The following is a 115,343-nucleotide window of genomic DNA, read 5'->3' as shown; positions in this document are numbered from 1 at the left end:
CTCCTGGGTGGACAGCGCGCCGGTGACCCCCTGGGTGACCCGAACGACGAAATCCCGCCGCGCCGCCTCCCGCACCTCGCGCCGCCGCTCCTCGGTACGGTCCCGCACGACGCCCGACACCCCCTGCGGGCGGCCCCGGGCGTCATGGAGCACCCGCCCCTCGGCGGCCACCCACCGGACGGTGCCGTCCGGGCGCCGTACCCGGTAGCGGGAACGGAACCTGCCGCTGTCCACACCGTCCGCCAGGTCCCGTTCCACGTCCGATACGTCCTCCGGGTGCAGCGCCCGGAAGAAGCTCTCCACCTGTTCGTCGAACAGGTGCGGCTCCACCCCGAAGAGACGGCAGGTCCGCTCGTCCCAGATCAGCCGGCCGGAGTCGAAGTCCCAGTCGAAGACGCCCAGTTCGGCGTTAGCCATCGCCAACTCCAACCGCGCGCTACGGCTCCTTCCGTCCACCGTCCACAACCCGCCCGCCGGGTCCTCCCCGGCCTCGCCGACGTGAGCGGTCGGGGCACTCTCGGCGTCCCCGGCGCCTGCGGTGTGCGCGGCACCCCCGGCGTCCCCGGCTTCCGCCCGGTCACGCCCACCGGCCCCGTCCAGCCGCCGTGCGCCCAGCGCGCACAGCAACCGCAACTCCTCCCTCAGCCGCCGCCCCGGCTCCTCGGGCGGGTGCTCCACCAGCACCACCCCCACCAGCCGCTCCCCCACCATCAGGGGCAGACAGTGGAAGGCCACCGGCCGGAAGAAACTCGCCACATCCGGGTACGGCACCCGGAAGTACTCCGCCGGCGTGAACATCGCCCGCCGTACCCGGGCACAGCGGGCCACCGGCAGTTCGGCGCCCGTCGAGATCCGACGGAACCGTTCCAGGGCCCCCGGGTCGTACCCCCGACCCGCCGCCAGCCCCAACCAGCGGGAGTCCGTCAGGAGGTAGACCACACCGTTGCGGCCGGGAACACGGGCCAGGCAGGCGTCCAGCAGGACACCGGGAACGCTCGCCGGATCGGCCTCGTCCAGCAGGCCCAGCGCCAGGGTCACCGCGCTCCTCCCGCGGGTCAGCGGGACCCCGGGCTCCCTCTCGGGCGTCGAGCCGTCCGTTGTCCGCACCGTGGTCCACCTTCGCGGAGTGACGCTCCGCCCCTGGCGGGGCGCTTCGCCGGCAAGAATAGGCGTTACGCGGCTTTTCCACCCGTTCGAGAGGGCACCCCTTCCGGCCGGGGACACCCCTCCCCAACCGCCACCCCCATCGCCACCCCCGCCCCTCGGCACCCCCTGCCACGGCCCCCGCCGGCTTCCCGGGCGAGAGGGTCCGGCGGCGGCACCCCGAGGGGGCGGGCCCCCCGACCTCGCACCCTCCGGGTGGGCGGCCCGGCTCGCCACGAGCGGCCGAGGCGGCGGAAAGGTCAGGCCGGGCGGGCCGGGCCGGCAAGCTCGGCGCGGAGCCGCATCGGGATACCCCAGCACGGGGCAGGCCCTCGACCTCGCTCGGCGAACCCCGGGGCGGACCATCACGTTCCGGTCACCTTCGACGATTCCGAAGGGCGTACCAACCCCCTCCGCCGACCAGGAGTGTTCCCCTCACGGCAGGTGCGCCCGAAGACCATGGGCGTTGACATGCTCACGGCGCCACCGGGACGCTGGGCCCCGCCAAGCACTCCTGCGTACCGCGACCGAGCGGTCACGCACCGACCAAGGAGAGCCATGAACCGCAAAGCCCTCGTCGCGGCGGGTGCGGGTCTCGCCCTGCTGACCCCCCTGGCACCGGCCGCCGCATCGGCCGTCCAGGGCCAGGACGCCAAGCCCACCGCCCGAAGCCAGGACGGGCCCAGCGCTCAGGCCATCAGTCGCGCCACGGTCATCAAGCGGGCCAAGACCTGGTTGACCGCCAACAACGGCTCCCAGGTGCCCTACAGCCAGAGCAAGACCTTCCAGGGCTACCGCACCGACTGCTCCGGCTACGCCTCCATGGCGCTGAAGTACGGCAAGCCGGGCACCAACACCGTGGGCCTGGCGACCAGCGACTTCACCTCGAAGATCAAGATGGCCAACCTGAAGAAGGGTGACCTGGTCATCGACGCCAAGGGCAGCAACACCACCCGTCACGTGGTGATCTTCGAGAAGTGGACCAGCTCGGCGAAGAACAAGTACTGGGCCTACGAGCAGCGTGGCGGTCACGGCACCGACCACCGCAAGCTCACCTACGGCCTCGGCAGTGACGAGTTCGACGCCTACCGCCCCAAGAAGTACTGAGCGGGACCCCGAGAAAACCACCGCACCACTCGACCGAGGGGGCGGCCCGGAACCACTTCCGGGCCGCCCCCTCGGTCCTGCCTCCTCCCGCCACGGGCCGCCCCCGGAGCGATGCCCCCGGCCCGTGTCACGTCCGTGGCACCCGCGCCCGTCTGGTGGCTGTCAGCGGAACGAGCCGAGGAGGACGGAACGACGACCGCACGGCAGACCGGCCGGCCACCGCGTGGGGGTACCACGGCCCGCGCCCGGCGGACGCCCGAGGGGCCACCGACCCAACAGCGCGCGGACGGCCACCCGAAGAAGCCACCCCGGGCACCCCACCGGCACGCGCCGTGCCGTATCAACGCCGAAGGGCGGCACCCCGGTTGAGGGGTGCCGCCCTTCGGGTCACGGCGGACGCCGATCCATCCCGGAGAGGGTGGATCAGAAGCCCATGTCGCCGCCCATGCCACCGGTCGGGTCGCCGGCGCCGGCGGCCTGCTTCTCCGGCTTGTCGGCGATGACGGCCTCGGTGGTGAGGAACAGCGCCGCGATGGAGGCCGCGTTCTGCAGAGCGGAACGGGTCACCTTGGCGGGGTCGATGATGCCCTCGGTGACCATGTCCACGTACTCGCCGGTGGCCGCGTTCAGGCCGTGGCCGACGGTCAGGTTGCGCACCTTCTCCGTCACCACACCGCCTTCCAGGCCGGCGTTGACGGCGATCTGCTTCAGCGGGGCCTCCAGGGCGAGCTTGACGGCCTGCGCGCCGGTCGCCTCGTCACCCTCCAGCTCCAGCTTCTCGAACACCGAGGTGGCCTGCAGCAGGGCCACGCCACCACCGGCGACGATGCCCTCCTCGACGGCGGCCTTGGCGTTGCGCACCGCGTCCTCGATGCGGTGCTTGCGCTCCTTCAGCTCCACCTCGGTGGCGGCACCGGCCTTGATGACGGCCACGCCGCCGGCCAGCTTCGCCAGACGCTCCTGGAGCTTCTCGCGGTCGTAGTCCGAGTCGGAGTTCTCGATCTCGGCGCGGATCTGGTTGACCCGGCCCTGGACCTGCTCGCTGTCGCCGGAGCCGTCGACGATGGTGGTCTCGTCGCGGGTGATGACGACCTTGCGGGCGCGGCCCAGCAGCTCCAGACCGGCGTTCTCCAGCTTGAGGCCGACCTCCTCGGAGATGACCTGGCCACCGGTGAGGATGGCGATGTCACCGAGCATGGCCTTGCGGCGGTCGCCGAAGCCGGGGGCCTTGACGGCCACGGACTTGAAGGTGCCGCGGATCTTGTTGACCACCAGGGTGGACAGGGCCTCGCCCTCGACGTCCTCGGCGATGATCAGCAGCGGCTTGCCCGACTGCATGACCTTCTCCAGCAGCGGAAGGAGGTCCTTCACGTTGCCGATCTTGGAGTTGACGATGAGGATGTAGGGGTCCTCCAGCTCCGCCTCCATCCGCTCCATGTCGGTGGCGAAGTAGGCGGAGATGTAGCCCTTGTCGAAGCGCATACCCTCGGTGAGTTCCAGCTCCAGACCGAAGGTCTGGGACTCCTCGACGGTGATGACGCCTTCCTTGCCGACCTTGTCCATGGCCTCGGCGATCAGCTCGCCGATCTGGGCGTCGCCGGCGGAGATGGAGGCGGTGGAGGCGATCTGCTCCTTGGTCTCGACCTCCTTGGCCTGCTCCAGCAGGGCCTCGGAGACGCGCTCGACGGCGGCCTCGATACCCCGCTTGAGGGCCATCGGGTTGGCGCCCGCGGCGACGTTCCGCAGGCCTTCCTTCACCAGCGCCTGGGCCAGGACGGTCGCGGTGGTGGTGCCGTCACCGGCGACGTCGTCGGTCTTCTTGGCGACCTCCTTGACCAGCTCGGCGCCGATCTTCTCGTAGGAGTCCTCAAGCTCGATCTCCTTGGCGATGGAGACACCGTCGTTGGTGATGGTGGGGGCGCCCCACTTCTTCTCCAACACGACGTTCCGGCCCTTGGGGCCGAGGGTGACCTTGACGGCGTCAGCGAGCTGGTTCATACCGCGCTCAAGGCCGCGCCGTGCCTCCTCGTCGAACGCGATGATCTTGGCCATGTGAAGGGTCCTCCCTGGAGGGTCCCTCCCATACCGACGGCCCGGCCCGGACGGCGCCCACACTCGGGCACCCCCTGCGAGGACCACGGGGGAGGTTGGGTTCGATACGGACCGCGCTGGCGCCCGCGACGGACGGCCCACAACCCGGGCGGTTCCTTGCTCCCACCCGGTTCGCCGGCCTCACCGACCCGGTCCTTCTTTGTCACTCTCACTCGCAGAGTGCTAACGCCAATGATTAGCACTCGCCCCCCGAGAGTGCAAGCGCCTCCCGGTACGCGCACGCGTGAGGACCCGCACCCCGTGGGTGCGGGTCCTCAACTCACGCAGTGTGGCCGACGCTTGGGACATGGGGGCGCGCCAGGTCGCCTCTCAGGTCAGTGACGTCTCAGCCGGTGGCGTTCAGCCGGTCACGCGGACCATGTCCGCCTGCGGCCCCTTCTGCCCCTGCGAGATCTCGAACTCGACTCGCTGACCTTCTTCCAGGGTGCGGTAGCCGTCCATCTGGATCGCGCTGTAGTGGACGAACACGTCCGCACCACCGTCGACCGCGATGAAGCCGTACCCCTTCTCCGCGTTGAACCACTTGACGGTGCCCTGAGCCATGCCTAACTCCCCTATTACTGGCCCTTGCGCGGGTCAGCACTTCGCGGACCCGGGTCAGACCTCACCTCCGGCGTACCGAAAAGGCCCGCCAGAACTGTCGACCGCGGCTGAATGTATCTGGACGGGAGCCCGCTGCAACAGGTCGTCGCGGCGAGCAAATCCAGTCACCCGGCGATAGCGGAAACCCCCAAAGAGCGGATAAGTAGGGCAGATTGGGCCGGACAATTAAGCCTTTCTCGGCAATCCCGGCAAGCAATTCCCTCGGAAGTTCACCGGGAACGCGTAACCCTCTTCCGTCGCAGCGTGGACACTTGACCGCTCCGCGTACGGAAGCCCCCACCCTACCCGCCCTCCGAACATGCGATGAACATGCGACGACCCCCTCCATCACCTGGAATGGAGGGGGTCGTTCCCCAAGTGAAACGATGATCCCGAAGAATGCGATCTCCGCGACAACGGCCGAATCCTTATGCTTGCCGCGTCGCCAAATGGGCAGCCGCCTCTCACCCTTCCGTCCACCGGTGCCGCGAGAGGCCCGAACAGCCGCCCCGCACAGCACCAGCACCGGCCCGCGAGCGCCCGGCGAGGTACCGGAAGGGGCTCAGCAGCCCCCGGCGACCGCCGGAATGATGGAGATCCCGGCCCCGTCCGGCGTGGGGGTCTCCAGGCCGTCGGAGAACCGCACGTCGTCGTCGTTCACATAGACGTTCACAAAGCGGCGCAGCTTTCCCGAATCGTCCAGAACGCGGGCCCCGATACCGGTGTGCCGCCGATCAAGATCGGACAGCACCTCGGACAGGGTCGTCCCCTCGGCCGACACCTCGGCCTGGCCGTCGGTGTAGGTGCGCAGAATGGTCGGAATACGAACGGTGACGCTCATCGAAAAGCTCCCTTGGTCTGTCCTGGGGTGAGTCTGCACCCGGGTTCGGTCCTGTCTGGGCAGCGCGCCCGGGCCGCCGCGTACGCCCTTCCACGAGCGGCCCGGCGCGGTACGAACGGCGGTTCTCGGCGACCGCGGTGGTCAGGAGAGCCCCGCCGCGCGGAAGGCCTCCAGGTCGGGGCGGATCGTGGCGGTCGGGCCGCTGTCGGAGACCGCGTTCAGCGTCTTCAGCCCGTCACCGGTGTTCAGCACCACCGTGGTGAGCGACGGGTCCAGTCGCCCCTCCTCGATCAGCCTGCGGGTCACGCCCACCGTCACACCGCCGGCGGTCTCCGCGAAGATCCCCTCGGTACGGGCCAGCTGCCGGATCGCGTCCACGATCCGCGCGTCGTCCACGTCCTCCACCGCGCCGCCGGTACGGCGGGCGATGTCCAGCACATAGGGGCCGTCCGCCGGGTTGCCGATGGCCAGCGACTTGGCGATGGTGTCCGGCTTCACCGGCCGTACCACCTCGTGGCCGTCCTTGAAGGCCCGCGACACCGGGGAGCAGCCCTCCGCCTGGGCGCCGAAGATCCGGTACGGCCGGTCCTCCACCAGGCCCAGGCGCACCAGCTCCTTCAACCCCTTGTCGATCTTGGTGAGTTGGGAGCCGGAGGCGATCGGCACCACGATCTGGTCCGGCAGCCGCCAGCCCAGCTGCTCGCAGATCTCGTAGGCCAGGGTCTTGGAGCCCTCCCCGTAGTACGGGCGGAGGTTGACGTTCACGAAGCCCCAGCCCTCGCCAAGCGGGTCGCCGATCAGCTCGGAACAGAAGCGGTTGACGTCGTCGTAGTTGCCCTCGATGCCGACCAGGTCACCCCCGTACACCGCCGCCATCACGACCTTGCCCTCCTCCAGGTCGTGCGGGATGAACACACACGACCGGAAGCCGGCACGGGCCGCCGCCGCGCCCACCGCGCCGGCCAGGTTGCCGGTGGAGGAACACGACAGGGTGGTGAAGCCGAAGGCGCGCGCCGCCTCCACCGCGATGGCGACCACGCGGTCCTTGAACGAGTGGGTGGGGTTGCCCGAGTCGTCCTTCACGTGCAGTTCCCCGGTCACCCCCAGTTCGGCGGCCAGCCGGTCGGCCCGTACCAGCGGGGTGAAACCGGGGTTGAGGTTGGGCTTGGCGGCCACGTCCGCCGGGACGGGCAGCAGCGGGGCGTACCGCCAGATGCTGTGGGGGCCGGACTCGATGCGGCGCCGCAGTTCCTCCGGGTCGCCCTCGGGCAGCTCGTAGGCGACCTCCAGTGGGCCGAAGCAGGAGCCGCAGGCGAAGATCGGGCCCAGCGGGAAACGTTCCCCGCACTCACGACAGGACAGCGCGGCGGCGGGCCCCAGGTCGACGGAGGTGGCGGAGGTGGTGGTCTTTTCGGCAGCTTGCACAGCCATGAAGGCGAGGCCCTTTCTCCTCATCTTCCCCGTGACGTATCTCGCCTACGGGCCGGAATTGGCACCTTCCCCACGACCACCTCAGGAGGGACGACCACCGGCGTGCGGCTGGCGGTCCCACCTGTGCGGCCCTGCCGGACCACGTCGCGGGAGGGTTGCCGGGGCTTCAACGGGCCGTTCCCTCTGCCCCTCTGGATGAGCGGTATGGCACCGGCGGGCCGACCGCCGGGCGTTTGTCCCCGACCCCGGAAGCTGGAGGGGTCAGGCATTGCCCAGACTGTAACCGAAGCCGGGGAAGACCGAACAAGACGTCCGAACACCGAGATACGACACGAGACGGACCCCAGACCGGGGCACGGAAGGGGAGCGCACGGTGCTGCCAGAGGTACGACGATGGCTGACCGAACGGTCCTGGTCGGTGACCGACCGGTCGACCGAACAGCTGCTGGCCGCCAAACGGGCGGCCGGCCCCCGGGGCACCGTGTCCGTCGTACTCCCCGCCCTCAACGAGGAGCACACCGTCGGGGACATCGTCACCACCATCCGTCAGCGGCTGATGACCGACACCTGCCCGCTGGTCGACGAACTGGTGGTGATGGACTCCGGCTCCACCGACCACACCGCGAAGGTCGCCGCCGAGGCGGGCGCCCGGGTGGTCGCCCGGGACGAGGTGCTGCCCGGCCTGCCCGCCCACCCCGGCAAGGGCGAGGTGCTGTGGCGGTCGCTGATGGCCACCCGTGGCGAGGTCATCGCCTACGTGGACGCCGACCTGCGCGACTTCTCCCCCGCGTTCGTCACCGGCATCGTCGGGCCACTGCTGACCGACCCCGGGCTCCAACTGGTACGGGCCACCTACGACCGGCCCCTGGAACTGGACGGCGTCCCCCTGACCGAACGCGGAGGACGGGTCACCGAACTCGTCGCCCGCCCCCTGATCAACCTGCACTGGCCCCGGCTCGCCGGCTTCGTCCAGCCGCTCGGAGGGGAGTACGCCGCCCGCCGCGAACTGCTGGAGCGGCTCCCCTTCCCGGTCGGCTACGGCGTGGAACTCGGCCTCCTCATCGACAGCCTCCACCTGGTCGGCTTGGACGCCCTCGCCCAGGTCGACGTCGGTACCCGGCGCCACCGCCACCAGGACGACCAGGCCCTCGGGCGGATGGCCGCCGCCATCTACCAGACCGCGCGCCGACGGCTCACCGACGAGCCACGGCACCTGCCCCACACCGCCCTCGTACAGTTCCGGCGCGCCACCGACGGCACCCCCCTGCCGACCACCCACCAGCTCAACACCGAGGAACGGCCCCCCATGGCCAGCGTCCCGGAGTACGCGGCCCGCCGAGCCGCCTAGGGTGCGCCGCTCGGATCCCCGCGAGGCGCGCGTGCGGCGTCACCGGGCGCACCGCACCTCGCCGCGTTGAGGCGGTGGCGGTCGGAGTCGTCGTGGCGCCGCATCGACTCCGCCTCCGCCCTGCCGTGTCCCAGGGCCCACGACACCAGAAGGCGCTCCCTGATCTCCCGAGATCCAAACGACCCACCCCGACCCGGCCCCCGTGGCGACGGCTCTACGTCGGGGAGGGCCGACGCGGTACGCGGGGCCGGGCGTCGAACGGTCGCGAGACCCTGGGGCGGCCGGGGCACGGTCGGGACATCGGCCACCCCGGGCAGGCCCGACCCTTCGCGGCACCGGCCGGGGCAGGGTCACGGCCACCCCGGGGCCGGGCAGCTACGGCACCTTGGCCGGACGCCGTCCCGGCACGGGGGCCCGTAGACCCGACGGCAGGTCAACGGGGCTCGCGATACCGGCGGTTGGGGCTCCGGGGGTGCCCCGTACCGGCCCGCCCCTCAGGGGCCCGTACCTCCTCCGTACTCCACTTCTTCGGCCGCGCACCGGCCCCGCCCGAGCGCGGCGGCCCATCGGCGAGACCTCGGTCGCACTGATCAGCTGTCTGGTTTGCCGGGAACCTCACCGGGCTAGGCATCCCCCCATGCCCCACCCCACTCACGCCCCGCCCGAGCACGGCTCGCCCCTCCTGGTCGCCTCCAACCGGGGCCCGGTCAGCTACTCCACCGCCGAGGACGGCACTCTCAGTGCCCGGCGCGGAGGGGGCGGACTGGTCTCCGGGCTCAGCGCCATCGACCCCGAGGCCGGCGCGGTCTGGGTGTGCGCCGCCCTCAGCGACGCCGACCGGCTCGCCGCGGCACGCTCCGGCGGGCGGCTCGACCCCGCCGACACCGGCGGGCAGGCGGTACGCATGGTGGACATCGACCCCGAGGTCTTCCGCGACGCCTACGACCAGATCGCCAACTCGGTGCTGTGGTTCGTGCACCACATGCTCTACCAGACCCCCCTGGAACCCGCCTTCGACAGCGACTTCGCCGGACAGTGGGCCTCCTACGAGCGGTACAACCGGGCCTTCGCCGAGACCCTGGCCCAGGAGGCCGCCGAGGGCGCGACGGTACTGGTGCAGGACTACCACCTCACCCTCACCCCCGGGATGCTCCGGGCCCTCCGCCCCGACCTGCGCGTGGGTCACTTCTCCCACACCCCCTGGGCGCCCCCGGACTACTTCCGTATGCTCCCCGCCCGGCAGGCCGAGGCCGTACTGCGCGGTGTCCTGGGCGCCGACCGCGCCGCCTTCCTCACCCCCCGCTGGGCGTCCGCCTTCGTCGACTGCTGCGTCCAACTGCTCGGCGCCCGCGAGGAGGGCCGGCCCGCGCTCCCCACCCTCCACGGCGGCCCCGGGGAGCCGGTGGACACCTCCTCCTGGACCGTGACCCTCGACGGGCACACCACCCGGATCGGCGTCCACGGACTGGGCGCCGACGCCACCTTCCTGCGCGAACGGGCCGCCCGCCCCGACGTGGACGAACGCCGCCAGGCCCTGCGCGAGCAGATCGGCCACACCCCCGAGGGCGCCCCCCGGCACACCGTCGTACGGGTGGACCGCACCGAACTGTCCAAGAACATCGTCCGGGGCCTGCACGCCTACCGCCGGCTGCTGACCGACCGACCCGAGTGGCGCGAACGGGTCGTCCACCTCGCCTTCGCCTACCCCTCCCGCCAGGACCTCGCCCTCTACCGCTCCTACACCGAGGAGGTCTCCCGGGTCGCCGAGGAGATCAACTCCGCCTTCGGTACGGACGGTTGGACGCCGGTGCTCCTGCACGTCCGCGACGACTTCGCCCGCTCCCTGGCCGCCTACCAGCTCGCCGACGTCGCCCTGGTCAACCCCATCCGCGACGGCATGAACCTGGTCGCCAAGGAGGTGCCCGTACTCTCCGAACGGGGCTGTGCCCTGGTCCTCTCCCAGGAGGCCGGCGCCCACGAGGAGTTGGGACGGTACGCCCTGGTGGTCAACCCCTACGACATCACCGGTACGGCCGACGCCCTGCACACCGCCCTCACCATGGACGACGCCGAGCGCCGCGACCGCTGCGCCCACCTCGTCGAGGCGGCCACCGCCCTTCCGCCCACCGAGTGGTTCCTTCAGCAACTCCAGGCCCTGCGGGGGTAGGGAGGAGGACGGTAGGGGACGGGGGCGGCGCCCGGTGGCCGCTGGGTGGGCCGGGCGTGAGAGGCGGTGGTTCGCCGGCGGTGGGCGGGGCGGGTGGCCGCGCGGGGAGATCTCGGGGGTGCCCTCCGGGCTCACCGTGGGTGGAGTCGCGGTGCGGGGCGGGGCGGTTCACGGCGTTCGGACACCTCCAGCCTGTGGATAACTCTCCCGCCAGGCCACGCCCACCCCTGGGGCGCTATGGGCACTTTCAGGCGTTAAGTGGCTGGGCCGTTCACGCCAGTTGGCCGGTTGCCCCCGGGCCCGAGCCCTCTGTTCCACGGCCCCCACCGCCCACCTGTGGATAACTTCGGGGGTTTTTGGTGGGTGGGTGATGATGGGTGGTGCCGCGGTGATCTCCGTTCGTGCACCGTGCGGGCTCGTTGTGACCGGTTGCCTTCGCTTCCTTGGTGAGGGGCCTCTCTTCGCGTGGAGGGGCACCTTTCCGTGGGGGGTGGGGGTGGTGTCGTGGACAGCGGGTGGAGCGGGGGTCGTCTACGCCTGGGGGCCGGTTTGTGCGCACCCTCGGGCGTCTCGGAGGAGGTGGTGGAGGGTGGGCTTGGGGGGAAAGGGGGGCCGGGGAAAATCCCCCACAACCAAACCCAACCCACCCCGTTGCCCAGCCACCAGCCCGACACCAGCCCGCCGCCCCGACTCCCGGCCCCCACCCCCCATCGCACTCCCGCACCCCACCCACACCACGCGGGCCGCCAACGGCGCGCTCTCCCACCCCACCGCACCCCACTGTCGCCCCGCCCCCACACACAAACAGGCCGGGGCTTGGGTGAGGCGCGGTGGCGCCTCACCCAAGCCCCGGCCAGGGTCTTTCACAGAACCGACCCCGGGCCACGGCCCGAGAGTCACCCGGACGCAGCCCGGAGGTCAGTTCCTCAGCCCGGCAGCGGGCTGAGGACCCGCCGGACTACTCCACGAAGTAGGTGGGGTTGGGCAGCTTGTAGCCCTTCTTGGCGTGACCGCCGTCGAGGTCGGACTGCTGGTCGCCGAAGTTGCCGACGATGTGGAAGCCCTTGTCCTCCAGGTGCTCACGGGTGCCGGCCTTGTACTCGACGGTGCTGCACTCCCACTTGGCGGGGGTGGCGCAGTGGTCGAGGTAGGACGGCGGGTTGGCCTTGTCCTTGGTGAAGACGTGGCTCTTGTCGAGCTTGGTGTCGAAGCCGACCTTCTCCAGGTTCTTCACGGCCGGCTTGCGCAGGTCCTCGGACAGGCCGGTGAGGAAGAAGATCTCGACGCCGCGCTTCTTGGCGTACTCCACCAGCTCCGGCATACCGAACACGGCGGGCCGGTCGGCCTTGGAGACGTACTCGTTCCAGGTCTCCTCGTCGAAGGTGTAGTTGGTGGAGCGCTCGTAGTCGAAGCTCAGCAGCGAGGTGTCGTCGATGTCGAGCACCAGGGCCGGCTTGCCGTGGCGGTGGTGCTTGCCGTGCTGGGTGGCCTGGCGGATGTCCTTCTTGGCCTCGTGCTGGACGCGCGCCAGGTCCTTGGCGTAGTCGCTGTCCGGGGAGGAGGTCCAGGTGCCGTCGTCGTCCTGCTCGGCACCGTAGTAGTCGTCGATCTCCCCCACCAGCTTGCCGATGTTGTACGGCTCGGTGCTGTGGGTGGGGTTGGCGCCGCCGTCGGCGCTGGCCGCGCCGGAGCCGTACAGCACCGCGCCGGTGAGCACACAGGCGCTGGCCGCGCCGGCGATCTTGAGGGACTTGCGCATGGGTGGGCCTTTCGTGTGGGGAACCGCGCCGGCGGGGTCGAGGCGGTGAGTGACGGTGCCGTCCCTCGCCGTGTCTACGCGGGTCACATGACGTGCCCCTCTCTTCTATCGACGTGCACATGTCCACCACAACCCCCGACGCCGGGCGGAGTTGTCAAGAGAGTGCCAAAGACGGGGCCCCTACCGGTACGACCAGCCCCGACCGCCCGTCCGCCAACTCCCCTCGGAAATCCCGTACGAGGGCCGGAAGCCACCCCGGCACAGCCCTCGCCCCCTCCCCCGCGCGGCGCCGCGCTCCTCAGTCCCCCAACGTTTCGGCGATCCGCTCCAGCAGTTCGGCCACCCCCTCCGGGCCGTCAACCACCAGGTCGGCGCGGTCGTTGAGCGCGGTGACCTCGGGGTTGCCGGCGCTGACCAGGGTGCCCCGCACGGTACCGGCGGCGCGGAGGCCCAGCAGGGCGTCGTAGGCGGGGAGGTCACCGAGGTCGTCGCCGCCGTAGACCACGGCGCGGGCGCCGGTGGAGGTGACGAGGTCGGTGAGGGCCTGGCCCTTGTCGGCGCCGGGTGGGCGCAGTTCCAGGACCAACCGCCCGGGTTCCAGGCGCAGTTGGTGGGCCCGCGCGAGCTGGTGCAGCGGGCCCTCCAAGGCGGTGAAGGCGGCGGTGGGGTGCTGGGCGCGGCGGGTGTGGACGGCGAGGGCGTGGCCCTTGTCCTCGATGTGTACGCCCGGGTCGGTGTCGGACCGCCGCAGCAGGGCGGGGAGTTCATGGCGGAGGGCCTCCACCCCGGGGTGGGGCGGGGGGAGGGTGAGGTGGCCGTGGTGCCAGCGTTCGGCTCCGTAGGCGCCGAGGACGGTGACGCCGCTCAGCTCGGGGTGGTCGGTGAGCCGGGCGTTCTGGGCGGCGGTTTGGGCGGGCCGGCCGGTGATGAGGGCGAGGGTGCCGATCCGGGGGGCGAGGCGGATCAGGGCGTCGACGGCGCGGGGGTGGGCCCGGGCCTGGTCGGGGTCGTCGACGATGGGGGCGAGGGTGCCGTCGAAGTCGAGGGCGATCAGGGCGTGTCGGGGGTCGCTGAGCAGGGCGTCGAGGCCCTGGCGTCCTTCGGCGGTGGTGGGGGCGGGCGGGGCTGGCTGGGGTGACATCTGCGGGCCTCGGGCGTGGTGGGTGGTCAGCGGCTGTCGCGGTGGCGTTGGCGGCGGGCGCGGAGGCGGTGGACGGTGTGGGGCGCGTGGGCGAGGGCCCGGGGGTCGTCCAGGAGGGCGTTGAGGAGTTGGTAGTAGCGGGTCGGGGAGAGGCCGAGCCGTTCCCGGATGGCGCGTTCCCTGGCGCCGGGGTGGGGCCAGTTGTGGCCGGCGAGGTCGAGTACGGCGCGGTCGGTGTCGGTGAGCTGGGGGCGGTCGGGTGGGGGCGCGGCGTGGTGGGTGTCGGGTTCCCGGCTCATGGGGCAAAGGTAGTCGGCGGGTGTGACGTCGGGGGTGTGTTGGGCATTCCTACGGTCTACACCTCGGCTCCCCTCCCCCGGTCGGGAGTACCGGGGCGAACCGAGAGAAGGGAAGGTCGACGTATGGCCGCCGTGGCGAGTCGCACGAGGGACGAGATCGGGTCGCAACCGGAGTGCTGGTTGCGGGCGGCGGAGGAGGCCGCGGGGTTCGGTCCGGCCCTGCCGCGTCCCGGGGAGCGGGTGGCGGTGACCGGGTGCGGTACCTCGTGGTTCGTGGCCCAGTCGTACGCGGCGTTGCGGGAGGCGTCGGGGCAGGGTGTGACGGACGCGTTCGCGGCGTCGGAGTTCCCGTTGTCCCGTGGCTACGACCGGGTGGTGGCGGTGACCCGGTCGGGGACGACGACCGAGGTGTTGGAGTTGTTGGCGGCCTTGGAGGAGCGGGGTGGGAGGGGGGCGCGGGACCGCCTGGTGGTGTTGACGGCGGATCCGGGGTCGCCGGTGGTGGGCGCGGCGGGCCGGGTGGCGGTGTTGGAGTACGCGGACGAGCGGTCGGTGGTGCAGACGCGGTTCGCCACCTCGGCGTTGGTGTTCCTTCGGGCGGGGTTGGAGCGGCACGGGGGGTTGCCGTCGGGGGTGGGGTCGGTGGCGGAGGCGGTGGTGGACGCGGAGTCGGCGGTGTCGGCGGTGTTGCCGTCGGAGGTGGTGGGGGCGGGGCAGTGGACGTTTCTGGGGCGGGGGTGGACGTACGGGCTGGCTCTGGAGGCGGCGTTGAAGTCGCGGGAGGCGGCGGGGGCGTGGACGGAGGCGTATCCGGCGATGGAGTACCGCCATGGTCCGATCGCGGTGGCCGAACCGGGGCGGGTGGTCTGGGTGTTGGGCGAGGCGCCGGCGGGTCTGCGGGACGAGGTGGAGCGGTTGGGGGGCGTGGTGGTGGCCGACAGCGGGCCGGAGGGGTGGGATCCGTTGGCGGATCTGGTGCGGGCGCAGGGTCTGGCGGTGGCGTTGGCGGAGGCCCGGGGGCTGGATGTGGACCGTCCGAGGAACCTGACGCGGAGTGTGGTGCTGGGCTGAGGCGTTCCCGGGCCCGGTCATGCTCCTGACCACGCGGGGTGTGACCGGGGTCGGGGTCCCTCGTACGGGCCCTCGCCGCCTGGTGAGGTGGCGCCCCCGTCGACGTGGCGTCCGCCCGTGGTCCCTCGCGGGTCCCGGGTGGGCGCCCGTTCGCGGTCGGGCGGGGTTCCATGGGCGGTCCGTCGGCGCCCGATCGGGGTGCGGCCGGTATGCGCACGGCGCTCGTACGGGGTTCGCCCGGAACGGGGTGGAGGTGTGTGGGTGGGGCGGAGGATCCCTAAGTGGACTAGACCTGTAGTCGGCTTCGGGTGAGACTGTGCGGGTGAGTTCCTATGTCATCGCCCTGGATGTCGGCGGTACCGGCATGAAGGCCGCCCTGCTGTCCCCGGACTACCGGGTACTGCACGAGGAACGCCGGCCCACCGGACGGGAGGCCGGGCCGGCCGAGGTCGTGGAGCGGGTGCTGTCCTTCGCCGCGGACCTGCGGACGCGGGGCCGGGACCTGTTCGGCGAGGAACCGGCGGCCTGCGGGGTGGGGGTGCCCGGGGTGCTGGACGAGGAGGCGGGAGTGGCCGTCTTCGCCGCCAACCTCGGGTGGCGGGACGTACCCCTGCGCCGCCTGCTTCGGGAGCGGCTGGAGGACCGCGTACCGGTCGCCCTCGCCCACGACGTACGGCTGGGCGGGCTGGCCGAGGGCCGCCTGGGAGCCGGGAAGGACGCGGACCGCTTCTTCTTCGTGTCCCTGGGCACCGGCATCGCCGGCGCCATCGGGGTCGGCGGCCGGGTGGACCCGGGGGCGCACGGCGGCTCGGGCGAGGTGGGGCACGTGGTGGTCCGCCCCGACGGGCCGGAGTGCGGCTGCGGGGGCCGGGGCTGTCTGGAGACCCTGGCCTCGGCCTCGGCCGTCGGCCGCGCCTGGCGGGAGGCCAGTGGCCGCCCGGAGGCGGACGCGGCGGACTGCGCCCGCGCGGTGGCCGCCGGGGACGAGCGGGCCGAGGCGGTGTGGCGTACGGCGGTGGGCGACCTGGCCTCGGGGTTGATGACGGCGGTGACCCTGATCGACCCCGCCGTGCTGATCGTCGGCGGGGGGCTGGCGGAGGCCGGCGACACCTTGCTGGACCCGCTGCGGGAGGCGGTGGCGGAGCGGATCACGTTCCAGACCGCCCCGAGGATCGTGCCGGCCGCCCTCGGGGAGGCGGCGGGCTGTCTGGGCGCCGGAGTACGGGCGTGGGACCTGCTGGACGCACATGTGAGGACGTCATGACCGAGCGGATGGTGCTGGACGGGGCGCGGCTGGTGCTGCCCTCGGGAGTGAGCGTGGGCCGGCTGACGGTGGAGGGCTCCCGTATCGCGGGGGTCGAACCGTCCCCCGCCCCGGAATCCCCACCGGGGCCCGGTGTACGGGACCTGGCCGGCCACTGGGTGGTGCCGGGGTTCGTGGACATGCACGTGCACGGCGGGGGCGGGGCCTCGTTCTCGGCGGGCACCCACCAGGAGGCGCTGGCCGTGGTGGACACCCACCGTCGGCGGGGCACCACCACCATGGTGGCCTCGACGGTCACCGGGGAGCTGGGTGACCTGGCCCGGCAGGCCGGGGTGCTCAGCGAGCTGGCCGAACAGGGCGAGTTGGCGGGCGTGCACTTCGAGGGGCCGTTCATCTCCCAGCACCGTTGCGGGGCGCACGACCCCGAGCTGCTGCGCCCGCCGGAGCCGGCGGCGGTACGGAAGCTGGTGGACTCCGCGCGCGGCTGGGCCCGGATGGTGACCCTGGCCCCGGAGCTGCCGGGCGGCTTGGAGTCGGTGCGACTGCTGGCCGAGCAGGGGGTGGTCGCGGCGGTGGGGCACACCGACGCGGACTACGGGGCGGTGCGCCGCGCGGTGGACGCCGGGGCGACGGTGGCCACCCATCTGTTCAACGCGATGCCGGGGCTGGGGCACCGGGCTCCGGGGCCGGTGGGCGCGCTGCTGGAGGACGAGCGGGTCACCGTGGAGTTGATCAACGACGGGGTGCACGTGCACTCCGCCGCCCTGGGGGTGGCGTTCCGGGCGGCGGGCCCGGGGCGGGTGGCCTTCGTCACCGACGCGATGGGCGCGGCGGGGATGGGCGACGGCCGCTATCCGCTGGGTCCGATGGAGGTGGACGTACGGGACGGGGTGGCCCGGCTGGTGGAGGGCGGTTCCATCGCAGGGTCCACGTTGACCCTGGACCGGTGCTTCCGTCGGGCGGTGACGGTGGACGGGCTGGCGGTACCGGACGTGGTGCGGGCGCTGTGCGCCAACCCGGCCCGGCTGCTGGGGGTGGCGGACCGGGTGGGTTCGCTGGAGGTGGGCAAGGACGCCGACCTGGTGGTGCTGGACGCGGAGTTCGAGGTGGTCGGGGTGCTGCGGCGGGGAGCCTGGGTGGTGGCGCCTCCGGGGCGGTAGGTGGCTGCGCGGGCTGACGGCCGTACTGGGATGATCGCTGCCCCGGTGTCCCCGACGGGGGTGCCGGCCCGGGACGGAGGTGGGGTTTGCGATGGACGCCGAGCCGACTGTGCTCACCGTCACCCTCAACGCGGCGCTGGACCTGACGTATCGGGTGCCCCGGCTGGTGGAGCACCGGGAGCACCGGGTGTCTCAGGTCAGTGAGCGGCCGGGTGGCAAGGGCCTGAACGTGGCGCGGGTGCTGGCCGGGCTGGGGTACGGGGTGACCGTCACCGGTCTGGTGGGCGGCGCCAGTGGCGGGGAGGTGCGGCGTCTGCTGGCCGACTCGCCCCAGGCCGGGCGGCTGCGGGACGAGTTGGTGACCGTCGCCGGCCCGACCCGGCGCACCGTGGGGGTGGTGGACGACTCCGGCGACGGGGCCACCCAGTTGAACGAGCCAGGGCCGGGTATCTCGCCCGGCGAGTGGTCGGGGTTTCTGGACCGGTTCGACGCCCTGTTGTCCGGCTCCTCGGCGGTGGCCCTGTGCGGCAGTCTGCCCCCGGGGGTACCGGTGGGGGGCTACGGGCAGTTGGTCCGCCAGGCTCGGGCGGCGGGCGTACCGGTGGTGCTGGACACCAGTGGGGAGCCGCTGCGCCGGGGATTGGCGGCCCGGCCGGACGTGGTGAAGCCGAACGTACGGGAGTTGGCCCAGGTGACGGGTACGGCCGACCCCACGTGGGCCGCGCGGGAGGCGCGCCGTCGGGGCGCGCACCGGGTGGTGGTGTCCCTGGGCGAGGAGGGGCTGCTGGGGGTGTCGGCGGAGGGGAGTTGGCGGGCCCGCCCGTCGCGCCGGTTGTCGGGCAACCCGACGGGGGCGGGGGACGCGGTGGTGGCCGCCCTGGTGTCGGCGTGGGTGGACGGGGTGGAGTGGCCGGGGGCGCTGGCGCGGGCGGTGGCGCTGTCGGCGGCGTCGGTGCGGGCCCCGGTGGCGGGCGAGTTCGACCGGGAGCTGTACGAGGAGTTGCTGCCGGGGGTGGAGGTCACCGAGGAGTCCTCGGGCGCGGAGTGACGCGGTGAACGGGGCCGTGGTGAACGGGAGTTGGGGACGATGGGCGGCATGGGACCGTCAACCGAGCCCCCTTCGGCCGACCCGGAGCTGCTGGTGTGTCCCGGGCTGGCCGACCCGGAGCTGAACGCCCTGTTCGCCGACGCCTGGCCCGAGCACCATCCGACCACCTTCGCCCCGCTGTGGGCCCGCAGCCTGGTGTGGGTGGCCGCCTACCGGGGGGACCGGCTGGTGGGCTTCGTGAACGTGGCGGGGGACGGTGGCGCGCACGCCTTCGTACTGGACACCACCGTCCATCCCTCCGTACGCCGGCGGGGGTTGGGGGTGGCGTTGGTACGGAGGGCGGCCGAGGAGGCGCGGGCGCGCGGGGCGCACTGGCTGCACGTGGACTTCGAGCCCCACCTGGAACCCTTCTACGCCCGCTGTGGTTTCCGCCCCACCTCGGCCGGGCTCCTGCGGCTGTAGGCCACGCACCGCTCCGTCACCCGGCCCCCGGAGGCCCGCCCCTCCTCGTAGCCGGCTCGTGGGGAACGGAACCCCACCAGGCCCGGAGGAGGCCGACTCCCCGCCTGCGGCGGGGAGTCGTCGGGCCGCTCCCGTGCGGCCCGCCAGGACCGGGAACGGAGCTGGCAGGGCTCAGCCGGTCCGCCGTACGAAGAGGCGCGGGTGGGCGTCGAGTTCCTCCGGCTGGTCCTCAGGGGGTGGCTGTCGGCAACGTCACACGGTCCTCGGCGGCACCCCGGGGACGTACCGGCGCGGGTCACGGCGTACGCCGGAGAAGGTCCACGGTTCCTGGAACCGGCCCTCGCCCACGGAGAGCGGCGAGGGGCACGCGCCGGGACGACGCCCCGCGCCCCTGCGGCACCCACACCGCCGACGTGGCGAGGCGCGTCACCGGGACACGCGCGCCCCCGGTGATCCGAACGAGCGCCCCAGGGTGTGTCGTTCGGATCTGGGGAGATCAGGGAGCGCGTTCTGGTGTGGTGGGCCGTGGGGCACAGCACGGCGGGGGAGGAGCCGATGCAGCGCATCGGCGGCAGCGGCCCACGGCGACCTACAGCGACAACGCGGCGAGGTGCGGCACGCTCGGTGACACCGCACGCGAGCCTCGCAGTGATCCGAACGACGCGCCCTAGTCCTCGGACGGCGCCAGCCACACCTTGTCGAGGTTGACCTCGCAGGCGTTGCCCTCCTCACAGGAGAGCTTGATCTCGTTGGGGCCTTCCTTCAGGTCGACCCGCTGGTAGGTGCTGGCCCACCCCTTCTCCCAGTCGCCCTCCTTGGCGCCGGCGAAGTTCTTCATGTTCACCGGCCGGGCGTCCTTCTTGCCGTTGACGGTGAGGGTGAGGTTCATGTCCTTGCCGGGTACGCCGAAGCGGACGTGCAGGTGGAAGACGCCGGCCTTGTCCATCTGCGGGGACCAGGTGGCGGAGGCGCCGGGGTGGTTGAAGTTGGCGACGAAGTTGCCGCCCTTGGCCTCCGCGCCGGGGACGTTGTTGTCCACCTTGGGGCCGCCCTGGAGGCTGAGGGTCGCGGCGTCCTCCTGGGGCAGGGGCTTGTCGTCCGCGTCGGCGCCCTTGTCGTCCTTGGCGTCCTTCTTCTGCTCGTCGTCCTTGTCCTGCTTGTCGGGCGCGCTGGTCTCCGGTCCGGGGTTGACCTTGGCGCTGTTGTCGCCGCCGCTGTTGAAGGCCATGGCGGCGCCGATACCCATCACCACGGCGGCGACCACGGCGATGGCGGCGATCAGCGGTCCGTTGCGCTTCGACGAGCGGCTGGCGGCCTGTTGACGCTGCCGGGCGGCGGCCCTGCCGCCGGGCTGGGTCTCGGGGGCCGCGTAGTAGGCGTTGGGGCTCTGCTGGGAAGGGGAGCCGGACTGTTGGTGGGGTACGCCGCTCTGCTGGTGCTGGCGGTTGCCGTACTGGCGTTGACCGACGGTGTGCACCTGCTGGTAGGAGCGGCGGGCCGGCGAGGCCTGCGGTGTGGAGGCCTCGCCCGTACCACCTTCGCGGCGGTAGAGATGGGCGAACGGGTCGTCCGGTTCGGGGGAACCCGTGCCGTTCTGGTCGGCGGTCATCTTTTCCCTGTCACTCCCTATGGTCCGGTACGCCGCGAGCCTACCTCCTGGACCCGGTTCGCCGGTGGGGCGAGCCGCCGTTCCCGGGACGGGTGACGGCACTCCGCACGGGCGTGGGGTCAACTCCGGTCAGCCGGCCCGCCGTTGCCCCTTGGATCGGGACCGCTTCTCGATGTACATCCGCTGGTCAGCGGACTGGAGGACCTCCTCGGCGGTCATGCCGCACTCGGCCCAGCCGATGCCGAAACTCGCCCCGACCCGTACGGCGCGGCCGTCCACCCGGATCGGCGGGATGATCGCGTTCCGCAGACGCACGGCCAGGTCCTGGGCGTCGGCCGTACCCAGGTGGTCGGCCAGCACCACGAACTCGTCGCCGCCCAGGCGGGCCACGGTGTCGTTGTCGCGTACGCAGTCGGCCAGCCGGCGGGCCACCTCGATCAGCACCGCGTCCCCGCAGTGGTGGCCGAACCGGTCGTTGATGGACTTGAAGCCGTCCAGGTCGCAGAAGAGCACCGCGAGCCCCTTCTCCCCGGCGGCGGCCGGGGCGACCGCGTGCACGTGGTGCTGGTCCACCACCGGCTGGGGCCCGGAGTCCTCGAAGACGGCCAACTCGTCGACGGAGTGCGGGCGGTGTGGCCCCCGGGGGTCGTGGGCCCCGACCACCTCGGAGCTGCCGCACAGCCGGGAGCCGAGGCGGGTACGCAGTTCGGCGCTGTTGGGGAGTCCGGTGAGGGAGTCGTGGCTGGCGCGGTGCGCCAACTGGAGTTCGTGGCGCTTGCGTTCCTCGATGTCCTCGACGTGGGTGAGGAGGTAGCGGGGGCCGTCGGCGGTGTCGGCGACGACCGAGTTGCGCAGCGACACCCACACGTAGGAGCCGTCGCGGCGGGCCAGGCGGAGTTCGGAACGGCCGCCCTCGGGCGAGGTGCGCAGCAGGGTTCCTATGTCCTCGGGGTGGACCAGGTCGGAGAAGGAGTACCGGCGCATCGCGGAGGAGGGGCGGCCCAGCAGGCGGCAGAGGGCGTCGTTGACGCGTATGAGACGTCCGTGCTGTTCGCCGCCGAGTTCGGCGACGGCCATGCCGCTGGGGGCGTACTCGAAGGCCTGCCGGAAGCTTTCCTCGCTGGCGCGCAGGGCGGTCTGTTCGCGTTCCAGGCGGACCAACGCGCGTTGCATGTTGGAGCGGAGGCGGGCGTTGCTGATGGCTATGGCGGCCTGCGAGGTGTACATCTGCAGGGCCTCGCGCCCCCAGGCTCCCGGTCGGCGGCCGTTGCGGGGCTTGTCGAGGGCGAGCACGCCCAGAAGTTCGCGGTCCGAGGCGTGCAGGGTGGCGTAGAGCCGGTCCATGGGGTGCCAGTCGTCCGGGTACCGGGGGGCGGGCCCGGGGGCGTACCACTGGGGTATCTCGTCGTCGTCCAGCACCCAGCCCTCGGTGTACGGGATGAAGCGCAGCGAGGCCCAGTGGTCGCCCATGGACAGCCGGCGGTCCCAGGCGGCGCGGGGGGCTATCTGGCCGGCGAGCGTCTTCTCGGCGTCGGCGTTGCCCGCGACGGCGGCCACCACCAGGTCGCCCTCGGGGCGGACCATGTGGACGGTGGCGATCTCGTACCCCAGGCCGGAGACGGCGCCGTCGGCGACGGTCTGCACGGTGTCGGTGAGGGAGCGGGCGGAGTTCAGCCGGGCGACGACCTGGTGGAGCTGGCGCAGCGAGGAGAGACGGACGTACGGCTCGGACTCTGTTTCCACGGCGCCCCTCCCCCAGGGTGTTCAGGCCCGCGCCGGTTGGTCGTGCCGGTGCGAGGCCCTCTATCCACTACCACAGCCACTGAATCACAGCCAGCTGTTCACTCGGTACACAGGGTCAACAATAATTCCCATCTGTGGCTCAAGTCACAAGGGTTCAGCGGCAGTTGATCGTTTGAGTCGAGTTCTGAGCGGATACGGGCGTTTGCCCGCGCGCCTCTCGCCACCCCCGTCCGTGGCAGTCTCGGGTACCCGCCCCACGACGGGAAAACCCCTGCGACCCGGGTCCTAGTACGCGGTTCGGTCTCCAGCCCGATGCTCCCTCCCCACCCCCGCGCCTACCGTCGGCCCCATGTCGCACACCGCGCAACACCGGCCGCCCGCCCGGGCCGCCGGGCCCACCACCGGGGCACCTCCGCCGTCCGGCACCCCCGTACCGCATCCTGAGGGGGTGAGCGAGGACGAGTTCCGGGCCGCGATGGCCCGACTGGCAGCCGGCGTCGTACTGGTCACCGCCCAGGAGGCGTCCGACGAGGACGACGAGCCCCCGCCGACCCCGGGCACCGGCGCGCACCTGTGCCCCGGCGAACCGGCCGGGATGACCGCGACCTCGTTCCTGTCCGTCTCCCTGCGGCCCCCGCTGGTGCTGGTGAGCGTGCGCACCGGCTCCCGCATGGACGAGGTACTGGCCGAACAGCCCCTGTGGGCGGCCTCCCTGCTGGCCGACGACCAGCGCACCGTCGCCGGCCAGTTCGCCATGAAGGGACGGCTCAGCGACCGGTTGCTGTTCCGCCACCTGCCGCACACCCACGGTGCCGCGACCGGGGCGCCGCTGGTGGAGGGGGCGTTGGGGGCGGTGGAGTGCCGTACCGAGGAACGCGTACCAGCCGGCGACCACCACCTGGTGGTCGGGCGGGTCCTGGCCACCCATCCCGCGTCCGGCCGGCGCCGGGAACCCCTGGCCTACTACAACGGCCGCTACCGCACCCTGGGTTGAGCCGCCGCCTCACCAGTCCCGGCCGCTGCGTCCCCGCTTCACGTCCGCCCGGCGCTTCTTCTCCCGCAGCCGGCGCTCGTTCAGCGACCTGGGCACCCGCTTGCGGCGGCGCGGCGCGGGCGGCGGGGCGGTGGCCTCGGCCAGCAGCGCCGCCATCCGTACGGCCGCGGTCTCGCGGTTGCGCCACTGCGAACGGTGCTCGCTGGCCCGTACCACCAGCACTCCGCCCACCAGCCGGCCCTCCAGCCGCTCCAGGGCGCGTTCCCGCCACACCTCGGGCAGCGCCCGGGTGGCCGCCAGGTCGAACCGCAACTCCACCTGGCTGTCACTGGTGTTGACGTGCTGGCCGCCCGGGCCGGAGGAACGCGAGAAACGCCAGCTCAGCTCGGCCTCCGGCAGGGAGACCGAGCCACGGATGACGTAGGGCCCGGACATACGTCCATGGTGCCCGGGACCGGCCCGGCCGTCACCGGGTTTTCGCCTACGGACCCGGCCCGGGGGCGGAACGGGATCGGCGCGTGACCGGTGCGAGGACGGCCTCGGCCGCGACTTGGCAAAGAAAGTAAAGATCGTGGAACCCCGGCCCCCACACTCGGCGTTGGTGACTAGTGACGGGCACCGACGCCCGCGAGCTTCACGAGAGAAGGGCAACCTCCATGGCTGTAAGCCTGTCCAAGGGTGGAAACGTCTCCCTCACCAAGGAGGCGCCGGGTCTCACCGCCGTGTCCGTCGGACTCGGCTGGGACGTGCGGACCACCACGGGCACGGACTTCGACCTCGACGCCAGCGCCATCGCGGTCAACCCCGCCGGCCAGGTCTACTCGGACCAGCACTTCGTCTTCTTCAACAACAAGGCGACCCCGGACCAGTCGATCGTGCACACCGGCGACAACGTCACCGGTGAGGGCGAGGGCGACGACGAGAGCATCAACGTCAACCTGGCGGCTCTGCCCGCCGACGTGGACAAGATCGTCTTCCCGGTCTCCATCTACGAGGCCGAGTCCCGCAGCCAGAACTTCGGCCAGGTGCGGAACGCCTTCATCCGCATCGTCAACCAGGCCGACGGCTCCGAGATCGCCCGGTACGACCTGAGCGAGGACGCCGCCACCGAGACCGCCATGGTCTTCGGCGAGCTGTACCGCAACGGCGAGGAGTGGAAGTTCCGCGCCGTGGGCCAGGGGTACGCCTCCGGCCTGGTCGGCATCGCCCAGGACTTCGGCGTCAGCGTCTGACCGACGCCCACGCCCACGGCACGGGGGCCGGTCCGACAGCGGACCGGCCCCCGTGGCGCGCGCCTACACCCGCGCCCCGTTGTCCCCCGCCCGGGCGGCCGGACGGGTCGAACGCCCCGCCTTGCCACGCGACTTGGGCTTCGGCGGCGGCGCACTCGCCCACCGCTCCAGCAGCAGGGCCAGCGGGGTGGCGGTGAACAGCGAGGAGTAGGTGCCGACCACGATGCCGATGAGCAGCGCCAGGGCGAAGTCGGCCAGCGAGTCCCCGCCGAACACCAGCAGCGCCCCCAGGATGAACATCGCGCCCATGCCGGTGTTGATGGTCCGGGGCACCGTGGTGAGCACGGCCGAGTCGACCGTGCTGGACAGCAGCCGGCCGGAGCGGGCCGCCCACAGTTCCCGCACCCGGTCGAAGACCACCACCGAGTCGTTCACCGAGTAGCCGATGACCGTCAGCAGGGCGGCCACGAACACCCCGTCGATCGGCTTGCCCAGCCAGGCGAAGACGCCCACCAGGATCAGCGCGTCGTGGACCATCGCCGTGATCGTGGAGGTGGCGAAGGTCCAGCGGAAGCGAGCGGCCAGGTAGGCGAGCTGGGCCAGCACGGCGGCCCCCAGCGCGATCAGCGCGCCCTTCCGCAGCTCCTTGCCCAGACTGGGCCCGATCATCTCGTCCCGCCGCTTCTCGGCCTCGCCCCCGACCTCGGCCACGGCCGCACGCACCCGTTCCTCGCCGCCGTCGGACAGCTTGCCGGTACGGACGGTGAACCGGTCCTCGCCGGACTCCTGCACCACCGCCCGGGGGTGGCCGGCGTCGGCGACCGCGTCCCGCACCCGGTCGACGTCCACGGAGCGGGTGACCTCGTACTCCACGACCCGTCCGCCGGTGAACTCCACGCCCAGGTTGAGGCCCCGCAGGCCGATGCCCGCGCCGGCGACCACCAGGGCGAGGGCGGACACCGCGAGCCACTGGCGCCGGTAGCGCATCAGCGGCGGCTGGCGCTCGGTGAGCCAGCGTCGTACCCAGCCGTGGCCGGCCAGACCGCTGAGACGGGGCGTCTGGCGCAGGGGCCAGCGCTGCACCGCGTACTCGGCCAGGACCCGGGTGATCAGCAGGGCGCTGACCATGGACGCCAGCACACCGATGCCCAGGGTGACCGCGAAGCCCCGTACCGGGCCGGAGGCGAAGAGGAACAGCAGGCCGGCCGCGAGCAGGGTGGTGATGTTGGAGTCCGCGATGGCGCTGAGGGCGTTACGGAATCCGGCGGTGAGCGCGGTACGGATACTGCGGGCCCCGCGCTTGCCGGTGGGGGCGAGGTACTCCTCCCTGGCCCGTTCGAAGACCAGGACGTTGGCGTCCACCGCCATGCCGATCGCCAGTACGAAACCGGCCAGTCCCGGCAGGGTCAGGGTGGCGCCCAGGGCGAGCAGGGCGGCGTAGGAGATCAGCCCGTAGCAGGCCAGGGCGAGGGTGGCGAGCAGGCCGAGGATCCGGTAGACGCCGATCATGAACAGCCCGGTGAGGGTGACGCCCAGTACCGCCGCGTAGGCGCTGGCCTCCACCGCCTCCGCGCCGAGGCTGGCGCCGACGGTGCGCTGTTCCACGGTCTCCACGGGTACCGGCAGGGCGCCACCGTTGATCAGCAGGGCCAGTTCGTCGGCCTCTTCCTGGCCGAACGTGCCGGTGATCTGGGTCTTGCCCCCGGCGATGCCCTGGCCGCAGCGCAGGGACTCGTCCACCTGGGGCGAGGAGATCACCTTGTTGTCCAGCACGATCGCCACCCGGCGCTGGGGGTCGCCCACCGGGTGGCAGGCGGCCTTGCCGGTCAGCTCGCGCCAGGTGCGCTCGCCGTCGCCGCGCAGGTCGAGGTTGACCGTCCAGCCCGAGCCGCGTTCCTGGTCTAGCTGGGCCTCGGCCTCCTTGACGGCCGAGCCGCCCATGGCGGCCTTGCCGAGGTTGAGGCGCTGCCCGGACTCGTCCTTCAACGACTTGGCCGGTTTCTGACCCTCGGGTGTCACCGGGTGGAACGTCAACTGGGCGGTGCGGCCCAGCACTTCGCCCGCCTCCTTGGGGTTCTGCACCCCCGGAAGCTCCACGATGATGCCGCGCTCCCCGGAACGGGCGATCTCCGGTTCGGTCACCCCGAGGGCGTCGACCCGTTGCCGGAGGACCTCGATGGTGCGGTCGGTGGCGGCCTGGTCCGCCTTGGCGGTGTCGCTGTCCTGGGTACGCAGGGTGATCTGGGTGCCGCCGCGCAGGTCGAGGCCGAGGCGTGGGGACAGGGTGAGGCTGATCAGGGTGGAGAGGGCGATGACGACCAACGCGACGGCCGCCCGCACCCTGGTGGTTCGGAACATGTTCGGGCTCCAACGGGCAGTGCGCGTCCCGCTCCCGACGTACGCCGACACCGCCGGTCACCGGTACGTGCGCCGGGCGGTCCGCCGTGGAGGCCGTTACGGAGAGGCCACCGTGCGGTCCGCCGTACGGGCTCGGGGCGCGCGAGGGCGCGTACGCACCGGGGCCCGTGGTGGGCGCGCGGAGGTCACGGCCCGGCCGGGAGCCGGCTTCGGCCTCCCGTACCAGTCACCGGGTCCGCCCGTGGCGTACGGCACCGCCGCTCGCCCCGGCCACAGCGCGCGGTGTCCGGCGGGGCGTGGTCACGACGCGTGGGGTGGGAACGCGAGAGAGATGGGTGAGGGGTTCAGACGCCTGCCGTCATCGGTGGAGCCCGGCTCGGGTCGAGGGCCAGCCCGTCGGCCTCGCTCCCGGGCGGGGTGGGGTGCTGGAGCCACCAGTGCCGCGACAGCGGCACCGTCCAGTGCGGCACCGGGGCGTCACTGGCGGCGTGGGTCAGGGGGTGGGGTTCGCCGACCGTGGGCCGGGGAATCCGCTGGAACCCCAGCTGCCCGGGGTCCGGGTCGGGGTGGTCCAGCCGCTGTTCCCACCCGTCCGAGGTGCCGGCCGGGCCGGGCACCTCCGAGTCGGAGTCCCGCACGTCCGGGCGCTCACCCCACGGGCCCCCTGGAGCAGCTGGCCCGTGGTCGCCGGCCGTGACCGGGGCGCCCTGGGCCGAGGTCGGGGCGGCCACCCGGCCGCCGCCCGGTGCGCCGCCGTCCACCCCGAGGGTGACCGGCATCGCCGCCAGTCCGGCCAGCACCAGGGCCACCAGGGCCGGCAGCCACCAGCGCGACGCGCGGAGCGGGGCGCGACCTCGGGCCATGCCGCTCTCCTCCCCGGTCGACCGGACGGTGCTCGTCCCCCGGGCAACGGCCGGCCCGGCCGATACGTTCCGGTGCCCCGGGCACCCCACCGTACGAGGGCGGGGTCGCCCCACGGTACGCCGTCGGGCCGTGCCACCATCGGCGGGTGCTCGACATCGGTTACTCCCTGTCCACCCGCTTCCCCGACCCGCCGACCACGGACTACGGCACCGTGCCGGTACGGGAGCTGCGGCACGACCTGTTCTGCGGGGACGTCTACCTCGCGGACACCGAACGGGACGAGGAACTGGCCACCCGCTGGGGCTGGGTACCGGTGCTGGACTTCGGCTGGGCCCTGTGCGACATCGTCGAGGACCTCGACCGGGACCCCCTGGGCAGCCGGGCGGCCCGCCCCCAGACCGCCGAACTGGACTTCACCGAGTCCACCGACCGCCTCCGCTTCCAGCGCCGGTTCGGCACCGTCGAGGTGCGCGCCGACTGGAACCCCGACGGCCCGCCCCTGCTCGTACGGCACGAGGAGCTGCGACGGGAGGCGCGGGACTTTCTCCAGGACCTGCTGGCCGACCTGGTCGACCTGCACCCCGAGCTGGACCGCAACCCCACGGTCTGGACCCTCCAGTCCCGCTACCCCCGCGTCTGACCCACCCCCACCTCCGGCCCCGCCCGGGGTGCCGCTGTCGAACGCGGCAGCCGGGCGCCGCCACCGGGGCGCCGTAGCCGGAGCCGCCGCGACCGTACGGGGCTCCGCCCGCCCCCACACCGGCCACCCGTGAGCCCCGCTCCCCGGTCGACCGGGGAGCGCCCCACCCTCGGCCCAGCCGCCGCCCGCCGCACCGGGTACGCAACCCCCGCACGGGCGTTGTCCCGCCCACGCGGCCACGTGTCCTCCTCGGGTGGGTGGCTTGGCTCGCCCGTGGGTGGCTGGGGTGGCGGGAAGGCCGGGGGAGCGTGGGCTGACCGACGCGGCTCAGCACGGAGCTGCGTCGGGACATCCCCCCGCGCGCCCCCGCTCCGGCCCCCTCGCCCGTCCTTCCGCTTCCGGCCCCGGCACGACCCGGACGACGGCCCTCCGCGTCAACTCCCCCTCGACATCAGGAAGTTGGCGGCGAGACGCCACTACCTCCGGTCCACGGCGACGGACCGGCGACCGAACGACGACAGCCCGGTGAGGCCGACCCGACCCCGGACCGGCCCGTCGGGAAGGCCAACCGGAAGCGCGGCGACCCCACCGGGACCCGGGTGACCTGGGGCGCGTGTCCCCCGGGCGGAGGGCGGCCCCGTACGGGCGAGGTGAACGTCGCACGAGGTGGACAAAACGGTGTGACACAGGGCACAAGACGGCCGGTGCTCAGCCCCGGGGAACCTGAGATAACGTCAACCAAGTTGATGATTGAGTGTCACGGGGGGATCAACTTGTCCGCGCAGTATGCCCAGTTACCGGTGAACCACGTGCCCGGGAAGCCGAATCCGCTTCCCCGGGTCCCCGCCAAGGGGACCCCGGCCCGACGAGGCCACGACGGCACCCCGCGTCCCACCGGGTCCGCCCCGTCGTCCCCGACGTTCCGCCGCCCCACGAGCGCGGCCGGAAGCCGTCCGGGGCGATGTCGTTGAGGGCCCCGGAGACACAGAGCGGTTCGAGGCACTCGGTGGCGGAGGTCGCCGGCTGGATCTCGGACCGGATTCGGGCCGAACTCGGGCCGGACGGCGGCGAGATCGACCCCGAGACGACCTTCTCCGAGCTGGGACTGGGCTCCCAGGCGGCGGCCACGCTGGTCGCGGAGCTGGGTGACCGGTTGGGACGGCCCGTACCGGTCGCCACCGCCTGGACCTTCCCCACCGTCAACGGGCTGGCCCGCGCGGCGGTCTCGGGTGACTTCGCGGGCCCCGGCCGTCAGATGACGCCCCGGAGCGGAAGCACCGGAGTCGACCCGGCGGAACCCCTCGCCGTGGTGTCCATGGCCGTACGACTGCCGGGCGCCGACTCCCTCGCCGAACTGTGGGACCTGGTGCTCGACGGTACGGAGGCGATCGGCCCCCCACCCGAGGGCCGATTCCCCCCGGGTTCGGGAGGAACGCCCGACGCCGGTTACCTCCGGCAGCCGCTCGACACCTTCGACCACGGCTTCTTCGGCCTCACCCCCCGCGAGTGCGCCGCCCTCGACCCCGTGCAGCGCCTGTTCATGGAGGTGTGCTGGGAGGCGATCGAGTCCTCCACCCTGACTCGTACCGGACTGCGCGGCAGTGCCACCGGCGTCTACGCGGGTAGCATCTGGAACGAGCGCGGCCCCGTCAGCAGGCCCGGACAGCACACCCTGCACACCGCCACCGGCTCCAGCCTCTCCATGGTGGCCAACCGCGTCTCCTACCTCTACGACCTTCGCGGCCCCTCGGTCACCCTGGACTCCGCCTGCTCCTCCTCCCTGGTCGCCGTGCACCTGGCGGCCCAGGCACTACGGGCCGGAGAGATCGACACGGCCCTGGTGGGCGGCGTCAACCTCCTCCAGTCCACGGCCACCATGGCCGACCTGACCGCCTTCGGCGGGCTCTCCCCGGACGGGCGCAGCAAGGCCTTCTCCGCGCTCGCCGACGGCTTCGGTCGGGGTGAGGGCGCCGTGGCGCTGGTCCTCAAGCGGCTCAGCCACGCCGAGCGGGACGGCGACCACGTCTGGTGCCTGCTCCACGGGACCGCCGTCAACAACGACGGGCACACCAACGGCCTCACCGCGCCCAGTCCGGCGGCCCAGCGCGCCGTCATCCAGGAGGCCCACGCGCGGGGCGGCACGGACCCCGCGCGCGTACGGTTCGTGGAGACCCACGGGACCGGTACCGAACTGGGCGACCCCATCGAGGCGACGGCACTGTCCGAGGCCCTCGGCGAGGTGGCCGCACCGGTCCGGCTGGGCACCCTCAAGGCCAACATCGGCCACCTGGAGGGCGCGGCGGGCGTCGCCGGCCTGGTGAAGACCGCCCTGGTGATGCGGCACCGTACGGTTCCGCCCTGCCGCCTCCACGGGGAGACCAACCCGCACCTGGACCTCGCGGCGCTGCGCCTCGACCTCCCCGAGGCACCCGTCGAACTGCCCGCCGGCGAGGGGGTCCTGGGCGGGGTGAGCAGCTTCGGCTGGGGCGGCACCAACGCGCACGTGGTGGTCGCGCCACCGCCCGGTCCCGGGACGGACGCCGTCCCGCCCGCCCCGGAGGCCACCGGGGAACCCCGGGCGGTCGAGGTCACCGAGCGCGGTGCCGGGACCCTCTTCGCGTTCACCCCGTTCGGTGGCCAGTGGGCCGGCATGGGGCGTGAACTGCTGCGCGCCGACCCGGAGTTCCGGGCCGCCGTGGTCGAGTGCGACCGGGGCAGCACCCCGGTGCTGGGCCGGTCGGTCCTCGACCTGATCGCCACCGGGGCCGACCCCGACGCCGACGGGGTGGCCGTCAGCCAGTCCGCCGTCTACGCGGTGCAGGTCGGCCTGGTCCGTAGCCTGGCCGCCCGGGGCGTGCGCCCCGCCGTCGTCGCCGGCCACTCGCTCGGCGAGATCGCCGGAGCCGTCGCCGTGGACGCGCTCACCGCCCGCGAGGGCGGGCGGATCGTCGCCCACTACGCGGGCGCGCAGCAGCGGCTGACGGGTCGGGGCGGCGGGATGGCCGTCGTACCGCTGCCGGCCGAGGAGCTGGCCCGGTATCTGGAGCGGTGGCCGGACCTGGTGGTGGCCGGACGGAGTTCGCGGCACTCCACCAACCTGTCGGGCCCCGCCGGCGACCTGGACGCCCTCGTGGCCGCCGTGGTCGCCGACGGCCACCGGGCGAGCCGCATCAACGTGGACCTAGCCGCGCACGGTCCGGCCATCGACGAGGTACGCGAGGACCTGACGCGGGAGATCGGCGCCGTCGACCAGTACCCGCCGGTGCTGCCGATGGTCTCCGCTCTGGACGGCCGGGTGTTGGGCGCCGGCGACTTCGACGCCGACTACTTCGTCACCGGACTGCGCGAACCGGTCGACTTCGCCGGGGCGCTGGCGCACCCGCTCGTCAGCGGGGTGTCGGCGGTGGTGGAGATCAACGCCCACCCGATCCTGGGCAGTTCGTTGCGCGCCGAGTTCGGCGACCGGGTGCCCGTACTCTCCGCCTGCTCCCGCTCCGGTCACGGACTGGACCACGTCGAGTCCGTGACCGGGGGCGGGGCGGGCCGGGAGTCCGGTCGGCCGGCCACCGGGGAGGCGGCCCCGGAGCGGGCGGCCCTGCTGACCCTCAGCGCCCACGGCCCGGCCGCCCTGGCCCGGCGGTGCCGGGAGGTGGCGGACTGGTGGCCCCGGGAGTCGGGGCCCCTGGAGGTCGCCGCCGCCCTGAACCGGCTGGGGACCCTGGGGCACCGGGTGGGTCTGGTGGCCGCCGACCGTGCGGGCGCGGTGGCGGAGCTGGCCGCGCGCGCGGCCGAGGCGGAGGGACCGAACGGTCCGGGCGGACGTGCTCGCGGGGCGCGGGGGGTGGCGGGGCTCGGTGCCCGGGCCGGCTCGGGGCCCCGCGTGGTGTTCGTCTTCCCCGGGCAGGGCGGCCAGTGGCGCGGTATGGGCCGGGAGTTGTACCGGCACGACCCGGTGTTCGCCCGCCACCTGCGGCGGTGTGACGTGGCGCTGCGGGAGGCGAGCGGCGCCGAGGTGCTGCGCCCGTTGCTGGAGGACGGCGACGACGACACCTTCACCAACGTGGCCACCGCCCAGCCCCTGCTGTTCGCCATGCAGGTGGCGTTGGCCCGCACCCTGGAGCACTACGGCGTCACCCCGCACGCGGTGGTGGGCCACAGCATGGGGGAGGCCGCCGCCGCGCATCTGGCGGGGGCGCTCAGTCTGCGGGACGCCGCCGCGGTGATCGGGCGCCGTTCCCGGCTGATGGACGCGCTCACCGGTACCGGGTTGATGCTGGCGACCGAACTCACCCTGACCGAGGCGGAACAGCTGTGCGCCGACGAGTCGGCGGTGTCGGTCGCGGTGAGCAACTCGGCCCGCTCCACGGTGCTGTCCGGTGCCACCGCCGACATCGAGCGGGTGTCCGCCGCCCTGACCGACCGGGGGGTCTTCAACCGGACGGTACGGGTCCAGGTGGCCTCGCACAGTCCGCAGATGGACCAGATCCTGCCGCCGCTGGTGGAGGCCGTCGCCGACGTCTCCCCCACCGGCTCCCGACTGCCGCTCTACTCCACCGTGTTGGGTCGGGTCGCGGACGGGACCGAGCTGGACGCCGCGTACTGGGCCCGCAACCTCCGCGACCCCGTCCTCTTCGCCGAGGCCACCGGCCGGTTGCTGGACGACGGCTGGGACTGCTTCGTCGAGATCAGCCCGCATCCGGTGCTCAGCCCCTCCGTGGCGGAGACGGCGGGCGACCGGGACGGTGTCTCGGTGGTGCCGGCACTGCGTCGCCAGGAGCCGGAGTGGCCCACCCTGCTGGGAGCCCTGGGGCGGCTGTACGAGGCGGGGGTGCCGGTCGAGGTGGACGCGCTCCACCCCGGGCACGCGCCCGCGCCGCCGCCGCTCCTGACGTACCCCTGGCAGCGGGTGTCCGCTCCCGTCCTCGGCGGCCAGGTGGGCGCCGGCCCTTCCGACCCGGTGGGCGTGCGTACCCAACTGCCCCACGAGCCGGACGTGTCGGTGTACGCGGGCGGTGTGGACGCGGCCACCTGGTCGCTGGGCGACCACGTGGTCGACGGCCGGGTGGTCGTGCCGGCCGCCGCCTTCGCCTCGGTGGCCGCGCGGGTCGCGGCGGACAGCGAGGACGGTACGACAGGGCACTGGTCGGTCCGGGAACTGGCGCTGCCCGCCTCCCTCCAGGTGGACGGGACCGGGACCACCCTCCAGACCACGGTGCGGGAACACCGGGTGGGGGCGGCCCCCGCCACCTGCGACGTCACCTTCCACGGACGGGACGCGGGGGTGTGGACCGAGGTCGCCTCCGCACGGGTGGCGCGGGGCCCGGTGGCACCGGAGCCGGCCCTGGTGGTGCCGGAACTCGCGGAGCCGGCCGGGGAACTCGCCGACCAGCTCTACGAGGTGTGCGCCCGCCGGGGGTTGGCGTTCGGAACCCAGTACCGGCGTGTCCGTCTGCTGTCGGTGACCGGGTCCCACGCGGTGGCCGCGCTGGACTGGGACCCGCGCCACGCCGACCCACGGCTGCCGGTGGACCCCCGGCTGTTGGACGCGGTCTTCCAGACGGCCGCGGCTCCCCTGCTCGTCGGCCCCGGGGCACTGCCGCCGAACCGCACGGTGCTCACCACGGCGGTGCGCGAGGTGGCGCTGACCGGACGGGTCACCGACCCGGTCCGGGTGGCGGCCTCCCTGGTGGCCGACCCCGGTGGCGAGACGTACACCGCCCACGCGGACGTCCTCAGCGGCGACCAGGTGGTGCTGCGGGTGCGCGGGATGGAGGTACGGCACCTGCCGGTGTCGGTGCCCGAGGGCCCGGCCGGCCCGTCCTCGCTACGCGAGGAGTTGGCGCTGCTGCCCGGGCCGGAGCGCTCGGCCCGGGTGGCCGAGGTGGTCCACACGGTGGTCGGGGAGGTCGCCGGGGTGCCGGTCGCCCAGGTGGACCCCACCGAACCGTTCCGCAGCACCGGGCTGAACTCGATCATGGGTCTGGAACTGCGCGGACGCCTGGAGCGGCTCCTCGGCCTCCGGCTGTCCTCCACGGTGGTGTGGAACCACCCCACCGCGAACGCGCTGGCCGCCGAGCTGGACCGGCGCGTCACCGAGGAGATCGGCGACGGCGGCGCCGGGGCGGACACCGCTCCCACCCCGAACCCGGAGCACGGATCCGCCGACCCGGCCGACGGGGCCCCACGGCCACCCGGCGAGGAGGTCGACGCGGAACTGGACCTGCTCCAACGAGAACTCCAGGAACTGGCGACGATGGTGGGGGACCTATGACAGGCCAGGGAGGACAGGCGGAGGCTCTGCGCACCGCGCTGACCACGGTGCGGGGGCTGCGGACCAGGGTGGAGGAGCTGACCCGGGCGCGGCGCGAACCGATCGCCGTCACCGGGATCGGGCTCCGGCTTCCCGGGGGCATCGGCTCCCCGGACGCCCTGCACCAGGCGTTGGCCTCGGGAACGGACACGGTGACCGAACTGGGCACCACGCGCTGGGACCACGACGCGCTGCACGACCCGGACCCCGAGGCGGTGGGCCGGACCCACATGCGGCACGCGGCACTGGTCGAGGACGTGGACCGGTTCGACGCCGCCTTCTTCGGCATCGCGCCGCGCGAGGCCGCCCATGTCGACCCGCAGCAGCGGTTGTTGCTCCAGGTGGCCTGGGAGGCGTTCGAGGACGCGGGCCTGCCGGCCGACCGTCTCGCCGGTTCCGGTACCGGGGTCTACGTCGGCGCCAACTCCACCGACTACCTCCACCTGCAGCTCGCCAGCCCCGAGACGGTGGACCTGTACTCGGTCGTCGGCGGCACCAACTGCATCATCGCCAACCGCCTCAGCTACCAGCTGGACCTGCGGGGACCCAGCATGGCCGTGGACTCGGCCTGCTCCTCCTCCCTGGTCGCCGTGCACCTCGCGGTGCAGGCGCTGCGTGCCGGGGAGGTCGACGCCGCCCTCGCGGGAGGCGTCAACCTGCTGCTCTCCCCCGCCGGTTCGGTCGCCCACTCCAAGGGCCTGCCGCTGTCCGCCGACGGACGGTGCAAGACCTTCGACGCGGCGGCGGACGGCTACGTACGGGGCGAGGGCGTGGTCGCCGTCGTCCTCAAGCGGCTGTCCGACGCGGTCGCCGACGGCGACCGGGTGTACGCGGTCATCCGTGGCACCGCCGTCAACCAGGACGGCCTGACCAACGGTCTGACGGCGCCCAGCGGGCGCGCGCAACGGGAGTGCGTCACCTCGGCCCTGCGCAACGCCCGTGTGGAGCCCTCGCAGATCAGCATGGTGGAGGCACACGGTACGGGGACCAGCCTCGGCGACCCGATCGAGGTCGAGGCCCTGGCCGAGGTGTACGGGTCCGCCACCGGCCCCACCTGCCGGCTGGGTTCGCTCAAGACCAACATGGGCCACCTGGAGGCCGCCGCCGGGCTGGCCGGCATGGTGAAGGCCGTACTGGCGACCCACCACCGGACGGTCTACCCGAGCCTGCACCTCGACACCGTCAACCCCCACCTCCAGGTGGACGGCACCCGGCTGGACTTCGCCCGGGGCCCGGCTCGCCCCTGGGAGGAGGACGACGACCACCGGCTGGCCGCCGTCTCCGCGTTCGGCGCCGGCGGCACCAACGCCCACGCCGTACTGGGGCCGGCCCCCGCGCCGGACACCGAGGCGCCACAGCCGCGCGCCGACGAGCCCTCAGCGGCGGAACGGCCGTGCACGCTACGGCTGTCCGCCACCACCGACGAGGCCCTGGCGCGGCTGGCCGACCGTTACGCGGACCGGCTGGCCGACGCGGACCCCGCGACGGTCCGGGCGGTGGCCGAGGCCACCGACCACCGCAGGACGCTGTTCCCCCGACGGCTGTCCGCCTCCGGCTCCACACCGGCCGAACTGGTCGCGGTGCTGCGCGCCGCGGCCCAGGGCGAACCCGGACCGGCCGGGGCGACCGGAGCGGCCCGGGGCACCGGCAGGGTCGCCTTCGTCTTCCCCGGCCAGGGCCCGCACTGGATCGGCATGGCGACCCGACTCGGCGCGGTCAACCCCGACTTCGCCGCCTCCATGGAAGAGGTGGACCGGGCGATGCGCCCGCACCTGGGCCGGAGCGTGCGGGAACTGATCGAGCACGGCGACGAGGGCCACCTGCCCACCCGCTACGTACAGCCGGCCCTGTTCGCCATCGCCGTCAGCCTGGCCGCGATGTGGCGGGCGGCCGGGGTGGAGCCGGACGGGGTGATCGGCCACAGCATGGGCGAGGTCGCGGCGGCCCACGTCGCCGGGGCGCTGAGCCTCCCGGACGCCGTCCGCGTCATCTGTGAACGCTCCCGGCTGCTCTCCCGCATCGACGGGCAGGGCCGGATGCTGGTGGTGGCGGTGGGGCACGAGCGCGCCCACGAACTGTGCGCCGGATACGACGACATCTGCGTGGCCGTCGTCAACTCCCCCCACTCCACGGTGCTTTCCGGCGGATCGGCGTCCCTGGAGGAGGTCGCCGCCCAACTCGCCGAACGCAACGTGTTCGCCCGGTTCGTCGACGTGGACGTCGCCTCGCACAGCCCCCAGACCGACGCGCTACGGCCCGCGCTGCGCGCCGCGCTCGCCGACCTCCGGCCCCGGACCCCCCGGGTGACCATGGTGTCCACGGTCACCGGCGGCCCGCTGACGGACAGCCCGGACGCCGCGTACTGGTGCGCCAACCTCCGGGAACCGGTGCGCTTCACCGACGGCGTGGCCTCCCTGCTGGCCGAGGGGTACGACACCTTCGTCGAACTCGCCCCGCACCCCACCCTGGTGGACGCCCTGGAGGGGCTCTGCGCCGACACCGGCGCCGCCGCCACCTGGTCACTGCACCGGGACCTGCCGGACGCGGTCGCCCTGGACCGGGCGTTCGGCTTCCTGTTCACCCACCGGAAGCGGGGCCCCTGGCCACACCGCCACGTCCGCCAGGACACCCCCGGCGACGCCCCGGTGCCCATGCTCGCCCTGCCCACCTACCCCTTCGCCCGGAACCGGCACTGGTTCACCGAGGACCAGTGGGCCCTCCCCTGGACCTCGCCGGGGAGCCTCCCGGCCACGGCCACCGGGCCCGCCCGTCGACCGGACGAGGTCACGGCACCAGGCGCCGACGGCCGGGCACCGTCCGAGGAGACGGCACGCGGCGGCGGCCCGACGGCGGCCGAGGTCACCGAGACCGTGGAACGGATCGTCGCCGAGACCCTCGGGCTGACCGTCGACACCCTCGACGTGGACGCCGGCTTCTTCTCGTTGGGCATGGACTCGATGCTGGCCGCCCGCGCCAGGAACAGCCTCGCCCGCGCCCTGGGCCTCGCCCTGTCGATCCGGGCGCTGTTCGACCATCCGACCGCCGCCGAACTGGGGGCGCACCTGACGGAACTCGTGGCCGCCGAACAGCGGGACGAGGACACGGGGGCCGGCCCCCGCCACGACACGGCGCCGAAGGCGCCCTCCGCTCCGGCGCCCGCGACGCCAGCCGTCGCCGCGCCCGCACCCGACGGGACCGGGACCGTCCTCAGCGACGAGGACCTCATCCGGGCACTGGAGTCGGAACTCCAGCGCCCCACATCACTGCACGGGGGACTTGTATGACTCACCACATACCCGAGGAGACCAGAGCCCTGCTCCAGTCGGCTCTGGAGCGGATCAGAACCCTGTCCCAGGAGCGGGACTCCCTGCGGGCCGGGGCCGGGGAGCCGGTCGCGGTCGTCGGCATGGGTGCCCGGATGCCCGGTGGCGCCAACGACCCCGACGCCCTGTGGGAGTTGCTGCGGGAAGGCCGGGACGCGGTGGTCCCCTACCCGGAGGAACGACTGGCCGACGTGCCCGGCGGGTTCCCCGACGGGGTGCCCTCGGGCGGTTTCCTGGACTCGGTGGACACCTTCGACGCGGAGTTCTTCGGCATCTCCCCCCGTGAGGCGGCCTGCCTCGACCCCCAGCAGCGGCTGTTGCTGGAGGTGACCTGGGAGGCGCTGGAGCACGCGGGCACCCGCCCGGGAAGCCTGCGCGGTTCCCGTACCGGGGTGTACGTCGGCGTCACCAACGACGACTACCCGCAGGCCCTGATGCGTCACGTGGCGGCCGAGGAGCTGGAGGCGTACGCGCTGACCGGCGCGGCCTCCACCTTCGCGGCGGGCCGGATCGCCTACTGGCTGGGGACCCACGGGCCCAGCCTCTCGGTGGACACGGCCTGCTCCTCCTCCCTGGTCGCCGTCCACCTGGCGGTCCAGGCCCTCCGCGCCAAGGAGGCCGACCTGGCCCTCGCGGGCGGGGTCAACGTGCTGCTCGCGCCGGAGTGGTACTCGGTGCTGGCCAAGGCCGGGATGCTGGCCGAGGACGCCCACTGCAAGACCTTCGACGCGGCGGCGGACGGCTACGTACGCTCCGAGGGCTGCGGAGTGGTCGTCCTCAAGCGGCTCTCCGACGCCCGCGCCGACGGTGACCGGGTGCTGGCCGTCATCCGTGGCACCGCCGTCAACCAGGACGGCCGCTCCAGCGGCGTCACCGTGCCCAACGCCAAGGCCCAGCGCGAGGTCGTCAGTGCCGCCCTGGCCTCGGCCGGGCTGGACGCCACCGACATCGACTACGTCGAGGCGCACGGGACCGGCACCCCGCTCGGTGACCCCATCGAGGTCCACGCCCTCGCCGACGTGCTGGGCACCCGCGAGCGCGAGGCGCCGCTGCTCGTCGGTTCGGTCAAGACCAACCTGGGGCACCTCGAACCGGCCGCCGGGGTCGCCGGACTGCTCAAGGTCGTCCTGGGGCTCACCCACGAGACCCTGCCGCCCCACCGTGGCCTCACCCGGACCAACCCCGAGATCGACCTGCCGGCCCTCAACGTCGCCGTACCCACCGGGTGTCAGCCCTGGTCGCGGGGTGAGCGGGTCCGCCGCGCGGGCGTCAGCTCCTTCGGTGCCAGCGGGACCAACGCGCACGTGATCGTCGAGGAGGCCCCGGTCGCCGCACCCGCTCCGGGCTCCACCGCCGGCCCGCACCGGCGGGAGCCGGAGACCTGGGTGCTGCCGCTGTCCGCCCGCACCCCCGAGGGGGTGGCCGCACTGGCCCGGAGCTACCTGGACCGGCTCGACGAACCCGCCTCCCCCGGGCGGGAGTCGGCCCCGGTGTCCCCGACTCTTGTCGGTGACCTGGCGTACACCGCCGGCGTCGCCCGCGACCACTTCCCCCACCGTCGGGCCGTGGTCGCCGCGACTCCCTCGGCGATGCGCGAGGAACTGCGCCGGGTCGCCGAGGCGGACGGTCCCCCGGAGGCGGTACCGGCCGGTCGCGCCCGCTCGGTCTGGCTGTTCACCGGGCAGGGGGCGCAGTACCCCGGCATGGGCGCCGAACTCTTCGAGCGCTCCCCCGACTTCCGTACCAGCATGGAGCACTGCGCCAAGCTCCTTGACGACCTGCTCGAACAGCCGTTGCTGGACGTGGTGTTCGACACCGGGCCCAACGCCCGCGAGCGACTGAACGACACCCGGTACACCCAGCCGGCGCTGGTGGCCCTGGAGTGGTCGCTGGCCCAGATGTGGCGGGCGGCCGGCCTCACCCCGCAGGTGGTGGTCGGGCACAGCGTGGGCGAAATCGCGGCGGCGGCCGTCGCCGGGGTGATGGACCTCGCCGACGCCCTGCGGGTCGCCGCCGTACGCGGCCGGCTGATGCACGAACTGACCGAACCGGGCGCCATGGCGGCGGTGTTCGCCCCCGCCGACACCGTGCGCGAGCTGCTCCCCCCGTCCGGGCTGACCACCGTCGCCGCCCTCAACGGGCCACAGCACGTGGTGGTCTCCGGGCCCGGCCCGGAGGTGGACGCGGTACTCGCCGGCGCCGCCGAACGCGGTCTGCGCGGCAAGCGGCTGGAGGCCACCCGCGCCTTCCACTCCCCGCTGATGCGGCCCCTGCTGGACCGCTTCGCACGGGAACTCGACGACATCGTCTTCTCCCCGCCCGCCGTACCCCTGGTCTCCGCCGTGACCGGCGAACTGGTGGGGCGTGACGAGTGGAACGCCCGCTACCTGTGCCAACACGCCCTCCTCCCGGTCGACTTCCACTCCGCCATGACGGCGGCCCTGGACACCGGCGCCCGGCACGTGCTGGAGGTCGGCCCGAAGCCCACCCTGTTGGCGACCGCCTCCCGCTTCGTCCCGGAGGAGCGGCGCACCGGCCTCTGGGCGGCCTCACTGCGCCCGGGCCGGCCGGACACCGAGACCGTGGCGGAGACGGCCGCCGCCGCCTACACCGCCGGGCTCGACCCCGACTGGCGCGGACTGTGGGCCGGCCGGGGCGCCTCCGTCGTCGACGCCCCGACCTATCCGTTCCGGCGCGTACGCCACTGGTACACGGCCAGCGAGACCCCGACCCCGCTCCCCGCCGTCCGGGAGGCCGCCGCCACCCCGGTCACCAGCCCGGTCGCCCCCGAGCGGGTGGAGCGGGGCCCGGCCCTCACCAGGAGCACCGGCCTGCTGGGCACCCGGCTGCCCGTACCCGGCGCGGGCGCCGCCTTCCTGGCGACCCTGGACAGCACCCTCGACCCCGCCCTGGTGGACTGCGTCATCGGCGGGGAACCCATCGTCAACGTCGGCTTCTTCACCGAGGTCGCGCTCCAGGCGGCACGGGTGGCCGGGGGCCGCGAGGACGTGCTGTTGGAGGACGTCACCGTCCTCCAACGCCTCAGCTACGACGAGACCTGTCCGCCCACCGTGACGGTGACCCTCGAACCCCTCGGGGACGGGCAACTCGGCTTCGCCTACCACTCCGAGCCCGGCGACCCGGAACACAGCTGGCCGGTGCACTGCAAGGGCCGCGTCGCCCCCACCGGAACCTCGCGCCCCGTCGCACCCGGCGGGTTCGCCGACCTCGCCCACCACATGGACGGCGACGCCTTCTACCGCCAACTCTGGCGCCGCCGGCTCTACCTGGGCGCCGGCGCCCGGTGGGTGGAGGAGGTCGCCTACGACCGCGACCGGGCCCGCGCCCGGGTCCGCGCCCACAAGCCCGAGGAGACCGGACGGTACGTCCTCACTCCCGGACTGACCGACGCCATGTTCCAGGTGCTGTTCGCGCCGCTGGCCGCCCGGGGCATGGCGGACCAGGCCTTCATGGTGGTCGGCGTCGACGCCCTGCACGTCCACGGCGAGGTGCCCACCGGACCGCTGGAGGTGCGGCTGCGACTGCGCGAGGCCGCGCCGGACTCCCGCACCCTGGTGGCCGACGTCCAGCTCCTGGACGACTCCGGTACCTCGTGGGTGGACGTCACCGGGGTCACCCTCGCCCGGGCCCAGGCCGACAGCCACCGGGAGACGGCCCCCGCCTCCCGTACGGTCACCGCGCCCTGGGCGCCGGTGGCCGACACCCCGGCGCGCCCCGCCACGAGCCGCCTCCCCGAGCCGACCGAACAGGGCGGCGGGCACCAGGACGGGCCGGCACCGGTGGACCCCCTGGCGGTGGTGACCGAGGCCTGCGCCCACTCGCTGCGCGCCGACGCCGCGCGGCTGTCGACCGGGGAACCGGTGCAGAACCTGGGCCTGGACTCGCTGATGGCCCTGGAGATCAAGGAGGCCGTGGCGGCCCGCTGTGGGGTGTCCGTACCCCTCGGGGTGTTCCTGGACGGCGCGTCCATCGCCGAACTCGCCGCCTATGTGAGCGAGCGGCTGCCGAACGCCCCGGTGAGCGCCCCGGTGAACGACGACCGGCCAGTGCCGGACGGCCCACGGGCCACCCCCGGCAGCGAGGTGGCCGAGGCGACCGGGGCGACCGAAGCCGCCACCGAGGAGCCCCCGGCCGTGGTGGCCCGGGCCGGCGAGGTGCTGGAGGAGAGCGTCGTCCACACCCCGGTGGCGCTGGTGCCCGATCCCGCGCGGCGACACGAGCCGTTCGGACTCACCGACCTCCAACAGGCCTACCTCGTGGGCCGGTCCGAGGGGATCGAACTGGGCGGGGTGTCGACCTTCTTCTTCCTGGAGGTGGACCTGAAGGGTCTGGACGTCGACCGGCTGGAGGAGGCCGTCAACGTCGTGGTCTCCCGTCACGACATGCTGCGGGCCGTCATGACCGACGACGGCGCGCAGCGGGTGCTGCCGGAGGTCGACCGCTACCGCCTGGACCGGCTGGACCTCACCGGCCTGTCCGGGGAGGACACCGACCACCGCTCCGCGCGACGGACCCGGGAACTGGCCGACCAGGTCTTCGACCCCACCCGCTGGCCGCTGTTCCGGCTGGCCGTCACCAGGCTGCCGGGGGGCGTCACCCGACTCCACGTGGGCGTGGACGCCCTCATCATGGACGCCTGGAGCACGGCGCTGTTCTTCGCCGAGCTGGCCCGCGCCTACGAGGGACGGCAGGCCCTGCCCGCCCCGCCGCGACTGACCTTCCGGGACTACGTACGGCACCTGCGGGACAAGGAGGCCGAGCCGGGCTACGCCGAGGCCCGCGCCTACTGGACGGACCGCGTCGCCTCCCTGCCGCCGGCACCCGAACTCCCGCTCAGCGACGATCCCGCGGCCATCGGTCGGCCCGAGTTCGCCCATCTGACGGCCACCGTGCCGCCGGAGCGCTGGGCCCGGTTCAAGGAGCACGCCACCACGGCGGGCGTCACCGCCTCGGCGGCGCTGGCCACCGCCTACGCGGAGACCCTGGCCCGCTGGTCGGCCCACCCGCACTTCACGCTCACCCTGCTGTTCTTCAACCGCAGCCCGGTACACCCCGAGGTCTCCTCGGTGTTGGGCAACTTCTCCGCGACCACCCTGCTGGAGGTCGACACCCGGGGCGAGGACGGGTTCGCCGAGCGGGGGCGGCGGCTCCAGCGGCAGCTGTGGAGCGACCTGGAGCACAGCGCCTTCAGCGGCGTACAGGTGCTGCGGGAACTGGCCACCCGGCACGGTTCGGCACGGGCCGGGCGGGCGCCGGTGGTCTTCGCCAGCACGCTGAACTTCTCCTCCGGGGAGGGCCCCGCCTCCAGTGCGCTCACCGACCACCTGGTCGCGCTCACCGGTGAGGGCCACGAGGTGTCCTCCATGATCCGCACCCCGCAGGTGTGGCTCGACCACCAGGTGATCGAGGACGCCCAGGGGCTCCGGCTCAACTGGGACCACGTCGCGCAGTTGCTCCCCGCCGAGATGGTGCGGTCGATGTTCGACAGCTATCTCGCGCTGGTGGAGCAGCTGTGCGAGGAGCCGGACGCCTGGTACGAGCGGCCCGAAGTACGCCTATCCCAGGCCGAGTTGACGCCCCGGCAGGCGGCCAACGACACCGTCGCCCCGGCCCCCGGGGGCCTGCTGCACCACGGTGTGGAGCGGGCCGCCGCCCGGTGGCCGGACGCGGTGGCGCTGACCTGCGGTACGGAGAGCCTCAGCTACCGGGAGCTGGACGCCCGCGCCGAGGCGCTGGCCGACCACGTCGCCGCCGCCACCCGCCCCGGCCGTGACCAGCGGGTCGCGGTCATGCTGCCCAAGGGGGTCGCGCAGGTCGTGGCGACCCTGGCGGTGCTGAAGGCGGGCCGGGCCTACGTACCGGTCGCCGTGGACCTGCCGGCCGAACGGGCCCGCCGTACCGTCGAGTTGTCCACGGCGGTGCTCACCCTCACCGAACCGTCGGTGCGCGAGGCCCACCCGTGGCTGGCGGACCTGCCGGTACTCGACGTTCCCGACGGCACGGACGCCACCCCGGACGGAGCGGCGCCCCCGGAGCGGCCGGCGACCGCCGACCCCTCCGACATCGCCTACGTCATCTTCACCTCGGGTTCGACCGGTGAGCCCAAGGGCGTCGTCATCGAGCACCGGGCCGCGCTGACCACCCTCCAGGACGTGGGCCAGCGGTTCCAGATCACCTCCGACGACCGGGTGTTGGGGCTTTCCGCGCTCAACTTCGACCTCTCCGTCTTCGACGTGTTCGGCGTCCTGGCGGCCGGCGGCACCCTGGTGCTGCCGCGCCCCGACCAGCAGCGCGATCCCGCCGAGTGGGCCGCCCTGGTGCGACGGCACGGGGTGACCGTGTGGAACTCGGTGCCGGCGCTGCTCCAGATGTTCGTGGACCACCTGGAGGGCGTCGACACGACGGTGCCGTCACTGCGGCTGGCCATGCTCAGCGGGGACTGGATCCCGCTGGACCTGCCCGAGCGCGCACGGGGCCGGGCCCCGGCCATGGCCGTGCACTCGTTGGGCGGGGCGACCGAGGCGGCCATCTGGTCCATCACCCACCCGGTCGGCACCCCCGATCCGGCGCTGCCCTCGGTCCCGTACGGAAAGCCCCTGAGCAACCAGGGCTTCCACGTGCTGGACGAGCGGCTGCGGCACCGGCCCACCGGGGTGCCGGGCGACCTGTACATCTCCGGCGACGGGCTGGCCCGTGGCTACCTCGCCGACCCGGAGCGGACCGCCCGGAGCTTCCTGGAGGACACCCCCCACGGTCGGCTGTACCGCACCGGTGACCTGGGCCGGTACCTGCCGGACGGCACCATCGAGTTCCTCGGCAGGCAGGACGGCCAGGTCAAGGTCCAGGGGTACCGGATCGAGCTGGGCGAGATCGAGACCGCGCTGACCCGCTCCCCGGGCGTACGGAACGCGGTGGCCGCCGCGATCGGCGCGGACCGTGGGATGAAGACCCTGGTGGCCGGGGTGGTGCCGGAGACCGACGCCGATCCGGGCGCCCTGGAACCGGAGGCCCTGCTGTCCTCCCTGCGGGACCGGCTGCCGTCGTACATGGTGCCCACCCGCCTGGTCACCCTGGACGCGGTCCCGATCACCGCCAACGGCAAGGTCGACCGTGGGGCGCTGGCCACCCACCCCGCGCTCACCGCCCGGCGCACCGTCTCCGAGCCGCCCCGGGAGGGCGTCGAGCGCCAACTCGCGGCCGTCTGGGCGCAGTTGCTGCCGCAGGCCCCGGAGGACCGGGAGGAGGACTTCTTCGCCCTGGGCGGCAACTCCCTGCTGGGCGTACGGCTGATGTCCCTGGTGCGCTCCACCCTGGACGTGGACCTGCCGCTGTCGACCCTGTTCACCCACTCCACCCTCGCCGCGATGGCCGGCGCGGTGGCCGACGGTCGGACCGGACGCGCCGCCCTGGTGCCGATGGTCCGGGACCGGCAGGGGCCCACGGCCTACTGGATCCACCCCGTCGGCGGCGACGTCGTCTGCTATCGCGGTCTGGCCGGGGAGACGGACGGGCCGGTGACCGGAGTGCAGGTACCCGACGGGCTGCCCTCGGACTTCACCCTCGACCAGCTCGCCGACGACTACGCGGACGCCGTGGCGGCGGACGTGCTCGGGCGCACCGGGGGCGACCGCCCCGAGGCGGCGCCGGAGGTCCGTCTCGCCGGCTGGTCCATGGGCGGGGTGCTCGCGCTGGAGGTCGGGGAGCGGCTGGCCCGGCGGGGCTTCCCCCTCGCCCCGGTGGTCGCGGTCGACCTGATGGAGCACCCCGACGAGCACGGCCCGGTACCCGGGCACGCCGAGCTGCTGACCTGGTTCGCCCGGGACGTGGCCCAGGTCGCCGGAGTGCCCGACCCGCTGGCGGGCGTCGACCTGGCCGAAGTGCCCGACGCCGACGCCGAGTTGGCCGAACGGCTGCGGGCCGGGGCCGTCTTCGGCGCCGGCACCGACGACGCCGCGATCGGCGCCGTGGTGGCCCGCTTCGCCGCCAACGCCCGGGCGTTGGCCGCCCACCGGGCCGGTACCTACACAGTGCCGGCGGTCCTGGTGCAGGCCCGTGACGGTGCCTCCGACACCGTCACGGCGGCGTGGATCGACCACCTCACCCACCCCCTCGCCGTCCACACCCTGGACGGCGACCACTACTCCGTGCTGCGGGAAGACCGGATCGACGCCCTCGCGTCGGTGGTCCGGGAGTCCTGGGGCACGGGTTCCGCTCGCACGGCGACCTGTCGTACGGGCCTCACTGATGAGAACAGCACCGAAGGGAACACAGCATGACCGAGTCGTTCGTCCGGCACGACGTATCCTCCGCCCCCGAGGCCGCGCGCCCCATCATGGAGAACACCCTGAAGGGCTTCGGCTTCCTGCCGGCCCCGGTGGCCTACATGGCGGAGTCTCCCGAACTGCTGGAGAACTTCATGAACGGCAACGCGCTGTTCAACAAGACCACGCTCAGCCAGATGGAGCGTGAGGTCATGATCATGACCATGGCCACCCGGGTGGAGTGCCACTACTGCGTGGCCATGCACTCGGCCATGCTCACCAAGTCCGGCGCCGACCAGGACCTCGTCGAGGCCCTGCGGGAGCGCAAGCCCCTGGAGGACGCCAAGCTGGAGGCCATCCGGGTCTTCACCCAGGCCGCCATGGAGGGCTTCGGCCACGTCGCGCCGGAGGCCATGGAGGCGTTCCTCGCCGCCGGTTACACCCGCCGCAACGCCCTGGAGGTCGTCCTCGGCCTGGGCGTCTACACCATCTCGACCTACGCGAACCGGATGACCGAGGCGCCGCTGGACGAGCCCTTCAAGTCCTTCGCCTGGCACGGCGAGCACTGAGAAGGAACGAAGAGGGGGGAAGAGAACGATGATGCGTGACGCCTTGAGACCTCGGTGGTCGCTGCCGCTCGCCTTCACGTTGTTGGTGCTGGTGTCGTTCACACCGATGCTGCTGTCCTCGGACGGCCAGGCCTCCGCCAGTCCGGCGGGCGCTCAGAACGAGCGCGCCGCCGGGCAGGACCGGGCCGCTCCCAAGCTGACCTCGTTCAACAAGGTCTCGCTCGGGGACGGCACGGTGGAGACCCTGTACGCGGCGGACTCCGCCAAGCACCCGCAGGCCCTCGCCGTGCGGGTGGACGCGGCGGCGATGAAGTCGCTGCCCGGGGAGCCGACGCACGACGGTCAGACCTGCTTCGACACCGACGGCGACGGCATCGACCTGGAGAAGGACTGCGCCAGCGGCCACGAGCGGGTGCTCTGGTTCCCGAAGCTGGACGGTCTGCCGTTCTCCTGGCTGATGTTCAACTGGCAGAAGAACGGCCACGGCCCGGAGCACGTGTTCGACCAGCCGCACTTCGACCTGCACTTCTTCATGCAGGACTTCAGCGCCCGCAACCAGATCCGTACCGGGTCGTGCAACCTCGTCATCAACTGCGACGACGACAAGACGGCGAAGAAGGAAGTGCCGGCACCGTACGCTCCCGAGGGGTGGGGTCTGCCCGGCGCGGCCGGGCGGATGGGCAACCACATCATCGACCCGAACGCGGCACCCGCCAACGGTGGCAAGTTCGACCAGGCCTTCGCCTACGGCACCTGGAACGGTCACATCAGCTTCTGGGAGCCGGTGATCAACCGGGACTGGGTGGTCAAGGAGAAGCCGGCCGAGGACTGCCGCGCGATACCGCAGACCCCCGAGGTCGAGGTGACCGGCTACTACCCGGAGCAGATGTGCACCCGCTACGGCTCGAACGGTGACTTCACCTTCACCTTCGAGAAGTTCGTGAAGCGCACCGCACCGGCGGGGGCCAAGGCTCCCGACTGGACCCCGAACTCCGGCAAGGGGACCGGGAACACCAAGGGGACGGCGGACAAGCAGCACCACTGAGCCTGTCCGAGAGGTCCCACGGTGCCCCGTGCCACGCATCCAGCGTCGGTACGGGGCACCCGGCTTTCCCCGGCGGGGGGAACCGGCACCCCGCGAGGGCCCGCCCAGGTGAGGGCCGTCCACGTGAAGGTCGCTGGCCCCCGGGAAGCTCCCGGGGAGAAGAACCGGCCCCCCGCGAGGGCCGTCCACGTGAGGGCCGTCAGCCCCCGAAGACCCCCGGCGCGGAGAGCCCGGTAACCGAAGGGGGCGCCCACCCGGGATTCAGGAACCGAGCCAGCCCAGGATGCGGTACATCCCGTCCTGTTTTCCCACCTTCTCCAGGGTGTTCTCCATCCGCCCCATCTCCTCCTCCCCCACCACCAACGCCCACTCGTCCCGCAGTTGGTTGAGGATCTCCCCCGACAGCGCGAGCGCGTCCGCACCGCGATCGGTGAGCAGGATGTCGATGCGCCTGCCGTCCACCGGGCTGGGCTTCCGCCGCGCGTACCCCAGCGCCTCCAGGCCCTTCACGGTCTTGTGCGCGGCCTGCTTGGTCACGCCCAGTCGCCGCCCCAGGTCCGTCAAGCTGCCGCCACGGCTGATCATCTGCATGGCGAACCCGTGTGCCGGCTGGAGTTCCGGGTGCCCCTGTTCCGCGAGCCTTCGGTGAAGCTCGTCGATGAGGGTGCGGAAGGCCGCGAGAAGCAGGAAGGGGAGCGCGTTCCCCGGACGTGGCGGCGGCATGAGCGGCCTTACTCCAGGTGGTAGCGGTACGTCTGGGCCGGAGCCAGCAGAATCCGGTCACTCTACCTCAGCGTCAAGTTCTGCCCGAGGCTCTGTCCACAGGCTGGTCACCAGCGACTTCCCGGTTTCCACAGCCCTCCAACGGGCCGACACCAAGGGACCGCCCGTACGGGAACCTGTGTCCCACCTCGAAGCGGAGCGACCAGACCGACCACATGCCGCGCGGTGACGTCAGGAGGCGCGGGCCGGCGACGGCCCTGATGCGCCTCCCCACCGACTCCGGCACGAGGAGCGACAAGAGGAACGACGGGAGCAACGACGAAGAAAGGCGCGGGACTTCCCCCAGTACCCGCTGGCCGACCGGGACGACCCGCACCCCGAACCGGACCGCGACCCGGCGCTCTGGCCCCCCACCTCCGGACCCGTCCCCGATGCCACGACCGTGCTGGTCGCCCCGGACGGAGCGGCGACCAGCACGGTCGTCCCTGGTGGGCATCGGTCGTCGGAGCGTGCGTCAACCGTGGTGGACGCCCAAGGGTCCGGCGACCGCCCAGCCTTGACCGTCCGGGCCCTGGCCCTTCCGGCCGTCGAGGAACCGCAACTCGTCCGCCACCACCGGACCGATCTCGGCGAACGCCTCGGCACCCGCCAGGTCGTCGTGCCGGAACCCGCTCGGCCGTACCCGCAGGTCACCGCCCACGTACGCGCCCCAACCGGCGGCGGTGGACACCGTGCCCGCCGTGGAGCCCTCGTCGGCGGTCTCCTGGCTGGCCTCCACGAAGAGGACGTCGCCCGAGTAGTGACCCGGCCGGTACGTGGAGACCAGCCTCAGGTTGTTCTCGTGGACGGTCGCCATGCCCATGAGGTCCTGTGCGGAAAGCTCACCCAGAGGGCTCCCGTGGTGGCGCAGAAGCTCCAGGACCCCGTGCGCGGTGAGCGCGCCATCCCCCGACTCCGGGCAACCGACGCCCTCGTGATCCAGCAGCGCCAGATAGAGGCCCGCCCCCGCTCCGTGCACCGGCTGTCCGGCGGCATCACACGGGACGGCGTCCTCCGTACTGGCGTAACTGTCCAACATGGCCAGGAGGGACACCGACTGGCCCTGCTCCTCCAGCAGCACGGCCATCGCGTGCGCGATCACACCGCCGAGGGACCAGCCCAGGAGCCGGTAGGGACCCTCGGGCTGTATGCCGCGGAGCTGTTCGACGTAGTCCGCGGCCATCGCCTCGATGCTGTCCGGCAGTTCTCCCTGACCGTTCAGTCCCCGGGCCTGTAGCGCGTACAACGGGACCTCGCCGTCGAGATGCCGCATCAGCCCGGCGTACTTCCAGCCGATGCCCGTCCCGGGGTGCACACAGAACAGCGGCGGGCGTCCTCCGGCCGAGCGCAGCGGTAGAACCGGTTCCAGGGCCAGGCCCTGTTCGCTCTCGCCGATGCGCTCGGCGAGTTCGGCCGGGGTGGGCGCGCCGAACAGGGTGGCCGTGTCCAACTCCCCGCCGAAGAGGTGCTCCACACGGCGGACCAACCGGGTGGCCAGAAGCGAGTGGCCGCCCAGGTCGAAGAAGTTGTCGTCCGCCCCGACCTCCTCCAGCCCGAGCATCTCCGCGAAGAGGGCGCACAGTTGCCGTTCGGTCTCGTTCTGTGGCGCCCTTCCGGTCGTCCGGCCCACGGCGTCCGGGTCGGGCAGCGCGTTCTCGTCGATCTTGCCGTTCGGGGTGCGCGGCAACCGGGACAGCACGGTGACGGCCGAGGGCACGGCGTGGTCGGGCAGTACCCTGCGGAGCCGCTGGAGAAGGGCTCCGGGAAGTCGCGCCACCGCGTCCGCCGACGTCGAATCGTGCACCAGCGGCCGCGCCTCCCCTGAGGTGTCCGTGACCTGGCGTAGGTCGCGGAACCGCCCGCCGTCGTACTCGGAGAGGGGGATCAGCACCGCGTCGAAGGTGCCGGGAGCCGTGGTGGGCACGGCCACCGAGGCGTAGCCCAACGGCTCGACGCTCTCCGCGAGTTGGTCGGGATCCACGGCGAACGGGGCGGCCTCCGGGGCGAGTCGGCCGACAGTCGCTCCGCCGCCGGCGTCCTCCACCGCCCTCCACAGCGCGAGGTCGTCGACCAGTCGAGCGTCGGGAACACCGCGGACCCGCACGGCCACGGGAGCGCCCACCGAACGCAGCAGGGCGACCAGTTCCTCCTGGTTCCGTATGTCGCTGCCCCAGGTAAGCCGGCTGGCTTCGGTGACCGTCCGGGCCCTGGCGGAGTCCTTGTGGAGCACCGCGTCATAGCGGTAGCGGGTCAGTTCGTTGCCCCGGCATCCGGCCCTCAGGCGCAGGTCACAGGCGACTTCCAGGGTGGCGAAGAAGGCCGGGTCGATGGCCAGTTGCTCGTCGAGCAGGGTACGGCGACCGGCCACGAGCCGGACCTGGGAAACGGGGGACGCCGGGGAGACGGTCGCGCACTCGGCCGCCGTGTACCGACACGGGTTGAGCCGGGGATCACGCAGGTCACCGAGGAACAGCGTGCCGCCCGGTGCCAGCAGTTCCAGGGCGCCGGCAAGCACCCTGCGCAGGTAGCCCTCGGAGGGGAAGTACTGCGCCACCGAGTTGAGGACGATGGTGTCGAACTCGCCGGCCCGGAATCCGTGGAAGTCGTGGGCCGGTTGCTGCCGCACCCGTATGTCGGCCCCTTCGAGGGGGGAGCGTTCGAGGTCCCGTTGGATCGCGTGGACCGCGGCCGAGGAGAGGTCCGTGGCCTGGTACACCTCACAGTGCGGGGCGAGAGCGGCCAGGAGCAGCCCGTCACCGGCCCCGATCTCCAGTACCCGGCGCGGCTGGAGTTCCCGCAGCCTGGCCACGGTCGCGTCCCGTGCCTGGAGCAGCTCGGCGTAGGGAACGGGGGTGCCGTCGAAGACGCTCCACCGCTCGGTCGTGTCCGCTGGCGACGACGGGGCGCCGCCGTCCCGCTCGGTACCGGTCTCAACGGGCCGGTCCCGGTCCGCGTGGTCCCCGGTCCGGTCGGACGCGAACACGACGTCGTCGTAGTACGCCCGCCACTCCTCCAGCTTCGCCTCCTCGAACGCCGTCAGGTCGGCTCCCCCAACCGGCTGCCGTGACGAGCCGGAGGCTTCGGGTGAGTCACCGGCCGAGGGGCCCGGCACGACGTACGCGACGAGCCTGGTGCCACCGGAGTCGTCGGCGTGACCGCGCACGGCGACCTCCGCGACCCCGTCCAGGCGCAGCAGTGCCGACTCGGTCTCTCCCGGCTCCAGCCGGAACCCGCGCACCTTGAGCTGGCGGTCCACCCGTCCGACGAACTCCAGCTCGCCGTCCCGGTTCCAGCGGGCGAGGTCGCCGGTGCGATACATCCGCGTCCCGTCGGCAACGAACGGGTCCGCCACGAAGCGGTGCGCGGTCAGCCCGGGCTGTCCCACGTAGCCCCGGGCGACCACAGGGCCCGCGAGGTACACCTCCCCGGCGTGTTCGGGGGCGACCGGACGCAGCGCGTCATCCAGCAGGTGCACCGTGACGTTGGCGAGTGGGCGCCCGATCGGTGCCGCGGCCTGGGACAGGGGCGCCGTCGCGGTGCACATGACAGTGGCTTCCGTGGGTCCGTAGGAATTGACCAGGGTGTGCCGGGCCGACCAGCGGCGCGCGAGTTCCGGCAACAGGACCTCACCGATGACCCGTACGACCGTCGTGGACGGCAACTCGCCCGGTTCGAGTACGGCGAGTGCCGAGGGGGTCAGGGTCATCGCGGTAACCCGCTCCCGCCGCACCAGCTCCTCCAGGGCGCGGCCGGGCATGACGCGTTCCGAGGGCGCGAGTACCAGGGTGGCCCCGCAGGCCAGGGTCTCCAGGACCTCGTACACACCCACGTCGAAGGCCGGGGAAAGCACGTGCGGCACCCGGCTGCCCTCGCCCAGCCCGATCATGGGGGGTGTGGAGGCCAGCACGCCAGCCATCCCGGAGTGCTGCACCAGCACACCCTTGGGGCGGCCGGTGCTGCCCGAGGTGTAGATGACGTAGGCGACGTGGTCCGGCAGCAGCGGCGTGCCACGATCGGCGTCCGTGACCGCCGACTCCGGGTGTGCGGCGACGCGTTCGATGGTTGTCTCCTCGTCGACGACCAGGAGGTCGGCCCGCTCCCGCAGCAGAGGAAGGCTGGCATGGTCGCTGTCGGTGAGTACAAGCCTCGGGCGGGCGTCCTCCAGGATCAGGCGGACGCGGTCCTCCGGGTAGCGCGGGTCCAGGGGTACGAAGGCGGCGCCGGCCTTGAGGACCCCGAGGAACGCGACGACTTCCGCGACGGAACGCGGGAGCAGCACCGCCACGTGGTCCTCGGAGGCCACGCCCCGCGCGATCAGCTCACGTGCCAGCTGGTTGACACGTGCGTCGAGCTGGGCGTAGTCGATCTCGTGGGGCAGGCCGCCGTCGGCCGCGCCCTCCCCCGTCTCGCCCGGCGACCCGGTGCCGACCACACGCAGCGCCACCGCCGACGGGCTACGTAGCGCCTGGGCCTCCAGCAACGTCGGCAGAGTGGCCGGGGCGACACGCTCTCGGCTGCTGCGGCACTCGGCCAGCCGCGCGTGCTCCTGAGCGTCCAGCAGGTCGAGTTGGGCGACGGAGAGGTCCGGGTCGGCGACGAAGGTACGGATCAGTCGCAGCAGTCGGTCCAGCAGCCGTTGGGCACCCGGCTCGTCGAACACGTCCGTGCGGTACATCATGTCCAGTTCGATCCCGGACTGTTCGTTGCCCGGAAAGGCCATCATCCCGAGCGGGTAGTGCCCGGCCGTCATGCCGTTCGCGCTGACGAGGTTGAGGTCCCCGAGGTTCGCGTGGGCCTTCGCGTCGGCTTGGGGGAAGTTCTCGAACACCAGGGAAGTGTCGAAGAGTTCCCCCACCCCGGCGGCGCGCTGGATCTCCGCGAGCCCGACGTGTTGGTGCGGCAGCAGCGCGGCGCGCTCCCTCTGCACGCGCCGCAGCAGTGCGGCGAAGGGCTCGTACGCGGAGAGCGTGACCCGCATCGGCAGTGTGTTGATGAGCAGGCCGATGATGGACTCGACCGCGTCCAGGTCGGGTGAGCGGCCCGAGACGGTGACGCCGAAGAACACGTCCCACCGACCGGTGTGCTCAGCCAGCATCAGCGCCCAGCAGCACTGCAACAGGGTGTTGACCGTGACTCCGTGGGCCGCGACCGCCGCGCTGACGGCCGCGGACTCCTCCAGCGTCAGGTGGTGGACAATGCGTGCCGGCCAGGGCGTGCTGAGGTTCTTGCCCGGGGGCGCCACCAGGGTCGGTTCCACCGCACCGGCCAGGCTGTCGCACCAGGCACGCAACGCGGCGTCCTTGTCCTGCCGTTCCACCCAGCGCAGGTAGTCAGCGTACGGAGTGGGTTCGGGAAGCGAGTCCGGGTCCCAGTACAGCGCGAACAGCTCCGGCAGGAACAGGTGGTTCGACCAGCCGTCCAGCAGGATGTGGTGGGCTACCACTCGCAGTTGGAAGCGGTCCGCCCCCAGCCGCACCAGGGTGAAGCGGATCAGTGGGGGGTCCGCCGGATCGAATCGGGTGGTCCTGCCCTCGGTGTCCAGGCGCGCGAGTTCGGCGCCCTGCTCCTGGGGCGAGAGCCCGGACAGGTCGACTTCCCGGCACTCCAGGTCGCGCCGGGGGTACACCTGCACGGAGCGCCCCGAGGGGAGCACCACGAAGCCGGCGCACAGGTTGGGATGCCGGCGACCGAGTTCGCGTACCGCGTAGGACAGGCTGGCCGAGTCCAGGCTTCCGGTCAGGTTGAGGAAGAGCAACATCACATAGGCGTCCTCGGTGTTCCTCTCGAACTGCCGGTGGAAGAGGAACCCCTCCTGCATCGGGGAGAGCGGCAACACCTCCTTGAACGCCGGGTACCGGGAGGTCAGCCAGGAACGTTCCTCGTCGTTCAGCCGCGTCAGGAGCTGGTCGCCGTACCGCTGGCCGCGACGCTCCGGCACCGCGGGCTCACGCGGCTCGACCGCCTGGCCGCCGCCGCGTTCCGATCCGTCTCCTGGCCCGGGCACAGGGGTCGCCTTCTCGGCCAGCGTGACCGGGGTGGGGTGCTCGAAGACGTCCTCGACCAGGATGGCGAGGCCCGCTCGGTGTGCCCTGCGGATGAGCTTGATGGAGTTGATGCTGTCGCCGCCGAGGGCGAAGAAGTTGTCCTCCGGGCCGACCTCGGCCAACCCGAGCACTCCCGCGAAGACCTGACGCAGGGTGTGGACGCGGCCCTCGTTACGGCCCGTCGTGTCCGGGGCGGCCTCGGTGACCGTGCGTGCCGACCGGTTCGCCCACTCCGCCAGGGTCCGCCGGTCGGTCTTGCCGTTGGCGTCCCCCGGCAGCGCGTCCACGGTCTCGATCACCGTGGGCACCAGGGCTTCGGGCAACTGGCGGCGCAGCTCCGCGCGTAGCTCCCCGGCGTCTGGAGTGGCACCCGCCGCCGCCTCGACGTAGGCCGCCAACCGGCGGTCCCCGTCCTCGTCCGACACGGCGACCACAGCGGCGGCGGCGACCTGCGGCAGACTGGCGAGCCTCGTCTCGATCTCGCCGGGTTCCACACGTATGCCTCGCACCTTGATCTGATGGTCGGCGCGGGTCGCGAAGTGCAGTCGGCCGTCGTGGTCCCAGTGCACGAGGTCGCCCGTACGGTACATGCGCGCGCCGGGGCCGCCGAACGGATCGGCGACGAAGCGCTCGGCCGTGAGGGCGAACCGGTGGGCGTAGCCGCGTGCCAGGCACTCCCCCGCCAGGTACAACTCGCCGTGACGGCCCGGTGGTACGGGACGCAGAGCGGCGTCGAGGACGTGACAGCGCACGTTCGCGATGGGAACACCGATGGGCGGGTCCTCGGGCCGTTCCGGGTCGCACCGCCACGAGGTGACGTTCACGGTCGCCTCGGTGGGCCCGTACATGTTCGTGACCGTCTTCGACGGGTCCCGACGGTGGATCTCCCGCACCAGGTCACCGGGCAGTGGCTCGCCCATGAAGAGGTAGTGCTGGGCACGGTCGGCGACCCACTCGGCCTCGCTGACGCGCCGGTAGACGGAGGGCACGGTGTTGATGAGGCTGCCGGACCAGTCGGGGCGGTCCAGCAGGGAGACCAGGTTCCGTACGAAGTCGACACTGCCACCGCTCAACAGGGGGATCAGAACCTCCTGCACCGACGGGTCGAAACTGAGCGAGGTCGTGCTCAGCACCCGTGAGAACGCCGCCGCGCCGAACTCCTCAACGGCCCAGTGGATGAGGTTGAGGACACTGCGGTGGGTCACGACGACGCCCTTGGGGTGGCCCGTCGATCCCGAGGTGTAGATGTGGTACGCGGCGTTGCCGGGGTCGGTCGGCCCGGCCGGTTCCCACGCCTCGCCGGTCGGAGCCTGGTCGGTGATCTCGTCGAGCAGGATCGGCTCGGGAGCGTCCGGCGGCAGTTTCCCGACCAGGTCGCTCGTGGTCAGCACCGTCTTCGGTCGGGCGTCCGTGAACAGGTACGCGATACGGCCGGCCGGATAGTCGGGGTCGACGGGGAGGTAGGCGGCGCCGGACTTGAGCACCCCGATCACGCCGACCGCGATGGCCGTCGTCCGGGGCAGCAACAGCGCCACCACGTCCTCCGGCCCGACTCCACGCCGAGCGAGCAGCCGCGCGATCCGCTCGGCCCGCGTGTCCAGCTCGGCGTAGCTCAGCTCGCGGTACGCGTCCCGTACGGCGATGTGGGTGGGGTGCTCGGCGACCCGTGCGGCGAAGGCCGCCGGCAGGGTCTTTTCCGGGCCACCGAGCGGGCGGTCGGTGGCGTTCCACTCCGCCAGCTGCCGCAGCTCCTCCTCGTTAGCGAGGTCGAACCGGCCGACGGGCAACCGGGGTTGAGCCGCCAGTCGCCGCAGCAGGTCGACCAGTCGGCGCTGCTGGGCACGGTCCGCCCGTGGACCGGCGAGGTCCAGCGCCCAGCCGTCGGCCGCCAGGTCGTCGACGCGGAGGCACAGGCGGGGAGTCGCACCGTCCCAGGCGTGCTCGACGGTGGCCCGGGCCGCGCCGAAGGGCACCCGGTCCCCGCTGTCGGCCAGCAGCGCGATCGCGCCGTAGTGCCGCGCCGTGCCCCAGGGCTGGTCCTCCTCCGGCACGTAGGTGTGCCGGCGTGCCCGACGCAGGGTCAGCCCGACCCGACGTACCAGCTGGGCGAAGCTCGTACCGGGTGACACCGTGACGCGTACGGGCAGCACGCCGTGCTCGGAGCCGTAGCCGATCAGCAGCTCGGTGTCCCCGCTCAGTCGATGCGCGTACACCGCGAGTGCGGCGAGTACCACCGCCGCCGGGCCGCCTCCGCTCCGGCGGGCCAGCGCGGGGAGCGTCGCGTGGTCGTCCGGCACCGGCAGCCAGCCCCGGTTACGCGGCGGGCCGGGGCGCATGGCGTTGAGGTCCGGTGAGGTGTCGAGGCCCCGGTGGTCGTCCACCCACGGCACGGGGGCGCCGACCAGCTGCTGCCGCCAGAAGTCGCGGTCCTTGGCCGAGGCGTCCTGGTCGGGACGCGCGGTGCCGCCACCGGGTTCGGGACGGAGACCGGCGAGTGCCTGGGAAGTGGTCCGCACGGCGGAACCGTCCGGGGAGGCGGTGAGCTGTCCGTAGAGGTCGCCGGCACGCCGCACCAGCGCGGTCAGGGCTGTGAGACCGTCACCGGCTGGGCGAGCGGGGTGCGCGGTGCCCGTCGACCGCTGTGGGTGGACCTGCTGGTACCAGCCGATCCGGCCGTCGGCGCAACGCAGGAGCACGTGCCGCTGCCCCGTCGATCCGCCCGGGCCACCCGCCAGTTCGCGCGTCACCCAGGTCACCGGGTCGGCGTCCGCGATCTCCCTTTCCTCCACCGTGGGCACGGCGGAGCCGGAGCGTGGGAGTGGCCGCTCGCGCAGGGCGCCGTGTATCGCCCTGCGCAGCGACTCCAGATCCATGGGACCGTTGAACTGGACGTACTGCGCCACGCAGGCGGCCGCCGGCTCGTGACCGGCGCTGTCCGCGCCGGGGGTTCGGCCGGCAGTGGCCGAGGGGTGGTCGTTCACGTGGTCATCACCTGGTGTACGTGCGACGTGAGTGGTCATCGGGTTTCCTCCGTGAATGCCGCCGCCAGGGTGTCCGCGCGCTCGCCCGCCCCCGGTACCGGAGCCTCGGGGTGCAGGTCGACGCGTTCCGCCAGTACGTCGTGCACGGGTAGCCAGGGCTCGTCGAGCAGTCCGTACAGCAGGTCCCTCGTGGCCGTGAGCAGGGTGCTCGCTGTCGTGGGCGTGAACAGCGCCGAGGCGTAGTCGAGGCGCAGTGCCAGACCGTGGTCGTCCTGGAGGTCCCAGGAGAGCGCCAGTTCCGTCGCGTGCGCGGGCGGTGCCGACTCGCCGTCCCACGACCCCGTGCAGCACACCCGTGGCGTGGGCCCGGTCCGCGTGCCGGCGTTGCCGTCGGCCCCGGTCGCGCTGCCGCGCCCGGCCAGGCGTGCGAGGAGCGCGCCCAGGGTCGGTTCGTCCTGGAACTCGGCTTGTGCCAGCCCGCCAGGCGTGGGGACCGCGACCTCGTCCTGGCCTGAGATCCAGGACAGCAGCACCAGCCAGCAGGCCAGCAGGACGGTGGCCGGCCGCTGCCCGTCGTGTCCGGCCGTGACCGTGGTCAGCCGGTCGTACGTGCGCGGCTCCAGGGGTAGCCTCACCAGGCTGTCGATGGCGGCTGGTCGTTCCGGCCTGGGCCGGTCCGTCGGCACCAGCGGTTCCGCGTGGGCAGGCCCCGGCGGGTGCGACGGGCCGTCGAGCAGCCGTGCGAGGGGCCACGAACCGCTGCCCGTGGTGGCGATCTCGTCCAGCAGCCAGGTGTAGGTGGCCGTCATCTCGGCGGCCGTGTCCTCGGTGAACAGGTCGGTGCTGTACTCCAGGCAGGCCGAGATCCCCTCCTCACCCTCCCGGTCTCCGGTGACCAGCGTCAGGTCGAACTTGGCGGTGCCGGCCGGCAGTCCGCCGAAGAGGTTCTCCACCGCGTTCTGGTCGTCGAAGTTGCCGAGCACATGCCCGTCGACCCGCTGCAACGGCGGCAGGTCCTGGTGCACGAACATCACGTCGAACAGGGGCGCACGGCTCGGGTCCCGCTCCGTGACGAGGGCCTTGACCACTCGGTCGAAGGGAATGTTCTGGTTCTCCAGAGCGGTGAGCACCCGTTTCCGCACCTGCGACACGAAGTCGTCCAGCGTCGAATCCCCACCCAGACGGGCGCGCAGCACCACGGTGCTGTTGAAGAAGCCGACGAGGCCCTGGAGTTCGGGTCGGGTACGACCGGTCGTCGGGGTCCCGACAGTCAGGTCACGCTGTCCGCTGTAGCGGGCGAGTAGCAGGTACAGCGCTGCCAGGAGCACGACGAAGACCGAGGTCGACTGCCGCGCGGCCACCTGCCTCAACTCCGCCGCCAGCGCGTCGGGGATGTCGAAGCGCCGCAGGTTGCCGTGGTGACTCTTGCGAGCGGGCCTGGGGTGGTCCGTGGGGAGGTACAGGGGCTCGGCCCCGCTCAACTCCTCCCGCCAGTAGTCCAGTTCGCCGTCGAGCGCGGAGGTGGCGAGCAGGTCCCGCTGCCACTGCGCGTAGTCCCGGAACTGCAGGGGGAGCGGGTCGAGCCTCGGCGGCCGACCGGCACGACGGGCGTCGTAGAGCTCCGGCAGCTCCCGTTCGAAGATCCTCGGAGAGGCACCGTCACTGACCGCGTGGTGCATGGTGACCTGTACGAGGAGTTCCCGTGGAGCCAGCCGCACCACGAGCACCCGCAGCAGGTCGTCCTCGGCCAGGTCGAACCGGTGCTCCGCGGCCCTACGGATCAGCTCACGGGCGGACGCCAGCGGACTGTCGTGGTCGGAGACATCCTCGTACCGGAAGAAGTTCGTCAGCTTCGGGCTGACGCGCAACTCCGGGGCACCGTCCACCTCGACGATGCGCGACCGCAGCACTTCGTGGCGGTCGGCGAGGTCCTCCCACATACCGCGCACCGCGTCGACGTCCAGGTCGGCGCGGATGTGGTTGACGGACGGGAGGTTGTAGAGCGTGGTCTCCTCGTCCAGCTGGTGATGGAACCACATCCGCTCCTGGCCGTAGGACAGTGCCAGCTTCGACTGCGGGAGGACCGGTGGCAGGTCCCCGGTGGTGGAGGAGACGTGGGCGCTGATATGCCGGGCGAAGTCCTCGACCCGGGAGTGGTCGTAGGTGTCGATGAGCTTCGGCCGGAAGTCGTAGCGTCCCTCCACCCGGTCGATGAGCTGCATCCCGATGATCGAGTTCCATCCCAGCTCGAGGTAGTCCTCGGCCGGGTCGATGCGACCCTCGGTGCGCAGCAGTTCCTCCAACGTGTGGCAAAGCCAGGTGGTCACCTCCTCGACGGACTCGCCCCCACCGTCGTTTCGCGGTGCGGCCTCACGGGAGGGCGCGTTGTCCGGCGGGGGGCTGCCCGTGGTGGGCGTCGGCCGCGGGGTTTCCGGTACGGCCGAGGGCGGCGCGTGGCGCGGCGCCCTCGGGGGCTCCTGCCGGGTCGCCGCTCCTTGGGCACTGTCGGTGGGGGTGCTCGGGGCTCCCGCCGGGTGCCGCTCGGCGGGTGCGCCGACGAGTTCGCCGACCGGTTCGCTGACCGGTGCGACGACCCGCTGTGCCGGGCTCTCCGGTGTGAGCCAGCAGGTGGTGCCCCGCACCGGGTGTCCGGGGAGCCGCAGCCGGCGCGGCCGGGCCGGGGGTGGCGACACGGTGTGCCAGTCCAGGTCGACCCCGAGTCCGTACAGGACACAGAGGAGTTCCCGGAATCCACCGGTACGTTCGGAGGCCGCGACGACGACCCGTGTGGTGGACCCGTCGCCGGCCTCCACGTGTCGACGTGCCACCGCCCCGAGCGTGCTGTGCGGGGCGAGTTCCACGAACACCACCGGCCCACCGGAGGCCAACTCGCGTACCGCTCTCTCCGCGTCCGCGAGGTCCGCCCGAGAGGCGTCCGGCTGCGGGGGGCCGGCTTCCACCGCTGCCTTGGAGCCCGGCGGTTGACCGGCCACCAGCCGGGAGACACCCGTGCTGACGACGTTGGCGATCCGTACTCCGCATCGGCGGAGTTCCGCATACGCGGAGTACTGCCGGGACAGCGCCTCGGTGGTGCCCTCCGTGCCCGAGCCAGTCTCCCCGAACGCCGGTATGTCGCCGGCCCACGGGACACTCGGCGGCACGGCGTCCGGCGACAGCAGCAGCACGACCTTCGGGGGCTTGCGTCTGGGAGTCGGCCGCCCCCCGGACGGGGTCTCCCGCAACCAGGTGGTCTGCGCGGCGAGGTGGGTGGCCAACTCGTGGGTGTCCCGGGCCCGTACGGCCACCCGGTGTTCGTAGGTCGTACGCCCGTGGTTGAGCGTGAAGGCCACGTCGGCGAGGTCTTCGACGCTGTCCCGCAGCCCACTTGCCAGGTCGGTGCACAGTTGCTGGAGCGCCGCGTGAGTGCGCGCGGACACCGCGACCAGCTGCGGCACCGACTCCCCCGCCTCCGAGGCGGCCGTCTCACCACCGGGCCGAACCGCCGTGACAGAGGGCGTGGGTTCCGGCGGCCGCTGGAGGACGCAGTGCGCGTTGATGCCTCCCAGGCTGAACGAACTCACCCCGGCCAGCCGGCCGTCCTCCATCCACGGCCGGGCCTCGGTGAGCACCTCCAGGCCGAGTTGGGCCAGGTCGACGCCCCCGGTGGGCTTGCGGTAGTTGACGGTGGGATACAGCTCGCCGTGGTGAACGCTGAGGACGGCCCGGAGCAGCCCGGCCATTCCGGCGGCGGCGTCCAGGTGCCCGATGTTCGCCTTCACCGAGCCGATGGGCAGCGGTTCGGGACGTGGGCCGAAGACGCTGGCCAGACCTTCCAGTTCCACCGCGTCGCCCAGCGGGGTGCCCGAGCCGTGCCCCTCGACGTATCCCGCCAGCGCCGGGTCGAGGCCCGCGGTCCGCCACGCCTTGGCCATCACCCTCGCCTGGGCCCGCGCGCTCGGGGCGCTCATCGTGGCGGTCGCGCGCCCGCTGTGCAGGACCGCGGTGCCGCGTATGACCGCGTGCACGGGAGCGCCGTCGGCACGGGCCCGACGCAGGGTGGTGAGCAGCAGCGCGGCACCGCCCTCGCCGCCGATCGCGCCGTCGGCATCGGCGTCGTAGCTGCGGTACCGGACGTCGCTGGCCGCTGTCTCGGACAGGCCGGCCAGCGCCGACACCGGCATACCACCGGCCTTGACGCTGACCCCGCCGGCCACCGCGTACTCCGCGTCCCCGTTCAGGAGTTCACCACAGGCGTGGTGTACGGCGACCAGCGCGCTGTTGCACCCGGAGTCCACCGCGTAGCACGGTCCGGTGAGCCCCAGCACGTGCGAGATGCGCGCCGGTACGCCGAAGGGCACGTTGCCCAGGGCGCTGAGGGCCCCGGGCTCCCGCTTGACCGCGTCGTAGGTCGACGCCGAGGAGCTGAAGACGACCGCGGTGTCCACGTCACGCAGTCCGGTCGTCGCGTACCCGGCGTCCTCGAACGCCTGGTGCGCGAGGAGCAGCGCGAGCCGCTGCTGTGGGTCCATCACCGCCGCCTCGCGGCGCGAGAGCCCGAACAGCGCGCAGTCGAAGGTGTGGATGTCGTCCAGGTGCCCCATCGGCAGGTAGCCCTCGGACAGGTCGAGGCCGGTGGCCTCGGCCCGCTCCCGCGGCATGGGCCGCACACTGTCCCGTCCGGTCCACATGTTCCGGCGGAACGCCTCGAGGGTGTCCGCTTCCGGGAAGCGGCCGGCGATGCCGACGATGGCGATGTCCCTGTCGCCGGGCTCCGTCACGTGGCTACCGTTCATCGCTGCTCCCCCGGTGTCGCTACGTCGCCGCCCGGCATCCCTGTGGCGGGGCGGTCGCTCGTGCCAGCTGGGCCACCCGTGATCGCGGCGGCCATCGCCTCGGCCTGTGCCGCGACGGTGTCCAGGTCGAACAGCTGCCCCACGCGTATGGCCCCCGGCCAGTCCCGCTCGAAGCACTTGTGCAGCTCGACCACCCGTAGGGAGTTGCCCCCCACGGTGAAGAAACTGTCGTCCGCGTCGAAGTCGTCGTGGCCGAGCACCGTGCTCCACAGCCTCGCGACGGCGCCCTGTGCCCGTGGCCAGTCGTGCCAGCGGGTCATGCGGGGCCCAACGACGGGTTCCACGGCGACCGGATCGGTGCCGGCTGGTCGCGGAACACTGGTCGAACCAGGTGACGGCCCGTTCGTACCGGAAACGGCCCCGAGTACGGGGTCCGTGCGCAGCAGTGTCCGCAGGGCTTCCTCGTCGGTCTTGCCGCTCGGTCCCAGCGGCATGGCGTCCACGGTGTGGAAGTTCCCCGGCACCGCCTGGCCGACCAGGCGTTCGCCGCAGAACTCCACCAGCTCGCGGGCCGTCGGCCGGGCGCCCTCCGGCTCGGCGGGTGACCAGAACGCCACGAGTCGGGTGCCGCCGTGCTGGTCGGTCACTCCCAGTACGGTGGCCTGGCCGACCGCCGGGTGGCTCTCCAGCACCGCCTCGATACCGTGCCGCTCCACCCGTACGCCCCGTACCTTGAGTTGGCCGTCGGCCCGGCCCCGGAACACGACCTCACCGGACTCGTCGATCTGGGCGAGGTCTCCGGTGCGGTACATCCGTACACCGGTCTGCCGGGTGAACGGGTCGGCGACGAAGTTCCGCGCGGTGTCACCGGGGCGGGCCGCGTAGCCCAGGGCGATCTGCCCGCCGCCGAGGTACAACTCGCCGACCTGCCCCGGCCGCACCGGTCGCAGTCGTTCGTCCAGCACGTAGGCGGACTGGCCGGCCAGGGAGCGGCCGATCGGCACCGCCTCGCGGTACGTACCGGCCACGACGTGCGCCAGCACGGTGATGGTCGCCTCCGTCGGGCCGTACTCGTTGCGCAGCTCCGTGCGCGGCAGCGCGGCCCGGTGCTGGTCGAGCAGGCCGAGCGGGAACACCTCGCCGGCGAGGATGACCTCCCGCAGGTGAGCGTCGGCGCCCGTGAGGTGCGGCAGCATCAACCGGTAGTACGACGGCGGGCCGCCAGCCTGCACCACCCGCCAGCGCAGCAGCAGCCGCGCGGACTCCGCCGCGTCGGGGAGCTGCCGGTGGTCCGGCAGGACCGCCGTACCGCCGGTGCACAGCGCGTGGAAGAGAAGCAGCAGCGACCCGTCCCAACTGAGCCGGCAAGGCGAGAAGGTCACCCGTCCCGGCTCCTCGGGACGCGCCGCGAGTACCCGGGCGAGATTGTCCCGGGTCACGACGACCGCCTTGGGCTCGCCGGTGGAACCAGCGGTGCTGATCACATACGCCGGTGCGCCACCGGGCGTTTCCACCGGTTGCGGCACGGCCTCCTCCGCACCGAAGCCATCCGTACGCCCACCGGACCCCGCCACAGGTGCCGTGGAACGCCGGCTCGCCAGCAGGGCCAGCGAACGCGGAGCGCCCTCGCGCAGGGCGTGGAGTTCCGGTGGCGTGTACGGCTCACCAGCGGTGTCCGTACTGCTGTGGACGACAGCGCCGCAGTCGACGTCGCGTACCAACGACCGCAGCCGCTCGGACGGTTGGCCCGGTTCGGCCACGCACCACGCGGCACCCAACCAGAGCGCCGCGACCATGCCGACGACGGTCTCGGCACTCTGCCGTTGGTACAGGACCACCGTCTGGCCGGGGCGCACCCCGGCCGTACGCAGCCGCCCGGCCAGGTCGGCGCTCGCGTGGACGAACTCGCGGTAGGTCAGCGCGGTCCCTCCGACCACCAGGGCGACGCCCGTCGGGTCGTCGGTGGCGTGCCGGAGAATCCGGGCCAGCACGTCCCGCGCTGGCCGCTCGTGAGGGGGAACGGTGGCCGTCGGGGAAGCGGCGTCCTCCGACACCGACCGAGGCACGTCAGGAAGTGGAGTGAAGGAGTGGGTCATGGCGTTCACCGCACGCCGTAGTGGTGGAAGCCCTGACCGCTCTTCCGCCCGTGGTGCCCCGCCTCGACGAGTTCCCGCAGCAGGTCGCAGGGCTCGTAGCGGCTGTCACCGGTGGCATCGCGCAGCACCACCAGGGTGTCCAGCACCGTGTCCAGACCGATCAGGTCGGCGGTGCGCAGTGGCCCCATCGCGTGTCCGAAACAGTCAGTGAAGATCCGGTCGACCGTCTCGGCGTCAGCGGTCCCCACCTGCACACGTTCGGCCGCGTCGTTGACCATGGGCATCAGTACCCGGTTGGAGACGAAGCCGGGGCCGTCGTTCACTACGTGCGGCCGTTTCCCCAGTCCGCGGAGCAACTCGTCGACGGTCTTCATCGTCTCGTCGCTGGTTCGCGGACCACGGACCACCTCGACCGCGTCCTTCAGCGGCGCGGGGTTCATGAAGTGCGTGGCCAGCACCCGGTCCGGTCGCTGGGTGAACCCGGCGAGGATGCTGACCGGGATAGCGGAGGTGCAGGAGGCGAGCACGGTTCGGGGCGCGCAGACGCTGTCCAGTTCAGTGAGGATCTTCTCCTTGACCGGGACGTTCTCCGGCCCGCACTCGATGACGCACTCCGCCTCCGCGAGCCGGCTCACCTCGTGCGTCCAGTGGACGCGTGCCGAGATGTCCTCCAGTGGTTCGGGGTCGGCGGGCTTGCGCAGCAGCCGCGCGGCTCGCAGACCGTCCCGCAGCAGCCGTTGACCGGTGGCTGTCGCCTCCGCCGAGGGGTCCAGGAGCACGACCTGGTGCCCGGCGGTGGCGAAGCTCTGGGCGACGCCCACGCCCATGGTGCCGGCGCCGACCACCCCGATCACGGCACTACTCCCCTGTCGGGCGCTCCGCCCGGTCGCCCGGCCGCCCTCTTCCCGCGCGCCACTCATATGCCGCTCCCCGTTGCTGTGGACGTACTACCGACAATGCGCACGTGCGACGGCGGCGAGGGCGGTTCCCGATCCGGTGGGAAGCCGAGCAGCAGTCGGTCCTCGCCCCGCTCCAGCACCTCGAAGCCGGCGAACCGGAGGTTGACCAACATCACCCGGTTGACCTCGGTGGGTACGAACTCGGCCTCCGGGCGCCTGCCCTCGGCCAGCGTCTCCCGCACGACGTGCCCGATCAGCGCCGGACCGATCCCCCGGGACATCACCCGGCAGGAGAGCAACAGCAGCCGGAGCACCCCGCGTTCGCCGACGTGTTCCACGACGGCCAGGCCGATGATTCCGTAACTCCCGAACCGGTCCGTGAGGCCGGCCACCAGCACCTGGTACCTCGGCGAGTCACACATCTCGCGCAGCTCCGCCATGCTGTAACCGCGCCCGGTGGTGTTGAGCTGATGGGTACGCACCGTCAGTTCGTGGGCGCGCGCGAGGTCGTCCGGCGCCGCCGCACGGAGGGTCAGCTCCAGGTCCAGCGAGGCGAGGAACTCGGCCGGTGTGCCCTCGTACGCCTCCTGTGCCTGGTTCCGCGAGGCCTCCGCCTGGTACAGCCGCCGTCTGCCACGGGCCTCCTGGGTCACGTGGCGGCTGCGGAACTCCTCCCTCTCCGGCAACTCGGCCAGCTCCTCGGCGGCGTAGCAGCGTACGCGCGCGTGCGCCGCCGCCACCTCGGCACGCTCCACCGGGTCGTTGTCGACGAACGCGAGGGTGTCGATTCCGATGCCCAGGGTCTCGCTGATCCGGCGCACGGACTCGGACTTGGCGCCCCAGCCCACCTCAAGCACGGTGAACAGCTCGGCCAGGCCCAGCTTGTCCAGGTGGGCGAGGGCGGTCGCCTCGTCACCGCGACTCGCCACCGCGTGCAGCACACCCCGCTCGTCCAGGGCGTGCAGCGTGGAGACGGCTTCGTCCAGGGGACGCGGGTCGTCGCCCTCCAACACGGTGCCGCCCCACAGGGTGTCGTCCAGATCCCACACCAGGCACTTGACGGGGGTGACCGCTTCGGCCTCACTGGTCGTCATCGGCACCCCGCCGTGCCCGGCCGTACGGAACCGGTCCGTACAGCCCCGGTGGCGGACGGCTGGTGTTCCCGTAACAGGCGCTCTGCTATGTGGAGTTCGGCCACGTGTTGCGCTCCTTCGATGATCTCCATCACCTTCCCGTCCCGGAAAAGGCGCCCGACCCTGCTGCCGGGTTCACAACCGGCCGAGCCGAGAAGTTGCACGGCGTCGCGACTGACCGAGGCCGCCGCCTCAGCCCCGGCGTACTTGGCGACGATGGTCTCCGTCACACCGGCGGCGCCGACCGCCCCTGTCGCCCGCTGGCGGGCCGCCCGGCCGGCCAGTTCGCGGGCACCGGCCGCCTGCACGGCGGAGCGCGCCAACTGGGCCCGCACTACCTGGTGTTCGCTCAGCGGCGTGCCCTCCTGAGTACGCGTACGGACGTGCTCCACGGCGTCCGCGAGGCAGGCTTCCGCCATGCCGACGCACCCCCAGGCCACGGTGTACCGCCCGTGGTCGAGCGCGACCGCCGCGACGTGGGACAGTCCGGCCCCCGGCGGAGCGACGAGGTTGCTCCGTGGCACGGACACCGCGTCGAACTCCACGTGCGCGATCCGCGCGGCCCGCATCCCGAGCTGGCCGTTCACGGGCTCCCGGCGCACCCCCTCCCGGTCCCCCTCGACGATGACCGCGACCGGGCGGCCGCGCGACTGTCCGAGAACGAGGAACAGGTCGGCGCACTCCCCGAAGGTGATCCACCGCTTGCGACCCGTCACCACCACCCGCGCGTCACACTCGTCCGCCGCGTCCTCCGCTGTGTCTCCCTCTCCGGGGATCCGTACCTCGGTGCCCACTCCCGCGAGCGCGCTGCCCGCCTCCTGCTCGGTGGCGGCGAAGGCGGCCGTCAGCTCCCCGGAGGCGAGCCGGGGAAGCCACTGGGCCCGTTGCCCGGCCGTCCCCCAGCGCCGCACCGCGGCGGCCACCATGCTCTGCACGGTGACCAGCCCGCGTAGCGCGCTGCACACTCCGCCCAAGTGCGCGCACAGCTCGCCGACTTCCTCCCAGCTGGCGCCCCGACCGCCGTACTCCGGCGGCAGGTCCGCAGCGAGCAGTCCCGCCTCGGCTGCCTGTTTGCGGACCGCGTCCGGGAGGCCGCCCCTCTGGTCCCACTCCGCTGCCTGCTCGCGCACCTCGGCCGCGAGCAGCTCGGCCGCCCGGACCAGGGGCGAGTCGTCGAGGGCGGTCACCGCTGCTCCACCGCCGGCTGTGCACCGGTCTTCCGCTCCACGAAACGCGTGATGCGGGCGGCCGTTCGGAAGCTGTCCAGGTCCAGGTCCTCGACCTCCACCGCGATCTGGAAGCGTTCTTCCACGAAGGCGACGAGTTCCAGGGCGAAGAGCGAGTTGGCCAGCCCCAGTTCGAAGTAGTCGTCGTCCGGGGCCACTGTCTGGCGCAGCGCCGCGCTCAGGAAGTCGGTGATCTCCTCGGTGATGTTCATGGGGTGGTTGGCTCCTGGGTTCCGATTTCGACCAGCAGCAGGCTCCAGGCCGCCACCGGGCTGACGTTGATGAGTACGACCCGGTCCCCCGGCCCCACGACGCCCCGCTCCAGGGCGGTGTAGAGGTTCAGGAACACGTCGTTGGGGCCGAGGTGGCCGCTTTCGCGGAGGTTCTCCCGGCACACCGGAAGCAGGGAGACGTCCAGCGATTCCTCGGTGAAGGTCTGACTGCCCACCGAGAGGTTCTGGCTGACGAAGCCGCGCACGTCCCCCCGCGCCAGTCCGTTGCGTTCCAGAAGACGGCGCAGCAACGCGGCCAACCGGTTGCGGGTCTCGATGGCGAGGCGGAAGGAGTAGCGGGGCGGGTCCACGCACTCCTCGCGCCACAGCTCGCTGCGGACATCGCGGTAGTCGACGTGGAAGAGGTCCCAGTACGCGCCGTTGGTCTCCTGCACCGAGTCGATCAGTCGTACCGGGCCGTCCCGGCCCACCAGCAGCGCCTGTCCGCCGTCCCCGTTCACGGTCACCGGATGCCGGTAACGGGCCTGGTGCGAAACGGGCTTGCTGCCGTGGACGACCAGCACCTCCTCCAGCTCCGGGTCCGCCGCCAGCAGCCCACGCGCCGTCAACAGCGCGGGGGTGACGGAGACACACCCCAGTCCGCCCACCCCGAACGTCAGCGCCTGGTCGGCCTTGAGGAGGTGCTGCAGACGTGTCGCCTCCGAACTGAGCAACGTCCCGGGGACGCGCTGTTCGACGACCACCAACGCGCCCAGCTCTCCGGGGTCCCTGCCAGCCTGGGCGAGCAGCCGCCCCGCCGCCCCCTCCGCCAGGGCGGTCGGATCCATCCCGTCGTCGGCCCGCACGGAATCGATGCCCAGGGCGAGACAGGACCTCCGCTCGTCTTCGTCCAGCCGGTCCAGGCCGGGCAGTTCGGTCACCGGCAGCGTGGATTCCGGCAGATATGTAACCGCCGCCCGCACTGCGAGCGGAGCGACACCGTCCCTACGAGCTGTATCCGGCACACGGCCTCCTGTTGGTCGGAATACGTCCGGCACCGGTCACGGCACGGACCATGACGAATGACTGGCATCGACTCGCCCTCCCGCTCGGTGAAGCGGGCTCGGGGACACTCGGTTCCCCGGAAAACCGCGACCAGCGCCGCTCCATTCGGTCCTCACCGACCGGACCCCGAAAGACCGGCCGGTCAGCCACGGTGAACACCGGGATACCCGGACCGGGTTGCTGCGCGAACCGCGTCTCCCGCCACGTGCCGGAGAGCGGCATTTCAAGGGAAACCTCACCCATTCCCGGTACGCCCCGGTGACGGCGGCGTCAGAGCTGCCGCGACGTCTGGCGTCCGGTCCGGGGACGGAGGTAGGGGACCTGCGACAAGCACCCTCGCCACCCCCCTGGGCCCGCGTGGCCCCGCGGTACGGAAGGGGCCTTTCCCCGCCGATTCGGCAGACGGGGCCAGGGCACGCCGTGGCTGGACCCGGTGAAGGCACGTGTGTCGTAACGGTCGGCAGACCGTATACCGCATTTCTCTTTCCCCCGTGTAGCACATAGTCGAGCGAGCGGGGCCGCACATTGACGGAAGTAATTGCTCCGTTTATGGCGACTCTTCCGCGCTCCGTTGGAGGATTCTCACCCCGGAATTGACGGGACGTCATCCGGGACTCGCGTCAGGATCCTGCGGTGGCAGGTTATTGCTGCGCGGCACCCGCCGTGAGAGGGCGAATTCCACTTCGCCCACACGCCGCCTTCGCCCGCTGTCTGGCACAAGTCCAGCCACAGCAACCAGGAAGGCGGCGCCTGCGGAAGGTTGCCACCAACCTCCCGCACACCGTCCCCGTACGCGACACCAAACACCCCCACGGCCGCACCCTCGACTTCACCACCCACTCCTGGACCGCGTTCCTCCACACCCTCAGGAGCCGGTGACCAACTCCCGCGCCAGGGCGGTTCGTTGACGGGGGCCCTCCGGCCGTCGACACGAGTACGGGGACCCCTCACGGCCGCTGGCCGGAGGGGTCCCCGTACTGGTATCAGCTCTCAACCCGCCAGGCGCTCCTTGAGGAAGTCCTCCAGGGCGACCGGCTTCCGGCCGAGCACCTCTCCCAGGGCCGGACCCACGGCGGAGAACTCGCCCTGGCGGCTCGCCGCGAAGAGGCCGAGCAGGAAATCGACCTGCTCCTCAGGGACGCCGGCGTGCTCCATGAGGTTGGACTTGAAGTCCTCGTCGGTGGCGACCACCCGCTCGATCTCCCGGCCGGTGACCCTGGAGGCGATCTCGGCCACGGCGGCCAGGTCCAGCGCCTCGGACCCGGTCAGCGGGGGCGTCGGGCCGTCGAAACGGTCCTCGGTCAGCAGGACGGCGGCGGCCTCGGCCAGGTCGGCGTGGGTGGTCCAGGAGACCGGGCCGTCCTCGGGGGCGTACAGCTTGCCGGTCACCATGGCGTGGCCCAGGAGTTCCAGGGTGGTGGACGCGTAGAAGCCGTTGCGCAGCGAGGTGAAGGGCAGCCCGGCGGATTCGAGCACCTTCTCGGTGGCCGCGTGGTCCGGCATCGGCAGGAACGGGGAGTCGGGGTTCACGCCCACGTGGCTGGTGTAGAGGACCCGCTCGGCGCCGGCCTTCTTGGCGGCCTCGAAGGCCGCGCCGTTCTGGTCGACGGCCGTCTGCCCGGTCGCGTTGACCGAGACGACGAGTATGCGCCGCGCGCCCTCGAAGGCGTCGGCCAGTCCGGCCGGGTCGCCGAAGTCACCGGCCCGCACCCGTACTCCGCGCTCGGCCAGGTCGGCGGCCTTCTCCGGTTCGCGGACGCTGACGCCGACCTGCTCGGCCGGTACCCGCTTGAGCAGCTGTTCCACCACGGCCCGGCCGAGCTGACCGTTGGCTCCGGTGACGATGAGCATCATGACCTCCAGAGTCCGGCGACAGGGAGCGACGACCACCCAGGGAACCGCCGGAATCGCAGGCACCGTATCACCGATAATTCCACTGTTAACCCGCTTCGGATACCATCGATTTCGTGCCAGAAACCCATACGCCCCCGGCCACCCGAGGGGAGCACCCCGACCCCCGCACCCGCATCATCGCGGCGGCCACCGAACTGCTCGCCCACCACGGACCGGAGGGCGTCACCACCCGGGCCGTGGCCGCCGCGGCGGGGGTCCAGGCACCGGCGATCTACCGCCTCTTCGGCGACAAGGGCGGCCTGCTGGACGCGGTCGCCGAACACGGGCTCACCGTCTACCTCTCCGACAGGCGGACCCAACACCCCGACCCCGACCCCGTAGAGGACCTCCGCCTCGGCTGGGACACCCACATCGAGTTCGGCCTCGCCCACCCCGCCCTGTACTCCCTGATGTACGGCCACCCCAGACCGGGCGTCCACTCCCCCGCCGAGGAGGCGGCCGAAGCCCACCTCGCCCGCCGCGTCCACCGGCTGGCCGCCTCCGGCCACTTGCGGGTCAACGAACGACTGGCCACCGACCTGGTACGCGCCTCCGGTCGCGGTACCGTCCTCACCCTGCTGGCCATGCCCGAGGAGGAGCGTGACCAGGGCCTCGCCGAGTCAGCGCGGGAAGCCATGATCAACGCGATCACCACCGAGGCCCCCGCCTGGGAGGACCCCAGCCCCGCCAGCGCCGCCACCGCCCTGCGCGCCACCCTCCCCGAGGCCACCGCCCTCACCCCCAACGAGCGCGGCCTCCTCGCCGAGTGGCTCGACCGCCTCACCTCCTGACGCCGGCCTCCAGGTGGAGTACGCCGGCGGGCTCTCCTGCGGTACGAGGGTCAACGGGCCCGCGCGGTACGGAAGTTCGGCCCGGCGACACGGTCGGGGGACCCGAGCGCCGCCCGGGGCCTCCCCCGCCATCGGGCGCTACCGCACCAACCCTCACCACCACCACACGCGACGCCTCTGGTTCGGTCGAGGCCCCGGGGTCCTCGCCCTCGGAACCGACCCACACCACCACCGACCCGGCTACCCTGGCATGAACCTGTCCACTACACGGATCAGGTCTCCAAGGGGGCGACGCCAGATGAGCCGAGGTCACCAACCACCGTGCCGGGCCGGCGAGATGCCCCACGAGGTCGCGGCCCCGCCGACCCCTCGCACCGGAACGCCCCGGCTGTCGGCGTCATGAGCGCCTCCCCCCTGCCCGACGCCCAGCTCCGGCACCGCTCGAACCGCTTCGTGTTCAGACTGTCGGCGGCCGTCACCCTCGGCCTGCTCGCCTGGCTGGTCAACGCCTTCCTCCGGCAGCCGCCGGCCTCCGGGGTCGAGCGTTTCCTCGCCATACTCCTCACGGTGTCCTTCAGCGGGTGCACGCTCATGGTGTGGTGGAGCTACCTCAAGCCACTGCCCGCCCTCGACCGAACGCCACGTCCGGCGACGGTCACCGGACGTCGCACCTTCGACGGGCCCCCCGACGCCGACGGGAACCACCAGGAGCCCTACGACCTGGTGGCGGTCACCCTCGAACTCGACGGTGCCACCGTCGAGAGCCTCATCGCCGACATCGTCGTGGGGGACGACCTCGACCGCTTCGTACCGGGCTCCACCTGGATCGTCTACGCCTTCGAGGACCCCGCCGCCCTCAACGGCGACCCCGACCAGACCCGGGTCCTCCTCACCGAGGCCCACGACGACGTCATCCGCGGCGGCTACGACCTCGGCCGCTCCGCCCTGCGCGGCGGCGTGGCCGGCCCCGGCTCCGAACTCCTCCAACGCCGCTTCACCAACGACCCCCACCCCTGACCGCACCCCGTCCACCCCGGAAACCGCCCGCACCCGGCCGATCAACCCCCGAGGACCCTGATCACCTCGCGGGAACAGTGTTCGCCCTTCGCCGTACGAAGAGCCACTGAACCGCCGGCACCGCATCGGTCAACCCTGCTCAAGCCCCCTGACCACATCCGAGGAGCAACCGGCGTCCTTGGCTCTTTTCAGGGCCGCTACACGGGCCATCGAGTAAACGGCCTTCTCCAACCTCTCCTTGCCCTTGATGCGCGTATCCCCACCATGACGGGCTACGGAAAGATAGTTCTCCTTTTCACCGGCCGCATCCCCCTTGGCCGCGCAGGGAAAGTAGTACCCGAGGTTCCTGCCATCACCCCACTTGACGACGCCCCCCTCCAGAACCTTCCCCTCACGCTCCCTTTCGGAAGACCATTCTTCCTCACGAAGAATGTTGACCCGAACGTAGTCGTATTCGTTCCCCACCGTGCAGGAGGTGATCTCCTTGGAGGTCCCGAAATCGACGGGAAGGTCATCCGTGTCCACCATGATCTTCTGGACTGATTTCGCGTACACGTATCCCCCACACAAGCGGGACGGAAGCGCCTTCGAGTCTTCCTGGCCGAACGCCCAGCACCCCACAGTCGCCACCACGGCCACCACAACAAGAACCGCCGCCCACCTGGGAAATCTCCGGGCCGTTCGCACAATGCATCCTCTCAACCACACCACTCGGCCACCACTCAGCACACGGGAAGAAATCTCACAGCGGTTTCTCGACTCGTCAGTCCGCCCCTTCACCACACGGTTCTCCACACCAGCGGTCAGGGCACTTCCGAGGGTTTCGGCACCTTCCCGGGAAGTCCGGTGTCCTCCAGACACCCAAGCTCCTTCGCCATGTGGCGAGACGCCGACAGAATGATCTCCATCACCGCTTCGCTCGTTTCCTTCTTCGCGGATATCCCCAGCCTCGCGTTGTCCTTGGGATGATCAGGAAACCATGCGGCACTCCGCAGGCGATTAACTCTCGATTCACCCACCGGGCAGGAAACAACGATTAGACCCGACACGTACCGACTGGGGCCGCCCGCATAGTCGTTAGACACGCGATCAGCCGTGTACGCCACCTTGCCGATATCGTACTCGTACACCTTGCCCTGCCGATAGTCGAAATGCTTCGCCTTCGGATTCTCCTCCTTCACCCGAAAGGAAAGATTGGCCGGCGTTCTAGCATTATCGTTGTAGAAAGTGCAACGAATGGACTCCCCCGACCCCTCCTTCAACTCCCGAGACGCTTCACCTGGCTTGAAGCGGGACGGTTCATGGAGATCTCCGACATAGAACCTTTCAAGCGACGCAGCCGCCTTCTTTCCCAACAGGCCACCACAGACCTGGCCCGGCTGCACCAGCTCCTCCCTCTCCCCGCTCTCACTCTTCCCGTTATCCCCGGAACACCCAGCCACAAGAGCGACAAGGGCAACGAACGAGGCCGTTCGCCGAACCCCCGTTCTCCCCACCACCTCAGTCGCCACCATATCGCCCCTTCGGGCCGAAGTTATTGTACACATCCGTGATTTCCGATTCCCCCTGCTCGGAGTCATCCCAATCGGACTCATTGCAATACTTCTCCCAGATCCTTCGGAGCGTTTCAGTAGCTCGGGCGTCGGCCTTCTCCGCCGCCTTTCGGATATCATCGGAAGGTTCCATTTCGTCCGTGTCCGTCACCCTCGGCTCAAGAAAGGTGTTGAAGACCTCCTTGCCGACCTCGGCAGCCAACGGCGCCACGACAGCTGCTGTTCCAGAGGAAATGGGCGCCGTAATCAAACCGGCGGCCACGGCGGTGGAACTTACCACGGCCGACTTTTTCCACTCGCCCAGGCGTTCCATCTCCTCGTTCACCTTCTTGGCGTTCTCCCTGTACTCCTCAGCCAGATTCTCGTGCATGGACCTGTCGAGGATTCCAAACACCCGGGCGGTCGACCTCAACGCTTCCTCTCCGTTGCGGAAACCGGCTTCCGTGTCACCAGGGTTGGCGGCGAGTACTCCCGCCGTATACATAGACTGGGCCTGCGACATGGTGCTGTAGGCGGACTTGTCCCCGCCCAGGGTTTCCAGGAAGTACTTCATGTCCGAGGAGTCGATCCGGTGACGCCCCTCGTACTTGGTGCCGAAAAGGTCCTCGTTGCCCGTCAGGGAGTAGTTGACGTCGTCCATGTACGCGGCGCCGATACGTCCCAGGCTCGGGGCGATGCCCTCGTTGGACTCCATGAGTTTCTGGCCGTCCACCCCTTTGTACATGTGGACCAACTGCTCCATCACGGAGGCGGTGTCCGCCGTCCTGTGGTCGGAGTACCCGGGGGGAAGCTCGGGCTTGCCGTCCGAGGAAGTGGGGATGAAGTCCCAGGGGTGGCCGGTGGACGCAGCCTCCAGTGCGTGGCCAAGGGAACGGTAGCCAACCTTCTCTTCCTCCGAACTACCGAAGACCGTACCGAAATGACGCTCCTTGGTCAGGTACTTGAGGTGCTCGTTGAGATCCTTCTTCGAGTCGATCCCCGGGTTCTCCGGGTCGGGATTCGCCGGGCGGTTGAAGAACTGGGTGGAGGCTTCCGGGTTGTGCCCGAGCCCCTCAAGAAATCCGTTGACCGGATCCGCGCCCCTGTCGTGCTTTCCCCAGAAGTTGAGGGTGGCATGGCCGGTGCTCTGCCAGGGGGAGAGTCTGCGTACCTTGTTCTCCTCCTTGTCCATCTCCAACAGGTCCTCGCCGTAGCGGTTGAGGAACTCCGTGTCGTACTTGCCGAAGCGCATGAGGTTGCTCATGACCTGGAAACCGCGCGGCTGGGAGGAGCGGTCGGTGTCCAGCTCCTTCGGCCCCAGGTCGACCATGCGGTGTTCCCACTTCTCCATGGCCGCGCTGTCGGAGCGGGTGGCTGTTCCCAGGGTCAACCCGAGGTTCTTCTGGAACTGCTTGACCTGTTCCCGGCGCCCCTGTCGGTCGCCGTAGAACCACCGCACGTCGGCGAGGTCCGCGTAGAGCTGCAGGGTCTTCTTGGGACCCATCCTCGTGGCGAAGGTCTCGGAGAAGAGGGGGTCCTGGCGGTTGGCCTTCAACAGGCCGTTGAGCCGGGTGAGTTCCTTGTCGTCGAGGTTCGCCCCGCCCTTGTTCGCGAGTTTCAGCGCCGTTTCCGCGTCCTTGAGGGACTTGGCGGCCTGGTCCCGGTCCTTGTACGTGGGGACGTGGGAGAAGCCGACGGGGCTGTGGTTGGCGATCATGCGCAAGGCTCGGGCGGCCGTGGTGTCGGTCTCCGTCGCCCCCTTGAGGATCTTCTCGATCCGGTCGCGCAGGGCGTCCGCGTCCTTCTGGCCGTGCGACGCGACGTCCTTGGTGGTGCTGTCGGGGTGGACGTTCATGGTGACGGTGAACCCGCCGTCACGGTTGCTGAGGACGGTGAGGTTCTTCTTCTGGCCGTCTTCGAGCGCTTTCTCCAGCTGGGACTTGTAGCGGACCAGTTCGCTCCGGGCGTCCTTGAGGATGTTGTGGATGCTCCGGGCTTCTCTGACCCCGTCGGCGAACTCCCCGGTGGTGCGGACCACGAACTCCCGTGTGACGGAGGCGTTCTCCCCGGACCAGTCGGCGGCGAGGGCCTTCTTCTCCAGGCTCCGCTTGGCGTCCTTCTCCAGGGCCTTCAGCTTCCTGACGGTGGCGGCCCAGTCCTCGATCGCGGTTTCCAGGGAACCGAACCTGGCGAACCGCAGAGCGTCCAGATCCATCAGCGCTGGCTCCGCTCGTCGAACCCGGTCTGGAGGGAGATCAGGGAGAGCTTGCTGCTGATGTGGTACTCGTCGCCGGCGTGGGCCTTCTTGGTGTAGTCGAGGTGATTGGAGATGTGGGCGCAGGCGTCGCGTACCGAGTCGACCTGCTTGCCCCACTTCTCGATCACGTCCGAGAGGGCGCCGCCGAGCTTGAAGTCGCCCTTGAGGTCCGCCGCGGCCTTGCCGGTCGACTTCTTCGGGTGGTCGCCGTCCCGGGAGAGGCGCTGGTAGAGCGTGAAGGCCTCGTCACCGATCGCGGCCAGGTCCTTGGCGTTGACGCTCAGGTCACCCTTGCCGCCGCCCGTGGACAACCGCCCGGGATGGTACGAGCCGTCGGGCGTGCCGTTGAGGCGAGTGCGTACCGGCTCTTCCTCCGTCGCGTTGGCTTTGGCTTGCTCCCACTCCGACCAGGCCACGGTACCCCCCGTTAGCTGTTGCGACCGATCACGTCCGCGCAGCACCGTAGCCCAACTCCGCACGCACGGTCGACAGTTGATGCACCGTGAGCGAGGAATCCGGGAAGGGGAACCGGACGGGGTGAGACGCACCGCCGAACCTCCCGCCCCACCAGGGTGAAAAGCACCCCGACGCGTCCCCGTCAACGCCCCACGGGTCACCCCTGCCCCACGCTCACCCTTTGCGTTGGCGTACCCACCCGCCAGAGCCCGCCGCCACCCCAGCTCACCCCACCTCACCCCGGCCGCAGGGCGTACAGGGCCTCGCGGGCGGTGTGGGCGTCGGGGGTGGGCCAGTGGCGTACCCGGATGTGCGCGGTCTCGCCCGGCAGCAGGGTGACCAGGCCCCGGTCGGCGACCGCGTCGGGGGCCAGGCGGTCGGCCTGGAGCAGCAGGTCCCGTACCAGGGTGTGGGCGGTCACCGTGACCCGGGCGCCGTCTCCCTCGGGGGTGACCCGGACCTCGTACCGTGGCTCGGGGTAGGCGAACTCCCGGTCCCGTACCGGCAGGTGGACCGCCCGCAGCGGCTCGGCACCCAGCTCGGCACCCCGCTCGGCACCCGACTCGGGGGCCACGTCGGCGACCAGGTACTCCTCGGCCGGGGTCTGCCCGGTACCGGATGAGGGCCGCAGGGGCGGGGGCACCGGCAGCCGGCTGACCGTACCGGGGGCGACCTCGACGGTGGCCGTGTCCTCGGCGAGCACCCGGCCGTCGGCGGTGCGGCGGGTCAGCCGCAGGGTGGCCCGCCAGGGGTGGCGGCTCTGGTTGACCAGGGCCGCCCAGGGCTGGTGCGGGTCGTCCTGGAGGGTGAGCAGCCGGTCCGCGTAGAGCCGGCGCAGCTCGTGGTAGAGGGGTTTGGGCCGGCCGTCTCCGTCGATTGCCGCCCAGGAGGTGACCGGCCAGCAGTCGTTGATCTGCCAGACGACGGTGCCGGAGCAGTGGGGCCAGTGGGCCCGCCAGAACTCGATGCCGGTGGCGATGGCGCGGGCCTGGACGACCTGGGTGAGGTAGTGCCAGCGGTCGAAGTCGTCGGGTACGCCGAAGTGGTGGGCCAGGCCGCGCGCCAGTTTGGCGTTGCCACCCTCGGCCTTCTGGTGATGGAGCATCCCGGGACCGTCAGGGTGCGGGTCCTCGCCGTCCAGGAACCTCCGTACGGTGGCGTACGCGGGTGGCGCCTGCCAGCCGAACTCGGCGACGAAGCGCGGTACTTGGGCCGGGTCGCGGTACTCGGCGTAGTCGACCTCGTTCCACACCCGCCAGGAGTGGCTGGTGCCGTACGAGGGGTCGTTGGGGTGGTGGTTCCAGTCGCCGGACCAGGGGGTGCCCGCCCAGTAGGGGCGGGTGGGGTCGACCTCGGCGACGATCCGGGGCAGCAGGCCGAGGTAGTAGCCCTCGCCCCAGGAGTCGCCGGCCAGCCGTTCCTCCCAGCCCCAGTCGCGGAAGCCCCAGAGGTTCTCGTTGTTGCCGCACCACAGGGCGAGTGAGGGGTGTGGCATCAGCCGGCTCACGTTGTCCCGGGCTTCGGCCTCGACCTCGCCGCGCAGGGGCTGTTCCTCGGGGTAGGCGGCGCAGGCGAAGGGGAAGTCCTGCCAGACCAGCAGGCCCAGGCGGTCGCAGGAGTCGTAGAAGGCGTCCTGCTCGTAGAGGCCGCCGCCCCAGACCCGGACCAGGTTGGCCCCCGTCTCGGCGGTCTGGGTCAGCCGCTGGTGGTAGCGCTCGGGGGTGACGCGGGAGGGGAAGGCGTCGTCGGGGATCCAGTTGACGCCCCGGGCGAACAGGGGCACCCCGTTGACGGCCAGGGTGAAGGCGCGGCCGTGCTGGTCGGCGGTGGTGTCCAGCTCCACGGTGCGGAAGCCGATGTGGCGGGACCAGTGGTCCAGGGCCCGGCCGGAGGGGTCCAGCAGTTCCACGGTCAGCTCGTACAGCGGTTGCCCGCCCAGGTCGCGGGGCCACCAGCGTTCCACCCCGGGCACGGTGAGCCGCAGGGTGTACGGGTCCGAGGGGCCGGCCGGATCGGTCGGATCGACTGGGCCGGCCGGCAGTTCGGCGCTGGCGGTGTGGCCGTCGACGGTGGCCCGGACGGTCAGGGGCTGGCCCCGGCCGGTGGGGGTGCGCTCGGTCCGCAGCCGGAGTTCGACCTCGCCGAGGTGTCCGCCCCGGTCGTCCTCGCGCACCGTGACCAGGGGCCGGACCTCCGCCAGCCGGGCGGTCGACCAGCGTTCCAGTCGGGCCGGTTTCCAGATGCCGGCGGTCACCAGGGTCGGGCCCCAGTCCCAGCCGAAGGAGCACGCCATCTTCCGTACGTAGGGGAAGGGTTCCGGGTAGGCGTTGGGCCGGTCGCCGAGTCGGTCGCGCAGTGCCTCGGCCTCGGTGTACGCGGAGGTGAACCGCACCTGGAGGGGTACGCCACCGGCCTGGCCGGCCAGGGCCTCGCTGATGTCGAAGCGGTGGGCGCGGTGCATGTTGCGGGTACGGCCCACCACCTGTCCGGCCACCGCGATCTCCGCCACCGTGTCCAGCCCCTCGAACACCAGGTCACAGCGCTCGTGCGCGTCACCGGTGGCGGCGTCCCCCGGGGGAGGGCCGGCCTCCAGGGTGGTGGTGTACGTCCAGTCGGCCCGGCCCACCCAGGCCACCTCGGTCTCGTTCCGGGACAGGAAGGGGTCCGGGATGCGCCCGGCGGCCAGCAGGTCGGTGTGCGCACAGCCCGGGACCCGGGCGGGCAGCGGCTCGTCCGGCGCCCCGGCGCCGTCCCCTCGCACGGTCCATCCCCCGGTCAGGGGCGTGACGTGTCTCATCCGTGGCTGCTCCCCTTCACTCGCCGACCCCGGCCGGTGGTCGTACGGCCCGGGCACCCGCCGGCCCGGACGTCGGTGTTCCCCTTCCCCCACGGCCGCTCCGTCTACGCGCGGGCCACCGGTCCGGGGGCGCCCATCCCCGCGTAGCCGGAGCGGTCAGTCGGCCAACCGGATGCCCAGGGCGGTGGCCAACCGGGGCGCGAGGTCCAGGAGTTGGAGCCGGGTGAGGGTGGCGCCGGCCAGCCGGTCGTAGCCGTCGGACAGGTCAAGCTGGGTGACCTCGGTGAGGTCGACCTCGGTCAGGGTCGCCTGGCGCAGGTCGAGGTCGCGCAGGGTGCAGCCGGGGAAGCGGACCCGGGTGAGGTGGGCGTCGGCGAGGTCGGCCTCGCGGAGTACGCACCCGGAGAAGGTGACGTCGGTGAGCCGGGCCTGCCGCAGGTTGAGGTAGTCCCATTTGCCTCCGCGTACGGTGACCCGGGTGAGTTCGGAGCCCGCCAGGGAGGCTCCGCCCAGCCGGGCGTCGGCGAGGGTGACGTCCCGCAGTTCGGCCCCGGTCAGGTCCAGGCCGGCGCCGCCCACCTCCTCCAGCACGGTGTCGATCAGCCGGGCCCCGGGCCAGCGGGCCTCGTCCAGCCGGCAGCGGCGCAGCGCGCAGTCCAGGAAGCGGGCGTTCTCCGCCCCGGTCCCGCTGAGGTCCTCGTCCTCGAAGGTCAGCCCGTCCAGGTCGGCGTCCGGTGTCAGTCGGGGGGTGTCGTCCATGGCCCCATCATGGGCGCGGCCACTGACAGGGGGGCGCGGACACCACTCTTGACCTCAAGTTCGCTTGAGGGAGCACCCTGCTGAACGGGGACGCCGCCGCCCGCCGGCGGTCCGCGAGAGAACGGGAGCACCCTCATGCACGCCATCCGACTGCACCGGTTCGGCCCCCCGGAGAACCTCCGCCACGAGCGGGTACCCACCCCCGTGCCCGGCCCCGGGCAGCTGCGGGTACGGGTGGCCGGCGCGGGGGTGCATCTGCTGGACACGGCGCTCCGCTCCGGCGCCACCCTCGGCCCGTACCCCCTGCCCGAGCTGCCGGTGGTTCCCGGACGCGAAGTGGCCGGAGTGGTGGACGAGTTGGGGGAGGGCGTGCCGCCGCAGTGGCGGGGCCGACTGGTGGCGGCGCACCTGGGGGACCGTCTCGGCGGGTACGCGGAGTACGCGGTGGCCGACCCCGAGCGGGTGCACCCGGTACCGGCGGGGCTGTCCGTACCGGAGGCCCTGGCCATGGTGGGCACCGGCCGTACCGCCCTGGGCGTGCTGCGGTTCGCCGAGCCGGGGCCCGGTGACCTGGTGCTGGTCCTGGCGGCGGCCGGGGGGCTGGGCTCCCTGCTGGTGCGGTACGCCCGGCACCGTGGCGCCACCGTGGTCGGGGCGGCCGGGGGCCGGGCCAAGGTGCTGGCGGTACGGGACCTGGGCGCCGACCTGGCCGTGGACTACCGGGAGCCGGACTGGGAGCAGCGGGTGCGCCGACGGTTCGGGGGCCGCCCGGTGACCCTGCTCTACGAGGGGGTGGGCGGCCAACTGGCCCGTACCGCGCTGGAGTTGCTGGCCCCTGGCGGTACCCACCTGTCGTACGGGCACGCGGCGAACCCCCTGGACCCCGGCCAGGGGGCGGTGCTGTCCGAGGAGGAGCAGGGGCGGCGCGGGGTGCGCAGCCGGACGGTGGTGGGGCCGGCGATGGTGGAGCGGCTGGGCGGGCCGGAGGGGGTACGGGCGGCGCAGGCCGAGGCGCTCGCCCTGGCCGCCGAGGGGACCTGGCGCCCCCTGGTGCAGCTGTTTCCCCTGGCGGAGGCGGCGACGGCGCACCGGGCCCTGGAGGGGAGGGCCACCATCGGCAAGGTCGTCCTGACGCCCTGAGCCGGGCGGCGGCGAACCCCGGTGCGGTGGGTGGGGGGACTCGGTGGCGTAAACCCACCGCGAGAGAGGTTAGCTTAGCCTAAGCTAAGTAGATGCGGGGCCCTTCTCCGGCCCCGCCACCCGACAACGGCCAACCACGAGTGAACGACGGGGAGTCATGGGCGCACCCACCGAACACCACATCCGGCCCCCGCACCCACCACCTCCCCCACACGCCGGCCCGACCTCCCCCACACTCGCCGCGCTCGCACTGCGGCTGCGGGAGGCCGAGCCCACCCGGCACGGCCTCCTGGTCGAGGAGTTCTGGCGGCTGGTCGACCGCGAGGGCACCCCGCTGGTGGAGCCATTGGCGGGCGACCCCGACCACCGCGCCGTCACCTTCCTGTGGCGCGGCCACCGGGCCACCCGACAGGTGTTACTGCTCGCCAACCGGCTCACCGACCGCGAACGGCTGGCCGACTCCCTGCTGACCCCGCTGCCCGGCACCGACATCTGGTACCTCACCCACCGGCTGCGGGCCGACCACCGGGCGTCGTACTCGCTGGTCTCCGACATCTCCCCCAGCCCACCGCCGGCCGACCCCGAGCGAGGTCAGCGGCGACTGCGCGCCCTCACCGCCCACGCCGCCCACGACCCCCGCAACTCCCGTGTCCTGCCCGGCCGTTGGCACCGCCCGGACAGCTCGGTGTTCGCCCTGCCCCAGGCACCGCCCCAGCCCTGGACCACCCCCCGGGACGGCATCGCCCGGGGCGGGGTGGAACGGCTGACCCTGCGCAGTACGGCCCTGGACGCGGAACGCCGGGTGTGGGTCTACCTCCCCCCGGGCTGGGCCGCCTCCCTGGACGTCCTGGTGCTCCCCGACGGCGACATGTGGTTCGGGCGGCTCGGGCTGCGGCACACCCTCGACGCGCTGCTGGCCGACCGGAAGATCCGCCCCCTGGCCGTACTCGCCCCGGACGCCGTCGACCAGCCCACCCGCTGGCGCGAGGTCGGCGCCCACGAGGAGTACGTCCACTTCCTCGCCGAGGAACTGCTGCCCTGGGCCAGGGACCGCTGGCCGCTCAGCCAGGACCCCGGGCGCACCGTGATCGCCGGCCAGAGCCTGGGCGGAATGGCCGCCCTGTACGCCGGGCTGCGGCGCCCCGACCGCTTCGGCCGGCTGCTGGCCCAGTCCCCCTCGTTGTGGTGGCGGCCCGGCCATCCGCCCGAGGTGCCACGTCAACTCCCCGACGGCAGGCCCTGGTTGGCCGACCGGTTCGCCGAACGCCCCGCCGTCGAGGGCGCCCCCCGGCCGCGCGTCCACCTGGAGGTGGGCCGGTACGAGGGCACCATGGTCGACCTCTGCCACCAGCTGCGCGACACCCTGGACGACCTCGGACACCGGGTCACGCTCACCGAGTACAACGGCGGCCACGACTACGCCTGCTGGCGCGGCGGCCTCGCCGACGCGCTGGTGGAGCTGCTGGGAGACGGTGCCCCTCTGACGACCGAGCCGGCGACCGGTCCGGTTGTCAGAGGGGCTCGCTAGGGTCGCCGCCGTGAGACGACACGGGCCGAAGCCCTTCCTGGACGACCCTGACGAGGGGCTCTCCCCCTCCACCAGCCACCCGGCGTTCGTGGCCGTCGCGCCACCGTGGTGCTTCGACGAGGGCGACCCCTCCGCCCCCTTCGGCAGCGACGACGGACACGACACCCTGCGCGACCTGGAGGAATGGTACGCCTCCGGTGGCGGCGACGAACACGCCCCGGGCCGGGTCGCCGCCCTGGTCGAGGACTGGGGACTGGTCCCGGAGGAGGTGTGGGACCGGGACGCCGCCGGCGTCCGGGCCTGGCTCGACGCCGACGACGCCCACATCCGCTTCCTGCACGGCGAGGTGAGCGCCCGCCTCGCCGGGGCACTCGGACAGTTCAAGATCGCCGGACACGTGCACCCCGCCCTGCGGTCCTGGGCGGAACAGGCCCTGGCCATGGCGGGCCTCCTCGAAGAGTGGGAGCGCGGCACCTTCGGCCTCGACCCCGACCCCGCCCCCGGCGAACGGCGCGCGGCACTGGCCAGCGTGCTCGCCTCGGCCCCCCAGCCAGGCGCCTGACCCACCCACGCGGACGTACGTCAGGGCCCAACCCCCCGGGGCTCAGCGGCAGTTGCCGCCACAGGAACAGGAGCCGCCGGACTGGCAACCGCAGCCACAGCCGGGCCCACAACCACAGGCCCCCGCACGGGGCTCCGGCACCACGGGACACGGGACGACAGGGGAACGGTCGGGCATGGCGGCCTCCTCGTCAGGTCCGGTCGGCCACCAACCCGCCCACGGCACGCCCCGACAGCGGGGCGGCACCCGGGAGGTCGGCCACCCGACCTCCCACCAGGACCCGGTGGCCGCGCTGGACCACCAGCACAGCCGGCCACCGACCCGACCGTCAACGGCGCACCCACGGCGCGCGGTGGCAGGCCGGCCGGACGACAACCGGCGGCACCCCCACGTACGGGGGCCACCGACTCGGCGGATGCCCCACGCCCCTGGTGGCCGGTCCCGCCACGGGGGCTCCACGCTCGACGACAGCCCGCCGACCCGTCACCGAGCCGGGAGGTGACCGCGTACGGCTCAGCTCACCCGCCCGACACCTCGGTCTCCGTGCCCGACTCCAACTCGTCCGCGTGCTCCCCGGTCACCAGGTACACCACCCTGCGCGCGACCGAGACCGCGTGGTCGGCGAACCGCTCGTAGTAACGGCCCAGCAGCGTCACGTCCACCGCCGTCTCGATGCCGTGCCGCCACCGGTCGTCCATCAGGTGCTGGAACAGGGTGCGGTGCAGCAGGTCCATCTCGTCGTCGTCCTGCTCCAACTGCATGGCCAGGTCCACGTCCTTGGTGATGATGACCTCGCCCGCCTTGGCCATCAGCCGCTGCGCCAGCTGCCCCATCTCCAACAGGGTCGCCTGGAGGTCGCGGGGCACCGGCGAGTCCGGGAACCGCAGTCGCGCCACCTTCGCCACATGCTGCGCCAGGTCCCCCGCCCGCTCCAGGTCCGCGCTCATCCGCAGGGACGTGACCACGATCCGCAGGTCGGTGGCGACCGGCTGCTGCCGGGCCAGCAGGTTGATCGCCCGGCTCTCCAGGTCGCGCTGGAGGTCGTCCACCTTCTCGTCGGCGGCGATCACGCTCTCCGCGAGCTTCAGGTCGGCGTCCAGCATGGCGGTGGTCGCCCGGCCGATCGCGGAACCGGCCAGCCGCGCCATCTCGACCAGACTGTCGCTGATCGAGTCCAGCTCCTCGTGATAAGCGTCCCGCATCTTCGTTCTTCCCTCCAGTACGCCGTGGCACGACCTCCCCGGGGGGTCGGTGACCCCGAGGGCTGTCCAGGCTGCCACGCTCGCGGGCCAACACGTCGCACACCGGCTCGGCGGATGAACCGGCCCCGACACCCAGGTGAACTCTGGGAGACGCCACCCCCGCGTCCACCGGCCCCACGGCCACCCCGGAAGCCGTCGTCCCCGCAGGTGGCGCCGGCGGTGAACCACCCGGGTCCGGGCGGTGAACTCTGGTGGACACCTCCCACGAGGCGGCGGAACAGCCCTGGGGAAGTGCCCGGGATGGTGCATAACCTGGTGGCATGGACGTGAACGCGGCGGTCGCCGCAGCGGCAGCGATCGCCGGCGTGTGCACCGGTGTGGTCGCGATGCTGGCGTTCCGCTGGAGCGAACGCGAACAGTCCCGCCCCACCCGCAGCCCCATCCACTCCGAGGCCCAGCTCCCACCCGGCGTCGACACGGTGCTGTCCGTACTCCGCTCCTCCGCCGTCGTACTCGACGAGAGCGACAACGTGGTCAAGGCCAGCTCGGCCGCCTACGCCCTGGGCATCGTGCGCGGCGGCCGACTGGCCGTGGACGCCATGCTCCAGATGGCCCGCGAGACCCGTCGCGACGGTGAGATCCGGCAGGACGAACTGGACCTGCCGCGCCGGGGCAGCGGCCGGGGCGAGGGCCCCGCCGTCTCCGCCCGGGCGGCCCCCCTCGGCTCCCGCCTGGTGCTGCTGCTGGTCGAGGACCTCACCGAGGCCCGCCGGATCGAGGCGGTACGCCGCGACTTCGTCGCCAACGTCAGCCACGAGCTGAAGACCCCGGTCGGCGCCCTGTCCCTGCTCTCCGAGGCGGTGCTCGACGCCTCCGACGACCCCGAGGCGGTGGAACGGTTCGCCGGACGGATGCAGGTCGAGGCCACCCGGCTCACCAGCCTGGTGCAGGAACTCATCGACCTCTCCCGGGTGCAGAACGACGACCCCCTGGAGGACTCCGAGTCCGTCGACGTGGACCAACTGGTCCGCGAGGCCACGGACCGCTGCCGCCACCCGGCCACCGCCAAGCAGATCACCATCGCCACCGGCGGCACCGCCGGCCTCCACGTCTGGGGCAGCCGTGGCCAGTTGGCCGCCGCCCTGGGCAACCTGGTGGAGAACGCCGTCAACTACTCCGCCGAGCGCACCAGGATCGGCATCGCCGCCCGCCGCGTCCCCAACGGCGGCGACGCCCCGGGCCAGCCCGGCATGATCGAGATCTCGGTCACCGACCAGGGCATCGGCATCTCCGAGAAGGACCGCGACCGCATCTTCGAACGGTTCTACCGGGTCGACCCCGCCCGCTCCCGGGCCACCGGAGGCACCGGACTGGGCCTGGCCATCGTCAAACACGTGGCCGCCTCGCACGGCGGGGAGGTCACCGTCTGGAGCGCCGAGGGACAGGGCTCCACCTTCACCCTGCGACTGCCCGAGGCGGGGGGCGCCAGGGAACGCGCGGAGGGAGACTGGCGGGAGCTGCGACAACTCAGCGGCGCGCTCCAGGAACCCTCCGAGGTCGACGACGAGGACGACGTCGACCAGGACCCGTACCACCCCGTCAGCCGAGAACGCGACCAACTTTCAGCCCCGGAGGTCCTCCCGTGACCCGAGTGCTCGTCGTCGAGGACGAAGAGTCGTTCAGCGACGCACTGTCGTACATGCTTCGTAAGGAAGGCTTCGAGGTGGCCATCGCGCCCACGGGGCCGGAAGGACTGGAGGAGTTCGAGCGGAACGGCGCCGACCTGGTGCTGCTCGACCTGATGCTGCCCGGGCTCCCCGGCACCGAGGTGTGCCGGCAGCTGCGGGGCCGCAGCAACGTGCCGGTCATCATGGTGACCGCCAAGGACAGCGAGATCGACAAGGTCGTGGGCCTGGAGATAGGGGCCGACGACTACGTCACCAAACCCTTCTCCTCCCGCGAACTGGTCGCCCGCATCCGCGCGGTACTGCGCCGGCGCGGTGAGCCCGCCGAGGACCCCTCCCCGGCCGCCCTGGAGGCCGGCCCGGTACGGATGGACGTGGACCGCCACGTGGTGACCGTCGACGGCGACAAGGTCGACCTGCCGTTGAAGGAGTTCGACCTCCTGGAGATGCTGCTGCGCAACGCCGGCCGGGTGCTGACCCGGATGCAGCTGATCGACCGGGTCTGGGGCGCGGACTACGTCGGCGACACCAAGACCCTGGACGTCCACGTCAAGCGGCTACGCGCGAAGATCGAGCCGGACCCCGGAGCCCCCCGCTACCTGGTGACCGTGCGGGGGCTGGGCTACAAGTTCGAGCCCTGACCCCCGGACCGTACGAACAGCTGACCAGGCCGTACGAACGTCCGAGGGGCCCGGAGAGTCGTACTGACGCTGTTGGTTATTTCGGGCCCGTGCGTGACGTCGGCTCCCAAGACCTGGTTGTGGTCTTGGGAGCCGACGTTGTCGTATGGGGTGGGTGTCGATGTCTTTGCAGCCGAAGGGGTCGGGGGAGATCCCGGCGGAGACGGTGCGGGTGGCGCGGGCCGCCTTCCCGAAGGGGAGTCTGGCGATCCGGGTCCGGGACGAGTTGGGTCCGCTGTTCATCGACGAGGAGTTCGCCGATCTATTCCCGGCGCGGGGGAAGCCCGCCTGGTCACCGGGCCGACTGGCGCTGGTGCTGGTGTTGCAGTTCGTCGAGGGACTCACCGACCGGCAGACAGCCGAGGCGGTGCGGGCGAGGATCGACTTCAAATACGCCCTCGCGCTGGAACTCGGTGATCCGGGCTTTGACTTCTCGGTGCTGTCGGAGTTCAGGGACCGTCTTATCGATGCGGAGGCGGGCAGGCGGGTGCTGGACGGCATCCTGGCTGCGGCCCGGGAAAGGGGGCTGCTCAAGACCGCCGGCCGGGCTCGTACTGACTCCACGCATGTGCAGTCCGCGGTACGGGAACTGTGCTGGCTGGAGATGGTCGCGGAAACGCTTCGTTCAGCGTTGAACACGCTCGCACAGACGGCCCCCGACTGGCTGGTGGAGATCGCCGAGCCTGATTGGTTCCGGCATTACGCCACCCGGGCCGAGGACTCTCGGTTCCCCAAGGCCAACGCCAAACGGGAGGAGGTCGGCCGGCGGATCGGCATGGACGGGATGCGGCTGCTTGAGGCCGTCTTCTCGCCCCAGGCACCGGCCGCCCTGCGAGAGCTGGAGCAGGTGAAGATCCTGCGGCAGATGTGGGTCCAGCACTTCCACCTGACCGGGGGCGAGGTGCGGCGGAGGGACCCAAAAGACCGCCCGCCGGGCGCGAAGCGCCTGGTCACGCCCTATGACCCCGAAGCTAGGGGCAGCAAGAAACGCGACATCCTCTGGGACGGATACAAGACCCATCTCACCGAGACCTGCGAGCCGGACACCCCGAATTTGATCACGAACGTGGCCACGACCGAGGCCACCGTCCCCGACAGCGTGATGAGCGAGACGATCCACAACGGCCTCACCGAACGGGACTGCCTGCCCGGCGAGCACTGGGTCGACACCGGATACGCCACCGCCGCCCAGATCGCGGCCGCCCGCCGTGAACACGGCATCGAGCTGCACGGACCGCTGCAAGCCGTCACCGTCGCCCAGGCGAAGAACGGCAGCGGCTACGACCAGGACGCCTTCACCATCGACTGGGGCCAGCAGCAGGTGACCTGCCCAAACGGAGCTACCAGCACACAGTGGGCCCTGCGCAGTTCTCAGCAGCAGCTTCCGGTGATCCGGGTCAGGTTCTCCCCGGCCGACTGCCGCCACTGCCCCGCACTGCGGGACTGCGTCAGCTCGCCCAAGGCCGAACGCAGGGAACTCACCCTGCGGCAGCACGACGAGCACCAGGCCCTTCAACGCACCCGCGCTCTCCAGCAGACCGACGGATGGAAAGACCGCTACAAGATCCGCGCCGGCGTCGAAGGCACCATCTCTCAGGCAGTCGGGCGCTGCGGCCTGCGCAGATCCCGCTACCGGGGCCTGGTCAAGACCGGCCTTCAGCACCAGCTCACCGGCGCCGCCATCAACCTCGCCCGCATCGACGCCCACTTCACCGAAACACCCCGGGCCCGCACCCGCACCAGCCACTTCGCAGCACTTCGCCCCGCCGACCAGAAGACCGACGGGGCGAAGCAACAGGGCCCGAATTAACCAACAGCGTCAGTCGTACTCTCCGGGCCCCTCGGACGTGTGCGCTAACCGCGTACGCGGCCGTGCCCCGGGGTCACTCGCCCTCGGCCTGCGGGGAGCTAGCGCCGGGCGTCGCCGCCGTCGAGGCCTCGCCGGACTCGTCGCCGCCGGGCGTCTCGGAGCCGTGGTCACCGGAGTCATCCGGTTCGCCCGAGGGCGAGTCGGAGGGGGACGCCTCGGGGAGGGAGGGCTGGGCCTTGGGCCCGTACTCCTTCCAGTGGTGGGTGTTGGGCACCACGGTGGCGCGCAGCTTGATCACGCCGGTGCTGCTGAGGTCGAAGACCACCGGCTGGGCGTTGCCGTTGCGGGCGCCGGTCTTCTCGATGGACTCGATCAGGGCGACGGCGACCTCGTCGGCCTTGTTGTCCTTGCCGTCGACCTGACCGCCGAAGGCCACCGAGCCGCCGGCCGGTACCACCACGGCGTTGGAGCGGCCGGGCGCGTTCTTCGGCGGGGTGAGCGTGGCCTTCACACCGGAGACGGCGACCGCCTTGACCGTCTGGTCCCGGTCACCGCTGTTGAAGAGGCGGGCGACCACGGTGGCCGGGCCCTTGCCCTCGCGGGTGGTGACGACGTTGACGTTCTGGATCTTGATAGTCCCCTCGGTCACCGCCGCGTTGTCCGGCTTGATCTCAAGGGTCTGCGCGTCGTTGCCGGCACCGCAGGCCGCCAGTGCGGGGATCGAGAGCGCGAGGGCGCTGGCGGCGAGGGTGCCGCGTCGAAGGCTGCTGCTCACGGCTGCGGCATCTCCTATGACGAGCTAGGCGGCCGAGACTTCGCGCCCGGTCGCGAACGGTGGCGGTCACCCTCTGGCGGGGGTCGACCGATGGTCAGCGGGCTCAGGTTACCGATCGCCGCTGATCGGCCGGCAACCGGCCCTCCGGGCGGCGGTCCACGGGACCCGAACGGGCCGGAATAACCTTTGGGAACAGGGGACTTGGGGCCGCCGGCCATTCCGGGGAAAGCCCTCCACGAAGATCCTTGGATCACCCCGAATTCGGTTACGCGCCTTCACGGCTTCTCCGTGTCCCCAATCACCTTCGCGAAGTGTTGATCAATTTCCGGCCAACCAGAACCGGCCCACGCAATGACCCAGACATTTCGGACAGTTGCCCGAGGATTCCCCGGGCCGCCGCCTTGTTGCGCCGGGGTTTCACTCCGCACACAGAGCCCCGTTCACCTGCGAATTCCCGCCCGAACCCCCCGGCCGATGCACGACGGGGGGTCCGTTGTCAAGCCCCGAGATATGCCCTGACCTGCGGAAACGCCATTCAGGATGCCCTCGTCCCGTGCTATCCTGGATAGCCACGGAAGGGGTACCTGTCACATGACGTTCAAGGTTGGCGACACCGTGGTCTATCCCCATCACGGGGCCGCGCTGATCGAGGCCATCGAAACTCGTCAGATCAAAGGCGTGGACAAGACCTACTTGGTTTTGAAGGTTGCACAAGGCGACTTGACGGTTCGGGTGCCGGCGGACAATGCGGAGTTCGTAGGCGTGCGTGATGTCGTCGGGCAGGACGGTTTGGACCGGGTCTTCGAGGTGCTCCGCGCGCCTTACGCCGAGGAGCCCACCAACTGGTCCCGCCGTTACAAGGCGAATCTGGAGAAGCTCGCGTCGGGCGACGTGATCAAGGTGGCCGAGGTCGTCCGCGACCTGTGGCGCCGTGAGCGTGAGCGCGGCCTCTCCGCCGGTGAGAAGAGGATGCTGGCCAAGGCTCGCCAGATCCTGGTCAGCGAGCTGGCCCTCGCCGAGAACACCAACGAAGACAAGGCCGAGACCCTGCTCGACGAGGTCCTCGCCTCCTGATCACCCCCTGACGCGCCCCACGCCGGACGCCACCCGAAGGCGTGTGGGTCAAGGGAGAGTGGAACGGTCAGCCGACGACGTCCCGAACCGCCACGGCGGGAGGGAACCGGCGGAGGCTCCGTTTCCCGTGCTTCACCTCTGCCGCAGTGCCCGCGCGATGAACCCGTCGCCGGGCGCTGCGGCATGTCCGCGAAGTGGGTAACCTCGCTGCTCTGGTGTGCCGGGCTCGGGCAGCCGGCCCGACCACTGTCACGGAAGGGGACGGTCGGGATGTCACGCCCGGCACGCTGTGGCCATACCCACCACGGCTGAGGACACAAACCTGAACGCGCGACTGATGTCTGATAATTCCGAGAATCCCCGCTCCGGCGCCGCCGGCCGCACCGCGGCCGTCATTCCCGCCGCCGGAAGAGGGGTCCGACTCGGACCGGGCACCCCCAAGGCCCTTCGCCCCCTGGGCGGCACCCCCATGCTGATCCACGCCATAAGGGCGCTGACCCAGGCGCGCGCCGTCTCCCTGGTGGTGGTCGTGGCACCCCCCGACGGCACCGAGGAGGTACGCGCCGCCCTGTACGCCCACCCCCTGCCGGACGACGCGGTGGAGGTGCTGGTGGTGGCCGGCGGGGAGAACCGGCAGGAGTCGGTACGTCTCGGCCTGGCGGCTCTGCCCGACACCGTGGACGTGGTGCTGGTGCACGACGCCGCCCGCCCCCTGGTCCCGGTGGAACTGGTGGACGCGGTGGCCGCCGCCGTACGCGGGGGCAGGCCGGCGGTGGTGCCCGCGCTGCCGGTGCCGGACACCGTCAAGGAGGTCAAGCCCGGCGAGGGCGGGGAGCCGGAGCCCGTGGTGGCCACCCCCGACCGTTCCCGGCTGCGTGCCGTACAGACCCCGCAGGGCTTCGACCGGGCGACCCTGGCCGAGGCCCACCAGCGGCTGGCCGACGAGCCGGGCGAGGGCGCCACCGACGACGCCGGCATGGTGGAGCGGCTGGGCGCACCGGTGGTGCTGGTCCCCGGTCACCAGGAGGCGTTCAAGGTGACCCGGCCCCTGGACCTGGTGCTGGCCGAGGCCGTACTCGCTCGGAGGAGGGCCACCGATGGCTTCTGAGTTCCTCACCGCCCCGTGGCCCCGGGTGGGCACCGGCACCGACGTGCACGCCTTCGCCGAGGGTCGCCCCCTGTGGTGCGCGGGCCTGCTGTGGGAGGGCGAACCGTTCGGGCTGGCCGGCCACTCCGACGGCGACGTGGCCGCCCACGCCGCCTGTGACGCCCTGTTCTCGGCGGCCGGGATGGGCGACCTGGGCGCCCACTTCGGCACCGACCGCCCCGAGTGGTCCGGCGCCTCCGGGGTGGCCCTGCTGACCGAGGCCCACCGGCTGCTGACCGCCGACGGCTGGACGGTGGGCAACGTGGCGATCCAGGTGATCGGGGTACGGCCCAAGATCGGCCGGCGCCGGACCGAGGCCCAGCGGGCGCTGTCCGAGGCGGTGGGCGGCGCCCCGGTGTCGGTGTCCGGCACCACCACCGACGGCCTGGGGTTGACCGGCCGGGGCGAGGGCCTGGCCGCCGTGGCCACCGCGCTGGTGGTACGGACGGAGCACTGAGGGCGGGCACTCGCGGGGAATACCCAACCCCTCGGGCGTCGCTTCGTGGGGTGGGCGACCCGACGGCGTATGTCTGTGGACAGCGCGCGGGCCGCACCGTGTGGAGGATCGCAGTCGACCCAAGGAAGGGCTCCCGACATGACCGCCGAACTCTCCGAGAAGCTCCGACAGACCCTGGACGGACCGGTGTTCGTCACCATCGCCACCATCCAGCCGGACGGGTCCCCGCAGGTGTCCCCGGTCTGGGTGAAGCGGGACGGGGACGACCTGCTGATCTCCACCACCCGAGGGCGCCGCAAGGAGCGCAACCTGCGGCGCGACCCCCGGGTGACGGTGGTGGTGCAGCCCGCCGAGGCCCCGTACACCTACGCCGAGGTGCGCGGCACCGCCGAGTTGAGCACCGAGGGGGGCCAGGAGCTGATCGACGAGCTGTCGCGGAAGTACACCGGCAAGGACTACGCGGAGTTCAACCCCCGGGCCGGCCAGGACGGGGAACGGGTGATCGTGCGGGTCAAGCCCCGGAAGGTAGTGGGTTCCCTCTAGGGTGTTTCGTTTGGATCTTGGGAGATCAGGAAGCGCGTTCTGGTGTCGTGGGCCGTGGACACGGCAAGGCGGAGGAGGAGTCGATGCAGCGCATCGGCGGCAGCGGCCCACGGCGACCTACAGCGACAACGCGGCGACAACGCGGCGAGGTGCGGCACGCTCGGTGACACCGCACGCGAGCCTCGCAGTGATCCGAACGACGCACCCTGAGTCGTACCCCCGGTGCCCCGTCCCGCACGGGGCACCGGGGACGGGCGCTTACCCTTGACGCGTGACTATTCGGCTGTACGACACCAGCGCCCGGAAGATCCGTGACTTCGCCCCGATCCGGCCGGGCTGCGTCTCGATCTACCTGTGTGGCGCCACCGTGCAGGCCGCCCCGCACATCGGGCACATCCGGTCGGGACTCAACTTCGACATCATGCGCCGCTGGTTCCTCCATCGCGGCCTGGACGTGACGTTCGTCAGGAACGTCACCGACATCGACGACAAGATCATCGCCAAGGCCGCGGACCAGGGCCGCCCCTGGTGGGCCATCGGCTACGCCAACGAACGGGCCTTCAACTCCGCCTACGACGCGCTGGGTTGCCTGCCGCCCACCTGCGAGCCCCGCGCCACCGGCCACATCCCCGAGATGATCGCGATGATGCGCGAGCTGATCGACCGGGGTCACGCCTACGCCGCCGACGGCAACGTCTACTTCGACGTTCGCTCCTTCGAGGGGTATCTGAGCCTGTCCAACCAGGAGTTGGACAACCTGCTCCAGCCCGAGGGCGAGGGCGAGACCGGCAAGCGGGACCCGAGGGACTTCGCCATGTGGAAGGCCGCCAAGCCCGGGGAGCCCAGCTGGGAGACCCCCTGGGGCAGCGGCCGGCCCGGCTGGCACCTGGAGTGCTCGGCCATGGCCCACAAGTACCTGGGCGAGGTCTTCGACATCCACGGCGGGGGCATCGACCTGGTCTTCCCCCACCACGAGAACGAGATCGCCCAGTCCCGCGCCTTCGGTGACGAGTTCGCCCGCTACTGGGCCCACAACGCCTGGGTCACCATGAGCGGCGAGAAGATGAGCAAGTCCCTGGGCAACTCGGTCCTGGTCTCCGAGATGGTCAAGCGCTGGCGCCCCATCGTGCTGCGGTACTACCTCGGCACCCCGCACTACCGCTCCACCATCGAGTACAGCGAGGAGTCCCTGCGGGAGGCCGAGTCCGCGTTCGCCCGTATCGAGGGGTTCCTCCAGCGGGTCGCCGAACGCGTCGGCGAGGTCAGCCCCGCCACCGAACTCCCCACCGCCTTCTGCGAGGCGATGGACGAGGACCTGAGCGTCCCCCAGGCCATGGCCGTCGTCCACACCACCGTCCGTCAGGGCAACGCCGCCCTGAACGCGGACGACAAGGAGACCGCCATCGCCCGCCTCGCCGAACTGCGGGGAATGCTGGGCGTGTTGGGGCTCGACCCGCTGAGCCCGGAGTGGGCCCAGGAGGGCGGCCAGGACCTGCACGGGGTGGTGGACTCCCTGGTGTCCCTGGTGCTGCAACAGCGGCAGGCCGCCCGCGAGCGCAAGGACTACGCCACCGCCGACGCCATCCGGGACCAGTTGCAGAGTTCCGGTCTGGTGGTCGAGGACACCCCTGCCGGCCCCCGCTGGGAGCTGGGCGACCGCTGACCGCCCGGGGCCCCGGACCGGTCCTCGGTTTCCGGTCCACCGGCCCCGGGCCGTACAGTTGAGCGGCTGTGGGTGAACGCTCCCCCAGCCGCTCGACCAACCCCCCGACCCGATCAGTGAGGGTGCCCCGATGGCCCGTAACAGCAACCGCCGCGTGTCCGGTAAGAAGGGACCGCAGGTCGGCAGTGGCGGCAACCGTCGACGCGGCCTGGAGGGCAAGGGCCCCACCCCGCCGGCCGAGATGCGCAAGGGCCACGCCAAGCAGCGGGCCGCCCAGGCCCGCGTCCGCCGCGAACAGTCCCGCCCCCGCCGCTCCGGGAAGTCCGGGGTGGAACTGGTGGTGGGCCGCAACCCGGTCGTGGAGGCCCTGCGCGAGGGCGTGCCGGCGAACGCCCTCTACGTACAGCAGTTCATCGACAACGACGACCGGGTACGGGACGCGCTGCGGCACGCCCAGGAGCGCGGCGGTATCCACCTGGTGGAGGCCCCCCGCCCCGAGTTGGACCGGATGACCAACGGGCTCAACCACCAGGGGCTGGTCCTCCAGATCCCCCCCTACGAGTACGCCCACCCCGAGGACCTCGCCGCCGCCGCCTTCGACCGGGGCGAGGACCCGCTGATCGTCGCCCTCGACGGGGTCACCGACCCCCGGAACCTGGGCGCCGTGGTGCGCTCGGTGAGCGGCTTCGGCGGCCACGGCGTGGTGGTACCCGAGCGGCGGGCGGCCGGGATGACGGCCGGCGCCTGGAAGACCTCGGCCGGCGCGGCCTCCCGCACCCCGGTAGCCCGGGCCACCAACCTCACCCGGGCGCTGGAGTCGTACCAGAAGGCGGGGCTGACCGTGGTCGGCCTGGCCGCCGACGGCGAGGCCGACGTCCGCGAACTGGACCTCCTCGCCGGCCCGGTGGTGATCGTCGTCGGCAGCGAGGGCCGTGGCCTGTCCCGGCTGGTGGGCGAGACCTGCGACGTACGGGCCCGCATCCCGATGGCCGTCGGCACCGAGTCCCTCAACGCGGGAGTGGCCGCCGGCGTCGTCCTCTACGAGGCCTCCCGCCAACGCTGAACGGCGCGACGGGACGCCGTACCCCCGCACGCCGCTCCCAGGCGGTGCGGGGTGACGTGCCCCGGACCGTCCGACGGGGAGCCGTAACCGGTGCACTGCACCACCCGCCAGAGCGGCCCCCTCCACACTGAACCCCCCGGTGAGGCGGGCGTTCCGCGCTGGACCGCTCCCCCGAAGCCGAGGCCCCGCCCCGAACCACCCCGCGAACCGCCCCACCGAACAGGGCACCAACACCCAACCGCCCCACGGGAAGCGTGCCCGGCACCGGGCGACCCCGCAGGACGTCGTAACCCGTGCGCTCAGCCAGCCCACGGGCGAGACGCCCCGGCCCCGAACCACCCCGCGAGGCACCGCAACCCACCCACGGGATGACCGCCCCCGCCCCGACCGTCCGGCACGGCGGCGACACCGGGCGACACCGGCGCTGAACCAACCGAGGGGGCGGGGTGACGGGCGGTGAACCGGGGCCCTGAGGACGGGAGTTGACGGGTCTCCGACAGATCGGGCCGGTCAAGGCAGTGTCCTATCTGACCGTCACTCGGTTAGATGAGTGTGGAGACCAAAGCACCCACCCCTGTCCCCGGGGACCGCCCACGCACCCGGATCATTCCCGGCCGCAAGACCGCGGCGCTGGCCGAGGAGGAGTCCGCGCTGAACATGGCCAAGGTGCCGTGCGATCCGGCGCAGGTCGTGGTCAACCACCTGAGCTTCCGGGTGGACCTGTCCGGCCCCGTACCCTCGCTGTTCACCCCGGCCGTACCGGTCGCCCCGGTCGGCGCCCCGCTCGCCGGGATCGCCGGAGCCACCACGGTGCCGCGCAGACGGCGCCCGGTGGTGTGGAGCGGACAGGGCTCGGCCAGCGAGGCTCTCACCGGCGAACTGCTCCAGACGCTGCCGCCGCCCCTGGAGGCCGAGGAGGAGGACCCCAACTCGACCACGATGGCGCTGCCCCGGGTCACGCTCGGGTACCCGCCGAGGTCGCACCTCGACTCCGCCCCCACCGGCCCGGCGGCTGCCGCCACCGTGGTGGCCCCTCGTACCCCGGCCGGGTTCGCCCCTCCCCCGCCTCTCCGGGAGGACCCCTCCGGCCCCGACACCTCCGAGGAGCCCCTGCTCAGCGGGCTGCGCGCGGAGCCCTCCGACCAGCGGGGGCCGGGCGAGGGCCAGCGCGACGGCAGGCGCGACGAGCGGCAGGCCTTCTACCCGGGCCGACGGATGAACCTCGGCGTGGTGCTCCTGCCGCTCCGCGTACTGCTCGGGTTCGTCTCCGTCTACGCCGGCATGGGCAAGCTGTGTGACCCGGTGTACTTCGACGGCGGCTCCCGTGGCTCCCTGGTGACCTGGCTACGAGGCCTGCACCCCTGGGGGGTGGCCGAGCCGCTGCGGGACTTCGCCCTGGCCCACCCGGTGGGCTCCGGGCTGACCGTGGCGTTCCTCCAGGTGATCGTCGGGGTGCTCACCATGCTGGGCCTCTGGCAACGGGCAGCGGCCTCGGTGGGTGCCCTGCTGTCGGCGGCGCTGATCGTGACGGTCAGCTGGCGGGCGGTACCGGTGTACGAGATGCCGGACTTCATCTACCTGGCCGCCTGGAGCCCCCTGATCATCGCCGGCGCCCCGGTGTACTCCCTGGACGCCCGACTGGCCGGCGAGGCCTGGCGCACCCTGGGCCCCCGGGTCGAGGTTGGCGAGCTACGACGCCGGGTGCTGCGGCGCGGCACCCTGATGGCCACCCTCGTGGTGGGCGTGACCCTGCTGATCGGTTCGATGCTGGGCGGGGCCGTACGGTCGGCCGAGGTCGACACCGTACCCACCCCCGACCGCACACCGCCGCCCAGCAACAAGCTGCCCGGCTCGCCCCTGCCCAGCAGCCCCAGCGCCGGGGTGGACAGCCAGCCGCCCAGTCAGGACGACCCCCAGCGGGAGCGGCAGCCCGAGCGGTCGGCCCCCGCCTCCCCGAGCCAGGGCACCACCGAGGGCCCCGAGTCGGGGCCGACCCTGCGGGAGACGGTGCCGCCGGAGCCCACCCAGCCCCCGCGTCAGGAGCAGCAGGCACCGCCCTCCGCCGGTTCTTCGTCCGGTACCCCGACCACCGGGGGCGACAGTGGCGGTGACCAGGGCGAGTCCTCCGCCGGCAACGGTTCCGGGGGCCGGCAGGGCGCGCTGGGCGGCCTCCTCGGCTGAGCCAGGTGTCCGCGCCCTCGTAGGCCGAACCGTTCGTGGGCCCGACTCCCTCTCACCAGAGGGGAGTTCGGGCCCACGGCCGTCCCGGTCGCTCTCCGCGAGCCCGGGCCCCGCGACCTCAGTCGCGGTGGGCGGCCAGCTCCCGGGCGGCCTCCGAGAGGTCCTTGGCGGTGTCGATGGAGCGCCAGTACGCGCCCTGGGGCAGCGGGAAACCGGCCAGCCGCCGTTCCCTCGCCAGCCGGGGGAAGGTGGTCCGCTCGTGGTCGCCCCGTTCCGGCAGCAACGAGGCGAAGTCGGCGGCGAACACGTAGACACCGGCGTTGATCAGGAACGGGGACGGGGGCGCCTCGATGAAGTCCCGCACGTGACCGAACTCGTCGGTCTCCACGGCTCCCCAGGGGATACGGGGCCGGGCCAGCGCCAGCGTGGCGGTGGCGTCCCGCTCGGCGTGGAAGTCGGCCATCCTGCGCAGCGGGAAACGGGTCCAGATGTCGCCGTTGGTGGCGTACCAGGGCTCACCGGGCCGGGGCAGCTCCTTGGCCGCGAACCGCAGTCCGCCGCCCCGTCCCAGGGGCTCCTCCTCCACCACCGTACGCACCCGCATACGGGGCGCCTGGCCGGCCGACTCGGCCGCCACCAGGGGCAGTTCGGTCGCTTCCAGCCACTCGGCCAGCACCTCGGCCAGATGTCCGCAGGAGACCACCACGTCGGTGACCCCCTCGGCCGCCAGCCAGTCCAGCTGGTGGCCGATGATGGGCGTTCCGGTGCCGGGGATCTCCACCATCGGCTTGGGCCGGTCGTCGGTGTACGGGCGGAGCCGGGAACCCTGGCCTCCGGCGAGGATCACGGCCTGGGTGGGACGCTGCGCGCTTCCGTAACCCTGCGCGGACTTCTGGGGAGCTGTCATGGCCAGCACCCTAGAGGCTCGGGCCCCCCGAGGGTTCCCCGGGGGCGGGCCGCTCCCTCCCCGACGCCCAGGTCAGGGGAGCGGAACGGCCCAACGAGTGTACGGCGCCGGGGTGTTGGGGCCCGGCCTGGGCCGGCCGCCCTCGTCACTGTGGGCGACCGGTGCCGGACCCCGGGGCTCAGCGCTGCGGGGAGTCGGCCACCCCGAGGGCGAAGGAACTGTCGCACACCGGGCGGGAGTAGCTCTGGGCGGTCAGCGCGCCGTAGGTGCGTACGGCCGCCTTCCCCAGGGACCGCGCCAGGTCGGCGCAGTGCCGCGCCAGGGAGGGCTTGCGGTCCACCTCACGCTGGAGTTGCGTCAGGGCCACCCCGGGGTCGGTGCGCCGGAGTTCGGCGACCAGCCGCTGTCGCAACTGCTCGTGGGGAGCGGTCCGCTGGGGTGCCTTCTGCTCCGTGGCGGCGTTCACCACCTGGGAGGTGGAGGAGTCGTTGGCCCAGGGAACCTGGGTGACGGCGAGGCTGCCGGACAGGACCAGAACGACCGGCAGGACGAATGCGAGGGATCGGCCGATGCGGCGGGCTACGTGTTTCACATACGAGAGCGTAGCGAGCTGTGGTGATATGGCGACATTCCGTCACTCTTCAGGGGAGCGCCGGAGCGCGATGTTCGATCACCGGGTTGACATGTGCGGTTTCGAGCGGCCCTCACGACACCGGGGACCGTACCCCCGCTCTGCGGAAGTACGGCCCCCGGGAAGCCGGTTGGCCCTCGTCAGTCGCTGAGGCGCTCGCCGGAGGAGGTGGAGAACACGTGGGTCTCGCCACTGCGCGGCACCACGTGCAGCACCGAGCCCTTCTCCGGGACGTTACGGCCGGACACCCGGACCACCAGGTCCTTGTGGCCGCCGCCGACCTCGGCGGAACCGTAGACGTAACCGTCGGCGCCCAGCTCCTCCACCACGTTCACGGTGATGGGCAGACCGGCCGGCGCGTCCTTGGCCAGCTTCTTGTCACCCTCGCCGTTGACCAGGTCGAAGTGCTCGGGGCGGACGCCCACCGTCACGGTGGTGTCGCCCCTCTGGCCCGCCGCGTCCAGGGCCTCGCGCTCGATCGGCACCACGCTGTTGCCGAACTTCACACCGCCGTCGGTGATCGGCACCTCCACCAGGTTCATGGCCGGGGAACCGATGAAGCCGGCCACGAAGAGGTTGGCGGGCTTGTCGTACATGTGGCGGGGCGAGTCGACCTGCTGGAGCAGCCCGTCCTTGAGCACGGCCACCCGGTCACCCATGGTCATGGCCTCGACCTGGTCGTGGGTGACGTACACGGTGGTGATGCCCAGCCGGCGCTGGAGGCTGGCGATCTGGGTACGGGTCTGGACACGCAGCTTGGCGTCCAGGTTGGACAGCGGCTCGTCCATCAGGAACACCTGCGGCTCCCGGACGATCGCCCGGCCCATCGCCACACGCTGACGCTGACCACCGGAGAGCGCCTTGGGCTTGCGGTCCAGGTACTCGGTGAGGTCCAGGATCTTCGCCGCGTCCTCGACCTTCTTGCGGATCTCGGTCTTGGACACACCCGCGATCTTCAGGGCGAAGCCCATGTTGTCCGCGACGGACATGTGGGGGTACAGCGCGTAGTTCTGGAACACCATCGCGATGTCCCGGTCCTTCGGCGGCAGGTTGGTGACGTCACGCTCACCGATGCGGATGGCGCCCTGGTTGACGTCCTCCAGCCCGGCGAGCATCCGCAGCGAGGTCGACTTGCCGCAGCCCGAGGGGCCGACCAGTACGAGGAACTCCCCGTCGGCGATGTCGATGTCGAGCTTGTCGACGGCGGGCTTGTCGCTGCCCGGGTACACCCGGGTCGCCTGGTCGTAGGTGACCGTAGCCATGTTGTTGTCTCCTTCACCGGCAGGAACGTGCCGGACGATCCGTTGTAAAGGGGAGCCGCTGAACCAGCGGCGACGACGCACGGTGGGTGCCGGAGGCACTACGCGGGTCTGATCCACTCTTGGACTGCGCGAACGCTATCCCGGCCCACCCCCCTTTGTCAGCGCCCGCACCCCCGATTTGTACGCCCGCCTGGTGCCCGGAACGCGTTCGGTACCGCCACACCCCGCGGGTACACTGCTCGGGCACCACGCGCCTCCTTAGCTCAGCTGGCCAGAGCAACGCACTTGTAATGCGTAGGTCGCCGGTTCGACTCCGGCAGGGGGCTCTTGTGAAGGCCAGGCCAGATAGCTTCTGACCTGGCCTTTCTCGTTGCATGGGGCGGTTGGGGGCAGCGCTGTCCCGTTGGCACGGTGGAGGCCCGCGAGGGTCAGCTTTCGGCGGGGTCGTTCTCCGCCGCGGGGGCGTCGCGTTCGGTTGTGTGGCGCTTCCGCTTCCCGGGCGTGGGCAGCGCAGCCATCGCGGTCTCCGCGGTGGCTCGCAGTACCTCCGGGGCCAAGCCGGCCTTACCCACAGCTTCCAGGCCACGGACCACCGTCAGCAGCATGGCCGCCAAGTGCTCCGAGTCGGCGGCGCTGTCGATGTCGCCGTTGCGCTGAGCGGCGACGATCTCCTCCCGCAGCAGGGCCAGCAAGGCCGTCATGACCTGGGCTGACTGCTTGTTGACGGTCGGGTCGTGCTGGGCCCGTTCCGCCACCCCCTTGGCCAGCAGGCACCCTCGATGCTCGGTGTCCACGGCCGCGTTCTCCGCCATCAGGTGCACGTACGCCGACAGCCGGCCAAGAGCCTCCTCGTCCGGGCCGCCGGTCAGTTGTTCTCCGGCCACCTCGACGACCGCGGTGCACCAGTCGGCGAACACGCGGTGGAACAGCGCGTTCTTGTCCCCGAACGCGCCGTAGAGGCTCCCCTTGCCCAGGCCGGTGGCCCGGGCGATGTCGTCCATCCGCGTTCCCGCGTAGCCGGTCGTCCAGAACTGTTCCCGTGCCCGCTCCAGGACATCGCGTTCGTCAAAGGCGCGTGGTCTTGGCATGGCGTCACCGTATCCATTCTTGACTGGATCGTCCATTACTGGCTACGTTCTGGACGACCCAGTCAAGAACTGAAGGAGTCCCGCCATGTCAGGCGCACTGCAGGAGAAGGTGGCGTGATCACCGGAGGTACCAGCGGGATCGGGCTGGCCATCGCCCACCGCTTCGCCCGAGAGGGCGCACGGGTCTTCGTCACCGGCCGCGACGCCGACCGCCTCGAAGAGGCGGTACGGACACTGGGCCCGGCAGCGACCGGCGTCCAGGCGGACGTCTCGGACCTGGCCGACCTTGACGCCCTGTACACCCGGGTCCGTGACGAAGCCGGGCGCATCGACGTGCTGGTGGCCAACGCGGGAATCGCCGCGGACGCGACACTCGGCGCCCACACGGAGGAGAACGTCGACCTGACACTCGCTGTCAACGTCAAGGGCACGCTGTTCACCGTGCAAAAGGCGCTACCCCTACTGACGGCAGGTGCCTCCGTCCTGGTCATCGGTTCGAGCAACAGCGCGCGCCCCAACGAACACCTGGAGGTCTACAGCGCGTCAAAGGCGGCACTGAGCAACCTCGTCCACAACTGGGCCCGGCAGTCACGGGAGCGCGACTTCCGGGTCAACGCCCTCAGCCCGGGCCCCACCCGCACCCCCGCCCTGCTGCGTGCCGCTGGCGGGGACGCCGACCAGTTCGCCGAAGCCGTCGTACCGCTGGGGCGGCTGGCCGACACGGCGGAGATCGCCGAAGCCGCGCTCTTCCTGGCCTCGGACGCCTCGTCGTTCGTTACCGGCGCCGAACTCTTCGCCGACGGCGGCTACACCCGGGCCTGAAGCACTGCCCTGCTCCGTCCGCGCCCCCACCACCTCGACGGGGCACGGCAGACGACACCCCGCGAACGCTCCCGCTCAGGCACCACCCACCTGGACCCGCGTACCCCCGACGCCCGAGACAGAACGGGGAGACGGCGGCGAGGAGGAGGAAGCGGAGCGCCCACCGCCCCGCAGGCGTGAGGAGAGGTGCGACCACAGCCGGCGGGGTCACTCGGTTTCGAGGTGTCCCAGGAGGGTGGTCGCCCGTGAGGATCCCTCGGGCCCGCTCCAGTCACTGCGGTCGATTGCGGTGGCCGGACACAGGTACGCGAGGGTGACCTGCGGGGCAAGGGCGACCCGGTCGGGGTTCCCGTCAGTGGACTCCGCTGTCTGGTGAGATGCCGCCGGGACGGTCGTCCTAGCCGGGCTCCGGTGGCCAGCGGGAGGTCAGGGAGGGAGCAGCCCTGGTCGCGGAGCCGGTGTCTCGTGGCGAAGGGGGTGAGGTGGTCACCGCCCTTGGCTGCGGTGGGCGGTGGGTTCGCTGGCCATGGCCCGGGGGTCGGGTCCGTGACGCGCGGGTCCACCAGGATGCCCGCCGTCCGCCCGCCGAGGGATTGGCCGCGCCTGCCGTGTCGTGGCGTCCGATTCGCAGGCCCTCCGCCGCGTCACCGTAGGGGAGTGTCCGTACGGCACAGACCGACGAAGGTGCTTCGGTCGTCGATGGCGGGCCCGCTTCTCTCCCGCTTCCTTCAACGGGCGTAGTCAGAGGGTTCCTGTGTACGTGTCCCTCGCCGGTTGTCCTCAAGTGCCGCGATCAGTGTCCGTGCGTCGTGGGGGCCCGAGTGCCGGTGTCCTTGGACGAAGAAGGTGGGGGTACCCCGCGCTCCGCTCAGCGCCGCGCTGGTCGCGTCCCGTCGGACTCGGGCGGCGACCTGGTCACTGTCGAGGTCGGTGGTGAACCGTGCCATGTCGAGCCCGAGCTGTTCGGCATAGCGCACCAGGTCCTGCCGCTCAAGGGCGTCCTGGTGCGCGAACAGCAGGTCGTGCATGGGCCAGAACGCTCCCTGGCGTGCGGCGGCTTCTGCCGCCAGCGCGGCCTGCCAGGAGTGCGGGTGCACGTCCTCCAGGGGGAGGTTCCGTACGACGTAGCGAAGGTCGTCCCTGAAGTGGGCGTGCATGTCCTGCCACATCCCCGTGGCTCGGGCACAGAAGGGGCACTCGTAGTCGAGGTACTCCACGAGAGTGAGTGGGGCGCTCTCACTGCCACGGATGTGGTCCACGTCGGGATCGACGGCCGGTTCGAGGGTGCGGGGAAGATCAGCGGAGGTCTCCCCCCATCGAACAGCCGCGACACGGAAGATGCCCCACCCCAGCAGTGTCGACAGCACCATCGCCATGAGCACTCCGACGGTGGCTTCACGCCCCAGATCGGAATCGGCGCCGAAGGCGAGTTGGACGATGAGGAGCGAGACGGTGAATCCGATTCCTGAGAGCGCCGCTCCACCGAAGGCGCTGCCAGGACCTACGCCCTCAGGTGGCCGGCCCAGACCGAGGCGGGTCGTGAGATAGGTGGCCAGCCCGATTCCGAGGGTTTTTCCCACCACGAGGCCGAGGACCACGGCCCAGGTCACTTGCGAGTTCAGCGCCTTGAACAGCAGACCGCCCCGCAGGTCGACCCCCGCATTGGCCAGAGCGAAGACGGGTACCACGACCAGAGCGGTGGGCAGGCGCAGTACGTTGTGCAGGCGTTCGTTGATGGAAGTTCCTCGCGCCAGCCAGCGTTTGACGATTCGCGCCGAGTGGGGATTGGGCGATTGCCAGTAGTCCCGAAAGGACTCCCTGGCGGCCACGACCGTCTTTCGCTCGGTGGGGTAGGCGGGCACCAGCAGTCCCGCCGCCATTCCCGCCAGTGAGGCGTGAATTCCCGAACTGACGGTGGCACACCAGAGCGCGGCGACAACCACGAGATAGGGCGCGGCCCGCCACTGTCGACAGTGGCCGAGCAGCGCCAACACACCAAGGCAACCCAGCGCGACGGCCAAGGGAACAAGGCGGATCTCGTCGCTGTACACCACACCGATGATCGAGACGGCCAGGAAGTCGTCGACGACGGTCACCGTCAGCAGAAAAACCCGCAGTTGGCCCGACATCGCGGGGCCGACCAGGGCAAGCGCACCCAGCATGAAGGCGGTGTCGGTTCCGACCACCACGCCCCAACCACCCAGCTCCGCACCCTCACCGACGACACCGAGGTACACCACTGCGGGAACACCGACTCCCGCGATCCCCGCGATGAGCGCCAACCGCGCGCGACGGTTATCGCGCAGAGAGCCATGAGTGAACTCCTGACGGACCTCCAGTCCGATGACAAAGAAGAACACCGCCATCAGTCCGTCGTTGATCCAGTGCTGTAGATCCATGTGCAGGCCGAAAGGACCCAGGTCGAATCCGGCCGACTGCTCCCGCACCGTGGCGTACGTTTCCGAGAGTGGGGAATTCGCCCACAGCAACGCGATCAACGTCACCAGCACCAACAGCGCCGCAGCGCCGGGCTCGGTACGTAGTTGTCGGATCAACCCTGGCACGTGGCGGGGACGGTGCTCCACCTGTCCCGCTGTGACGGGTGGGGACTCCGCGCTGGTTTGGGGGCGATGTCGTCGGGTCACGAGGTCGGGGCTCCGGGGAAGAGGGCCGGCGCCGTGGGAATGCCCTGTCCGGTATCAGTCCGGCCCCGAGGCGCAAACCCGGGAAGAACCCCGCGCCAGGAACGCCGATGGATTCGACCAGGAGACACGCGACGAATGGCCTCACCGCGCGTTCCCCTCCCACCAGGTGGAATGTCGAAGGCACTGCGCTGGGGAAATCCATCTGCCAGCTGACCACTGTTGTTCGCCAGCCAGGTGGGGAACCACCCTTCAGCAAGCTGGCCGGACACAGCGTCCATGCCCATGGATGCCTCCTCGACCGGGAACTCGAAGTCAGAGACGGAGAGGTTCTCGCGATACCGCCCTGTCGTCCGTTGCCGACAATTCTGACGGCAGGAGGCTTGGTCAGCACGAGCATGACGCCCCCGGAGGCGGCGACCGAGCGAGCCGTTCACGCGAGCCGCGACCCCACACGGCCGGCACGGCCCGTAGGGGCTCCACGAACTGGGTGCGGCCTGACGGGGTGGGCGTGAGGCCCATGGTGTGGAGTGGTTCTCAGGGGAGCTGGATCGAGCCGCCGAAGGCGGCTACCTACCGCCGTTTCGTCTGATCGAGTTCTCGACCGGGGGAAGCGTACGCACGCGTGCCACTGGTGGGCGCTGGCACTGGGCCACGCCAGGGCACAGACGGTGCCTGGCCCCGGGAGCATCGACTGCCAGGCGTCTCAAGGCGTGCTCCGGTGCCCAGCGCCCCGGGCGTCCCGGAGAGACCGGAACCCGACGCGGACGACGACGGCGGACGGGATCGATGCGACCTTGGTTCAGCGTCCGTCGGTGACGACCTCCGGCACGGGGCACAGCGTCGTGGCGCCTGCGCGCAGGGAGTCGTCAGCGCCTCGTTGACAAGGTGGCGGGCCCGTGGGTCATCGGCCGAGGCCCGGCCGAGCGGACCAGCCGCAGCGCACGGTGGGCGCCGCGCGGCAAGAGGGCCTCCTGGGCCAGGCGGTAGCTGTCGCGATCCGCACCGGCCAGAAGGCCCTCACTCCGTCGTACACCGGCCCCCGGCTCTGTCATCTGTCGCCGACCTGCCGGGACGACGCACCTGGGGGTTCTGCCGAGCGGATACGACGGTGGGCGCACCAGGTGATGCTGCGAGGTGACGAGGTCGGCCTCTGTCTCAGCCTGTCGGCTGGAGCGAGCGCCGTTCTGTGACTACCAGGAGGCGGGGTGCCGGACCCCGTTGTACCACTGCTCGTTGGCGGTGTTGTTGTGGTTGTCCATGTTGAACGCACCGGGATAGTTGTTGATGTGGTTGTGCGGGTACGTCCAGATGCCGGCGGACTCGTCGCAGATGTAGTCGCGGTTGCAGATGGTCTTGACGGGGACGTTGCCGAAGAACCGGTCGGCTCCGGCGAGCGGGGCGCCGATGATGCCCCCGAAGGGGAAGGAGGCGCCGTTGGTGCCGGGGCCGCCCTGTCGCTTGGGGTCGGCGATGAGGACGGCGTTGACGTTGCCGAACGTCCGCCAGTTCTCGGTGACCCAGGTGTGGACGACCGCGGCACCCAGGGAGTATCCGCCCATCTTGACGTGCTGGTTCGGACATGCGGCACGCTGCTGGCGTACCAGGCGGTTCAGCTCGTTGACCCCGGCCCGGGCGCTGGCGCCGTTGGGGATCGTGGTCGGGTACCCGACGTGCTGCTGGATGTTGCCGGTGAAGCCGTCCCTGTTCCACGCGCTTCCCGTGCCACCGACGACGATGGTGTAGGTGCCCTGACACGAAGCCGCCGTCGTCGCCGCCTGTGCCGTCGACGCCTGGGTCGCCAACAGGCCCCCCGTCAGGGCAAGTCCGGCCGCCACTGCCGCAAGTCTTCTCGCTCGCATTCGATCTCCTCTGGTGATGGTGGGATGCGCCACTCGGGCAGTCTGCTGTGACCTACCGGAGGAACATGGGTGAAATCGATATCACCAGCACTTCATCCAGTACTCCACCGGGTCTCCACCGTCGACTGTCCTGAACTCCGGCAGTCTGCTACGACCCGTTGAAGAAATGGGGATGAAATCGATACCACCAGTACTTCACCCAGTACTTCACCGGGTCTCCTCTGTCAGCCGCCCTGAACGGCGTGATGACGCAGGTCAGGCACGGAAGACGTCAACTACCGGTGCGGTGGGGGGACTTGACGGCGCCATGGATGCGGCCGAATCCGGCCCCTCGGGCCCGGGGGCCAGCGCCGGGAGGCGCCGGGGCAACCACCTGGCGGGTCCTGCCCCCGTGCGCTGAGGTGTTCCGACGTACCGGGTCGACGTGCCCGTACGTTCCCACCACCGTTCCCCACGGCAGGGGGACGGCGGTCACCTCGGGGGACGCGTTCGGTCGCCCCGGTACTCACTCACCCCGGTACTCACTCACCCCGGTACTCACTCACCCCGGTACTCACTCACCCCGGCGGGAGGCCCCGCGCATCAGGTCTCGGGTCGCCTCGTCGGCGGGGAGGAAGGTCTCCAGGTGCAGGCCCTCCAGAGTGGTGTCGACGGCCGTGTCCAGCTGTGCGGAGGTGCTGAAGAAGGTGGCCGGCCTTCCGCGAACGTCGATCTCCAGGGTGAGTACGGGGCCCGCCGGCGCCAGGCTGTCCGGTCCGTCGAGGTAGCCGGACAGCTCGTCGAGCAGAGCCCGGTGCCGGGGGTCGTGCGTACGCTCGGCGCGCGAGCGGAGCCGACGCATCAGGTGGGCGCCCCATTCCTGCTGGTTGCGGATGCGAGGGGCGAGGCCGTCGGGGTGGAGGCAGAGCTTGAGGACGTTGACGGGCGGTTCGAGCAGCCAGTCCGCGCACCCGTCCACCAGTTGGTCCACGGCCGTGTTGGAGTCGACGATGTCCCAGCGGTCGTCGAGGAGGAGCGCCGGGTAGGGCAGGTGGGCGGTGAGGAGGTCACGTAGGCCGCTCATGATCACGGCCAGTCCGGTGTCGTCCAGCGCGTGTTCGTCGAAGCGCGGAGCGAAGCCGCCGGAGAGCAGCAACCGGTTGCGGTCGCGTAGGGGGAGGTCGAGGTGGTCGGCGAGCCTCATGATCATCTCCGGCGTCGGGTGGGCCTTGCCGGTTTCGACCCTGCTGAGGTGTCGGGTGGAGACGGCCGAACGGTTCGACAGTTCCTGCTGGCTGAACCGTCGACGCTGACGCCAGAGGCGCAGCAGATCACCGATGTCGGGCTCCGACGTGCTGGCTGCCATACGTGGACTCTACGTACCCGTGGACCGGTGGCCATGACCTGGGAGGTCATGGTCCGTACGCCTGCCGCGCCACACGATGGGTGCCCTCGGGATCACGACGGGAGACGAGAGGGGAACCAGCATGGAGACCATCGCCCGGAACTATCTGGACACCTGGAACGCGAGCGGCGAGAGGCGGCGCCAACTGCTCGCGGAGCACTGGTCGGAGGGGGCGACGTACACCGACCCCCTGGCCGAGGTCAGCGGACGCGCGGAGATCGACGGCCTCGTGGAGGGGGTGCGTACCCAGTTCCCGGGGTTCGTGTTCGCGCCGCTCGGCGACGTGGACGGCCATCACCGGCAGCTGCGCTTCCGGTGGGGGCTCGGCCCCGAGGGTGCCGAGCCGGTCGTCATCGGGTTCGACGTGGTGGTGGTCGACAGTGAGGGGAAGATCGCCGACGTTCGCGGCTTCCTCGACAGGGTGCCGTCGTGAGCCGGGGCCGGGGTTACGCGGTCGGTTACCTGGAGGACGTCGAGCCGGGGCCCGCGATCGTCGCGTACTTGGAACGTATCGAGGGCACCTTCGAGCCGTTCGCGGGGGAATGGGTCGTCCACGGGGCGACACCGGAGGTGGTCGAGGGAGAGATGCCCGGTGCCCTCGTCATCATCGGCTTTCCCGACGTCGAGGCCGCCAGGTCCTGGTACTTCTCCCCCGGATACCAGGAGATCGCCGCGCTGCGGACGGACCACTCCCGGTCCGTGGTCGCGCTCCTTCCGGGGGTGGCGGACGGCTACCGCGCCGCCGAGACCGTCCGCAAGCTGGCGGGCGAAGGGGTCGACCGGGGAGGAGAGCCCGGGTGAACCCCGCTCTCCCGTGAGGGGCCGGGGCACCGCCACCGGGTCGTACCCGGGCGAACCGGTGTCAGCGCCCGACCGAGCCACCGCACGGTAGGCAGGTCCCCGGGGGCTCCCCACCGCGCGGCGCCAACAGGCGCGCCACGCTTGGGGGTTCCTCCCGGCGGCGTCCTCGTGGGCGCTCGCCCGGCACCACCCCACCGGGTCCCGGCCCAGGCGGGTCGAACGTCCGGGGGTGTCCGGGCACTTCGGACGCGTGAGCGTTCTCGTGACACCGCCAGGTGAGCGCCCACTCCGGGCGGGTCGAACGTCCGGGGACGTCGGGCCTCTTCGTGGGCGCCCGCGGGGCACGGTGCCTCGTGGGCGCCCACCCGGGAGGGTTCGGAGGTCCGGGGAGGGCAGGTCACCTCGGGCGCGTGGGCTTTCTCGTGGCACACACGCCCACCCCGGACGGTGCGAAGTCCCAGAAGAGTCACGTCACTTCGGACGTGAACGCCCCCGTGGCCCCGGGTACGGGCGCCCGCCCCCACATCCCGCGCACGCCCTGGGAGGCAGCGTGACGTGGCCCCGCGTACGGGCGCCCGCCCCAGGTGGTTCGGAGCCCGGGGCGTCAGGTCGCTGCGGTCAGGGTCGATCCGGGTTGCACCGATCCCGGTGTCGACTCGGTGATCGCCACTCCGTACACGGTGCCCTCCGGGGTCGGCCGTGAGTGGGTCTCGATCCCGCGAATCCGCACCGTGGTTCCCGTGGAGTCCTCGGTGAGGAGGTCCCCCGTTCTGACGGGCTTCTCCCCGTGCGTGACCAGTACGGTCACCGTCGTGCCCCTGCCGGTGAGGTGCAACCGCCCGGTGACCCGGAGCCTCGTGAGCAAGCGAACTCCTCCTGACCGTCGTCGCTGGTCCGCCGGCGCCGAACGTCCCCGCAGCCGGCGGGAGTGGGGGGTGACGGGCCCGGCCGCCGCGCCCTCGGGGCGTACCGGAGGGGCGGCCGGGCCGGGGTGCCGCCGGGGCCGCGCCACGGAGCGGGCGCGGCCCGGACGGTCACCAGTCGCCGTCGGCCACCGGTTTTCCGGGCTTGCCCGCGTCCTTGAGGGGCTGGGTCTGGGCCGGTGTCGGCGCCTGCCAGGGTTCGTGGTCGTCCCCCAGCCAGTCGCCCACCGGCCGCACCGCTCCGAGGGTGTCGGTGGGGGTGAGGTCCTCGGCGTCCGCGTCGTAGTAGTCGAACCAGGGCAGCCCGGCCCGTGTGTACGCCGCGCGGTCCACCGGTGACGGCGGCGGGTCCTCGCCGGTGATGCGCCGCCAGTCCGGCGGGGTGACCAGGTGGACGTAGACCCGGCCCGCCGGGTCGGTGGCCCAGTCCGTCACGGGGCGGTCGTCCTCGTAGACCTCCTGCCGCATCGAACCGCCCACGCCCAGGCCCATCGCGGCGCCCGACGGTGCCCCACCGGGGGCGGGAGGCGGCGGCCCGCTGGGGGCGGTGGCCGCTCCGTAGGAGGCGGCCTGTACGGGGCCGGAGCGGGCCAGTGACCGTGCCCGGCGTTGCCGCTCGCGCCACGCGGCGAGGGCCGCACTCGACAGCGGGAAGTTCTGTAGTTGCAGCCCTCCCCAGGTCTCCTCCCCGGTGACCTGGCCCTCGACGGTCGCGCCCATCCCGAGGGGTACGGCCACGAACTGACGCACCGTTCCCTGGCCGGAGTTGATGCCGTCGAGCCACGGCTGGCGGGGCAGTACCACGTAGTTCTGGGGGTCGCGTACGAGGTGGTCGCTCCACGGCTCGCCGGAGACCGCGCAGACCTTGCCCACGCCGATCTGTAGTGCCGCCGGTTCGGAGGAGCCGAAGCTGAGCCACATCGCCTCGCGCAGGTACACCGGCAGCATCACCCCGCCCCGGGCGCGCCACCGCTCGGGCACCGTGTCCGCGTGGTCCTCGACCCTGCGGAGGGGGAAGGCGCCGAGTCCCGGGGGCAGTACGTGTGTTCCCTGCTCGGGCAGGCGCAGGGTCCGCATGAACCGCACGCTGACGCCGCCCGGCAGGAGCAGGCCGTCCCCGTTGATCCGTACCGTCTGGCTGGCCACCGGCCGCACCCCTCACCGTGATGGTCCGGCCCCCTCGGCCGGACGCCGCCTCCCGCCAGACGACGCGTCGGCCGCCGGTCCGGTTCCCGGTCGAGGGGGCGACGGGAGCGGTTCGCCTCCCCCTCGCCCCTGACACCCGCCGGGGTGGGCCCCGGGAGGGCGCGTGGGCCCCTGGGGTACGCGGCCGGCCCGGGGCGGGGACGAACTCCCGCCCCGGGAGGGTGGGTTGCCGGTCAGGCCCGGTCCTCGGACACGGGGGCCGGGGTCCTTCGCTGGTCGGCGGCCGGGGTGTAGTAGCGGCCACCGGTCGCCTTGGTGAGGGCCACGTGGAGCAGGGGGCCGAGGATCATGGAGATGAAGGAGGCGTACGCCACCGGGTAGACCTCCACGATGCCCAGGGCTCCGACGAGTACGGCGATCCCCAGGGACAGCAGGCCGCAGGGGTTCCACTCCCGTACCTCGTTCTCGCGGAACTCGATGTCCTCGGACCGGCCGAGGCCCAGCCAGCCTCGGCAGACGAAGTAGTCGGCGAGGATGATGAGCACCCAGGTGTTGGTCAGTACGCCGGTGATGGCCAGGAACGTGCCCAGGTGGTTGATGACGTTGGTGGCGTAGAACACGACGCCGAAGATCCAGACGGCGAACATCCACCACGGCCGCCCGGGGCGGAACCTGGCCACCACGTCGAAGCCGCTGGAGAGCGTGATCGACCCGCCGTACAGGTTCATCACGTTGATGCGGATCTGGGTGATGACGACGAAGATCACGCCGGCCAGCCCCATGAGGTGGACGAAGACGAAGCCGGGGTCCTGCGCCTTCTCCTGGCCGAAGTCACCGACCAGGGTGGCGCCGAGCATGGCGCCGATGAAGACGATGGCGACCATCGGGACCAGTTCGAGCAGCATGATGGTCGAGGTGCCCCGGTAGCGGATACGGCGGCTGGCGAAGCGGCCGTAGTCGGTGGCCATCAGCCCCTGGAAGATCATCTGCCCGTTGGCGAAGCTCATCGCGGTCCACAGGGCGGCGCCGCCGCCGGTGGCCGTGGAGTGCCACTGGTCGACGCCGGCCACGTCGTGCTGCGAGCCGAGGGCGACCAGGGCCCACACCAACAGCCCGACGAATATGGGGAAGCCCCAGGTCTGGAGCGCCGACATCGCGTACATGCCGCGCCAGACGAAGGCGATGGTGACCAGCCCGATCAGGGCGAAGATCCCGATGCCGGCGAGGGAGTCGATGGGGATGTCGAAGTAGTAGGCGATCGCGTGGGAGACGATCGTCCCCTCGAAGAGGAAGTAGTAGACGAAGTTGACCGCGTAGATGAACGAGGTAAGCGCCGCGCCCCGGCTGCCGAAGCCCAGGCCCCGGGAGATCAGGCTCTGCGAGAGGCCCTCCCGGCTGGCCATGCGCATGGTCAACGAGCCGATGAGTACGGCGCCCACCATGAAGTAGCCGATCGGCAGCAGCATCATGGGCCAGCCCACCAGGAAGGTCTGCTGAGCGCCGAAGCTGAAGAAGAACATGGCGGTGGCGTTGCCCAGTAGTACCAGGCTGATGGCCGGGATCGGCCAGCGCTTGTCGTCGGGGACGCGCTCGACCGCGAAGCTCTCGATCTGGTCGTCGAGTGACGCCTCGGGACCGCGGAATGAGTCTTTGAGGGACATGGTGGTGGCCTTCCAGAGGGATGCTTTCCGTGCGTGGTCCGGCCGTGGTGGGTTCACCAGGCGTGCTGGGCTCACCAGGCGCGCTGGGCGGACGGAGGTCGGGGGCGCAATCCGCGCGTACGCGGTGCGCGGGGGCCGGTTCGCCGGAACCGGGACGCGGGCCGGGAGGTGTGCCGGCGGAGGGTGAGCGGCGTACGGCTCCGGCGGAGCGCGAGGGGTGTCACGCGGCTCCGGGTGGCCGGGGCGGGGGTGGGGCCCCGGCGGGTGGCGGAGGTCAGACGGTGGCCGGCGCCCAGCGGTGGTCCAGCGCCCGGGTGGGGTCGGTGCCGAACTCCCTTGCCAGGGCGTCGGCTTGGGCCCGGGCCTCGTCCAGCCGGCTCCGGGCGAGGGTGGCCAGGGCGGCGGGATCACCGGTGGTCGGCGGGGAGCCGGCCCACCGGGCCTCCAGCCCGTCGAAGGCGGCCCGCAGCCGGGCGGCGCGCGCGGTGAACTCCCGGGCGTCCGGGGCCTTCGCGGCGTCGAGCAGGTGCTGCCACCGCCACCAGGTCGACGCCGGGTCGTGGGTGACCCGGGGGTGGTCGCGGGGGTCCGGGGAGGGGCCGGGCGCCGGCAGGGTCAGGGCCTCGGGGAGCGCCTCGGCTCCGAGCGGCACCGGGAGGTAGACGCCGGTGCAGGGGGTGGCCGGGCACCACCACAGGACGGGCGGGGCGGGGCCGTCGTCCAGCTCGACGATCAGGGAGGCGGCGGTGTTGCCCCAGGTGAAGCCGGAGGGGTGCTCGTGCATACAGAGCGTGTGGAAGTCCGGCCGTGCCGCGTCGAAGGTGGGGCCGCCGAGGAACGTGTCCTCCAGGTGGTCGCGCAGGACCCGCTTCGCGGTGTCCACGGTGACGCCCGGGCCGGCGGCGGCCTCGGTGAGGAGCTGGCGCGCGCGCCGGCGCCGGATGTGCGAGACCTGGAGCGGGGTGCCGGGGTCGGTGAAGGCGTCGGCGACGTCCAGCGGCCGGTCAGCCGGCCACCCGGCGGCGGTGGCCGCCTCCCGTAGTCCGTCGCTGGTGAGGTCGGCGTCGGTGCGCAGCGACAGCTCGTTGCTGAGCGGGGCCACCCCGGAGGTGATCCGGCGGGCCGCCCAGTCGCGGCCGAGGGTCTCCAGTACCCACGCCTCGTGGGGGTCCGCGAGGACGAAGGCGTTGTCGTACGAGCCCCGCGCGTGGGCGGTGCCCACCATCGCCGAGCCCCACTGGCCGTACCGCTCCAACAGCCCGGTGATCACCTCCAGCGCCTCGCGGGCGGTGCCGCCCCGCTCCAGGCCGAGGCGGACCAGTTCCATACCGAGCACCCCGGGCCGCTGGCGCTCCCCGGCCTCCTCCCGGGCGACGGCCTCGGCCCAGGGGCGGGTGAACACCGCCTCGTTGCCGATGGCGACGCGGTGCTCGTTCACCCCCATCTCGTAGCCCCAACACCAGTACGGTGCCGAGCCGATGTGGGCGTGGGCGGGCGCGTCGTCGAGGGTGACGTAGGCGAGGCGCAGGGGCCCGCCGGCCGCGCGGGCCGGGTGGTGGCGCAACGGCTGGGCCTCGCCCGCCGGACGGTCGCTGTTCTTGCCGAAGAGGACGCCGCCACCGGTGGCGTCCGGGAGGGCTACGAAGGTGTCGCAGCTCCAGGGTCGGGTGGTCACTTGGGCGCTCCGTTCCTGGCAGGGGTGCCGAGGCCCCGGTGGGCCGCGAGCAGGGTGTGTACGGCGCGGCCGACGAGGCGGCCGGTCAGCTCCGGGTCGTGGGCGCAGGCGGGGTCCATCCGGTCCAGCGCGATCACGTCGGCGAAGGGCCCCGGCCGCCCGTCCTCGCCGGTGAGCCGGTCGCTGCCGACGACGGCCACCGTCCGCACCCCGTGCGCGGCGGCCAGGCGGGCCACGGCGACGGGGGCCTTGCCGCGCAGGCTCTGGGCGTCCAGCCGTCCCTCGCCGGTGATGACGAGGTCGGCCCCCCGGATCGCCTCCTCCGCCCCGAGCAGGTCGAGGAAGACCTCGGCACCGGAACGCGGTACCCCGCCGAGCAGCATCCCGGCCCAGCCGAGGCCGCCCGCCGCTC

At 72.0% G+C, this 115,343-nt stretch carries 78 protein-coding genes, 1 tRNA gene and 1 riboswitch (2 of these 80 only partly in view); of the genes, 36 read left to right on the top strand and 43 right to left on the bottom strand.

From position 1 onward, the window contains the following. Positions 1-1,038, bottom strand: partial view of a SpoIIE family protein phosphatase gene (locus ABZT14_RS01360; RefSeq protein ID WP_356295164.1) — the 5' portion only. It extends 1,161 nt beyond the left edge of the window; only the first 1,038 of its 2,199 coding nucleotides appear in the window; it begins with the start codon at positions 1,036-1,038; the stop codon falls past the left edge of the window. 663 nt (positions 1,039-1,701) lie between these two features. Here ABZT14_RS01360 and ABZT14_RS01355 point away from each other — a divergent pair. Beyond that, entirely contained in the window at positions 1,702-2,250 is a 549-nt protein-coding gene (locus ABZT14_RS01355; RefSeq protein ID WP_356295161.1) for a hypothetical protein, read from the top strand. 423 nt (positions 2,251-2,673) lie between these two features. Here the strand turns inward: ABZT14_RS01355 and groL are convergent, their stop codons facing one another. The 4 genes from groL to thrC all read right to left on the bottom strand — a co-directional run bounded on the left by groL (position 2,674) and on the right by thrC (position 7,216). Next, positions 2,674-4,302, bottom strand: a complete 1,629-nt coding sequence (gene groL, locus ABZT14_RS01350) for a chaperonin GroEL (protein WP_356295159.1) — start codon at positions 4,300-4,302, stop codon at positions 2,674-2,676. A gap of 399 nt (positions 4,303-4,701) precedes the next feature. Then, on the bottom strand, positions 4,702-4,905 hold the full coding sequence (locus tag ABZT14_RS01345) for a cold-shock protein (protein WP_018386095.1): 204 nt from the start codon (positions 4,903-4,905) through the stop codon (positions 4,702-4,704). Positions 4,906-5,506: 601 nt separating this feature from the next. Then, on the bottom strand, positions 5,507-5,785 hold the full coding sequence (locus tag ABZT14_RS01340) for a MoaD/ThiS family protein (protein WP_356295155.1): 279 nt from the start codon (positions 5,783-5,785) through the stop codon (positions 5,507-5,509). Between the two features lie 141 nt (positions 5,786-5,926). After that, positions 5,927-7,216: a threonine synthase gene (gene thrC / locus ABZT14_RS01335; RefSeq protein ID WP_356295153.1), complete on the bottom strand. Its 1,290-nt coding sequence runs from the start codon at positions 7,214-7,216 to the stop codon at positions 5,927-5,929. 17 nt (positions 7,217-7,233) lie between these two features. Continuing rightward, positions 7,234-7,418, bottom strand: a riboswitch (SAM riboswitch). A gap of 171 nt (positions 7,419-7,589) precedes the next feature. Here thrC and ABZT14_RS01330 point away from each other — a divergent pair. Then, positions 7,590-8,564 carry a glucosyl-3-phosphoglycerate synthase gene (locus tag ABZT14_RS01330; RefSeq protein WP_356295149.1) on the top strand — a complete coding sequence of 325 codons (975 nt, stop codon included), beginning with the start codon at positions 7,590-7,592 and terminating at the stop codon, positions 8,562-8,564. 637 nt (positions 8,565-9,201) lie between these two features. Continuing rightward, the gene (locus ABZT14_RS01325; protein ID WP_356295146.1) at positions 9,202-10,731 is read left to right on the top strand and encodes a trehalose-6-phosphate synthase; all 1,530 of its coding nucleotides are present in this window, start codon (positions 9,202-9,204) and stop codon (positions 10,729-10,731) included. 958 nt (positions 10,732-11,689) lie between these two features. Here the strand turns inward: ABZT14_RS01325 and ABZT14_RS01320 are convergent. The 3 genes from ABZT14_RS01320 to ABZT14_RS01310 all read right to left on the bottom strand — a co-directional run bounded on the left by ABZT14_RS01320 (position 11,690) and on the right by ABZT14_RS01310 (position 13,930). After that, positions 11,690-12,490: an HAD family acid phosphatase gene (locus tag ABZT14_RS01320; RefSeq protein ID WP_356295143.1), complete on the bottom strand. Its 801-nt coding sequence runs from the start codon at positions 12,488-12,490 to the stop codon at positions 11,690-11,692. 298 nt (positions 12,491-12,788) lie between these two features. Continuing rightward, on the bottom strand, positions 12,789-13,631 hold the full coding sequence (gene otsB / locus ABZT14_RS01315) for a trehalose-phosphatase (RefSeq protein WP_356295140.1): 843 nt from the start codon (positions 13,629-13,631) through the stop codon (positions 12,789-12,791). A gap of 26 nt (positions 13,632-13,657) precedes the next feature. After that, entirely contained in the window at positions 13,658-13,930 is a 273-nt protein-coding gene (locus ABZT14_RS01310; protein ID WP_356295137.1) for a DUF3263 domain-containing protein, read from the bottom strand. 123 nt (positions 13,931-14,053) lie between these two features. On the opposite strand from ABZT14_RS01310, the gene ABZT14_RS01305 reads away from it, so the two are divergent. The 5 genes from ABZT14_RS01305 to ABZT14_RS01285 all read left to right on the top strand — a co-directional run bounded on the left by ABZT14_RS01305 (position 14,054) and on the right by ABZT14_RS01285 (position 18,935). Continuing rightward, on the top strand, positions 14,054-15,001 hold the full coding sequence (locus tag ABZT14_RS01305; protein WP_356295135.1) for an SIS domain-containing protein: 948 nt from the start codon (positions 14,054-14,056) through the stop codon (positions 14,999-15,001). 364 nt (positions 15,002-15,365) lie between these two features. After that, positions 15,366-16,265, top strand: coding sequence for an ROK family protein (locus ABZT14_RS01300; RefSeq protein ID WP_356296975.1), 900 nt, complete (start codon positions 15,366-15,368; stop codon positions 16,263-16,265). Beyond that, on the top strand, positions 16,262-17,425 hold the full coding sequence (nagA, locus tag ABZT14_RS01295; protein WP_356295132.1) for an N-acetylglucosamine-6-phosphate deacetylase: 1,164 nt from the start codon (positions 16,262-16,264) through the stop codon (positions 17,423-17,425). Before ABZT14_RS01300 ends, nagA begins: the two co-directional genes overlap by 4 nt. Positions 17,426-17,516: 91 nt before the next feature. After that, a complete protein-coding gene (locus ABZT14_RS01290) occupies positions 17,517-18,473 on the top strand; it encodes a 1-phosphofructokinase family hexose kinase (protein WP_356295129.1) in 957 nt (318 codons plus the stop codon). 48 nt (positions 18,474-18,521) lie between these two features. Further along, on the top strand, positions 18,522-18,935 hold the full coding sequence (locus tag ABZT14_RS01285; RefSeq protein WP_356295126.1) for a GNAT family N-acetyltransferase: 414 nt from the start codon (positions 18,522-18,524) through the stop codon (positions 18,933-18,935). A gap of 667 nt (positions 18,936-19,602) precedes the next feature. Here ABZT14_RS01285 and ABZT14_RS01280 read toward each other — a convergent pair. Both ABZT14_RS01280 and cdgB read right to left on the bottom strand, forming a co-directional pair. Beyond that, positions 19,603-20,544, bottom strand: a complete 942-nt coding sequence (locus tag ABZT14_RS01280; RefSeq protein WP_356295123.1) for a hypothetical protein — start codon at positions 20,542-20,544, stop codon at positions 19,603-19,605. Between the two features lie 129 nt (positions 20,545-20,673). Beyond that, positions 20,674-22,287, bottom strand: coding sequence for a diguanylate cyclase CdgB (gene cdgB, locus ABZT14_RS01275; protein WP_356295120.1), 1,614 nt, complete (start codon positions 22,285-22,287; stop codon positions 20,674-20,676). A 349-nt stretch (positions 22,288-22,636) separates the two neighbouring features. On the opposite strand from cdgB, the gene ABZT14_RS01270 reads away from it, so the two are divergent. Beyond that, complete coding sequence (locus ABZT14_RS01270; RefSeq protein WP_356295117.1) at positions 22,637-23,281, top strand: flavin reductase family protein; 645 nt, start codon at positions 22,637-22,639, stop codon at positions 23,279-23,281. A 9-nt stretch (positions 23,282-23,290) separates the two neighbouring features. Here ABZT14_RS01270 and arfB read toward each other — a convergent pair whose 3' ends face one another. Continuing rightward, the gene (gene arfB, locus ABZT14_RS01265) at positions 23,291-23,716 is read right to left on the bottom strand and encodes an alternative ribosome rescue aminoacyl-tRNA hydrolase ArfB (protein WP_356295115.1); all 426 of its coding nucleotides are present in this window, start codon (positions 23,714-23,716) and stop codon (positions 23,291-23,293) included. A gap of 221 nt (positions 23,717-23,937) precedes the next feature. Between arfB and ABZT14_RS01260 the strand changes: the two genes are divergently transcribed. After that, positions 23,938-24,513, top strand: a complete 576-nt coding sequence (locus ABZT14_RS01260) for a TerD family protein (RefSeq protein WP_356295112.1) — start codon at positions 23,938-23,940, stop codon at positions 24,511-24,513. Between the two features lie 63 nt (positions 24,514-24,576). Here the strand turns inward: ABZT14_RS01260 and secD are convergent, their stop codons facing one another. Both secD and ABZT14_RS01250 read right to left on the bottom strand, forming a co-directional pair. Further along, positions 24,577-26,871 carry a protein translocase subunit SecD gene (secD, locus tag ABZT14_RS01255; protein ID WP_356295109.1) on the bottom strand — a complete coding sequence of 765 codons (2,295 nt, stop codon included), beginning with the start codon at positions 26,869-26,871 and terminating at the stop codon, positions 24,577-24,579. A 344-nt stretch (positions 26,872-27,215) separates the two neighbouring features. Continuing rightward, a complete protein-coding gene (locus ABZT14_RS01250; RefSeq protein WP_356295106.1) occupies positions 27,216-27,734 on the bottom strand; it encodes a hypothetical protein in 519 nt (172 codons plus the stop codon). Between the two features lie 146 nt (positions 27,735-27,880). Here ABZT14_RS01250 and ABZT14_RS01245 point away from each other — a divergent pair, with 146 nt between their 5' ends. The 6 genes from ABZT14_RS01245 to ABZT14_RS01220 all read left to right on the top strand — a co-directional run bounded on the left by ABZT14_RS01245 (position 27,881) and on the right by ABZT14_RS01220 (position 47,904). Continuing rightward, entirely contained in the window at positions 27,881-28,375 is a 495-nt protein-coding gene (locus ABZT14_RS01245) for a hypothetical protein (protein ID WP_356295103.1), read from the top strand. Positions 28,376-29,381: 1,006 nt separating this feature from the next. Further along, the gene (locus ABZT14_RS01240; protein WP_356295100.1) at positions 29,382-34,646 is read left to right on the top strand and encodes an acyltransferase domain-containing protein; all 5,265 of its coding nucleotides are present in this window, start codon (positions 29,382-29,384) and stop codon (positions 34,644-34,646) included. Then, entirely contained in the window at positions 34,643-37,969 is a 3,327-nt protein-coding gene (locus ABZT14_RS01235) for a beta-ketoacyl synthase N-terminal-like domain-containing protein (protein ID WP_356295097.1), read from the top strand. Before ABZT14_RS01240 ends, ABZT14_RS01235 begins: the two co-directional genes overlap by 4 nt. Next, a complete protein-coding gene (locus tag ABZT14_RS01230) occupies positions 37,966-46,305 on the top strand; it encodes an amino acid adenylation domain-containing protein (protein ID WP_356295094.1) in 8,340 nt (2,779 codons plus the stop codon). The genes ABZT14_RS01235 and ABZT14_RS01230 overlap by 4 nt, the downstream gene beginning before the upstream one ends. Further along, positions 46,302-46,859 carry a carboxymuconolactone decarboxylase family protein gene (locus ABZT14_RS01225; protein WP_356295091.1) on the top strand — a complete coding sequence of 186 codons (558 nt, stop codon included), beginning with the start codon at positions 46,302-46,304 and terminating at the stop codon, positions 46,857-46,859. The genes ABZT14_RS01230 and ABZT14_RS01225 overlap by 4 nt, the downstream gene beginning before the upstream one ends. Before the next feature lie 31 nt (positions 46,860-46,890). After that, on the top strand, positions 46,891-47,904 hold the full coding sequence (locus ABZT14_RS01220) for a hypothetical protein (RefSeq protein ID WP_356295088.1): 1,014 nt from the start codon (positions 46,891-46,893) through the stop codon (positions 47,902-47,904). A gap of 261 nt (positions 47,905-48,165) precedes the next feature. Here ABZT14_RS01220 and ABZT14_RS01215 read toward each other — a convergent pair whose 3' ends face one another. From ABZT14_RS01215 to ABZT14_RS01175, 9 genes are all read right to left on the bottom strand, one after another. After that, positions 48,166-48,627 carry a MarR family winged helix-turn-helix transcriptional regulator gene (locus tag ABZT14_RS01215; protein ID WP_356295085.1) on the bottom strand — a complete coding sequence of 154 codons (462 nt, stop codon included), beginning with the start codon at positions 48,625-48,627 and terminating at the stop codon, positions 48,166-48,168. Between the two features lie 514 nt (positions 48,628-49,141). Continuing rightward, on the bottom strand, positions 49,142-57,691 hold the full coding sequence (locus ABZT14_RS01210; RefSeq protein ID WP_356295082.1) for an amino acid adenylation domain-containing protein: 8,550 nt from the start codon (positions 57,689-57,691) through the stop codon (positions 49,142-49,144). A 35-nt stretch (positions 57,692-57,726) separates the two neighbouring features. After that, positions 57,727-62,484, bottom strand: coding sequence for a condensation domain-containing protein (locus ABZT14_RS01205; RefSeq protein ID WP_356295079.1), 4,758 nt, complete (start codon positions 62,482-62,484; stop codon positions 57,727-57,729). Next, complete coding sequence (locus ABZT14_RS01200; RefSeq protein ID WP_356295076.1) at positions 62,481-64,550, bottom strand: amino acid adenylation domain-containing protein; 2,070 nt, start codon at positions 64,548-64,550, stop codon at positions 62,481-62,483. Before ABZT14_RS01200 ends, ABZT14_RS01205 begins: the two co-directional genes overlap by 4 nt. A 35-nt stretch (positions 64,551-64,585) precedes the next feature. After that, positions 64,586-65,500: a 3-hydroxyacyl-CoA dehydrogenase family protein gene (locus ABZT14_RS01195; RefSeq protein WP_356295073.1), complete on the bottom strand. Its 915-nt coding sequence runs from the start codon at positions 65,498-65,500 to the stop codon at positions 64,586-64,588. After that, positions 65,497-66,573 (bottom strand): HAD-IIIC family phosphatase, encoded by a 1,077-nt coding sequence (locus tag ABZT14_RS01190; protein WP_356295070.1) that lies wholly within the window; start codon positions 66,571-66,573, stop codon positions 65,497-65,499. The genes ABZT14_RS01195 and ABZT14_RS01190 overlap by 4 nt, the downstream gene beginning before the upstream one ends. Next, complete coding sequence (locus tag ABZT14_RS01185) at positions 66,570-67,799, bottom strand: acyl-CoA dehydrogenase family protein (RefSeq protein ID WP_356295067.1); 1,230 nt, start codon at positions 67,797-67,799, stop codon at positions 66,570-66,572. The genes ABZT14_RS01190 and ABZT14_RS01185 overlap by 4 nt, the downstream gene beginning before the upstream one ends. Beyond that, the gene (locus tag ABZT14_RS01180) at positions 67,796-68,050 is read right to left on the bottom strand and encodes an acyl carrier protein (RefSeq protein WP_356295064.1); all 255 of its coding nucleotides are present in this window, start codon (positions 68,048-68,050) and stop codon (positions 67,796-67,798) included. The genes ABZT14_RS01185 and ABZT14_RS01180 overlap by 4 nt, the downstream gene beginning before the upstream one ends. Beyond that, positions 68,047-68,991 (bottom strand): 3-oxoacyl-ACP synthase, encoded by a 945-nt coding sequence (locus ABZT14_RS01175; protein WP_356295061.1) that lies wholly within the window; start codon positions 68,989-68,991, stop codon positions 68,047-68,049. Before ABZT14_RS01175 ends, ABZT14_RS01180 begins: the two co-directional genes overlap by 4 nt. A gap of 757 nt (positions 68,992-69,748) precedes the next feature. On the opposite strand from ABZT14_RS01175, the gene ABZT14_RS01170 reads away from it, so the two are divergent. Next, the gene (locus ABZT14_RS01170; RefSeq protein ID WP_356295058.1) at positions 69,749-69,994 is read left to right on the top strand and encodes a DUF397 domain-containing protein; all 246 of its coding nucleotides are present in this window, start codon (positions 69,749-69,751) and stop codon (positions 69,992-69,994) included. Positions 69,995-70,105: 111 nt separating this feature from the next. Here ABZT14_RS01170 and ABZT14_RS01165 read toward each other — a convergent pair whose 3' ends face one another. After that, entirely contained in the window at positions 70,106-70,966 is an 861-nt protein-coding gene (locus tag ABZT14_RS01165; protein ID WP_356296973.1) for an SDR family oxidoreductase, read from the bottom strand. Positions 70,967-71,082: 116 nt separating this feature from the next. Between ABZT14_RS01165 and ABZT14_RS01160 the strand changes: the two genes are divergently transcribed. Further along, positions 71,083-71,799, top strand: a complete 717-nt coding sequence (locus ABZT14_RS01160) for a TetR/AcrR family transcriptional regulator (protein WP_356295056.1) — start codon at positions 71,083-71,085, stop codon at positions 71,797-71,799. A gap of 399 nt (positions 71,800-72,198) precedes the next feature. Then, a complete protein-coding gene (locus ABZT14_RS01155) occupies positions 72,199-72,816 on the top strand; it encodes a hypothetical protein (protein ID WP_356295053.1) in 618 nt (205 codons plus the stop codon). Positions 72,817-72,945: 129 nt separating this feature from the next. Here the strand turns inward: ABZT14_RS01155 and ABZT14_RS01150 are convergent, their stop codons facing one another. From ABZT14_RS01150 to ABZT14_RS01125, 6 genes are all read right to left on the bottom strand, one after another. Beyond that, a complete protein-coding gene (locus ABZT14_RS01150) occupies positions 72,946-73,677 on the bottom strand; it encodes a hypothetical protein (RefSeq protein ID WP_356295050.1) in 732 nt (243 codons plus the stop codon). Further along, positions 73,620-74,327, bottom strand: coding sequence for a hypothetical protein (locus ABZT14_RS01145; RefSeq protein WP_356295047.1), 708 nt, complete (start codon positions 74,325-74,327; stop codon positions 73,620-73,622). Before ABZT14_RS01145 ends, ABZT14_RS01150 begins: the two co-directional genes overlap by 58 nt. Beyond that, on the bottom strand, positions 74,317-76,563 hold the full coding sequence (locus tag ABZT14_RS01140) for a hypothetical protein (RefSeq protein ID WP_356295045.1): 2,247 nt from the start codon (positions 76,561-76,563) through the stop codon (positions 74,317-74,319). The genes ABZT14_RS01145 and ABZT14_RS01140 overlap by 11 nt, the downstream gene beginning before the upstream one ends. Then, positions 76,563-76,916 (bottom strand): hypothetical protein, encoded by a 354-nt coding sequence (locus ABZT14_RS01135; protein WP_356295042.1) that lies wholly within the window; start codon positions 76,914-76,916, stop codon positions 76,563-76,565. The genes ABZT14_RS01140 and ABZT14_RS01135 overlap by 1 nt, the downstream gene beginning before the upstream one ends. Before the next feature lie 380 nt (positions 76,917-77,296). After that, entirely contained in the window at positions 77,297-79,858 is a 2,562-nt protein-coding gene (locus tag ABZT14_RS01130) for a glycoside hydrolase family 2 protein (protein ID WP_356295039.1), read from the bottom strand. A gap of 156 nt (positions 79,859-80,014) precedes the next feature. Next, positions 80,015-80,617, bottom strand: a complete 603-nt coding sequence (locus tag ABZT14_RS01125) for a pentapeptide repeat-containing protein (protein ID WP_356295036.1) — start codon at positions 80,615-80,617, stop codon at positions 80,015-80,017. Between the two features lie 135 nt (positions 80,618-80,752). On the opposite strand from ABZT14_RS01125, the gene ABZT14_RS01120 reads away from it, so the two are divergent. The 3 genes from ABZT14_RS01120 (at position 80,753) to ABZT14_RS01110 (ending at position 83,847) form a co-directional block, all read left to right on the top strand. Further along, the gene (locus ABZT14_RS01120) at positions 80,753-81,757 is read left to right on the top strand and encodes a zinc-binding dehydrogenase (protein WP_356295033.1); all 1,005 of its coding nucleotides are present in this window, start codon (positions 80,753-80,755) and stop codon (positions 81,755-81,757) included. A 157-nt stretch (positions 81,758-81,914) separates the two neighbouring features. Next, positions 81,915-83,285: an enterochelin esterase gene (gene fes, locus ABZT14_RS01115; protein ID WP_356295030.1), complete on the top strand. Its 1,371-nt coding sequence runs from the start codon at positions 81,915-81,917 to the stop codon at positions 83,283-83,285. A gap of 10 nt (positions 83,286-83,295) precedes the next feature. Beyond that, entirely contained in the window at positions 83,296-83,847 is a 552-nt protein-coding gene (locus ABZT14_RS01110) for a hypothetical protein (protein ID WP_356295028.1), read from the top strand. Between the two features lie 518 nt (positions 83,848-84,365). Here ABZT14_RS01110 and phoU read toward each other — a convergent pair. Continuing rightward, positions 84,366-85,049, bottom strand: coding sequence for a phosphate signaling complex protein PhoU (phoU, locus tag ABZT14_RS01105; protein WP_356295026.1), 684 nt, complete (start codon positions 85,047-85,049; stop codon positions 84,366-84,368). Between the two features lie 320 nt (positions 85,050-85,369). On the opposite strand from phoU, the gene ABZT14_RS01100 reads away from it, so the two are divergent. From ABZT14_RS01100 to ABZT14_RS01090, 3 genes are all read left to right on the top strand, one after another. Then, complete coding sequence (locus tag ABZT14_RS01100; protein ID WP_356295024.1) at positions 85,370-86,695, top strand: ATP-binding protein; 1,326 nt, start codon at positions 85,370-85,372, stop codon at positions 86,693-86,695. Continuing rightward, complete coding sequence (locus tag ABZT14_RS01095) at positions 86,692-87,375, top strand: response regulator transcription factor (RefSeq protein WP_356295022.1); 684 nt, start codon at positions 86,692-86,694, stop codon at positions 87,373-87,375. Before ABZT14_RS01100 ends, ABZT14_RS01095 begins: the two co-directional genes overlap by 4 nt. Positions 87,376-87,535: 160 nt before the next feature. Then, positions 87,536-89,224, top strand: coding sequence for an IS1182 family transposase (locus ABZT14_RS01090; RefSeq protein ID WP_356295019.1), 1,689 nt, complete (start codon positions 87,536-87,538; stop codon positions 89,222-89,224). Positions 89,225-89,297: 73 nt separating this feature from the next. On the opposite strand, the gene ABZT14_RS01085 is transcribed toward ABZT14_RS01090, so the two are convergent. Next, positions 89,298-89,999: a DUF461 domain-containing protein gene (locus tag ABZT14_RS01085; RefSeq protein WP_356295016.1), complete on the bottom strand. Its 702-nt coding sequence runs from the start codon at positions 89,997-89,999 to the stop codon at positions 89,298-89,300. Between the two features lie 591 nt (positions 90,000-90,590). On the opposite strand from ABZT14_RS01085, the gene ABZT14_RS01080 reads away from it, so the two are divergent. From ABZT14_RS01080 to ABZT14_RS01050, 7 genes are all read left to right on the top strand, one after another. Next, positions 90,591-91,073, top strand: a complete 483-nt coding sequence (locus tag ABZT14_RS01080; protein ID WP_010472787.1) for a CarD family transcriptional regulator — start codon at positions 90,591-90,593, stop codon at positions 91,071-91,073. 337 nt (positions 91,074-91,410) lie between these two features. Continuing rightward, a complete protein-coding gene (gene ispD, locus ABZT14_RS01075) occupies positions 91,411-92,181 on the top strand; it encodes a 2-C-methyl-D-erythritol 4-phosphate cytidylyltransferase (RefSeq protein WP_356295013.1) in 771 nt (256 codons plus the stop codon). Then, positions 92,171-92,677: a 2-C-methyl-D-erythritol 2,4-cyclodiphosphate synthase gene (gene ispF, locus ABZT14_RS01070; RefSeq protein WP_356295011.1), complete on the top strand. Its 507-nt coding sequence runs from the start codon at positions 92,171-92,173 to the stop codon at positions 92,675-92,677. The genes ispD and ispF overlap by 11 nt, the downstream gene beginning before the upstream one ends. A gap of 138 nt (positions 92,678-92,815) precedes the next feature. After that, a complete protein-coding gene (locus ABZT14_RS01065; protein WP_356295009.1) occupies positions 92,816-93,220 on the top strand; it encodes a PPOX class F420-dependent oxidoreductase in 405 nt (134 codons plus the stop codon). A gap of 271 nt (positions 93,221-93,491) precedes the next feature. Further along, the gene (cysS, locus tag ABZT14_RS01060; RefSeq protein ID WP_356295006.1) at positions 93,492-94,883 is read left to right on the top strand and encodes a cysteine--tRNA ligase; all 1,392 of its coding nucleotides are present in this window, start codon (positions 93,492-93,494) and stop codon (positions 94,881-94,883) included. A 130-nt stretch (positions 94,884-95,013) separates the two neighbouring features. Next, positions 95,014-95,946: a 23S rRNA (guanosine(2251)-2'-O)-methyltransferase RlmB gene (gene rlmB / locus ABZT14_RS01055; protein WP_356295005.1), complete on the top strand. Its 933-nt coding sequence runs from the start codon at positions 95,014-95,016 to the stop codon at positions 95,944-95,946. 546 nt (positions 95,947-96,492) lie between these two features. Continuing rightward, positions 96,493-98,127 (top strand): DoxX family membrane protein, encoded by a 1,635-nt coding sequence (locus ABZT14_RS01050; RefSeq protein ID WP_356295002.1) that lies wholly within the window; start codon positions 96,493-96,495, stop codon positions 98,125-98,127. A gap of 118 nt (positions 98,128-98,245) precedes the next feature. On the opposite strand, the gene ABZT14_RS01045 is transcribed toward ABZT14_RS01050, so the two are convergent. The 3 genes from ABZT14_RS01045 to ugpC all read right to left on the bottom strand — a co-directional run bounded on the left by ABZT14_RS01045 (position 98,246) and on the right by ugpC (position 100,927). Next, complete coding sequence (locus tag ABZT14_RS01045) at positions 98,246-99,034, bottom strand: nucleotidyltransferase family protein (protein WP_356294999.1); 789 nt, start codon at positions 99,032-99,034, stop codon at positions 98,246-98,248. Between the two features lie 178 nt (positions 99,035-99,212). Then, positions 99,213-99,626 carry a hypothetical protein gene (locus ABZT14_RS01040; RefSeq protein WP_356294996.1) on the bottom strand — a complete coding sequence of 138 codons (414 nt, stop codon included), beginning with the start codon at positions 99,624-99,626 and terminating at the stop codon, positions 99,213-99,215. A 179-nt stretch (positions 99,627-99,805) separates the two neighbouring features. Further along, entirely contained in the window at positions 99,806-100,927 is a 1,122-nt protein-coding gene (ugpC, locus tag ABZT14_RS01035; RefSeq protein WP_356294993.1) for a sn-glycerol-3-phosphate ABC transporter ATP-binding protein UgpC, read from the bottom strand. 252 nt (positions 100,928-101,179) lie between these two features. On the opposite strand from ugpC, the gene ABZT14_RS01030 reads away from it, so the two are divergent. Continuing rightward, positions 101,180-101,253 (top strand) — tRNA-Thr (locus ABZT14_RS01030). A gap of 102 nt (positions 101,254-101,355) precedes the next feature. Here ABZT14_RS01030 and ABZT14_RS01025 read toward each other — a convergent pair. Then, entirely contained in the window at positions 101,356-102,015 is a 660-nt protein-coding gene (locus ABZT14_RS01025) for a TetR/AcrR family transcriptional regulator (protein WP_356294991.1), read from the bottom strand. 114 nt (positions 102,016-102,129) lie between these two features. Between ABZT14_RS01025 and ABZT14_RS01020 the strand changes: the two genes are divergently transcribed. Continuing rightward, complete coding sequence (locus ABZT14_RS01020) at positions 102,130-102,837, top strand: SDR family oxidoreductase (protein ID WP_356294988.1); 708 nt, start codon at positions 102,130-102,132, stop codon at positions 102,835-102,837. Positions 102,838-103,565: 728 nt separating this feature from the next. Here ABZT14_RS01020 and nhaA read toward each other — a convergent pair. From nhaA to ABZT14_RS01005, 3 genes are all read right to left on the bottom strand, one after another. Continuing rightward, positions 103,566-105,401, bottom strand: coding sequence for a Na+/H+ antiporter NhaA (gene nhaA / locus ABZT14_RS01015; RefSeq protein ID WP_356294985.1), 1,836 nt, complete (start codon positions 105,399-105,401; stop codon positions 103,566-103,568). Between the two features lie 1,271 nt (positions 105,402-106,672). Next, complete coding sequence (locus ABZT14_RS01010; RefSeq protein ID WP_356294982.1) at positions 106,673-107,341, bottom strand: cutinase family protein; 669 nt, start codon at positions 107,339-107,341, stop codon at positions 106,673-106,675. A gap of 553 nt (positions 107,342-107,894) precedes the next feature. Then, the gene (locus ABZT14_RS01005) at positions 107,895-108,686 is read right to left on the bottom strand and encodes a helix-turn-helix transcriptional regulator (protein WP_356294979.1); all 792 of its coding nucleotides are present in this window, start codon (positions 108,684-108,686) and stop codon (positions 107,895-107,897) included. Positions 108,687-108,807: 121 nt separating this feature from the next. On the opposite strand from ABZT14_RS01005, the gene ABZT14_RS01000 reads away from it, so the two are divergent. Both ABZT14_RS01000 and ABZT14_RS00995 read left to right on the top strand, forming a co-directional pair. Beyond that, positions 108,808-109,158: a nuclear transport factor 2 family protein gene (locus ABZT14_RS01000; protein ID WP_356294976.1), complete on the top strand. Its 351-nt coding sequence runs from the start codon at positions 108,808-108,810 to the stop codon at positions 109,156-109,158. Further along, positions 109,155-109,526, top strand: coding sequence for a DUF1330 domain-containing protein (locus tag ABZT14_RS00995; RefSeq protein ID WP_356294974.1), 372 nt, complete (start codon positions 109,155-109,157; stop codon positions 109,524-109,526). Before ABZT14_RS01000 ends, ABZT14_RS00995 begins: the two co-directional genes overlap by 4 nt. Before the next feature lie 604 nt (positions 109,527-110,130). Here ABZT14_RS00995 and ABZT14_RS00990 read toward each other — a convergent pair. From ABZT14_RS00990 to ABZT14_RS00970, 5 genes are all read right to left on the bottom strand, one after another. Next, positions 110,131-110,391, bottom strand: coding sequence for a hypothetical protein (locus ABZT14_RS00990; RefSeq protein WP_356294971.1), 261 nt, complete (start codon positions 110,389-110,391; stop codon positions 110,131-110,133). A 169-nt stretch (positions 110,392-110,560) separates the two neighbouring features. Beyond that, a complete protein-coding gene (locus ABZT14_RS00985) occupies positions 110,561-111,595 on the bottom strand; it encodes a hypothetical protein (protein WP_356294968.1) in 1,035 nt (344 codons plus the stop codon). Positions 111,596-111,828: 233 nt separating this feature from the next. Further along, positions 111,829-113,256, bottom strand: coding sequence for a hypothetical protein (locus tag ABZT14_RS00980; protein WP_356294965.1), 1,428 nt, complete (start codon positions 113,254-113,256; stop codon positions 111,829-111,831). A gap of 274 nt (positions 113,257-113,530) precedes the next feature. Further along, positions 113,531-114,931 (bottom strand): C69 family dipeptidase, encoded by a 1,401-nt coding sequence (locus ABZT14_RS00975; RefSeq protein WP_356294963.1) that lies wholly within the window; start codon positions 114,929-114,931, stop codon positions 113,531-113,533. After that, a protein-coding gene (locus tag ABZT14_RS00970; protein WP_356294960.1) for a glycerate kinase crosses the window boundary here: on the bottom strand, positions 114,928-115,343 show its 3' end. 754 nt of this gene lie beyond the right edge of the window; only the last 416 of its 1,170 coding nucleotides appear in the window; its start codon lies beyond the right edge, outside the window — the gene reads right to left on this strand; the stop codon is at positions 114,928-114,930. Before ABZT14_RS00970 ends, ABZT14_RS00975 begins: the two co-directional genes overlap by 4 nt.

Source organism: Streptomyces sp. NPDC005438 (genome assembly GCF_040606315.1).
Classification (GTDB): Bacteria; Actinomycetota; Actinomycetes; order Streptomycetales; family Streptomycetaceae; genus Streptomyces.
The sequence above is the reverse complement of the archived record's forward strand: the minus strand, read 5'-3'. Positions and strand labels throughout refer to the sequence as shown.

Coding starts and splice junctions, on each gene's coding strand:
- ABZT14_RS01355 (WP_356295161.1), top strand. CDS start 1,702: ATGAACCGCAAAGCCCTCGTCGCGGCGGGTGCGGGTCTCGCCCTGCTG.
- groL (WP_356295159.1), bottom strand. CDS start 4,302: ATGGCCAAGATCATCGCGTTCGACGAGGAGGCACGGCGCGGCCTTGAG.
- ABZT14_RS01345 (WP_018386095.1), bottom strand. CDS start 4,905: ATGGCTCAGGGCACCGTCAAGTGGTTCAACGCGGAGAAGGGGTACGGC.
- ABZT14_RS01340 (WP_356295155.1), bottom strand. CDS start 5,785: ATGAGCGTCACCGTTCGTATTCCGACCATTCTGCGCACCTACACCGAC.
- thrC (WP_356295153.1), bottom strand. CDS start 7,216: ATGGCTGTGCAAGCTGCCGAAAAGACCACCACCTCCGCCACCTCCGTC.
- ABZT14_RS01325 (WP_356295146.1), top strand. CDS start 9,202: ATGCCCCACCCCACTCACGCCCCGCCCGAGCACGGCTCGCCCCTCCTG.
- ABZT14_RS01320 (WP_356295143.1), bottom strand. CDS start 12,490: ATGCGCAAGTCCCTCAAGATCGCCGGCGCGGCCAGCGCCTGTGTGCTC.
- otsB (WP_356295140.1), bottom strand. CDS start 13,631: ATGTCACCCCAGCCAGCCCCGCCCGCCCCCACCACCGCCGAAGGACGC.
- ABZT14_RS01310 (WP_356295137.1), bottom strand. CDS start 13,930: ATGAGCCGGGAACCCGACACCCACCACGCCGCGCCCCCACCCGACCGC.
- ABZT14_RS01305 (WP_356295135.1), top strand. CDS start 14,054: ATGGCCGCCGTGGCGAGTCGCACGAGGGACGAGATCGGGTCGCAACCG.
- ABZT14_RS01300 (WP_356296975.1), top strand. CDS start 15,366: ATGAAGGCCGCCCTGCTGTCCCCGGACTACCGGGTACTGCACGAGGAA.
- nagA (WP_356295132.1), top strand. CDS start 16,262: ATGACCGAGCGGATGGTGCTGGACGGGGCGCGGCTGGTGCTGCCCTCG.
- ABZT14_RS01290 (WP_356295129.1), top strand. CDS start 17,517: ATGGACGCCGAGCCGACTGTGCTCACCGTCACCCTCAACGCGGCGCTG.
- ABZT14_RS01285 (WP_356295126.1), top strand. CDS start 18,522: ATGGGACCGTCAACCGAGCCCCCTTCGGCCGACCCGGAGCTGCTGGTG.
- ABZT14_RS01280 (WP_356295123.1), bottom strand. CDS start 20,544: ATGACCGCCGACCAGAACGGCACGGGTTCCCCCGAACCGGACGACCCG.
- ABZT14_RS01270 (WP_356295117.1), top strand. CDS start 22,637: ATGTCGCACACCGCGCAACACCGGCCGCCCGCCCGGGCCGCCGGGCCC.
- arfB (WP_356295115.1), bottom strand. CDS start 23,716: ATGTCCGGGCCCTACGTCATCCGTGGCTCGGTCTCCCTGCCGGAGGCC.
- ABZT14_RS01260 (WP_356295112.1), top strand. CDS start 23,938: ATGGCTGTAAGCCTGTCCAAGGGTGGAAACGTCTCCCTCACCAAGGAG.
- secD (WP_356295109.1), bottom strand. CDS start 26,871: ATGTTCCGAACCACCAGGGTGCGGGCGGCCGTCGCGTTGGTCGTCATC.
- ABZT14_RS01250 (WP_356295106.1), bottom strand. CDS start 27,734: ATGGCCCGAGGTCGCGCCCCGCTCCGCGCGTCGCGCTGGTGGCTGCCG.
- ABZT14_RS01235 (WP_356295097.1), top strand. CDS start 34,643: ATGACAGGCCAGGGAGGACAGGCGGAGGCTCTGCGCACCGCGCTGACC.
- ABZT14_RS01230 (WP_356295094.1), top strand. CDS start 37,966: ATGACTCACCACATACCCGAGGAGACCAGAGCCCTGCTCCAGTCGGCT.
- ABZT14_RS01225 (WP_356295091.1), top strand. CDS start 46,302: ATGACCGAGTCGTTCGTCCGGCACGACGTATCCTCCGCCCCCGAGGCC.
- ABZT14_RS01220 (WP_356295088.1), top strand. CDS start 46,891: ATGCGTGACGCCTTGAGACCTCGGTGGTCGCTGCCGCTCGCCTTCACG.
- ABZT14_RS01215 (WP_356295085.1), bottom strand. CDS start 48,627: ATGCCGCCGCCACGTCCGGGGAACGCGCTCCCCTTCCTGCTTCTCGCG.
- ABZT14_RS01205 (WP_356295079.1), bottom strand. CDS start 62,484: ATGAACGGTAGCCACGTGACGGAGCCCGGCGACAGGGACATCGCCATC.
- ABZT14_RS01195 (WP_356295073.1), bottom strand. CDS start 65,500: ATGAGTGGCGCGCGGGAAGAGGGCGGCCGGGCGACCGGGCGGAGCGCC.
- ABZT14_RS01190 (WP_356295070.1), bottom strand. CDS start 66,573: ATGACGACCAGTGAGGCCGAAGCGGTCACCCCCGTCAAGTGCCTGGTG.
- ABZT14_RS01180 (WP_356295064.1), bottom strand. CDS start 68,050: ATGAACATCACCGAGGAGATCACCGACTTCCTGAGCGCGGCGCTGCGC.
- ABZT14_RS01165 (WP_356296973.1), bottom strand. CDS start 70,966: ATGCTCATCGTCACCGGAGCCAACGGTCAGCTCGGCCGGGCCGTGGTG.
- ABZT14_RS01155 (WP_356295053.1), top strand. CDS start 72,199: ATGAGCGCCTCCCCCCTGCCCGACGCCCAGCTCCGGCACCGCTCGAAC.
- ABZT14_RS01140 (WP_356295045.1), bottom strand. CDS start 76,563: ATGGATCTGGACGCTCTGCGGTTCGCCAGGTTCGGTTCCCTGGAAACC.
- ABZT14_RS01130 (WP_356295039.1), bottom strand. CDS start 79,858: ATGAGACACGTCACGCCCCTGACCGGGGGATGGACCGTGCGAGGGGAC.
- ABZT14_RS01125 (WP_356295036.1), bottom strand. CDS start 80,617: ATGGACGACACCCCCCGACTGACACCGGACGCCGACCTGGACGGGCTG.
- ABZT14_RS01120 (WP_356295033.1), top strand. CDS start 80,753: ATGCACGCCATCCGACTGCACCGGTTCGGCCCCCCGGAGAACCTCCGC.
- fes (WP_356295030.1), top strand. CDS start 81,915: ATGGGCGCACCCACCGAACACCACATCCGGCCCCCGCACCCACCACCT.
- phoU (WP_356295026.1), bottom strand. CDS start 85,049: ATGCGGGACGCTTATCACGAGGAGCTGGACTCGATCAGCGACAGTCTG.
- ABZT14_RS01100 (WP_356295024.1), top strand. CDS start 85,370: ATGGACGTGAACGCGGCGGTCGCCGCAGCGGCAGCGATCGCCGGCGTG.
- ABZT14_RS01090 (WP_356295019.1), top strand. CDS start 87,536: ATGTCTTTGCAGCCGAAGGGGTCGGGGGAGATCCCGGCGGAGACGGTG.
- ABZT14_RS01080 (WP_010472787.1), top strand. CDS start 90,591: ATGACGTTCAAGGTTGGCGACACCGTGGTCTATCCCCATCACGGGGCC.
- ispD (WP_356295013.1), top strand. CDS start 91,411: ATGTCTGATAATTCCGAGAATCCCCGCTCCGGCGCCGCCGGCCGCACC.
- ispF (WP_356295011.1), top strand. CDS start 92,171: ATGGCTTCTGAGTTCCTCACCGCCCCGTGGCCCCGGGTGGGCACCGGC.
- ABZT14_RS01065 (WP_356295009.1), top strand. CDS start 92,816: ATGACCGCCGAACTCTCCGAGAAGCTCCGACAGACCCTGGACGGACCG.
- rlmB (WP_356295005.1), top strand. CDS start 95,014: ATGGCCCGTAACAGCAACCGCCGCGTGTCCGGTAAGAAGGGACCGCAG.
- ABZT14_RS01050 (WP_356295002.1), top strand. CDS start 96,493: ATGAGTGTGGAGACCAAAGCACCCACCCCTGTCCCCGGGGACCGCCCA.
- ABZT14_RS01045 (WP_356294999.1), bottom strand. CDS start 99,034: ATGACAGCTCCCCAGAAGTCCGCGCAGGGTTACGGAAGCGCGCAGCGT.
- ugpC (WP_356294993.1), bottom strand. CDS start 100,927: ATGGCTACGGTCACCTACGACCAGGCGACCCGGGTGTACCCGGGCAGC.
- ABZT14_RS01025 (WP_356294991.1), bottom strand. CDS start 102,015: ATGCCAAGACCACGCGCCTTTGACGAACGCGATGTCCTGGAGCGGGCA.
- ABZT14_RS01010 (WP_356294982.1), bottom strand. CDS start 107,341: ATGCGAGCGAGAAGACTTGCGGCAGTGGCGGCCGGACTTGCCCTGACG.
- ABZT14_RS01005 (WP_356294979.1), bottom strand. CDS start 108,686: ATGGCAGCCAGCACGTCGGAGCCCGACATCGGTGATCTGCTGCGCCTC.
- ABZT14_RS01000 (WP_356294976.1), top strand. CDS start 108,808: ATGGAGACCATCGCCCGGAACTATCTGGACACCTGGAACGCGAGCGGC.
- ABZT14_RS00980 (WP_356294965.1), bottom strand. CDS start 113,256: ATGTCCCTCAAAGACTCATTCCGCGGTCCCGAGGCGTCACTCGACGAC.